This window comes from Streptomyces sp. NPDC051684 (assembly GCF_044453445.1).
Taxonomy (GTDB): Bacteria; Actinomycetota; Actinomycetes; order Streptomycetales; family Streptomycetaceae; genus Streptomyces.
Window position 1 is genome coordinate 1 of sequence record NZ_JBITCS010000032.1, and the last position, 94,683, is coordinate 94,683.

The 94,683-nt window shown below is 70.9% G+C and carries 79 protein-coding genes, 1 tRNA gene, 2 pseudogenes and 1 riboswitch; of the genes and pseudogenes, 31 read left to right on the forward strand and 51 right to left on the reverse strand.

The window, feature by feature from the left end:
* The first annotated feature begins 181 nt into the window (after positions 1–181).
* From ACIA8D_RS31185 to ACIA8D_RS31195, 3 genes are all read left to right on the forward strand, one after another.
* A complete protein-coding gene (locus ACIA8D_RS31185; protein WP_399237483.1) occupies positions 182–1,471 on the forward strand; it encodes an LCP family protein in 1,290 nt (429 codons plus the stop codon).
* Between the two features lie 277 nt (positions 1,472–1,748).
* Complete coding sequence (locus ACIA8D_RS31190) at positions 1,749–3,461, forward strand: LCP family protein (RefSeq protein WP_399237484.1); 1,713 nt, start codon at positions 1,749–1,751, stop codon at positions 3,459–3,461.
* Between the two features lie 85 nt (positions 3,462–3,546).
* Complete coding sequence (locus ACIA8D_RS31195) at positions 3,547–5,220, forward strand: LCP family protein (RefSeq protein ID WP_399237485.1); 1,674 nt, start codon at positions 3,547–3,549, stop codon at positions 5,218–5,220.
* 70 nt (positions 5,221–5,290) lie between these two features.
* Here the strand turns inward: ACIA8D_RS31195 and ACIA8D_RS31200 are convergent, their stop codons facing one another.
* Positions 5,291–6,346, reverse strand: a complete 1,056-nt coding sequence (locus tag ACIA8D_RS31200) for a glycosyltransferase family 2 protein (protein ID WP_399237486.1) — start codon at positions 6,344–6,346, stop codon at positions 5,291–5,293.
* 124 nt (positions 6,347–6,470) lie between these two features.
* On the opposite strand from ACIA8D_RS31200, the gene ACIA8D_RS31205 reads away from it, so the two are divergent.
* The gene (locus ACIA8D_RS31205) at positions 6,471–7,943 is read left to right on the forward strand and encodes an LCP family protein (protein WP_399237487.1); all 1,473 of its coding nucleotides are present in this window, start codon (positions 6,471–6,473) and stop codon (positions 7,941–7,943) included.
* 90 nt (positions 7,944–8,033) lie between these two features.
* Here the strand turns inward: ACIA8D_RS31205 and ACIA8D_RS31210 are convergent, their stop codons facing one another.
* Entirely contained in the window at positions 8,034–8,570 is a 537-nt protein-coding gene (locus ACIA8D_RS31210) for an acyl-CoA thioesterase (protein ID WP_399237488.1), read from the reverse strand.
* Between the two features lie 108 nt (positions 8,571–8,678).
* Between ACIA8D_RS31210 and ACIA8D_RS31215 the strand changes: the two genes are divergently transcribed.
* The 3 genes from ACIA8D_RS31215 to ACIA8D_RS31225 are packed head-to-tail and all read left to right on the forward strand — an operon-like array spanning position 8,679 to position 11,465.
* Positions 8,679–9,950, forward strand: coding sequence for an LCP family protein (locus ACIA8D_RS31215; protein WP_399237489.1), 1,272 nt, complete (start codon positions 8,679–8,681; stop codon positions 9,948–9,950).
* A 15-nt stretch (positions 9,951–9,965) separates the two neighbouring features.
* Positions 9,966–10,709, forward strand: a complete 744-nt coding sequence (locus ACIA8D_RS31220; protein WP_399237490.1) for an SDR family NAD(P)-dependent oxidoreductase — start codon at positions 9,966–9,968, stop codon at positions 10,707–10,709.
* A gap of 12 nt (positions 10,710–10,721) precedes the next feature.
* Positions 10,722–11,465 (forward strand): SAM-dependent methyltransferase, encoded by a 744-nt coding sequence (locus ACIA8D_RS31225; RefSeq protein WP_399237492.1) that lies wholly within the window; start codon positions 10,722–10,724, stop codon positions 11,463–11,465.
* 38 nt (positions 11,466–11,503) lie between these two features.
* Here the strand turns inward: ACIA8D_RS31225 and ACIA8D_RS31230 are convergent, their stop codons facing one another.
* On the reverse strand, positions 11,504–12,661 hold the full coding sequence (locus ACIA8D_RS31230) for an acyl-CoA dehydrogenase (protein WP_399237494.1): 1,158 nt from the start codon (positions 12,659–12,661) through the stop codon (positions 11,504–11,506).
* Positions 12,662–12,853: 192 nt separating this feature from the next.
* Between ACIA8D_RS31230 and ACIA8D_RS31235 the strand changes: the two genes are divergently transcribed.
* Positions 12,854–14,236: a UDP-glucose dehydrogenase family protein gene (locus tag ACIA8D_RS31235; RefSeq protein WP_399237495.1), complete on the forward strand. Its 1,383-nt coding sequence runs from the start codon at positions 12,854–12,856 to the stop codon at positions 14,234–14,236.
* 23 nt (positions 14,237–14,259) lie between these two features.
* Here ACIA8D_RS31235 and ACIA8D_RS31240 read toward each other — a convergent pair whose 3' ends face one another.
* Positions 14,260–14,763: a CGNR zinc finger domain-containing protein gene (locus ACIA8D_RS31240; RefSeq protein WP_399237496.1), complete on the reverse strand. Its 504-nt coding sequence runs from the start codon at positions 14,761–14,763 to the stop codon at positions 14,260–14,262.
* A gap of 87 nt (positions 14,764–14,850) precedes the next feature.
* Here ACIA8D_RS31240 and ACIA8D_RS31245 point away from each other — a divergent pair, with 87 nt between their 5' ends.
* Positions 14,851–15,213 carry a VOC family protein gene (locus tag ACIA8D_RS31245; RefSeq protein ID WP_399237497.1) on the forward strand — a complete coding sequence of 121 codons (363 nt, stop codon included), beginning with the start codon at positions 14,851–14,853 and terminating at the stop codon, positions 15,211–15,213.
* Positions 15,214–15,271: 58 nt separating this feature from the next.
* Positions 15,272–15,667: a VOC family protein gene (locus ACIA8D_RS31250; RefSeq protein ID WP_399237498.1), complete on the forward strand. Its 396-nt coding sequence runs from the start codon at positions 15,272–15,274 to the stop codon at positions 15,665–15,667.
* A gap of 9 nt (positions 15,668–15,676) precedes the next feature.
* Here ACIA8D_RS31250 and ACIA8D_RS31255 read toward each other — a convergent pair whose 3' ends face one another.
* From ACIA8D_RS31255 to ACIA8D_RS31270, 4 genes are all read right to left on the reverse strand, one after another.
* Complete coding sequence (locus tag ACIA8D_RS31255; protein ID WP_399237499.1) at positions 15,677–16,813, reverse strand: dipeptidase; 1,137 nt, start codon at positions 16,811–16,813, stop codon at positions 15,677–15,679.
* A 1,098-nt stretch (positions 16,814–17,911) separates the two neighbouring features.
* Positions 17,912–19,105 (reverse strand): dipeptidase, encoded by a 1,194-nt coding sequence (locus ACIA8D_RS31260; protein WP_399237500.1) that lies wholly within the window; start codon positions 19,103–19,105, stop codon positions 17,912–17,914.
* Between the two features lie 8 nt (positions 19,106–19,113).
* Positions 19,114–19,650 (reverse strand): 5-(carboxyamino)imidazole ribonucleotide mutase, encoded by a 537-nt coding sequence (purE, locus tag ACIA8D_RS31265; protein WP_399237502.1) that lies wholly within the window; start codon positions 19,648–19,650, stop codon positions 19,114–19,116.
* On the reverse strand, positions 19,647–20,849 hold the full coding sequence (locus ACIA8D_RS31270) for a 5-(carboxyamino)imidazole ribonucleotide synthase (RefSeq protein WP_399237503.1): 1,203 nt from the start codon (positions 20,847–20,849) through the stop codon (positions 19,647–19,649). Before ACIA8D_RS31270 ends, purE begins: the two co-directional genes overlap by 4 nt.
* Before the next feature lie 152 nt (positions 20,850–21,001).
* On the opposite strand from ACIA8D_RS31270, the gene ACIA8D_RS31275 reads away from it, so the two are divergent.
* Positions 21,002–21,526, forward strand: a complete 525-nt coding sequence (locus ACIA8D_RS31275; protein WP_399237504.1) for a GtrA family protein — start codon at positions 21,002–21,004, stop codon at positions 21,524–21,526.
* A gap of 27 nt (positions 21,527–21,553) precedes the next feature.
* Here ACIA8D_RS31275 and ACIA8D_RS31280 read toward each other — a convergent pair whose 3' ends face one another.
* Positions 21,554–22,828: an ATP-binding protein gene (locus ACIA8D_RS31280; RefSeq protein WP_399237505.1), complete on the reverse strand. Its 1,275-nt coding sequence runs from the start codon at positions 22,826–22,828 to the stop codon at positions 21,554–21,556.
* 107 nt (positions 22,829–22,935) lie between these two features.
* Positions 22,936–23,613 (reverse strand): response regulator transcription factor, encoded by a 678-nt coding sequence (locus tag ACIA8D_RS31285; protein ID WP_399237506.1) that lies wholly within the window; start codon positions 23,611–23,613, stop codon positions 22,936–22,938.
* A gap of 460 nt (positions 23,614–24,073) precedes the next feature.
* Here ACIA8D_RS31285 and ACIA8D_RS31290 point away from each other — a divergent pair, with 460 nt between their 5' ends.
* On the forward strand, positions 24,074–25,573 hold the full coding sequence (locus ACIA8D_RS31290; RefSeq protein WP_399237507.1) for a peptide MFS transporter: 1,500 nt from the start codon (positions 24,074–24,076) through the stop codon (positions 25,571–25,573).
* A gap of 156 nt (positions 25,574–25,729) precedes the next feature.
* On the opposite strand, the gene ACIA8D_RS31295 is transcribed toward ACIA8D_RS31290, so the two are convergent.
* The 6 genes from ACIA8D_RS31295 to ACIA8D_RS31320 all read right to left on the reverse strand — a co-directional run bounded on the left by ACIA8D_RS31295 (position 25,730) and on the right by ACIA8D_RS31320 (position 31,322).
* Complete coding sequence (locus tag ACIA8D_RS31295; protein WP_399237567.1) at positions 25,730–27,058, reverse strand: hypothetical protein; 1,329 nt, start codon at positions 27,056–27,058, stop codon at positions 25,730–25,732.
* 38 nt (positions 27,059–27,096) lie between these two features.
* Complete coding sequence (locus tag ACIA8D_RS31300) at positions 27,097–28,260, reverse strand: hypothetical protein (RefSeq protein ID WP_399237508.1); 1,164 nt, start codon at positions 28,258–28,260, stop codon at positions 27,097–27,099.
* Positions 28,257–29,135, reverse strand: coding sequence for a hypothetical protein (locus ACIA8D_RS31305; RefSeq protein WP_399237509.1), 879 nt, complete (start codon positions 29,133–29,135; stop codon positions 28,257–28,259). The genes ACIA8D_RS31300 and ACIA8D_RS31305 overlap by 4 nt, the downstream gene beginning before the upstream one ends.
* A 175-nt stretch (positions 29,136–29,310) precedes the next feature.
* Positions 29,311–30,018: an LPXTG cell wall anchor domain-containing protein gene (locus ACIA8D_RS31310; protein ID WP_399237510.1), complete on the reverse strand. Its 708-nt coding sequence runs from the start codon at positions 30,016–30,018 to the stop codon at positions 29,311–29,313.
* Positions 30,019–30,163: 145 nt separating this feature from the next.
* Positions 30,164–30,655: an ATP-binding protein gene (locus ACIA8D_RS31315; RefSeq protein ID WP_399237511.1), complete on the reverse strand. Its 492-nt coding sequence runs from the start codon at positions 30,653–30,655 to the stop codon at positions 30,164–30,166.
* Positions 30,656–30,938: 283 nt separating this feature from the next.
* A complete protein-coding gene (locus ACIA8D_RS31320) occupies positions 30,939–31,322 on the reverse strand; it encodes an STAS domain-containing protein (protein WP_399237512.1) in 384 nt (127 codons plus the stop codon).
* A gap of 243 nt (positions 31,323–31,565) precedes the next feature.
* On the opposite strand from ACIA8D_RS31320, the gene ACIA8D_RS31325 reads away from it, so the two are divergent.
* Together ACIA8D_RS31325 and ACIA8D_RS31330 are read left to right on the forward strand one after the other, a co-directional pair.
* A complete protein-coding gene (locus ACIA8D_RS31325) occupies positions 31,566–32,477 on the forward strand; it encodes an RNA polymerase sigma factor SigF (protein ID WP_399237513.1) in 912 nt (303 codons plus the stop codon).
* A 219-nt stretch (positions 32,478–32,696) separates the two neighbouring features.
* Positions 32,697–34,322: a ricin-type beta-trefoil lectin domain protein gene (locus ACIA8D_RS31330; RefSeq protein ID WP_399237514.1), complete on the forward strand. Its 1,626-nt coding sequence runs from the start codon at positions 32,697–32,699 to the stop codon at positions 34,320–34,322.
* Positions 34,323–34,335: 13 nt separating this feature from the next.
* Here the strand turns inward: ACIA8D_RS31330 and hutI are convergent, their stop codons facing one another.
* The 4 genes from hutI to hutU form a co-directional block, all read right to left on the reverse strand.
* Positions 34,336–35,511, reverse strand: a complete 1,176-nt coding sequence (gene hutI / locus ACIA8D_RS31335; protein WP_399237515.1) for an imidazolonepropionase — start codon at positions 35,509–35,511, stop codon at positions 34,336–34,338.
* Positions 35,512–35,643: 132 nt separating this feature from the next.
* A complete protein-coding gene (locus ACIA8D_RS31340; protein ID WP_399237516.1) occupies positions 35,644–36,981 on the reverse strand; it encodes a formimidoylglutamate deiminase in 1,338 nt (445 codons plus the stop codon).
* On the reverse strand, positions 36,978–38,180 hold the full coding sequence (locus ACIA8D_RS31345; protein ID WP_399237568.1) for an allantoate amidohydrolase: 1,203 nt from the start codon (positions 38,178–38,180) through the stop codon (positions 36,978–36,980). The genes ACIA8D_RS31340 and ACIA8D_RS31345 overlap by 4 nt, the downstream gene beginning before the upstream one ends.
* 80 nt (positions 38,181–38,260) lie before the next feature.
* Positions 38,261–39,919, reverse strand: coding sequence for a urocanate hydratase (hutU, locus tag ACIA8D_RS31350; RefSeq protein WP_399237517.1), 1,659 nt, complete (start codon positions 39,917–39,919; stop codon positions 38,261–38,263).
* 146 nt (positions 39,920–40,065) lie between these two features.
* Here hutU and ACIA8D_RS31355 point away from each other — a divergent pair, with 146 nt between their 5' ends.
* The 5 genes from ACIA8D_RS31355 to ACIA8D_RS31375 all read left to right on the forward strand — a co-directional run bounded on the left by ACIA8D_RS31355 (position 40,066) and on the right by ACIA8D_RS31375 (position 43,772).
* Positions 40,066–41,412 (forward strand): APC family permease, encoded by a 1,347-nt coding sequence (locus tag ACIA8D_RS31355; RefSeq protein WP_399237518.1) that lies wholly within the window; start codon positions 40,066–40,068, stop codon positions 41,410–41,412.
* A 224-nt stretch (positions 41,413–41,636) separates the two neighbouring features.
* A complete protein-coding gene (locus ACIA8D_RS31360; protein WP_399237519.1) occupies positions 41,637–42,050 on the forward strand; it encodes a hypothetical protein in 414 nt (137 codons plus the stop codon).
* The gene (locus ACIA8D_RS31365; protein ID WP_399237520.1) at positions 42,047–42,805 is read left to right on the forward strand and encodes a transcriptional regulator; all 759 of its coding nucleotides are present in this window, start codon (positions 42,047–42,049) and stop codon (positions 42,803–42,805) included. Before ACIA8D_RS31360 ends, ACIA8D_RS31365 begins: the two co-directional genes overlap by 4 nt.
* 56 nt (positions 42,806–42,861) lie before the next feature.
* Entirely contained in the window at positions 42,862–43,347 is a 486-nt protein-coding gene (locus ACIA8D_RS31370; RefSeq protein ID WP_399237521.1) for a roadblock/LC7 domain-containing protein, read from the forward strand.
* A 50-nt stretch (positions 43,348–43,397) separates the two neighbouring features.
* Positions 43,398–43,772 carry a hypothetical protein gene (locus ACIA8D_RS31375; RefSeq protein WP_399237522.1) on the forward strand — a complete coding sequence of 125 codons (375 nt, stop codon included), beginning with the start codon at positions 43,398–43,400 and terminating at the stop codon, positions 43,770–43,772.
* Positions 43,773–43,825: 53 nt separating this feature from the next.
* On the opposite strand, the gene ACIA8D_RS31380 is transcribed toward ACIA8D_RS31375, so the two are convergent.
* Genes ACIA8D_RS31380 through ACIA8D_RS31405 form a run of 6 tightly spaced genes read right to left on the reverse strand, consistent with a single transcriptional unit; the run spans position 43,826 to position 49,118 of the window.
* Positions 43,826–44,257 (reverse strand): hypothetical protein, encoded by a 432-nt coding sequence (locus tag ACIA8D_RS31380; RefSeq protein ID WP_399237523.1) that lies wholly within the window; start codon positions 44,255–44,257, stop codon positions 43,826–43,828.
* A gap of 11 nt (positions 44,258–44,268) precedes the next feature.
* A complete protein-coding gene (locus tag ACIA8D_RS31385) occupies positions 44,269–45,684 on the reverse strand; it encodes a purine-cytosine permease family protein (protein WP_399237525.1) in 1,416 nt (471 codons plus the stop codon).
* Positions 45,685–45,696: 12 nt separating this feature from the next.
* The gene (locus tag ACIA8D_RS31390) at positions 45,697–46,632 is read right to left on the reverse strand and encodes an ABC transporter substrate-binding protein (protein ID WP_399237569.1); all 936 of its coding nucleotides are present in this window, start codon (positions 46,630–46,632) and stop codon (positions 45,697–45,699) included.
* A gap of 20 nt (positions 46,633–46,652) precedes the next feature.
* The gene (locus ACIA8D_RS31395) at positions 46,653–47,330 is read right to left on the reverse strand and encodes an ABC transporter permease (protein WP_399237526.1); all 678 of its coding nucleotides are present in this window, start codon (positions 47,328–47,330) and stop codon (positions 46,653–46,655) included.
* Positions 47,331–47,337: 7 nt separating this feature from the next.
* Entirely contained in the window at positions 47,338–48,000 is a 663-nt protein-coding gene (locus tag ACIA8D_RS31400) for an ABC transporter permease (protein WP_399237527.1), read from the reverse strand.
* Positions 47,997–49,118, reverse strand: coding sequence for an ABC transporter ATP-binding protein (locus ACIA8D_RS31405; protein ID WP_399237528.1), 1,122 nt, complete (start codon positions 49,116–49,118; stop codon positions 47,997–47,999). The genes ACIA8D_RS31400 and ACIA8D_RS31405 overlap by 4 nt, the downstream gene beginning before the upstream one ends.
* Before the next feature lie 189 nt (positions 49,119–49,307).
* Here ACIA8D_RS31405 and ACIA8D_RS31410 point away from each other — a divergent pair, with 189 nt between their 5' ends.
* Positions 49,308–50,795, forward strand: coding sequence for an aromatic amino acid ammonia-lyase (locus tag ACIA8D_RS31410; RefSeq protein WP_399237529.1), 1,488 nt, complete (start codon positions 49,308–49,310; stop codon positions 50,793–50,795).
* 97 nt (positions 50,796–50,892) lie between these two features.
* Entirely contained in the window at positions 50,893–51,771 is an 879-nt protein-coding gene (locus ACIA8D_RS31415; protein WP_399237530.1) for a MurR/RpiR family transcriptional regulator, read from the forward strand.
* A gap of 283 nt (positions 51,772–52,054) precedes the next feature.
* Here the strand turns inward: ACIA8D_RS31415 and ACIA8D_RS31420 are convergent, their stop codons facing one another.
* Entirely contained in the window at positions 52,055–53,446 is a 1,392-nt protein-coding gene (locus ACIA8D_RS31420) for a cystathionine beta-synthase (RefSeq protein WP_399237531.1), read from the reverse strand.
* Between the two features lie 158 nt (positions 53,447–53,604).
* Here ACIA8D_RS31420 and ACIA8D_RS31425 point away from each other — a divergent pair, with 158 nt between their 5' ends.
* The 3 genes from ACIA8D_RS31425 to ACIA8D_RS31435 all read left to right on the forward strand — a co-directional run bounded on the left by ACIA8D_RS31425 (position 53,605) and on the right by ACIA8D_RS31435 (position 57,206).
* Positions 53,605–54,627 carry an SGNH/GDSL hydrolase family protein gene (locus ACIA8D_RS31425; RefSeq protein ID WP_399237532.1) on the forward strand — a complete coding sequence of 341 codons (1,023 nt, stop codon included), beginning with the start codon at positions 53,605–53,607 and terminating at the stop codon, positions 54,625–54,627.
* Between the two features lie 296 nt (positions 54,628–54,923).
* On the forward strand, positions 54,924–56,144 hold the full coding sequence (locus ACIA8D_RS31430) for an acetyl-CoA C-acetyltransferase (RefSeq protein WP_399237533.1): 1,221 nt from the start codon (positions 54,924–54,926) through the stop codon (positions 56,142–56,144).
* A gap of 243 nt (positions 56,145–56,387) precedes the next feature.
* Positions 56,388–57,206, forward strand: a complete 819-nt coding sequence (locus tag ACIA8D_RS31435) for a hypothetical protein (protein ID WP_399237534.1) — start codon at positions 56,388–56,390, stop codon at positions 57,204–57,206.
* Positions 57,207–57,258: 52 nt separating this feature from the next.
* Here the strand turns inward: ACIA8D_RS31435 and ACIA8D_RS31440 are convergent, their stop codons facing one another.
* Positions 57,259–57,570, reverse strand: coding sequence for a hypothetical protein (locus ACIA8D_RS31440; RefSeq protein ID WP_399237535.1), 312 nt, complete (start codon positions 57,568–57,570; stop codon positions 57,259–57,261).
* Between the two features lie 87 nt (positions 57,571–57,657).
* Here ACIA8D_RS31440 and ACIA8D_RS31445 point away from each other — a divergent pair, with 87 nt between their 5' ends.
* Positions 57,658–57,888 carry a DUF4287 domain-containing protein gene (locus ACIA8D_RS31445; RefSeq protein ID WP_385765319.1) on the forward strand — a complete coding sequence of 77 codons (231 nt, stop codon included), beginning with the start codon at positions 57,658–57,660 and terminating at the stop codon, positions 57,886–57,888.
* A 91-nt stretch (positions 57,889–57,979) separates the two neighbouring features.
* Here ACIA8D_RS31445 and ACIA8D_RS31450 read toward each other — a convergent pair whose 3' ends face one another.
* The 3 genes from ACIA8D_RS31450 to ACIA8D_RS31460 all read right to left on the reverse strand — a co-directional run bounded on the left by ACIA8D_RS31450 (position 57,980) and on the right by ACIA8D_RS31460 (position 60,534).
* A complete protein-coding gene (locus ACIA8D_RS31450; protein ID WP_399237536.1) occupies positions 57,980–58,879 on the reverse strand; it encodes a Bax inhibitor-1/YccA family protein in 900 nt (299 codons plus the stop codon).
* A gap of 144 nt (positions 58,880–59,023) precedes the next feature.
* Complete coding sequence (locus ACIA8D_RS31455) at positions 59,024–60,199, reverse strand: 4-hydroxybenzoate 3-monooxygenase (protein ID WP_399237537.1); 1,176 nt, start codon at positions 60,197–60,199, stop codon at positions 59,024–59,026.
* 252 nt (positions 60,200–60,451) lie between these two features.
* Positions 60,452–60,534 (reverse strand) — tRNA-Leu (locus tag ACIA8D_RS31460).
* Positions 60,535–60,917: 383 nt separating this feature from the next.
* Between ACIA8D_RS31460 and ACIA8D_RS31465 the strand changes: the two genes are divergently transcribed.
* Positions 60,918–61,691: an ABC transporter ATP-binding protein gene (locus ACIA8D_RS31465; protein ID WP_399237538.1), complete on the forward strand. Its 774-nt coding sequence runs from the start codon at positions 60,918–60,920 to the stop codon at positions 61,689–61,691.
* Positions 61,692–61,740: 49 nt separating this feature from the next.
* A complete protein-coding gene (locus ACIA8D_RS31470; protein ID WP_399237540.1) occupies positions 61,741–64,281 on the forward strand; it encodes an ABC transporter permease in 2,541 nt (846 codons plus the stop codon).
* A gap of 70 nt (positions 64,282–64,351) precedes the next feature.
* Here ACIA8D_RS31470 and ACIA8D_RS31475 read toward each other — a convergent pair whose 3' ends face one another.
* The 14 genes and pseudogenes from ACIA8D_RS31475 to ACIA8D_RS31540 form a co-directional block, all read right to left on the reverse strand.
* On the reverse strand, positions 64,352–65,671 hold the full coding sequence (locus ACIA8D_RS31475) for a class I SAM-dependent methyltransferase (RefSeq protein WP_399237541.1): 1,320 nt from the start codon (positions 65,669–65,671) through the stop codon (positions 64,352–64,354).
* A 209-nt stretch (positions 65,672–65,880) separates the two neighbouring features.
* Positions 65,881–67,293 carry an NAD(P)/FAD-dependent oxidoreductase gene (locus tag ACIA8D_RS31480; RefSeq protein WP_399237543.1) on the reverse strand — a complete coding sequence of 471 codons (1,413 nt, stop codon included), beginning with the start codon at positions 67,291–67,293 and terminating at the stop codon, positions 65,881–65,883.
* Between the two features lie 461 nt (positions 67,294–67,754).
* Positions 67,755–68,699 (reverse strand): exopolyphosphatase, encoded by a 945-nt coding sequence (locus ACIA8D_RS31485; RefSeq protein ID WP_399237544.1) that lies wholly within the window; start codon positions 68,697–68,699, stop codon positions 67,755–67,757.
* Between the two features lie 180 nt (positions 68,700–68,879).
* Positions 68,880–69,398 (reverse strand): DUF501 domain-containing protein, encoded by a 519-nt coding sequence (locus tag ACIA8D_RS31490; protein WP_399237546.1) that lies wholly within the window; start codon positions 69,396–69,398, stop codon positions 68,880–68,882.
* Between the two features lie 26 nt (positions 69,399–69,424).
* Complete coding sequence (locus ACIA8D_RS31495; protein ID WP_399237547.1) at positions 69,425–69,913, reverse strand: septum formation initiator family protein; 489 nt, start codon at positions 69,911–69,913, stop codon at positions 69,425–69,427.
* A 96-nt stretch (positions 69,914–70,009) separates the two neighbouring features.
* Positions 70,010–71,290: a phosphopyruvate hydratase gene (gene eno, locus ACIA8D_RS31500; RefSeq protein WP_399237548.1), complete on the reverse strand. Its 1,281-nt coding sequence runs from the start codon at positions 71,288–71,290 to the stop codon at positions 70,010–70,012.
* 307 nt (positions 71,291–71,597) lie between these two features.
* Positions 71,598–72,311 (reverse strand): transglycosylase family protein, encoded by a 714-nt coding sequence (locus ACIA8D_RS31505; RefSeq protein WP_399237549.1) that lies wholly within the window; start codon positions 72,309–72,311, stop codon positions 71,598–71,600.
* Positions 72,312–72,315: 4 nt separating this feature from the next.
* Positions 72,316–72,474: riboswitch (cyclic di-AMP (ydaO/yuaA leader) on the reverse strand.
* A gap of 180 nt (positions 72,475–72,654) precedes the next feature.
* Positions 72,655–73,692: a transglycosylase family protein gene (locus ACIA8D_RS31510; protein WP_399237550.1), complete on the reverse strand. Its 1,038-nt coding sequence runs from the start codon at positions 73,690–73,692 to the stop codon at positions 72,655–72,657.
* A 143-nt stretch (positions 73,693–73,835) separates the two neighbouring features.
* Positions 73,836–75,119, reverse strand: a complete 1,284-nt coding sequence (locus tag ACIA8D_RS31515) for a cytochrome P450 (RefSeq protein ID WP_399237551.1) — start codon at positions 75,117–75,119, stop codon at positions 73,836–73,838.
* Positions 75,120–75,138: 19 nt separating this feature from the next.
* Complete coding sequence (locus ACIA8D_RS31520) at positions 75,139–76,149, reverse strand: nucleoside triphosphate pyrophosphohydrolase (RefSeq protein WP_399237552.1); 1,011 nt, start codon at positions 76,147–76,149, stop codon at positions 75,139–75,141.
* Between the two features lie 46 nt (positions 76,150–76,195).
* Positions 76,196–76,867, reverse strand: a complete 672-nt coding sequence (locus tag ACIA8D_RS31525) for a SurA N-terminal domain-containing protein (protein WP_399237553.1) — start codon at positions 76,865–76,867, stop codon at positions 76,196–76,198.
* A 145-nt stretch (positions 76,868–77,012) separates the two neighbouring features.
* Positions 77,013–78,557 carry a protein kinase gene (locus ACIA8D_RS31530; RefSeq protein WP_399237554.1) on the reverse strand — a complete coding sequence of 515 codons (1,545 nt, stop codon included), beginning with the start codon at positions 78,555–78,557 and terminating at the stop codon, positions 77,013–77,015.
* Positions 78,554–79,150 carry a hypothetical protein gene (locus ACIA8D_RS31535; protein WP_399237555.1) on the reverse strand — a complete coding sequence of 199 codons (597 nt, stop codon included), beginning with the start codon at positions 79,148–79,150 and terminating at the stop codon, positions 78,554–78,556. The genes ACIA8D_RS31530 and ACIA8D_RS31535 overlap by 4 nt, the downstream gene beginning before the upstream one ends.
* A gap of 260 nt (positions 79,151–79,410) precedes the next feature.
* A pseudogene (locus tag ACIA8D_RS31540) lies at positions 79,411–80,721 on the reverse strand (N-6 DNA methylase); the annotation flags it as partial.
* Here ACIA8D_RS31540 and ACIA8D_RS31545 point away from each other — a divergent pair.
* Positions 80,683–81,066: pseudogene (locus ACIA8D_RS31545) on the forward strand (hypothetical protein); the annotation flags it as partial. The pseudogenes ACIA8D_RS31540 and ACIA8D_RS31545 sit on opposite strands and share 39 nt — an antisense overlap.
* Positions 81,067–81,179: 113 nt before the next feature.
* Here the strand turns inward: ACIA8D_RS31545 and ACIA8D_RS31550 are convergent.
* From ACIA8D_RS31550 to ACIA8D_RS31570, 5 genes are all read right to left on the reverse strand, one after another.
* Positions 81,180–81,944 carry an N-acetyltransferase gene (locus ACIA8D_RS31550; RefSeq protein WP_399237556.1) on the reverse strand — a complete coding sequence of 255 codons (765 nt, stop codon included), beginning with the start codon at positions 81,942–81,944 and terminating at the stop codon, positions 81,180–81,182.
* 56 nt (positions 81,945–82,000) lie between these two features.
* Positions 82,001–82,525, reverse strand: a complete 525-nt coding sequence (locus ACIA8D_RS31555; protein WP_399237557.1) for a hypothetical protein — start codon at positions 82,523–82,525, stop codon at positions 82,001–82,003.
* Between the two features lie 163 nt (positions 82,526–82,688).
* Positions 82,689–86,225 (reverse strand): transcription-repair coupling factor, encoded by a 3,537-nt coding sequence (gene mfd / locus ACIA8D_RS31560; protein WP_399237558.1) that lies wholly within the window; start codon positions 86,223–86,225, stop codon positions 82,689–82,691.
* Between the two features lie 265 nt (positions 86,226–86,490).
* On the reverse strand, positions 86,491–89,076 hold the full coding sequence (locus tag ACIA8D_RS31565; RefSeq protein ID WP_399237560.1) for an ABC transporter permease: 2,586 nt from the start codon (positions 89,074–89,076) through the stop codon (positions 86,491–86,493).
* Positions 89,073–89,861, reverse strand: coding sequence for an ABC transporter ATP-binding protein (locus ACIA8D_RS31570; RefSeq protein ID WP_399237561.1), 789 nt, complete (start codon positions 89,859–89,861; stop codon positions 89,073–89,075). Before ACIA8D_RS31570 ends, ACIA8D_RS31565 begins: the two co-directional genes overlap by 4 nt.
* Positions 89,862–90,158: 297 nt before the next feature.
* Here ACIA8D_RS31570 and ACIA8D_RS31575 point away from each other — a divergent pair, with 297 nt between their 5' ends.
* From ACIA8D_RS31575 to ACIA8D_RS31585, 3 genes are all read left to right on the forward strand, one after another.
* A complete protein-coding gene (locus tag ACIA8D_RS31575) occupies positions 90,159–91,721 on the forward strand; it encodes an MFS transporter (protein ID WP_399237562.1) in 1,563 nt (520 codons plus the stop codon).
* Positions 91,722–91,837: 116 nt separating this feature from the next.
* Positions 91,838–92,245, forward strand: a complete 408-nt coding sequence (locus ACIA8D_RS31580; RefSeq protein WP_399237563.1) for a DUF485 domain-containing protein — start codon at positions 91,838–91,840, stop codon at positions 92,243–92,245.
* Positions 92,242–93,882, forward strand: coding sequence for a cation acetate symporter (locus ACIA8D_RS31585; RefSeq protein ID WP_399237564.1), 1,641 nt, complete (start codon positions 92,242–92,244; stop codon positions 93,880–93,882). Before ACIA8D_RS31580 ends, ACIA8D_RS31585 begins: the two co-directional genes overlap by 4 nt.
* A gap of 34 nt (positions 93,883–93,916) precedes the next feature.
* Here the strand turns inward: ACIA8D_RS31585 and def are convergent, their stop codons facing one another.
* On the reverse strand, positions 93,917–94,519 hold the full coding sequence (gene def / locus ACIA8D_RS31590; protein ID WP_399237565.1) for a peptide deformylase: 603 nt from the start codon (positions 94,517–94,519) through the stop codon (positions 93,917–93,919).
* Between the last annotated feature and the right edge of the window lie 164 nt (positions 94,520–94,683).

Below are 94,683 nucleotides of genomic sequence, written 5' to 3' on the forward strand. Positions count from 1 at the left end.
GGAGGCGACGCGGAGCGTCGTCGACCGACGACAACGCCGCGAGCGTGCGTGCCAGGCCCCGCGAGCCCGGCCTGATCCAAACGACAGGCCCTAGTCCGTTCGGCTCAGCTCCCCCGGCCCGTGCGCGCGACGGGGTCCATGGTCGTAGGTACGCCTACGTTTCCATGAGGGGGACCTGTACGTGACCGACTCCGCTGCCACGCCCCCGGACCCCGGGCCGGCCCACGGCTCCTCGCCCACCGGCGCGGGGCGCGCGCGTCGGCGCAGGAGATGGCTGCGGTACTCGGCGATCTGCGCGGCGTTCCTGGTCCTGGTGGCGGGCGGCGTCGGCTGGATCGCGTACGACCGGCTCAACGGGAACATCACCGAGGACACGGACACCGCCGCCGAGCTCGCCCGCTACGAGAAGGAACGGCCCACCGTGCTGGCCGAGGGCGCGCAGAACCTGCTGCTCATCGGCTCCGACTCGCGGGCGGGCAAGAACGGGAAGTACGGCCGCAACGACGGCACCCAGCGCTCCGACACCACGATCCTGCTGCACGTCGCGGCGGACCGGAAGAGCGCGACGGCCGTCTCGTTCCCGCGCGATCTGATGACCGACGTACCGGCCTGCCGGCAGCCCGACGGCAAGCAGCACGACGCGATGTTCGCGATGTTCAACTACGCCTTCGAGGTGGGCGGTTCGGCCTGCACGATCCGTACGGTCGAGAAGATGACCGGGGTCCGGGTCGACCACCACATGGTCGTGGACTTCGACGGGTTCAAGGACATGGTGAACGCCGTCGGCGGCGTCACGGTGTGCCTGGACCGGCCGATCGACGACGACGACGCGCATGTGCGGCTGGCCGCGGGCACCCACCATCTGAACGGCGAGCAGGCTCTGGGCTACGTACGCGCCCGCAAGAGCCTCGGCAACGGCAGCGACACCGACCGGATGGACCGTCAGCAGCGGTTCCTCGGCGCGCTCGTCGAGAAGGTGCAGAGCAACGGCGTGCTGCTGAACCCGACCCGGCTCTACCCCGTGCTCGACGCCGCCACCTCCTCGCTGACCACCGACCCCGGGCTCGCCAGCCTGCGCGGGCTCTACGACCTGGTGCGCGGCATGCGCGGCATCCCGGCCGACCGGGTCCGGTTCCTGACGGTGCCCCGCGAGTCGTACGCGTACAACGCCAACCGGGACCAGCTCGTCCAGCCCGCCGCCGAGCGGCTGTTCACGCAGCTGCGCAAGGACACGCCCGTGAAGGTGGCCGAACAGCCGCCCGAGGACGAGGAGTACGGCGCGCAGGACGAATACGGCACGGACGGCGAATCCGGGCAATATTCCGATGTACACGACGGATACGACGAATACGGCACGGACGAGGGCGACGAGGAGGGCGACGGGAAGCCCGGCTCCCCCGTCCACGGCCCCGGCGCCTCCCCGGCCCCCACCTTCCGCGGCAACACGGCCGGAGCGGCATCCTGCGGCTGAGACCGGACGTCCGCACGGCGCCTCAACCGCCCCTGGGTAAAGCTCCGGTCATCAGCTGACTCACAGGTTCAAAGAAATGGTCCGGATTGCCCAGTTGTAGGGGAGTGGAATTTGTCACCGTCCTCGCTTGACGCTGAACTGGGCGGATAGTGTGAGCGATCCGGTGCACCCGGCCATGCTTGCGAGCCCGGTCGCGCACTACTGACCGACTTGACCGGGCGCCCGCTTTTAAGGGGGGTGGGGCGCCGCGTGGCCCCGACGGAGGACACAGACAACCGTGGACGCGCAAGGCCGTGGGCGGGCTGACGACATCGACCCCGCAGATCAGTGGGTGCTCAACCCCCACACCGGTGACTACGAACTGCGACTGACCCCCTCCGCTGGGCAGTCGGGAGTGCCGAGCCCCCGACGCGCCGCCCCGCGCGGTGGCGGTCAGCGGCGCGACAGCCCGCAGGGTGGTGGCGGAGGCCGGCGTGACGTACCCCCGCAGCGCAGACGGCGCGAGGCGCCCGCGGTGCAGGAGCAGGGCCCCGGCCGGCGGCGTTCGCGGCCGAAGAAGAAGTCGAAGGCCAAGAAGATCATGCTCTGGACGTCCGGCGGCATGGCCATGGTCGTCCTGGTGGGCGCCGGGTTCGGCTACTGGTACTGGGAGCACCTCAACGGCAACATCACCTCGCAGGACGTGGTCGGAGCCAAGGACGGATTCGCCAAGGACGAGGCGATCAACATCCTCGTCATGGGCACCGACAAGCGCACCGGCAAGGGCAACGAGGGCTACGGCGACAAGGGCAGCGTCGGCCACGCCGACACCAATGTGCTGCTGCACGTCTCCAAGGACCGTACGAACGCGACCGCGTTGAGCATTCCGCGCGACCTCGTCGTGGACGTGCCGGACTGCCAGGTGAAGCAGCCGGACGGTTCCCTCAAGACCATCAAGGGCACGCCGAACGTCCGCTTCAACACCAGCCTGGGGCAGGACGACCGCGACCCCGGCTGTGTCATGAAGACCGTCAAGGCGGTCACGGGCATCACCGTCGACCACTTCATGACGGCGGACTTCAACGCGGTGAAGACGCTCTCCAGCGCCGTGGGCGGCGTCAGTGTCTGTGTCGGCAAGGACGTCAACGACCCGGACTCGCACCTCAAGCTGTCGGCGGGCACGCACAACCTTCAGGGCGAGCAGGCGCTGGCCTTCCTGCGCACCCGGCACAGCTTCGGCAACCAGGGCGACCTGGACCGGATCAAGGTGCAGCAGCAGTTCCTCGGTTCGCTGGCCCGCAAGATGAGTTCGAGCGACACGCTCACCAACCCGCGCAAGCTGACGAGCCTCGCCGAGGCGGCGACGAAGGCACTCACCGTCGACAAGGGCATCGGCAGCCTGAACAGCCTCAAGGACCTGGCCCTTGAGATCCGGAAGGTGCCGCCGAAGAACCTGTCGTTCACAACGGTGCCCGTGATCGACAACCCGGCGGAGCCGACCCCCGTGACCGTCGTCGTGAACCCGACGGCCGGTCCGCCGGTCTTCGACGCGATCAAGAACGACGTGTCCCTCACGGAGACGAAGAAGAAGCAGAAGGAGAAGCAGGACGCGAAGCTCAAGGGCCCCAAGTCCGCCGCCTCCGCGGTCCGCGTCAACATCTACAACGGCAGTGGCAGGACGGGCGCCGCTCAGGAAACTCTCACGGAACTGCAGAACACTGAGGGCGTACTGAAGTCGAGTCAGATGGGCAACAAGCCGAATCAGGCGAAGACGAGCCTCGAGTACGCGCCGGACCAGGCGGACCAGGCCCGGCGGCTCGCGGACATCATGGGCCTTCCGGCGTCCGCGCTGAAGGAAGGAAAGAGCGAGAAGAACGACCAGGGGCTGCCGGCGATGACCCTCATCCTCGGCGGCGACTTCAAGGGTGCGGGGACACCCGTCGACGGAGCCTCGGCGAAGGCGCCGGAGGTCGACAAGACAACAGCGGACAAGGCTGTGTGCGCCAAGTGACCAACCTCTGCCGCCTGTTGACTGTCTAAGTAAGTGACAGGGGCGGCCGAGTCGCTGTCACAGGGCGGGGAGGGCGGGGTAGGACATGGGGCGAGGCACTGTGCGTGGGGAGCGCACACGGCGGCCTGCCGGGCGGGGCGAACCACCGGACCAGGCGTCCGACCTGGGGTGGGACGACAGCCTGTACGAGGACGCGGCGGGCGGTGACGCGGACAGCCGCGGCCGCACCGCACGCGGCAGGCAGCGGGCGGCCGTCCGGCCGCGCCGCCGCAGACGACGGATACTGCGCTGGACCGCGAGCACTCTCGCGTTCCTGATAATCGGCACGGCAGGCGCGGGCTACCTCTGGTACCGGCATCTGAACGGCAACCTCGACACCGGAAAGCTCAATCTGGGCGAGCACAAGGTCCCCGAGCCGACGCCGAACGCGGCGGGCCAGACCCCGCTCAACATCCTCCTGATCGGCTCCGACAGCCGGAACACCAAGGAGAACCTGAAGCTCGGCGGGCACAAGCAGAGCGTCGGCTCCGCCCCGCTGGCCGACGTACAGATGCTGCTGCACCTGTCGGCCGACCGCAGCAACATGTCCGTGGTGAGCGTGCCGCGCGACACCCTGACCAGGCTGCCCAAGTGCACCGACCCGGAGTCCGGCAGGGTGTACCCGGCGACGGTCTCCCGGCAGATGGTGAACTCCTCGCTGGCCCGCGGCGGCCCCGGCTGCACGGTCGCCACCTGGGAGCAGCTGACCGGCATCCACATCGACCACTACATGATGGTCGACTTCTCGGGAGTCGTGTCGATGGCGGACGCGATCGGCGGCGTACCGGTCTGCGTCAGCGCCAACGTCAACTCCAGGAACAGCTCCGGCGAGGGCTCGGGCCTGAAACTGAAGAAGGGCACGACGTCCGTCAAGGGCGAGCAGGCCCTCCAGTGGCTGCGGACCCGGCACGGCTTCGAGGACGGCAGCGACATCGCGCGCGCCAAGGCGCAGCACATGTACATGAGCTCGATGGTGCGCGAGCTGCGCGAGAACGCGACGTTCAGCCACCCGGGCAAGCTGCGCACGCTCGCCGAGAAGGCGACGGACGCGCTGAGCGTCGACGACGGCCTCGACACGGTCAAGAAGCTGTACGACCTGAGCAACGAGCTGAAGCGGCCCGCGCCGAAGCGGATCACGATGACGACGATGCCGTTCGTGTACGAGGGTGCGCGCGTCGTGCCGAAGGAGCACGAGGCCGACGCGCTGTGGCGGCTGGTCCGTGACGACGTCGCGCTCGACGGCAAGGACAAGGACGGCAAGAAGGAGCCGAAGGACGAGACGTCCGACGATCCGGCCGCGGCCGACGACAAGATCGCGGTGCAGGTGCGCAACGGCACCCGTACGGCGACGACACCGGCGGCGCCCGGACGGGCCGCGCAGGTGGCGCAGGCACTCACCGCCAAGGGGTTCACGCAGGCGGTCGCGGACCAGGCGCAGTCCCTCGTCGAGGACCGGACGGTGATCCGCTTCCCGTCGGCCGATCTGGAGGGCGACGCCCAGGCGGTCGCCAAGTCCCTCGGGATCCCGGTGAGTTCGGTGGAGGAGTCGACGGACGTGTCCGGGGTGACGCTGATCGTGGGCGCCGACTGGAAGACGGGCACCAAGTACCCGGAGGCCACGGACGACGAGGACGCGAGCAAGGCACTGGACAAGGAGCAGACGCAGAACGGCGCGGACGACTCCACGTGCATGAAGGTGGAACCGGGCTACACCTGGTAGCGCACCTGGCGGCCGCTACGAGAACGGGGCGCGGGAGGTGAACTCCCGCGCCCCGTCGAAGAGTTGACGGTCAGTTGACCGCGGGCTCCTGCGGCACGGCCGGGCGCCGCGAGGCGATGACCTTCTTGGCGAGGGACTTCGGGCTGGTCAGGAAGCCCCAGCCCCACGTCATGTGCATCGTGGCGAGCGCGACGGGGATCTGGGCGCGCGCCTTCAGCGGCAGCCCCTTGCCCGCCGGGATCGAGCCCGCGACGATCGCCGCGAGGTAGCCGCCGGGGATCACGAAGCCCCACGGCGTGAGGGCGGCGCCGACCACGACACCCGCGGCGATCGCGCACACGGCGGCCGGCGGCGCGAGGTAGCGCAGGTTGATCGAGCCGGAGTGGAAGCGGGCGACGACGTGCCGCCAGCGGCCGTAGTTGCGGTACTGCTTGGCGAGTTCCCTGACGCTCGGCCGCGGCCGGTAGTCGACCAGCAGGTCGGGCGAGAACCAGATGAGGCCGCCCGACTCGCGGATCCGGAAGTTCAGCTCCCAGTCCTGGGCGCGGATGAACTCCTCGTTGTACCCGTCGAGCTTCTCGAGCACCTCGCGGCGGAAGACGCCCAGGTAGACCGTCTCGGCCTGCTGTGCCTCGCCGCCCGTGTGGAACGCGGCGTTGCCGACGCCGATCTTCGAGGTCATCGCGGCGGCGACGGCCTGCTCCCAGGCGTTGGTGCCCTGGGCGTGCATGATGCCGCCGACGTTCATCGCCCCGGTCTCCTCCAGGAGGCGGACGGCGGTGGCGATGTAGCCGGGCGAGAGCGCGGCGTGCCCGTCGACGCGGACGACGACCGGATGGCGGGAGGCCTTGATCGCGGCGTTCAGGGCGGCGGGGGTGCGGCCCGTCGGGTTCGGCACCGTGGACACGCGTTTGTCCGAGGAGGCGGTTTCGGCGACGAGCCGCGCGGCGACCTCGTCCGTACGGTCGGTGGAGGGGCCGAGGGCGAGCACGACCTCCATCTCGCCGTCGTACTCCTGCGCCAGGATCGCCTCGACGGCCTCCTTCAGGTGCCGCTCCTCATTGAGGATGGGCATGATCACGGAGACGGCCGGGAGCTGCGGGACAGAGTTGGCGGTTGCGTTCATCGCGGGTCACGTTACCGCTAATGGGGGACACGGGCGCGCGCCGCCGAGTCGCTGCCGTGGGCAGCAGATCGTATGGGCCTACTGTGCTCGCGTCCCACGCCCACTGTCGCGGAGGTGTCCCCCGGTGCCCACGCCGCCCCGCTCCCCCGACCGTCCGCAGCGGCCGTCCCGCCCCCAGGGACAGGCCCGCAGGCCAGGACGGCCGCCGCTCAGGAAGAAGTCGCGGTGGGCCATGCGGGTGGCGACGGCGCTCTCGGTGACGGTGCTCGCCGCGGCCGGCGTCGGGCACGCGCTCGTCACCGGCATCGGCTCCGGGATCCACCGGATCGACCCCTTCAAGGACATGAAGAACCGTCCCGCCGCGGGCGACGGAATGAACGTGCTGCTCGTCGGCACCGACGGCCGCGACAAGATCAGCGACGAGGAGCGCCAGAAGTACAAGCTGGGCGGGGCGCCCTGCCACTGCACGGACACCGTGATGATCGTGCACATCTCGGCGAACCACGACCGCGCCTCCGTCGTCTCCCTCCCCCGCGACTCGTACGCGGAGATCCCGGCGCACACCGACCAGAACAGCGGCGAGAAGCACCACCAGCACCCCGTGAAGCTGAACGCGGCGTACGCGGAGGGCGGGCCGCAGCTGACGCTGCGCACGGTCGAGCACATGACGAAGGTGAAGCTCGACCACTATCTGGAGGTCGACTTCACCAGCTTCATGAAGACGGTCGACGAGCTCGGCGGCGTCGACATCTGCACGGACACCCCGCTCAAGGACTCCTACTCCGGGCTCGACATGGACGCCGGCACCCACCAGTTGAACGGCGGGGAGGCCCTGCAGTACGTGCGGGCCAGGCACATGGACAGCGCGGGCGACCTCGGCCGGATGCAGCGCCAGCAGCGGTTCATGGCCGCGCTGATCTCGAAGGCGACGTCGTCGGGCGTGCTGCTCAATCCGGTCCGGTTCCGCGGTGTCGCCTCTACGATGCTCAGCTCGGTCCGCGCCGACAAGGGCTTCGGCTCGGACGAGATGGTGGACCTGGCGCGGGCGATGCGGAACTTCTCCCCGTCGTCCTCCGAGTTCACAACCGTGCCGATCGGGAACATGAGCTACCCCGTGCCGAACATCGGCTCCACCGTGAAGTGGGACGACAAGAAGTCCGCGGCCCTGTTCAAGGCGCTGCGCGAGGACAAGCCGCTCTCCCCGCACCGGCCGAAGGCGAAGAAGGCGGCCGTGGTCGACGTCGCGCCGAGCGAGATCCAGGTCCAGGTGGAGAACGGGACGGCGTCGGCGGGGCTCGGCAAGAAGGTCGACTCCGCGCTGAAGAGGACGGGGTTCCGTACGACGGGGGCGCCCGCCAACGCGGACGACCGCACCGCGAAGCGGACGACCGTGCTGTACGACCCGGGGTGGGACCGGTCGGCCAAGTCGTTGGCGGCGGCGTTGCCGGGGGCGGAGATGGAGGCGGTGGACGGTCTCGGGCCGACGTTGAAGGTTGTCGCCGGGGCGGACTATGAGGGTGTGCGGGCCGTGCGTGCGCAGGACGCTGACGCCGGGTCGTACGGGGCGGTTACCGGGGACCAGGTCGTGTGCGGGTGAGCTGGGCCGGGGTTGCGGTCGCGGGGGCGCTGCCCCCGGACCCCTGCTCCTCAATCGCCGGAGGGGCTTGATTTGCCGAGCTTGATTGGCTCACGCGTCGCCTGATTGCGCCCGTAGCTCCTTGATGGCGCGGCGACGGGCCAAGCGGTGTTGGCGGCGGATCTGGGCCTCCTGGTAGCGGCGGCGGTCGCGGTCGGTCTCCGGTTCCACCGGGGGGACCGTGCGGGGCTTGCCGTCCGCGTCGACCGCCGCGAAGACCAGGTACGCCGAGCCGACCTGCTGGGCGGGGGTCGACTCGTTCCAGCGCTCGGCGAGGACCCGCACGCCCACCTCCATCGACGTGCGCCCCGTCCAGTTCACCTGCGCCTTCACGTGCACCAGGTCGCCCACGCGCACCGGCTCCAGGAACGCCATCTCGTCCATGGAGGCCGTCACCGCAGGTCCGCCCGAGTGCCGGCCGGCCACCGCACCCGCCGCGTCGTCCACCAATTTCATGATCACGCCACCGTGCACGGTGCCGAGGAGATTGGTGTCGTTGTGCGTCATGATGTGCGACAACGTCGTGCGGGAAGCGGAAGTCGGCTTGCCCGGAATGTCCGATTCCGCGCCGTGGGCCTGGTCTGTCATGCCGCCAACCTTATGCGCGCGACGATTGTGTTAGCTCTGCAACAGCCATGGTGCGATTTCACCTCAGGGCTTGTAAGGCACGTATTCGCGCACGGCACACTGAGCCCTATGAATGATTGGCCCGACGGGCGAGGCGACAGGCAGGGCGGCGCGGGCCGCGGCGGATACGGCCGTGGCAGCGGCAGCGCGCGCCCGGAAGGCGCTCGTGTCATGCCGCACGTACAGCGCCCCGTGCCGCAGCAGCCGCCGCCCCCGTACGACGGTGGTGGGTACGACCAGTCGTACAACGACGGGTACAACACGGGCCAGGTCTACGGCCAGCCGAGCGGCCGGGGCCGGGGTGGCGGCTTCGACGACGGCGGCGGCGACTACGGGCCGCCGACCGGCAGTCCGGTGCGGCCGCCCAACTGGGGCAAGCGCATCAAGCGGACCGTCCTCGCGGTGGTCGTCGTGGTGGTCGTCGCGAGCGTCGGCACGTACTTCTGGGCCGACTCCAAGCTGCACCGCGACGTCGACCTGTCGAAGGTCATCGACCGGCCCGAGGCGGGCGACGGCACGAACTACCTGATCGTCGGCACCGACAGCCGCGAGGGCATGTCCGCCGAGGACAAGAAGAAGCTGCACACCGGCTCCGCCGAGGGCAAGCGCACGGACACGATGATGATCCTGCACGTCGGCTCGAACGGGGACACCCTCGTCTCGCTGCCGCGTGACTCGAACGTCGAGATCCCCGCGTACAAGGGCGCCGAGTCCGGCAAGACGTACCCGGCCACCGGGCGTCAGACGAAGCTGAACGCCGCGTACTCGGAGGACGGCCCGACGCTGCTCGTGCGCACCGTCGAGGCCAACACAGGGCTGCACATCGACCACTACGCGGAGATCGGCTTCGGCGGCTTCGCGAGCATCGTGGACGCGGTCGGCGGCGTCGAGATGAACCTGAAGGAGGGCTTCAAGGACAAGTGGTCCGGGGCCGACTTCCAGAAGGGCAAGCAGACCCTCGACGGCCAGCAGGCCCTCGCGTTCGTCCGCACCCGGCACGCCTTCGCCCAGTCCGACCTGCAACGCACCAAGAACCAGCAGCAGTTCCTCGGGGCGCTCGCGCACAAGGTGTCCTCGCCCGGCACCGTCCTGAACCCGTTCACGCTGTACCCGACGATGGGTGCGGGCCTCGACTCGCTCACCGTCGACAAGGACATGAGCCTGTTCTCGCTCGGCAAGATGTTCCTGGCGATGAAGTCGGTCAACGGCGGTGACGGCAAGTCCATGAACATGCCGACGAGCGGTTCGGTCGGCGGCAATCTGCTGTGGGACAAGGCCAAGGTCAAGCAGCTCGTCGACCAGTTCAACAACGACGAGAAGGTCACGGTCTCCAGCGACTGAGGCCAGGATGTCGTCATGACGTCCGCTCTCGTACTCGGTGCCGCCGGTGGAGTGGGCCGGGCCGTCGTGGCCCGGCTCGCCGCCGGCGGTACGCATGTGGTCGCGGTCGACCTGGATCCAGCGGTGCGCCAACTGGCGGGCGTGCACGCCACGTTGGTGGGTGATGCCGCCGAACCGGGCATCATCGGGCGGGCCTTCGACGCCGCGCCCGAGCCGCCCGCCGTGCTCGTGCACGCACTGCTGCACGAACTGCGGGTGCCGCTCGGTGAGTTGGACTCGGCGCAGTGGCACAAGGTGTTCCACGTCGGGCTCGTCTCCGCGTGGCAGGCCGCCGCCGAGCTGGCGCGGCGCAAGGGCGAGGGGCCCGCGTCCGTGGTCCTCGTCGGCTCGGTGCACGCGCACCGCGCGGCGCCCGACTGCGCCCCGTACGCGGTCGCCAAGGCGGGGCTCGGGGCGCTCGCGCGCGCGGCGGCCGTGGAGTGGGGTCCGCGGGGCGTGCGCACCAACGTCGTCGAGCCCGGCTTCGTACCGGTCGAACGCAACGCCCACCGCTGGCGCGAGCCCGCCGCGCGCGCCCGCGTCGAGGCGGACTACCCGCTCGGCCGGCTCTGCTCGCCCGAGGAGATCGCCGAGGTCGTCGCCTTCCTGGCCGGTCCCTCGTCCTCGTACGTCAATGGGGTCTGCCTGCCCGTGGACGGCGGGTATCTCGCGGTGCTCCCGGAAGTCACAAAAGGTGGTGCGGCGGGCCCCCGGTCCTGACACCCTGCACCGATGGATCGCGAAGAGATCTCCCGCATCGCCCACACCGACCACCCCGTCAAGGCGCCGCTCGGCGACGACTCCGTGCGCGAGCTGCTGCGCCATGCCCTGCCGCGCGGCGACGAGCGCGTCCTCGACCTTGGCTGCGGCCCCGCCGAATGGCTGCTGCGGGCGCTGACCGAGCGGCCCGGCACCCGGGCCGAGGGGATCGACCTGGACGCGGGCGCCCTGGCCCAGGCGCGCGAGCGGGCGGAGGCGGCGGGCGTGGCCGACCGGCTCACGCTGCACCACAAGGCAGCGGAGGACTTCACGCCGGAGGAGCTCTTCGACACCGTGCTCAGCGTCGGCGCCGCGCACGCCTTCGGCGGCCTGCTGCCCACCCTCGACGCGGCCCGCGCACACCTGGCGCCGGGCGGCCGGGTCCTGATCGGCGACGGCTACTGGGAGTCCGAGCCCGGCCCGGAGGCCGTCGAGGTGCTCGGCGACTTCGCCGACCTGCCGACGACCCTCGACAAGGTCTCCGCGGCGGGCTGGACCCCGGTCTCGGCGCACCTCAGCACCCGGCACGAGCTGGACGCGTACGAATGGTCCTGGCTCGGCTCCGTCGCGAACCACGCCCTCGACCACCCGGACCACCCCGCAAGCCCCGACCTCCTCGCCCTGGTCACCACCCGCCGCACGGAATGGCTCCGCGGCTACCGCGACTCCTTCGGCTTCGCGTGTCTGGTGCTGCGCAGGACGCACGAAGGCCCCTGATCCGTGCGGGGTCATCAGGGGCCTGGGTGCGAGCGGGGTTACGGCAGGTTGCGGGCCATGACGATGCGCTGGACCTGGTTCGTGCCCTCGTAGATTTGGGTGATCTTGGCGTCGCGCATCATGCGCTCGACCGGGTAGTCGCGGGTGTACCCGTAGCCGCCGAGGAGCTGGACGGCGTCCGTGGTGACCTCCATCGCGACGTCCGAGGCGAAGCACTTGGCGGCGGCGCCCTGGAAGGTGAGGTCCTTGTCGCCGCGCTCCGACTTGGCGGCGGCCGCGTAGGTCAGCTGGCGGGCGGCCTCGATCTTCATGGCCATGTCCGCGAGCATGAACTGGATGCCCTGGAAGTCGCCGATCGGCTTGCCGAACTGCTTGCGCTCCTGGACGTAGCCCTTGGCGTAGTCGAGGGCGCCCTGCGCGACACCGAGCGCCTGCGCGGCGATGGTGATGCGGGTGTGGTCGAGGGTCTTCATCGCCGTGGCGAAGCCGGTGCCCTCGTCGCCGATCATGCGGTCGGCGGGGATGCGGACGTTGTCGAGGTAGACCTCGCGGGTCGGCGAGCCCTTGATGCCGAGCTTCTTCTCGGGGGCGCCGAAGGAGACACCCTCGTCGGACTTCTCGACGACGAAGGCGGAGATGCCCTTCGAGCGCTTCTCGGGGTCGGTGACCGCCATGACCGTGTAGAACTCGGACTCGCCGGCGTTGGTGATCCAGCGCTTCACGCCGTTGAGGATCCAGTGGTCGCCGTCGCGCACCGCGCGGGTCTTCATGCCCGCGGCGTCCGAACCGGCGTCCGGCTCGCTCAGGCAGTACGAGAACATGCCGTCGCCCTTGGCCAGCGGGCCCAGGTACTTCTTCTTCAGCTCCTCGGAGCCGGAGAGGATCACGGGCAGCGAGCCCAGCTTGTTCACGGCCGGGATCAGGGAGGACGAGCAGCAGACGCGCGCCACCTCCTCGATCACGATGACCGTGGCGAGCGCGTCGGCGCCCGCGCCGCCGTACTCCTCGGGGACGTGCACGGCGTGCAGGTCGGACGCCGTGAGCGCGTCGAGGGCCTCGCGCGGGAAGCGCGCCTCCTCGTCCACCGCGGCGGCGTGCGGGGCGATCTTCGCCTCGGCCAGCGCGCGGATCGTCTCGCGGAGCATGTCGTGCTCCTCGGACGGGCGGTACAGGTCGAAGTCAGCCGATCCGGCCAAGGTCTCTCACGCTCCAAGCCACGCTTTTACTGGTGCTAACTACCGTTAAGTAACCAGAATTTTAGTTCTCGGCCCACACCACGGATACGTGAGCTACGCGACAAAGGGAAAGTTGCCCGGTGAGGCGCCTTCACATGCCACGGCTATGCTCGGCAGCGCCCTGAAGCACCCACACCTCTGGAGCACCGCGATATGGCCCTCAAGATCACCGTGATCGGCACCGGCTACCTCGGCGCGACCCACGCCGCAGCCATGGCCGAGCTCGGCTTCGAGGTGCTCGGCCTGGACGTCGTGCCCGAGAAGATCGACATGCTCACGCGGGGCGAGGTCCCGATGTACGAGCCGGGCCTCGAGGAGCTGCTGCGCAAGCACGTCTCGGGGTTCGAGGGGTCGAGCGGCCGGCTGCGCTTCACGATGGACTGGGCGGAGGCCGGGGACTTCGGCGACGTGCACTTCGTGTGCGTGAACACGCCGCAGAAGCACGGCGAGTACGGCTGCGACATGTCGTACGTCGACTCCGCCTTCACCTCGCTCGCGCCGCACCTGAAGGAGGGCGCGCTCGTCGTCGGCAAGTCGACGGTGCCGGTGGGCTCGGCCGCCCGCCTCACCGAACTGCTGCCGCAGCACGCGGAGTTGGCGTGGAACCCGGAGTTCCTGCGCGAGGGCTTCGCCGTGAACGACACCCTGCACCCGGACCGGATCGTGGTCGGCGTGAACAGCGACCGTGCCGAGCAGCTGCTGCGCGAGGTGTACGCGAAGCCGCTCGCCGAGGGCACGCCGTTCATCGTGACGGACTACCCGACCGCCGAGCTGGTGAAGACCTCGGCGAACTCCTTCCTCGCCACGAAGATCTCCTTCATCAACGCCATGGCCGAGGTCTGCGAGGCGGGCGGCGGCGACGTCGCGAAGCTCGCCGAGGCCATCGGCTACGACGAGCGGATCGGGCACAAGTTCCTGCGCGCCGGGATCGGCTTCGGCGGCGGCTGCCTGCCGAAGGACATCCGCGCGTTCATGGCGCGCGCCGGCGAACTCGGCGCGGACCAGGCCCTGACCTTCCTCCGCGAGATCGACTCGATCAACATGCGGCGGCGCGGCGCGATGGTCGAGATGGCCCGCGAGGCTTTGGATTCAGGGGGCGAGCGCGGAGCGCTCTCGGGCAGGGATGGTGGCGGGCGACGGGCGGGAGGCGGGGCGTTCCTGGGCAAGCGGGTCGCCGTGCTGGGTGCGACCTTCAAGCCCGACTCCGACGACGTACGCGACTCCCCGGCCCTCAATGTCGCCGGGCAGATCCACCTCCAGGGCGGCCAGGTCACGGTCTACGACCCGAAGGGCATGGACAACGCGCGGCGCGTGTTCCCGACGCTCGGCTACGCGGACTCGGCGCTGGAAGCCGTGCGCGGGGCGGACATCGTGCTGCACCTCACCGAGTGGCGCGAGTTCCGCGAGCTGGACCCGGCGGAGCTGGCCAAGGTCGCCGCGAACCCGGTGCTCCTGGACGGCCGCAACGCGCTGGACAGTGCGCTGTGGCGGGCGGCCGGGTGGACGTACCGGGCGATGGGGCGCCCGTCGGCGTAACCCTTTCCGAGGTACTGGAGGTACTACTTGGCGCGGTAGCGCCGCATCTTCGCCCGAGCCCCGCAGACCGCCATGTCGCACCAGCGACCGCGGCCCGCGGGGCTCCGGTCGTAATACGCCCAGTGGCAGTCGGCCGCCTCGCAGGCCTTGAGTCGCGCCCAGGTGCCGTCCCCGCGCGCCTCCGCGATGGCGGCCGCCACGCGCCCGGCCAGGGCGCCGCCGTCCACCGGGACCAGGCTCGCCGCGCCGTCCCGCTCGTCGACCGCCACCCGCAGCGGGACCGGGGCGAGCAGCTCGCTCAGCGGGGTCACCGCGCGGTGCGGCGGGTGGCCCGCGTGGGCCAGGCACGCCGCGCGCAGCGACTCGCGCAGTGCGCGTGCCTCGTCGACCCCGCCCGCCGCGATGCCGAAGCGCTCGCGCACCTCGGTCCGGTCCAGCGCGTCCTCGCCCGTCGTGATGTCGAGCAGCGTGTTCACCAGGGCCTCGATCAGGGCGAGGCCGCCGGGTGCGGTCTGGCGGGCATTCATGGTTGCGACGTTACCCCCAGTGCGGGAGTATGCAGTCACGCCGAAGTTACCGGTTGACCCCGTATAGGGGTAACACGAGGAGGCATCATGCCCATCGCACAACTCGGAGTCGTCGTCCTGGACTGTCCGCGGCCGCGCGAGCTGGCGGAGTTCTACGCCGCTCTGCTCGGCGGCAGCATCACGGGGGCCGAGGAGGACTGGGTCGACGTCACGGCGCCGGGCGGCCACCGCCTCGCGTTCCAGCAGGCCCCGGGGTACGTGGCGCCCTCGTGGCCCGCGCCGGACGCGTCGCAGCAGTTCCACCTCGACCTGACCGCGGAGGACCTGGACGCGGCGGAGAAGGAGGTGCTCGCGCTGGGGGCCACGGTGCTCGACGCGGAGGACCGTTCGCGCAGCTGGCGCGTTTACGCGGACCCGGCGGGGCACCCGTTCTGCCTCTGTGCCTGCTGATCCTGCGGCGCTTGCCGATCCTGCTGCGCTTGCCGTCCGTCCGACCGAGGGAGCCGTCATGGCCTTCGCGAAAATCGGCACCATCGCGTACGACTGTCCCGACCCCCTCGCGCTCGCCGAGTTCTACGCGGCCGTGCTCGGCGGCGAGATCGAGAACTACGAGGGCAAGGGGTACTGGTACAACCTGTATCCGCCGGGCGGGCAGCGGCTGTCCTTCCAGCGGGTCCCGGACCACCGGCCCCCGCAGTGGCCCGCCGCCGACCACGACTCGCAGCAGCTCCATCTCGACCTCGACGTGGAGGACATCGAGGCCGCGCAGGAGAAGATCCTCGCCCTCGGCGCGGTGCCGCTCGACCTGGACGACGAGGGCGGCGCCCGCGACTTCCGGGTGTACGCGGATCCGGCGGGGCATCCGTTCTGCTTGATCCGGCCTGATCCAAACGACAAGCCCTAGGGCTCGTCCTTACGGTTCGGGGGTCGCCGTCGACGGGCCGCGGCGGTGCCGTGCGGCGCGGGCGGTGAACTCGGTGCTGCGCAGCACCCGTTGGACGTTGCCCCAGGTGAGCAGGGCGAGTTCGGCGTCGGTCCAGCCGCGGGTCTGGAGTTCCACGATCAGGGACGGGTAACCGGCGACGTCGGCGAGGCCCTCCGGGTGCGCGTCCCCGGTGTCGTACGTCCCGGACAGGCCCACCGACTCGGGGCCCGCGAGGCGGCGCACGTGGTCGATGTGGTCGGCCACGTCGCGCAGGGCCGGGCCGGTGCGGTCCGCCGAGCACGGCACCAGGCACAGCCCGCCGTGCTCGCCCAGGGCGCCGAGGAGTTCGTCCGGGGCGTTCTCCGGGTGGTGGTTCAGGGCGTGGGCGCCGGAGCGGGTCAGGGTGACCGGGGCCTTGGAGACGGCGAGGACGCGGGCGGCGGTCGCGGCCGAGGCGCCGGTGAGGTCGACGAGCAGGCCGAGCCGGTTCATCTCCCGTACGACCTCCTCGCCGAACCGGGTCAGGCCGTCGTCCGACGCCCAGGACGTGCCGCTCAGCGTGAGGGCGCGCAGGCCGAGGGCGTGCAGGGAGCGCAGCGCGCCGAGCGAGTCGGCGGCCGCCGAGGCCGGGGCGGGGCCGATGAGGACGGCGATACGGCCGTGGGCGCGGGCGTCGGCGGTGTCCGAGGCGGAGCGGGCGAGGCGGAGGTCCTCCGGGTGGCGGGACACGATGTTGGTGATCAGGTCGATCTGTTCCAGCGTCGAGGTGATCGGGGCGTCGGGGGCCACGTGCGGGGCCCAGAGCTGCGCGCCGGTGCCGCCCGCGTGCAGCCTCGGCAGGTCGGCCTCCACGGCGCTCTCGCCCAGTTCCAGGTCGTACCAGGGGAGGGTGCGCAGGACCTGCGGGAGGCCGCAGTATCCGTCGGCGACGGGGTGGCGGGCGAGGAGGGCGTGGGGTGGGGTGGGGGCGGGTGTGGTGGGTGCGTTGACCGTGTCGGCCGGGACGGGGCCTGTGGGTGCGGGTCTCGCGTGGTCGGAGGGGGCGTCCTCCTCGGCGGTGGGCCTGGTGGATTCCAGGTCACCGGCCTCGGCGGGAGCGCTGAGCTCGTCCTGTAGGTCTGCCATGGCAGGGCTCCGGACGTCGGTGGGACAGTCGTTCGGACCACCGTTGCACGGGGTGGGGGCGGGGTCTCGGCGAGCGGTGCCGTTCGGGTGGGCGGGGGTGCTGTTGGGCGGGGCCGGTGGGGTGGGGCCGTGTCGGGGTTCCGCCCCACTTCCACGTTGCGCGGCACCGGCGGGGGGCTTACCGGGGTTGCCGCCCCACGCCCGCGTTGCCCCGCGACGGGGTCCGGAGCCGTGCCGGGGCCGACGCCCCACACACCTCGATACGCGGCGCCGGCCCCCGCTCCACCCCTACCGATCCCCCGGTCATCTCCCACCCGCCCGCCCCCTCCGGGGGCTTCGGCCCCCGGGGCTGCACCGACATCGACGCCAACCGTGTCGGCTGCACGGCGCCGGGCCGGGGGGCGGAAGCGGGGTCGGCTCCCGTGGTCATGGGTGCGCGGCACCGGGGGCCGCCTTGCCCACCCTGCCGCCGCAGGCGGCAGATTGCCCAAGGCGGTGACGGCCGACCGCACGGGTGGGGAGGCGTGATCGGCGGACACCCCCAAGTCGGTTGCGGCCCACCGCCACGGGCGGGAAGCCGTAGTCGGCCAGTGGTCCGAGGCGGGGCGGGCTCGGCCGACACCGGTGGGCGGCGTGCCAAGGCGGCACCTTGCCCCAGGGCGGGGGCAGGGCTCAGTCGGCGCCAGTGGGTAGTCGAATCAGGCGGCGCGTCGCCCCAAGCAGGGCGCGGCTCGGCCGGCGCGGGTGGGCAGTGGCGGATGCCCCGGGCAGGGCAGGGCAGGGCAGGGCTCAGCCCGCACGGCTGGGCCGTCGGTCGCGCCTCGCGGCGGGTTGGCGCGAGGCGCGCCGGTCGTCGCCGGTGTGGTGCCGGGGCACGGGAGGCCGAAGCCCCCGGAGGGGGCGGGTGGGTGGGAGATGAGCGGAGGGGCGGAGGGAGAGGGAGATGGGCTCCGCGCGGGGAGGCAAAACCCGGGCGGGGGGCCGCGCCACCCGGTCGGCCGACGGGAGCCTCCGGTGGGCCGAACCCACCGGCAGGCCCCGCGGCGGAGCCGTACCGTGCCACCGGCCCCCGCAACCACCCCACCCGGTCCGGCGGAGCTACCCGTCCAGCCGGGACAGCGTCGCGTTCGACGGCCCCCGGCGACCCCGGAGGTCGGTGGACACCGATTCCGCGGCGTCGAGGACCCGGACCGCGTTGTGCCACGTCAGCTTGGCGAGGTCCGCGCGGGACCAGCCCCGGTCGAGGAGTTCGGCGATGAGGTTCGGGTAGCCCGAGACGTCGTCCAGGCCGTCCGGTGTGAACGCCGTGCCGTCGTAGTCGCCGCCGATGCCGATGTGGTCGATGCCGGCGACCTCGCGCATGTGGTCGAGGTGGTCCGCCACCGTCGAGACCGTGGCGACCGGCCGCGGCCGCGCCTCCTCGAAGGCACGGTGCAGCTTCATCGCCTCCGGGGACGTGTCCAGGTGGTGGTAGCCGTGGGCCCTCAAATTCTCGTCCGCCGCCGACGTCCAGTCGACCGCCGCCTGCAACACGAACTTGGGGACGAAGGTGGCCATCGCCACTCCCCCGTTCCCCGGCAGGCGTTCCAGCACGTCGTCCGGGATGTTGCGCGGGTGGTCGCACACCGCGCGGGAGGAGGAGTGGGAGAAGATCACGGGCGCTTCCGAGACGTCCAGCGCCGCCCGCATCGTCGTCGCCGCGACGTGCGACAGGTCGACGAGCATGCCTTCGCGGTTCATCTCCCTGACCACCTCGCGGCCGAAGGCCGAGAGACCACCGACGCCCGGCTCGTCCGTCGCCGAGTCCGCCCACGCGATGTTGTCGTTGTGGGTCAGGGTCATGTAGCGCACGCCCAGCGCGTACAGCGCGCGCAGCGTGGCGAGGGAGTTGTTGATCGAGTGGCCGCCCTCGGCGCCCTTCAGCGAGGCGATACGGCCTTCCGCCCGCGCCGCCTCCATGTCCGCCGCCGTCCGCGCCTCCCGCAGCTCACCCGCGTACCGGGCGATCAACTGGTCGACGCAGTCGATCTGTTCGAGGGTGGCGGAGACCGCCGCGTCGCCGGTGAGGTCCGTGCGGACGTAGACCGACCAGAACTGTGCGCCGACGCCGCCGGCCCTCAACCGCGCCAGGTCCGTGTGGAGATGGGCGCTCTGGTCGGTGGCGATGTCGCGCGCGTCGATGTCGTACGTGACCTGCTCGCGCAGCGCCCACGGCAGGTCGTTGTGTCCGTCGACGACGGGGAACTCGGCGAGCAGCGAACGGGCTTCCGCGAGCCCTGCGGACGAACTCATGCGCCCGCTCACTTCCCGAAGCCGAAGCCGGTGCCCGAGCCCTCGACCTTGGCCCGCAACCGCTTGCCCTTCTCGGTGGCCTGGTCGTTCAGCTCCTGCTGGAAGTCCTTCATCCGGCCGAGGAGTTCCTCGTCGTGCGCGGCCAGCATGCGCGCCGCGAGCAGGCCCGCGTTGCGCGCGCCGCCGACCGACACCGTGGCGACCGGGACGCCCGCCGGCATCTGCACGATGGAGAGCAAGGAGTCCATGCCGTCGAGGTACTTGAGCGGGACCGGGACACCGATCACCGGCAGCGGCGTCACCGACGCCAGCATGCCGGGCAGGTGGGCCGCGCCGCCCGCGCCCGCGATGATCGCCTTCAGGCCGCGCCCGGCGGCCTGCTCCCCGTAGGAGATCATCTCGTGCGGCATCCGGTGCGCGGAGACGACGTCGACCTCGTAGGGGATCTCGAACTCGTCGAGGGCCTTGGCCGCGGCCTCCATGACCGGCCAGTCGGAGTCCGAGCCCATCACGATGCCCACCACGGGGCTCGTTGCGGAAGTCATTCTGTGATCGTTCCTCGCAGGTAGCCGGCTGCGTGACGGGCGCGCTCCAACACGTCGTCCAGGTCGTCGCCGTAGGTGTTGACGTGACCGACCTTGCGGCCGGGCTTCACGTCCTTGCCGTACATGTGGATCTTGAGCTGCGGGTCGCGGGCCATGCAGTGCAGATACGCGCTGTACATGTCCGGGTAGTCGCCGCCGAGGACATTGCACATGACCGTCCACGTCGCGCGCGGGCGCGGGTCGCCGAGCGGCAGGTCGAGGACGGCGCGGACGTGGTTCGCGAACTGGGACGTGATCGCCCCGTCCTGCGTCCAGTGGCCGGAGTTGTGCGGGCGCATCGCGAGCTCGTTGACCAGGATGCGGCCGTCGCGGGTCTCGAAGAGCTCGACCGCGAGGTGGCCGACCACGCCGAGCTCCTGCGCGACGCGCAGCGCCAGCTCCTGCGCCTCGCCGGCCAGGGCCTCGTCCAGCTCGGGCGCGGGCGCGATCACCGTGTCGCAGACGCCGTCGACCTGCTGGGACTCGACGACGGGGTACGCGACGGCCTGGCCGTGCGGGGAGCGGACGACGTTGGCCGCCAGCTCCCGTACGAAGTCGACCTTCTCCTCGGCGAGGACCGGGACGCCCGCCTTGAACGGGTCCGCGGCGTCGGCCTCGGAGCGGACGAACCAGACGCCCTTGCCGTCGTAGCCGCCGCGCACCGTCTTGAGGATGACGGGGAAGCCCTCGCCCTCCTCGGCGAACGCGACCACGTCGGCCGGGTCCGTCACGATGCGGTGGCGCGGGCACGGCACGTCGAGCGACGTGAGCTTCGCGCGCATCTCGCCCTTGTCCTGGGCGTACAGCAGCGCGTCGGGACCGGGGCGGACGGGGATACCGTCCGCCTCCAGGGCCCGGAGGTGCTCTGTCGGTACGTGCTCGTGATCGAAGGTGATCACGTCGCAGCCGCGCGCGAACTCACGCAGCGTGTCCAGGTCGCGATGGTCGCCGACCACGACATCGCCGACGACCTGGGCCGCGGAGTCCTGCGGGGTGTCACTGAGGAGCTTGAACCTGATGCCGAGCGGGATGCCTGCCTCGTGTGTCATACGAGCGAGCTGTCCACCGCCGACCATGCCGACTACGGGGAACGTCACCGGTCCAGGGTATCGGCCATTTGACCGGATCCCGCACCCGCCTCTTCCTGTAGGAAAGGACAAGGGGAGGGCGAGGGGCGGGTGGGAAGGCCGCAGGGAGGGCGCATCGACGCCGTCCCCCGACGCCGGACGGGGCCCCCGGTTAGCATGGCTGGGTCGGTCATGACCGGACGACCGGCCCGGATCACGAAACGACGGGGGCTGAGGCGACCACCATGGGGATCACCGGACGTACCGGCCGCATCGGGGCACTGCGACAGCGGCTCGCGGGCATGGCCCGTGAGGTCGCGAAGTTCGGTGTCGTCGGCGCCCTGGGCGTCTTCGTGAACTTCGCCGTCTTCAACCTCATGCGGCACAGCACCGACCTCCAGGTGGTGCGGGCCAGCGTGATCGCGACGGTCGTCGCCATCGGCTTCAACTACGTGGGGTTCCGCTACTTCACGTATCGCGACCGCGACAAGAGCGGCCGCACCAAGGAACTCACGCTGTTCCTGCTGTTCAGCGCGGCGGGCCTGATCATCGAGAACGGGGTCCTGTACGCGGCGACGTACGGGTTCGGCTGGAACAGCTCGCTGCAGAGCAACATCTTCAAGTTCCTCGGCATGGGGCTCGCGACCCTGTTCCGGTTCTGGTCGTACCGGACGTGGGTGTTCAAGACGCTGCCCGCGCGGGAGGCCGTGGCCAGCGCGGAATCGTTCCTCGGCGAGTCGCCGTCGGCGCCGCCCGTCCGCAGCCGCTGAGCCGGGGGCCGGCGCCCGGGGGGGGCGTCACCTGACCATGTGCTCCTCGTCGCCGTCCGGCGTCTTCTTCAGCGGCGTACGGGAGAGGAACAGGCCGAAGACCGGCGGGCTGCTCTGGAGCATTTCGAGGCGGCCGCCGTCGGCCTCCGCCAGGTCGCGGGCGACGGCGAGGCCGATGCCCGTGGAATTGCGGCCGCTGATGGTCCGCTCGAAGATCCGCGAGCCCAGTTCCGCCGGGACGCCCGGCCCCTCGTCCGTGACCTCGACGATGGCCTGGCTGCCGGTGACCCGGGTGCGCAGGGCGACCGTGCCGCCACCGTGCATGAGCGAGTTCTCGATCAGCGCCGCCAGGACCTGGGCGACCGCGCCGGGCGTGCCGACGGCCGTGAGGTGGCGCTTGCCGGAGGAGACGATCGCGCGCCCGGCGCTGCGGTAGGCGGGCCGCCACTCCTCCAGCTGCTGCTTGAGCACCTCGTCCAGGTCGAAGGGGACGGCGGAGCCGGTCCGCGGGTCGCGGGAGTTCGTGAGCAGCCGCTCGACGACGTCGGTGAGCCGCTCGACCTGCGCGAGCGCGATCGTCGCCTCCTCCTTCACCTCGTCGAGGTCCTCGGTCATCGTGATCTCCTCCAGGCGCATGGAGAGCGCCGTGAGGGGCGTGCGCAGCTGGTGCGAGGCGTCGGCGGCCAGGCGGCGCTCGGCCGTCAGCATGCGGGCGATGCGCTCGGCCGAACCGTCGAGGACGTCCGCGACGCGGTCCAGCTCCGGGACGCCGTAGCGCTTGTGCCGGGGGCGCGGGTCGCCGGAGCCGAGGCGCTCCGCCGTGGAGGCGAGGTCCGTGAGCGGCGACGCGAGGCGGTTCGCCTGGCGTACGGCGAGGAGCACGGCCGCGACGATCGCGAGCAGGGCCACGCCCGCGATGATCAGGAGCGTGCGGCCGACCTCCGTGGTGACGGCCGACCTCGCCTCCTCGACGGTGACCTTCTCGCCCTGCTCACCCTTGGCCGTGTAGGAGATGACGTCGCCGACGGGTTCCTTGCCGATGGTGAGCGGCGCGCGGCCGGGCATGTCGATCTCGGCGTAGCGGTCCCCGGCGATCTGGTCCTGGAGGATGCTGCCCGTGATCTGTTCCTCGCCGAGGATTCTGCTGTCCACGATGGAGGCGAGGCGGACGGCCTCGGACTCCACGCGTTCCTGGGCGCTGTTGGTGATCGTTCGGGTCTCCACGATGACCAGGGAGACGCCGAAGACGGCGATCACTACCAGGACCACGGCGAGGGTGGAGTTGATCAGTCGGCGACGCATAGGTCTCAGTGTCCCGGATGGTTGCGCCGTACCGGCGTTACGGCCACGGGGCTCCGCCCCGGACCCCACGCCTCAATCGCCGGCGGGGCTTGATCAGCCCACCCGACTCAGCTCTTCTCGAAGCGGAAACCCACGCCCCGCACCGTGGCGATGTAGCGCGGGTTCGCCGCGTCGTCGCCGAGTTTCTTGCGGAGCCAGGAGATGTGCATGTCGAGGGTCTTCGTCGAGGACCACCACGTCGTGTCCCAGACCTCGCGCATCAGCTGGTCACGGGTGACCACGCGGCCCGCGTCCCGGACGAGGACCCGCAGGAGGTCGAACTCCTTGGCCGTGAGCTGGAGTTCCTCGTCGCCCATCCACGCGCGGTGGGACTCGACGTCGATACGGACGCCGTGCGTGGCCGGGGCCTGGACGGGCTCGGTGGCGCCGCGCCGGAGCAGGGCCCGGACCCGGGCGAGGAGTTCGGCGAGGCGGAAGGGCTTCGTCACGTAGTCGTCGGCGCCCGCGTCGAGGCCGACGACCGTGTCCACCTCGTCCGCGCGGGCGGTGAGGATCAGCACCGGCACCGTGTGCCCCTCGGCGCGCATCCTGCGGGCCACCTCGAGGCCGTCCATTCCCGGCAGTCCGAGGTCGAGCACGACGAGGTCGATGCTTCCCTGAAGTCCGGCGTCGAGGGCGGTGGGGCCGTCCTCGCGCACTTCCACCTCGTAACCCTCCCGGCGCAGGGCACGGGCCAGCGGCTCCGAGATGGACGCGTCGTCCTCGGCGAGCAGTACACGGGTCATGAGGCGATGGTAGTCCGCGGCGGACGACGCCCGTGGGGTGATCCGCCACTGCGGACCCTCCGGCTTAACGGAATTTTTGCCTCCGGCTTCGCGCCTTGCAGTGTCCGGGTGTCATCGTGGGGAACACCTTTGAAACAGCGCGGGCGGTTCCGTGAAGGCCTGTGATCCATCTCTCAAGTCCTTCCATATGCAGCTGAGTCGTTCGTAAGGTGATTCAACGCCTGATGCACTACTGGGGGACCTTTGGAGCGCACTGCGCACCCAAGGTCCCTTTCTTGTGCGAGCTGACGTCCGTCAGGCTTTTTCAGGAATGACCTGTGGTCGGGCCCCGCGTGTAAGGAAGCGCGCCGGGGTGTGGATCTCGGGCCCGCCGTAAACGGCGGGCTCCGGTGCCGGCCTCCCCCACGCGGGCGCCGACTCCCCACGAAGGTGCGGCGTCCCGAGCGAGCAAGGAACCCCCATGGCGTCCAGCCTGACGAAGGACACCACCGCGCCCGGCGCCGGTGAGAAGACCTTCCTTGGCCACCCTCGCGGCCTGGCCTTTCTGTTTCTGACGGAGATGTGGGAGCGGTACAGCTTCTACGGGATGCGCGCGCTTCTCGTGCTGTACCTGTCGGCCGGTGTGATCGACGGCGGTCTCGGCCTCGACGTCGCCACGGCGACCGCGATCTACTCCGTCTACAACGCCCTTGTGTACCTGCTCGCCCTGCCCGGCGGCTGGCTCGGTGACCGCGTATGGGGTCCCCGCAAGACGACCGCGGTGGGCGCCGTGATCATCATGGCCGGCCACTTCACGCTGGCGCTGCCGTGGGCCGGTTCGTTCTACCTCGGCCTCGGTCTGATCGCCGCCGGTTCCGGTCTGCTCAAGGCCAACATCTCGACGATGGTCGGCCACCTGTACCCGGAGAAGAACGACCCGCGTCGTGACGGCGGATTCTCGATCTTCTACATCGCGATCAACGTCGGCGCCTTCTTCGCGCCGCTGACGATCGGCACGGTCGGCCAGACGGTCAACTGGCACCTCGGCTTCGCGATGGCCGGTGTCGGCATGGCGCTCGGCCTGGTCTGCTTCCTGTTCGGTTACCGCTACCTCTCGGGCGAGTCCAACGTCGTCCCGTCGCCGATGAGCGACGACGAGAAGCGCGACCTCTGGAAGAAGAGCGCGATCTGGGCCGTCATCGCCGTCCTGTTCTACGCCGTCGCCGGTGCCGCCGGTGCGCTGACCGTGAACTGGATCCTGTGGCCGCTGACCATCCTCGGTCTGGTCCTGCCGGTCTGGTACCTGGTCAAGATGAAGCGCGACCGTGAGCTGTCGGGCACCGAGCAGTCCCGGGTCTCCGCGTACATCTGGTTCTTCATCGTGGCCGCCGTGTTCTGGGGCATCTTCGACCAGTCCGGCTCCACGCTGAACCTGTTCGCCGACAAGGACACCGCGAACACGCTGTTCGGCTTCGAGTTCCCGTCCAGCTGGTTCCAGTCGCTGAACTCGCTGTTCGTCATGGCGCTCGCGCCGGTCTTCGCCTGGCTGTGGCTGTGGCTCAACCGCCGCGGCAAGGAGCCCAGCTCCCTCTCGAAGTTCGCCAACGGCGTCTTCCTGATCGGCCTGTCCTTCTTCGTCATGATGCTCGCCCAGACCGCCGCCTCCGGCGACGCGAAGGTGACCCCGATGTGGCTGGTCATCGTCTACCTGATCCAGACCATCGGTGAGCTCACGCTCTCCCCGGTCGGCCTGTCCCTCACGACGAAGCTCGCGCCGGAGAAGTACGGCTCCCAGATGATGGGTGTCTGGTTCCTGGCCGTCACCGCCGGCGACTCGGTCATCGCCCTGCTCCAGCTGGTCGGCGCGCCGACCGGCAGCGAGTGGTGGTTCGCCGCACAGGGCGCCCTCGCCGTCCTCGCGGGTGTCGCGGTCTTCATGCTCCGCAAGAAGGTCAAGCCACTGATGGGCGGCGTGCACTAGCGCTCCGCTCGGCTACGCGCAGGGGTCCGGCCCGCACCGTTCGGTGCGGGCCGGACCCCTTTCGTGTGCGTCGGTACCGGTGTTGCGGTCGCGGCGCTCTGCCCCGGACCCCGCTGCTCAATCGCCGCAGGGGCTTGGAAAGGAGGCTTGGGAAGGCTACCGACGGACCACCCGCCGTGCCTTCGGCAGGAACGTGAACACCGCGCCGCCCAGGAGGATCACCGTGCCGGCCGCCAGGCCGAGGGCGCGGAGGGCGCCGTCGTTGGAGGAGCCGGTTTCAGCGAGGCCGCCGCCGCCCGCCGCCGCGGCCGCGCCACCGGCCGCCGAGCCGCCGGCCGCTGAGCCGCCGCCCGCCGCGCCGCCCTCCTGCTTCGACGTGTCGAGCTCCAGCGAGACCGGAGCCTTGCTGGGCGTGCAGGTCGTCGTCGTGCCCAGCGCCTTCACCGTGAGGACGCCCGGCGAGAGCGTCGACTTGCCGTCGGCGCCCGGCTTGTACGTGCCCGTGAGGTCCGGGATCTCGATCGGGTCGCCCGACTTGAAGGCCTTCTTGTTGGTCGGCCCCTCGACGGGGACGGTGCCCTTGTCGGAGCCGCCCAGCTTCACCTGCATCGACGGCTTCACCGAGTCGGCCGGGATGTCCGCGGGGCTGTCCATCACGGACTTCTTGAACTTCACCGTGAGGCCGAAGTTCCCGCCGTCCTTCTTGGCGTTGATCTGCACGGGCGACGTGGCCTTCTTGTCGCCGATGGGCGTCTTGCAGGCGTACGGGACGCTGACCTCCTTGCCCGTGAAGTCGCTCTGGCCGCCGCTGTCGCCGCCGGACGAGGAGCCACCGGAGCTGGACGACGAGCCGCCGGAGCCGGACGACGAGCCGCCCGAGCTGGAGGAGCCACCGGCGGAGCCACCACTCGACGTACCCGGCAGGCCGCCGATCGCCCCGCCGCCGGACGAGGAGCCGCCGCCCGACGAACCCCCGGCCCCCTCAAGGACCTTGATGACCGCGCCAGGATCCACGGTCTGCTTCGGAGAGCACTTGGTGTCCGTCGACACCGGCTTGCTGACGTTGATGTTGTACTTGTCCGGGGTCAGCTTCACCTCCCCCGGCTTCTCCAGCTTCAGCTTGCCCGTCATCGTGGACAGCTTCATCGGGCTGTTCTTGGGGATCGCCGGGTTCTCCCGCGGCCCCTGCATGGTGATGTCACCGGTCTGCGCCCCGGCCGCCTTGAGCGTGCCGGTGGGCTGGACCGTGTTCTCGCTGAGGTCGAGGACGTCCGGGTTCTTCGACGCGCCCTGGATGAACTTCCAGGTCACGTTCACCGTGTCGCCGACCTTCGCCGTGGCGGGCGCCGTGATCTGCGTGATCGTGGTGCCCTGCACCGGGTCGAGCCCGGAGATCGAGGGCGGTATGCACTCCGTCTTGTACGAGATGTCGGCGGCCTGCGCGGGGGCCGCCCCCACGAACAGCAGGCCTGCCCCACCGAGCATCAGGGCGACACCGGCCGCGCTCACTCTCCGTTGGGTGTTCACGTGTTTCCTTTCGTCGTCGGATGGTTCTCGGGCGGTGCGGAGAGTTGACCGGCCGCGGGCCGCTCCGGACCGGTGGGACCGGTGTCCGGGGTGAACCAGGGCAGGGTCGTGGTCTGTGTGGTGCTCGTCGGCGCGGTGGACGCGTCAGCGGGCGACGGCTGCTTGGGCTTCTGCTGCGGCAGCCGCACCTTCGGCAGCCGTACGGTGCGCCCGCCCGTCGCCCCGGCCCCCCTGGACCTGCCGGACCCGCTCGGCCTCGACCACCGGTCGCGCGGCCGTACGCGGTCCACGACCGCCATGCCGATCCGGAAGACGGCGGCCGGGACCACGACGCAGAGCAGGATCCAGAAGAGGGTGACACCCCAGGGGCGACCCACCCCCCAGGGCTGTTCGGCCAGCACCTTCCCGCCGTACTTGAGCGAGACGAGGTAGTCGCCGTGCGCGCCCGCCCCGAGCTCGACGGGCAGCTTGATCTGCGCCTTCTGTCCGGGCTTGATCGTGCCGCGCCACTGCTGGTCCTCCCATTGCGGCGCGAACACGCCGTGGGAGGTGCCGACTTGGAAGACCGGGTTCTTGACCGGCGTCGAGCCGACGTTGCCCACGGTGAACGTGAAGGACCGGGACGGCGGTGCGCCGAACCAGGTCAGCAGGCCGCTCGACCCTTCGAGCCGGGTGTCGGCCACCATGGACAGCTGCCCGCTGCCGGACGTCTTCGGCAGCGCCTTCACCGGGTGTCCCGCCACCTGGAACACGGCGTCCCCCTGCGCCTTCTGCCCGGTCACCGTGGCGACATGGACGACGCACGGGCACGGCTTCGGCGGCTCGGCGACCGGGAGCGACTTGCTGAACGCCCCCTTGGCGTCGGTGGTGACCGCGCGCCCCTCGGAGTTGGCGCAGGAGTTGGTGCCGCCGATGACGCCGCGCGACGGGCTCGACTGCCCGCAGATCAGCATCATCAGCAGCGTGTCGGGCCGCCAGCCCGCACCCTTCACGGTGATCGAACCCCCGGTCCCCGCCTGGGACTTGGAGAGGCTCACGGACGGCTTGTCGGCGGCGGAGGCGGTGGCCGCCCAGGGCGCGGTGCCCGCGAGCAGGCCGCCCACCAGGGCGAGGACGGTCAGCAGCCGCGAGGCACGGGCGCTGCTGCGGCGGCGGTTCATGGCGCACTCCTTACGTTCCCTTGTCGGCGGAGCAGTCGAAGCAGGTGCGGCGGCACGGGCCAGGAGGGCCGCCGGCGGCGCAGGTACCAGTAGGCGGCGCACCCCGCCCCCGCGAGCACGGCGAGGACCCCGCCGACTGCCGGCCACGGCACGAATCTGGCGCTCGCCGCGGCCGAGTCCGCCGCGCCGCCGCCCGCCGTGACCGTCACCTTCACGTCGACGGCGTCCAGCGCCGGGGCGTCCTTCCACGGTTCGGTGAGACTCACCCTGCGCCCCGGCAGCAGCTGCACCGGCAGGGCCCGGCTCCTGTCGAGGGCGGCCCCGAGCACCCCGTCCGCGTGCACCGCGAGGCGCGGCGACAGCGTCGTGTTGCCGCGGTTCACCACGTCGTACGCGATGGAGCCCTCGCGCACGCGGACGTTCTCGACCGTGAGGGCGGACAGCGTGGGGCCGCTGACCCGCAGATGGACGCTGACCCCGGAGTCGCGGCCGCCGGCCCGCGCCACGACCGCGCCGGGATGGTCCCCGGGCGTCGCGCCCGCGGGCACGGACACCGTGAAGGGGACCTCGGCGCGGGTGCGCGCGGGGATCTTCACCGACTCCTCGGCGAACCGGATCCAGGCCCCGGTGTCGGTCGCCTTCTTACGAACATCGAGCGAACCGTCGCCCTTGTTGTCGGCGTCGGCCCCACGCAGCGAGACCTTCAGCGGCTTGCCACTCGGGTTGCTCACCGCCACCTTGTCCTCCAGCACGGAGCCGGGAGTCCCCTCCGCGTAGATGTACGGCCGCCCGTCACCATCAGCGGGCCGGGTACCGCCACCGGCGGAGGGACTGATGGACCAGGTGGGAGCGGCGGCTGCTGGACCACCTGCCATGAGCGCCACAACAGCGGCGAGCAAGCACATGATCAAGCCCCTGCAGGGGGCACCTCCCAGCGGTAGCTGGGGGAGATTGAGCAGCGGGGCCCGGGGCAGGGCCCCGCGACCGCTACCCCGCGGGACCCCACCGACCAAAGACGAGCGCAACGTCATCGCGGCGACTCACGCCCCCTTAACGGGACGCCGCCTGATGCCGCCGGGTCAGCCACAGCACACCCGCCGCCCCGGCAAGAAGCACCGTCCCGCCCAGCGTGCCGAGCGCGATCGCCGAATCCTCGGGACCGGTCTGCGGCAGCTCCCCGCCGGAGGGCGCCGACGCCGACGACCCCGATCCGGAGTCCGAGGACCCGCCGCCGCCCGCCGCGCCCTTCACGTCCATCTCGAGGGAGGGCTTGGGGCTGTTGGACGGCGTACAGGTGGTGTTCGTGCCGAGCGCCTTGATGGTGAGGACGCCGGCGGTGAAGTTCACCTTGCCGCTCTTCTTGGGCGTGTACGTGCCCGTCAAGTCACTGATCTTGATCGGGGTGTTGGCGGGGATCGCCTTGTCGTTCGGCGGCCCGGTGGCCGTGAACTGGCCACTGTCCGCGCCGCCCACCTTGATCACCGCACTCGGGTGCATGGCGCCCTTGCCGAGCTCGACGGGGCTGGAGGAGACGCCCTTCTGGAAGGACATCGTGATCTTGTAGCCACTGCCGCTCTTGGCGCTCTTCATGTCGATCGGGGAGACGGCTCCCTTGTTCCCGATCGGCGTCTTGCACTGGTAGTTGACGTTCTGCACGGTGGCCGAGGCAGTGGGGGCGGCCATCAGCACCGCCGAGCCCGCCAGGGCCGCGCTGAGCGCGAACGCGGCGGTTCGCTTCTGGTACGTCCGGTACGTCACCTCGAAGTCCCTTCAAACCGAAGGTTACTGACGGTTCATCAGATCTGGGTGGCTCAAGGTACGCCCGGGGCCTTGCCGAGGGAAGACAAAGAGCACGCCGGATCGAAGTCGATCCGGCGTGCTCTCAGGAAGGCACGAAAGGCGGCTACGCGGGGGCGCCGACCTCCGCCCACACGACCTTGCCCGTGACGCCCGGGGTACGGACGACTCCCCAGTCGAGGCAGAGGCGTTGGACGATGAACATGCCGTGCCCTCCGGGACGGCCGACCCGGTGCGGGTTACGGGGAGCGGGTTGGCCCGCCCCGCGGTCCGTCACCTCGATGCGCAGCGCCTTGTTGGCCGGGGAGTCGCCGAAGTACAGGATGATCTCGTCGGGCCCCTCGGCGTGCAGGCACGCGTTCGTGACGAGTTCCGAGACGACGAGCAGCACGTCCTCCGCCGCGGCACGGCGGTCCGCGGTCGCCGCCGGCAGCCAGCCCCAGGCGTGCAGCGCTTCGCGGGTGAAGTCACGGGCGAGCGGCACGATTCCGCTCGCGCCGCTGAGGCTCAGCCTGCGGACCCGCGCCCCCGCGACGACCGGCACTTCACCGGACTCGGGGCCGTGGTCGCCCGGCGAGTAAGGCCGGGTGGTGCTCATCAGCACTTCACCTCACCGATTCACCAATTCAGCTTCAGGATTCAGGGTTCAGGGTCCGAGTGCCCACTGCCCGGCCAAGAAGTCCGGGTCGCGGATCGGAGTCGGAGGGTCGTCGAAGTCGCAGGGTCGGGGTCGTGTTCGGGGGGTCTCCTGCCCGAGGGAACGACGGAAACACCCACTTGTTCAGAACGGCTCCTGTGACGCTGGTAACGCCTCGATCACACAGAGACAACTGGAGCGTAACTTCTGCTGTCGGCCACAGCACGCAGCCGCCCGGTGCCGGTCAGTCGCCGGAGGGGTCGGGCGCGAGGGCCTCGTCGAGCGACGCGTGCACCGTGAAGACGGCCTCCGCACCGGTGATCTCGAACACCCTGGCAACCACCGGAAGCATGCCCGCGAGGTGCACTCCACCACCGGCCGCCTCGGCCTTGAGACGGGCCCCGAGCAGCACGTTCAACCCGGTCGAATCGCAGAATTCGAGGCGGGAACAGTCGATCACCAGCCGGGAATGTCCGTTGCTGAGGCATTCATCCAGGGGGTCGCGCAGCAGATCGGCCGTATGGTGATCCAGCTCACCGGCCGGGGTCACGACGGCGCTTGAGCCCTCTTGTCGCACCTCGACCAGAAGCCGGCCCCGATGCGCACTGCCGACTGTCCCGCGGTCCATGACGTCTCTCTCTCGCTGCCTTCGACGTGCCGATTGACGCCCTCGAACACTACGCCCTCTGGCTGTGCATCGACACCCGAACAACCTCTAGAATTCGGACATTTCGCCGCAATACGCACTTGCGGCCCGGTGTGGAAAACGGGTAGGCCTAGTAAGGACAACATTCGACCACGGCCGGCTTTGGAGGCGCCGCACTAAGAAGCAGTGCACGCATTGGCATCGGCAGCCATATGCCGAGAACGCATGGAGGACATCATGTCAGCCCGGCTCGACGAATCGCATACTGACCAGGCGACGTCGACACTCCCCCCGGAAACTCATGTCGACGTCGAGACCGAGGGCCTTGAGGGCCTTGAAGGCCTCCCGGAGATCCCCCCGTACGACGAGGTGGGACCGCTCGACGCCCGAGCCCTCTCCAAGACCCTGTTCGAGCGGCTCGAGTCCCTCGAAGAGGGCACGCACGAATACTCGTATGTCCGCAACACGCTGGTCGAACTGAACCTGGCTCTGGTCAAGTTCGCGGCCTCCCGGTTCCGCTCGCGCAGCGAACCGATGGAGGACATCATCCAGGTCGGCACCATCGGCCTGATCAAGGCGATCGACCGGTTCGAGCTGAGCCGCGGTGTCGAGTTCCCGACCTTCGCGATGCCGACCATCGTCGGCGAGATCAAGCGCTTCTTCCGCGACACCTCCTGGTCGGTGCGCGTACCGCGCCGTCTCCAGGAACTCCGTCTCGACCTTGCCAAGGCGGGCGACGAACTCGCCCAGCAGCTCGATCGCGCCCCCACGGTGGGCGAGCTCGCCGAACGCCTGGGCCTGTCGAAGGACGAGGTCGTCGAGGGCATGGCGGCGTCCAACGCCTACACCGCCAGCTCGCTCGACGCACAGCCCGAGGAGGACGACTCCGAGGGTGCGCTCGCGGACCGCATCGGCTACGAGGACCACGGACTCGAGGGCATCGAGTACGTCGAGTCCCTGAAGCCGCTGATCGCCGATCTCCCCCCGCGCGACCGCAAGATCCTCTCGTTGCGCTTCGTCGCCAACATGACGCAGTCCGAGATCGGTGAGGAACTGGGCATCTCGCAGATGCACGTGTCGCGGCTGCTTTCGCGCACGCTGGTGCGCCTGCGCAAGGGTCTGACGCTCGAGGAGTAATCGCTCGGACCCGCAACACCCGCAACACCCGCATCACCCGCAACACCTGTAACGCCCTGTCACGTCGAGGGGGCCGACCGTAAGCACGGTCGGCCCCCTCGGTGTTTTCGCGCCAACTCCCGCCTCCAGGCACCCCGTTACCGAGAGAAACACCTTTCCGTACCCCCTCCCCTGCACCACTATGAGCACCCATCTGGGCCCCGGTGACAGGAGGACACGGTGTCTGCGAACGGCGGCGCCCATGCCACGGCGCCCGACCACCGGCTCGTCGCCCTGCTGCGGGCCGACACCGCGACCGCGTACCCGGCGCTCGGCGAGCTGCGCGGCAGGCACCGGCACGCGCTCCTCGCCTACGCACGGGTGTGCGCCGGCGACCCGGACACCGCGCGGCAGTTGGGCGCGCAGGCCTTCGCCCGCGCCGCACGCGAGGTCGCGCGCGGCGCCGAACCGCGCGGCTCCTGGCGCCACCACGCGCTGCTGCTGGTCCACCGCACCGCGGTCGAGTGGGCGGCCGACGAGCGCCGCGCGCGCCTCGCTCCCGGCCTCCTGGGCGCCCTCGGCGCTCCTGACGCCCACCGCCCGCCGGCGCTGCTCGCCGCCTTCCATACGCTGCCGCCGCGCACCCAGACCCTGCTGTGGCACTCCGTGGTGGACGGGGACTCGGACGCCGCCACCGGCATCGTCACCGGCGCGCCCGCACGGGAGGTGGCGCAGGCGCGGGGCGCGGCGCTCGATGCCCTACGCGGCGCCTGCCTCGCCGCGCGGCAGGGCACGCACTGCCGGGCCTACGGGCGTCTCATCGAGGGAGCCACGAGACCCGGCCGCCCGCGCGGCACCGCCGACCTGGACGCGCACCTCGCCCGCTGCCCGAGCTGCACCGCCGCGTACCTGGAGCTGACGGCCCTGCGGGACGACCCGCGGCGCGCGCTCGCGGAGGGGCTGCTGCCGTGGGGCGGCACGGACTACCTGCTGACCGACGCGCCCGCCACGGCGCCGACGGTCCCGGCTCCTGCGGCGCGGGCCGCCGCCCCGCGCCGTCACCGCGCGAAGCCGCCGACGAGGGCCGACCGCCGGAAGGCGCCCCGGCGCCGCACGCCCGTGCGCGCGACTCCGACGGGCTTCGCGCTCGCCTCGGCGGCGGTCGGGGTGGCGCTCGTACCGCTGCTGATCCTGACGCTGACGGAGGGCCGCCCCGATCTGTCGGCGGTGGGTCAGGGGATGGGTGCCACGCCGTCGACGCCGCCGCCGGTCCGGGTGACGGTCACGGCGACGACGACGGCCACCACGACGACCACGTCGACCGCCACCGCGACGACGACCGCGCGCAGCACGGAGACGGTCACGGTGCCGCCGCCCTCACGGGCCACGCCGAGCGCGAAGCCGTCCGCGTCCGCCCACGAGCCGAAGCCGCCGCGCTTCCGCGCGCCCGGCGAGGACTACGCGGAGGTGGTCGACGTCGCCTCCGGCCGGTGCCTGGACGTCTCCCGCACGCCCTTGGCGGACGGCGACGACGTCGTGGCCGTGCAGTGCGACCGCACGGGCAGCCAGCAGTGGCGCGTGGACGCGTCCCGCGGCGTCGTGCAGTCCGCGGCCAACCCCGACTTCTGCCTGGACAACCGCGGCGACACCGACCGCACGATCGGCCTGTGGCACTGCGCGGCCGTCGACGACGACACCCACGGGGCGAACCTGGCCTTCTCCGTGCACGGCGACGGCTCGATCCGCCCCGGCACGGACTGGAAGGCCGCCGTCACTCCGCTCGATGACGGGTCCTTCCGCCTCGGGCAGCGCAAGTTCCACGGTGGGGACGACACACAGCGGTGGCGGGCGGGCCGGAGCCTGTAACCGCCGCGCCGGCTCAGGCGGCTCGCTCGCCGCGGCGCCACACCTCCGAGACCAGCGGGACGCCCGGGCGGTACGCGAAGTGGACGTGGCTCGGGGCGTCCAGGAAGGTCAGGTCGGCGCGGGCGCCCGGCGAGAGGTGGCCGACGTCCGTGCGGCGCAGGGCCTTGGCGCCGCCCGCCGTCGCCGACCAGAGGGCCTCGTCGGGGGTCATGCCCATGTCCCGTACGGCCAGGGCGATGCAGAAGGGCACCGAGGACGTGTAGGACGAGCCCGGGTTGCAGTCCGTCGACAGGGCCACCGTCGCGCCCGCGTCGATCAGGCGGCGGGCGTTCGGCCACTCGGCGCGGGTGGAGAACTCGGCGCCGGGGAGGAGGGTGGCCACTGTGTTGCCCTGCGCCAGCGCGTCCACGTCCGCGTCCGTGAGGTGCGTGCAGTGGTCGGCCGAGGCCGCGTCCACCTCGACCGCGAGCTGGACACCGGGGCCGTACGACAGCTGGTTCGCGTGGATGCGGGGCAGCAGGCCCTTGGCCTTGCCCGCCGTGAGGATCGCGCGGGCCTGGTCGCCGTCGAAGGCGCCCTTCTCGCAGAAGACGTCGACCCAGCGGGCGTGCGGGGCGCAGGCGTCCAGCATCTCGCCGGTGACCAGGTCCACGTACGCCGCCGGGTCCTCCGCGTAGTCCGGGGACACGATGTGGGCGCCGAGGTACGTGACCTCGTCGGTGTGGGCCGCCGCGATGCGCAGGGCGCGTTCCTCGTCCTGGACGGTGAGGCCGTAGCCGGACTTCGTCTCGAACGTGGTCGTGCCCTGGCGGAGGGCCTCGGCGAGGTGCTGCTTGAGGTTCGCTTCCAGGGCGTCGTCCGTGGCCGCACGGGTCGCCGCGACCGTGGTGCGGATGCCGCCCGCGGAGTAGCTCTGGCCCGACATGCGAGCGTTGAACTCGGCGGTGCGGTCGCCCGCGAAGACGAGGTGGGAGTGGGAGTCGACGAAGCCGGGGATGACGGCGCGGCCCGCCGCGTCGTGGGTGGTGTCGGCCGCGGGGGCCTTGGCCGTCGGGCCCGCCCAGGCGATCTTGTCGTTCTCGATGACCAGGGCGGCGTTGTGGATCTGGCCGAGGGGGCCCTCGCCGATGGTCGGGTCGTTCGTGACCAGGGTGCCGATGTTGGTGATGGCCGTCGTGCGGTTCGTCATGGGTCCTCTCCGTGGGCGGGTGGGAACTCTTCTCCCCAACCCGCCCCTTCCCGAAAGTTGGCGCTTCGCGCCCGTGGTTGAGGTCGCGGGGCTCTGCCCCGGGCCCCGCGCCTCAATCGCCGGCGGGGCTTGTTATTGGTGCAGTGCGCTGATCGCTTCCGTCAGGGCGCCCGCCACGTCGCCCACCCGGACGTGTTCGCCGTCGCGGACCGTCACCCGGCCGCCCGTCACCACGTCGGAGACGTCCGCCGCGGTCGCCGCGAAGACGGCCGTCTCCGCGCCGAAGCGGGGTTCGGGGCCCGCCGTGCGGACGGAGTCGAGGCGGATCGTGACCAGGTCCGCGACCGCGCCCGGCTCGATGACGCCCGCGTCGTCCCAGCCGAGGGAGGCGTGGCCGTCGGCGGAGGCCGCGCGGAGCAGGGCCGCCGCCGTCCAGTGGCCGCGGGTGCGGGACCGCAGGCGTTCGTTCAGCTCCATCGCGCGCGCCTCCTCGAAGAGGTCGATCACCGCGTGGCTGTCGGAGCCCAGGGAGAGCGGGGAGCCCGCCGCCTGGAGGCGCGGCGCCGGGCCGATGCCGTCGGCCAGGTCGCGCTCGGTGGTCGGGCACATGCACGTTCCCGTGCCCGAGCCGCCGAGGAGCGCGATGTCGGCGTCCGTGAGGTGCGTGTTGTGCACACCCGTCGTGCGGGCGCTCAACACACCGTTGTCCGAGAGGAGTTGGGTCGGCGTGCAGCCGTGCGCCGCCTGGCACGCGTCGTTCTCCGCCGTCTGCTCGGAGAGGTGCACGTGGAGGGGCGCGCTGCGGGCCGACGCCCACTCGGCGACCGTCGACAGCTGCGCCGCCGGGACCGCGCGCACGGAGTGCACCGCCGCGCCGATCCGTACGCCGGGCCGCTCCTTGAGCAGCGACGCCCGCTCGGCCCACGCCTCGGCGGTGCCGTCACTGAACCGCTGCTGGTGGTGGTCCGGCGCCTTGCCGAAGCCGGAGGACAGGTACGCCGTGTCGAGCAGCGTGATCCGGATGCCGGCCTCGTCCGCCGCCGCGATCAGCGCCTCGCCCATCGCGTTCGGGTCGGCGTACGGGGTGCCGCCGGGGGCGTGGTGGAGGTAGTGGAACTCGCCCACCGCCGTGATGCCCGCGAGCGCCATCTCGGCGTACACCGCCCGCGCCAGCGCGTGGTACGAGTCCGGGGTGAGGCGGTCGGCCACCGAGTACATGACCTCGCGCCACGTCCAGAACGTCCCCGAACCGACCTGCACGGTCGAGCGGAGCGCCCGGTGGAAGGCGTGGCTGTGGGCGTTGGCGAGGCCGGGGACGGTCAGTCCGCGCAGCGCGGTCGCGCCGGGCGGGGGCGTCGCGACGCCCGTGCGGACCGCCGTGAAGCGGCCCTCGTCCGACACGTCCACGGCCACGCCTGGCTCGACATGCGTGCCGAGCCAGGCGTGTTCCAACCAGTACGTCGTCGTCACTTGCAGGCCAGCCCTTCCAGTACGTCGGCCAGTGCGCGCACCCCTTCCAGGCAGTCGTCCTCGGCCGCGGACTCGGCCGGGGAGTGCGAGACGCCCGTCGGGTTGCGTACGAACAGCATGGCGGTGGGGATCGACTGGGCGAGGATTCCCGCGTCGTGTCCCGCTCCCGTTCCGAGCACGGGGACCTTCAGGTCGGTGTCCCTGCCGAGGATGCGGCCGAGCTCGTCGCGCAGCGCGTCGTCGAACTCGACGATCGGCGTGAACGACTCACGGGTCAGCGACACATCGATGCCGTGCGCCTCCGCGTACTCGCGGGCCGCCTTCTCGACGCCGTTGACCGTCGCGTCCAGGGACTCCTGGTCGGCGGCGCGGGAGTCGAGCCAGCCCCGTACGAGGGAGGGGATCGCATTGACGCCGTTCGGCTCGACGGAGATCTTGCCGAACGTGGCGACCGCGCCCGCGAGTTGGGACTCGCGGCGGGCCGCGAGGACCGTCTCCGCGTAGGACAGCATCGGGTCGCGGCGGTCGACCAGGCGGGTCGTGCCCGCGTGGTTGGCCTCGCCCCGGAAGTCGAAGCGCCAGCGGCCGTGCGGCCAGATGGAGCTCGCGATGCCGATGGCGTCGCCGGACAGGTCCAGGGCCCTGCCCTGTTCCACGTGCAGCTCGATGAACGCGCCGATGCGGTCGAGGCGTTCGCGGTCGGCGCCGATCGCGTCCGGGTCGTAGCCCGCACGCTCCATCGCCCTGGGGAGGGTGATGCCGTCGGCGTCCGTGAGCTTGTGGGCCGCCTCGGGGGTGAGGACGCCCGCGGTGAGGCGGGAGCCGACGCAGGCGAGGCCGAAGCGGGCGCCTTCCTCGTCGCCGAAGTTGGTGATCGCGAGCGGCTTGGTGAACTCCGCTCCCCTCCGGCGGAGTTCGTCGAGCGCCGCGAAGGAGGAGACGACGCCGAGGGGGCCGTCGAAGGCGCCGCCGTCGGGGACGGAGTCCAGGTGGGAGCCGGTGACGACGGCGTCGCCGGCTTCCGGGTCGCCGAGCCAGGCCCACTGGTTGCCGTTGCGGTCCAGTTCGTAGGTCAGTCCGCGGGATTCGGCCTGCGCCTTGAACCAGGTGCGGCAGTCGGCGTCGGCGCCGGTCCAGGCGTGGCGGCGGTATCCGCCGCTCTCCCGGTTCCGGCCGATGGGGAGCAGGTCGCGCCACATCTCCGTGAAGCTGGGCTGCACCGAATATCCAGCCCCTCCGGCGTTTGAGGAGCGGGGTCCGGGGCGGAGCCCCGAGGCCGTCACTCGCCCTCCGTCATCGGAACCCGCACGCCGCGCTCGGCCGCGACATTGGCCGCGTGCTCGTAGCCCGCGTCCACGTGGCGGATGACGCCCATCGCCGGGTCGTTCGTCAGCACCCGCTCGATCTTCGCGGCAGCGAGCTCCGTGCCGTCCGCGACGCAGACCTGGCCCGCGTGGATGGAGCGGCCCATACCGACGCCGCCGCCGTGGTGGAGGGAGACCCAGGACGCGCCGGAGGCGGTGTTGACCAGGGCGTTCAGGAGCGGCCAGTCGGCGATCGCGTCGGAGCCGTCCTTCATGGCCTCCGTCTCGCGGTACGGGGATGCGACCGAGCCGGAGTCGAGGTGGTCGCGGCCGATGGCGACCGGGGCGGACAGCTCGCCGCTGGCCACCATCTCGTTGAACTTGAGGCCCGCCAGGTGGCGCTCGCCGTAGCCGAGCCAGCAGATGCGCGCGGGGAGGCCCTCGAAGGCGATGCGGTCCGCGGCCATGTCGAGCCAGCGGTGCAGGTGCTTGTTCTCCGGGAAGAGTTCCTTGATCGCCTTGTCCGTCTTGGCGATGTCCTCCGGGTCGCCGGACAGCGCGGCCCAGCGGAACGGGCCGAGGCCCTCCTCGAAGAGGGGGCGGATGTGCGCGGGCACGAAGCCGGGGAAGTCGAAGGCGCGGTCGTAGCCGGCCTTGCGGGCCTCGTCGCGGATGGAGTTGCCGTAGTCGAAGACCTCGGCGCCCGCGTCCAGGAAGCCGACCATGGCCTCGACGTGCAGGCGCATCGACTGGCGGGCCTTCTCGGTGAAGCCGGCCGGGTCCGCCTCGCGCTCCTTGTCCCAGTCCTCGACGGAGATGCCGACTGGCAGGTACGCCAGCGGGTCGTGGGCCGAGGTCTGGTCCGTGACGATGTCGATGGGGGCGCCGCGGCGCAGCAGCTCCGGGAAGACCTCCGCGGCGTTGCCGACGACGCCGATGGACACGCCTCGACGCTCGTCGCGGGCCTGGACCGCCAGCTCAAGGGCGTGGTCGAGGTTGTCGGCCTTCACGTCGAGGTAGCGGGTGCCGATGCGGCGGTCGATGCGGGTCTCGTCGACGTCGACGCAGATCGCGACGCCCTCGTTCATCGTGATGGCGAGGGGCTGGGCGCCGCCCATGCCGCCGACACCGGCGGTGAGGGTGATGGTCCCGGCGAGGGTGCCGTCGAACTTCTTGCGGGCGACCGCGCCGAAGGTCTCGTAGGTGCCCTGGACGATGCCCTGCGAGCCGATGTAGATCCAGGAGCCGGCCGTCATCTGGCCGTACATCATGAGGCCCTCGGCCTCCAGCTTGCGGAACTCCTCCCAATTGGCCCAGTCGCCGACCAGGTTGGAGTTCGCCAGCAGCACGCGCGGCGCCCACTCGCTGGTGCGCAGCACGCCGACCGGCTTGCCGGACTGGACGAGGAGGGTCTCGTCCGCCTTCAGCGTCTTCAGCGTGCGCACGATCGCGTCGTACGCCTCCCAGGACCGGGCCGCCTTGCCCGTGCCGCCGTACACGACGAGCTTGTCGGGGTGCTCGGCGACCTCCCCGTCGAGGTTGTTCATGAGCATCCGCAGGGCGCCCTCCTGCTGCCACCCGAGGGTGTTCAGCTCGGTGCCGCGCGGGGCTCGTACGGGGCGGGGTCCTGACATCTGCGGCCTCCTGGGGTGCGTATCCATCAGCTGTTCAGTCTTCTATTCACATGTTGGCGATGTGAATAGGTCTAGTCAAGAGGGCATCGGGGGAATCCATACCTCTTACGCACGGCCAACCACCTACGCATCTCCCGGGAGATCCAGTGACGACTGCGCCGGCCGACACCCCACTGCACCGGGCCATCGGCCCGAAACTCCTGATCCTCTTCGTGGTCGGGGACATCCTCGGCACCGGGATCTACGCGACCACCGGCAAGGTCGCGGGCAAGGTCGGCGGCGCACTGTGGCTGCCGTTCGCGATCGGATTCGTCGTGGCGCTGCTCACCGCGGCCTCCTACGTCGAGCTCGTCGGCAAGTACCCGAAGGCGGCGGGCGCCGCGCTCTACACGCAGAAGGCGTTCAAGGTCCCGTTCCTGACCTTCATCGTCGCCTTCATGGTGATGTGCTCGGGGCTCTCGTCCGCGAGCGCCGCCGCCCGCGCCTTCAGCGGGGACTACCTCGGCGAGCTGACGAGCGGCGCGCTGCCGCCCACTCTGGTCGCCATCCTCTTCGTGCTCGCGCTCGCCGCCCTGAACCTGCGGGGCGTCAGCGAATCGGTGAAGGCGAACGTGGTGCTGACCCTGGTCGAGCTGACCGGCCTGGTCGTGATCCTCGCCATCGGCGCGTACGCCGTGCTGACCGGCGGTGGGGAGCCGTCGCGGCTGACCGACATCGACACGGGTGGCACCGGGTTCGCCCTGATGACCGGGGTGCTGGGGGCGACGGCGCTGGGCTTCTTCGCCTTCGTCGGGTTCGAGGACTCGGTGAACATGGCCGAGGAGACCAAGGACCCGACCCGCACCTTCCCCCGCGCGATCTTCCTGGGCGTCGCCATCACCGGCACCATCTACGTGCTCGTGGCGCTGGTGTCCTCGCTGCTCGTCGACCACAAGGCCCTGGAGTCGTCGAGCGGGCCGCTGCTCGAAGTGGTGAAGGCCGGTGGGGTCGACTTTCCGCACAAGCTCTTCGCGCTGATCGCGCTGTTCGCCGTCACCAACTCGGCGTTGATCAACATCATGATGGCCTCGCGGCTCTGCTACGGGATGGCCAACGAGCGGATCCTGCCGCGCGCCATGGGCCGCGTGCTGCCGGGGCGGCGCACACCCGTCGTCGGCATCGTGTTCGTGTCGCTGCTCGCCGTCGGCCTCGTGTCGACCGGGGAGATCGAGGGGCTCGGCGACACCACCTCGTTCCTGCTGCTGTGCGTGTTCGCCGTGGTCAACGTCGCCGTGCTCGTGCTGCGCAAGGACCGGGTCGACCACCGGCACTTCCGAGCGCCGACGGCCCTTCCGGTGCTCGGCGCGATCACCGCGCTGATCCTCGCGAGCCCGCTCGCCGACCGGCCCGCCGAGGTCTACATCCGGGCGGGCGTGCTCGTCGCCATCGGGATCGCACTGTGGGCCGTGAACAAGGTGGTGATGAGGACGCGCGGGGAGGCCGCCGCCGACTGACCGATCTTCACAACTCCGGGCGCTCCGCCTTCACATGACCAATTGATCACCGCGATGGCCTGAATGCGCCTTTCTTCGAGGTCAGTTGGCGAATTGTAGGCCCCCGCCGAATGTTCCACCGGAAAATGCCAGAAGCCTCACCTGGCCGTCGTACGTTGCGTAGCGTCACCGTCACATGTGCACCAGTGGCACACAAAGTGGCGATCGGGTGGGGAGGTTCAGGGGTGCCCGGAATCGACGAGTGCCTCCTGGAGGCCATGCGGCTGCCGGGCGCGCGCGGCGCCTCCGTCGTCGACTGGACCAGCGGGCTCGCCCTGGGCGCGGTCGGCGAATCGCGCAACGGGGACCACGAGGAGGGCGCCGCCGAGACCGCCGAACTGGCCCGGCTCGCCGCCGAACACCTGGCCTTCGCCCCGGCCGGCGGCAGCGACTGGGCCCCCGGTTCGGCGGCCGACAAGGCGCCGCCCGTAGAGGACGTCATCGTCACCAACCGCGACGGCTACCACCTGCTGCGCTTCGTGCGGACCACCTTCGACAGCAGCGTCTTCGTGCACCTGTGGCTGGACCGCGCCGAGGGCAACCTCGCGCTCGCCCGGATCCGGCTCGCGGACATGGCCGACCGGCTGGTCCTGGGATGAGCACCGCCGCATCCGCCGGGGTCTCGCCGATGCTGACCCGCCTCGCCGACGAGCAGGCCACCGGCGCCCTGATCCGCGAGTACGGCACCCTCTACCTCGAAGGCGGCCGGGTCGTGCACGCCGAGTCGCCCGCGACGCCCGGCATGGACGTGCTGCTCACCGCGGGCGGCGCCGTGCAGGCCGAGCGGTGGTCGGAGGCCGTGGACCGGGCGGGGGCCCGGCAGCGGGTGGGCCGCTACCTCGTCGAGCAGGGCCGGCTCACCGACGGGGCGCTCGAACTGTGCCATCTGGGCGCCCTGTTCGACGCCGCATACTTCACGCTCGCCCCGAGCAGCGGGCCGAGCCGGTTCCGGTACGGCGCCTCGCACTGGTTCGGGACGGTGCGGCCGGTGCCGGTGGCGGCCGTCGAGCGGGAGACGCTGCGCCGCCGCGAGCTGCTGCGCCGGATCTGGCCCGAGCCGGACACCGACACGGCGCCGCTGAGCCGCATCGCGGGCCCCGGCCCCACCGTGCCGCCCCGCAGACGCCGCGTCCTCGACCTCGTCGACGGGGCGCGCACCGCCTCGCAGATCGCCCTCGCCCTGGGCAGGCCCGCCTTCCACACCCTCGTCGACCTGCGGCGGCTCGCCGCGGGCGGCCTCGTGGCCGCGGTCCCCGAGCCGCCCGCGCGCGCCGTACCGCCGCCGGAGCTCGCCGTGGACAGCCCCGACGTGGCCCTGCTGCACCGGCTGCGGGCCGGCCTGGAGGCCCTGTGAGACGACTGCTGCGCTCCTCGCGCTCCCCCGATCCGCGCACCGAAAGGAGACCTCCGATGGCCGACGAGGTCGAACTCCTCGCCGAACTACAGCGGTTGAGAGTCCGCGTCCCCCAGCTCACGGGCGCGATCGTCGCCAGCGTCGACGGCCTGGTGCTCGCCGGTGACACACCGGGCGTCGAACCGGAGAGCGTCGCCGCGCTGACCGCGTCCGCGCTGGGCGTCGCGCAGCGCCTCGCCGACGCCACCGGGCAGGGCGCCTTCCGCGAACTCCTGGTGCGCGGCGTCGAGGGCTACATCGCGACGTACGCGGCCGGGGACGCGGCCGTCCTCACCGTGCTCGCCGAGGACCGGGCCAACGTCGGGCGGCTGCACCTCGAAGGCCGTCGCACGGGGGCCCGGATCGGCGAACTCGTCGGCGTCGCCGCGGAGTCGGCGCCCCGGTCCCGCGGCCGGGCCCGCGCCCGCAAACCGGCCGCCACGGCCACCACCGAGACCGGCCTCCCGGTCCGGCCCACCAGTCCGCCGCAGCCGACGCCTTGAGCGGCCGCGCGAAGCCCCGCAACCCACGTACGAAGAAGGGAACCATCACCATGGCCAACACCGACACCGCCCTCAAGGACGCCCTCGCGTCCATCGAGGGCGCCTCCGCCGCGGCCCTTGTCGACTACACCAGCGGCATGGCCCTCGGCACCATCGGCGGCTCCAAGAACTTCGACCTGGAGGTCGCCGCGGCCGGCAACACCGACGTCGTCCGCGCGAAGCTGCGCACCATGGAGCACCTGGGCATCCAGGACGAGATCGAGGACATCCTGATCACGCTCGGCGGCCAGTACCACCTGATCCGCCTGCTCAAGGGGCGCGGTGGCAACGGTCTGTTCCTGTACCTGGTGCTGGACAAGTCCCGCGCCAATCTGGCGATGGCCCGCCACCAGCTGAAGAAGATCGAGGCCGAGCTGGACGTCTGAGAACGCCGCAGGGGCGCCGCACCGGGCTCGGCGCGGCGCGGCGCCCCGCACGGCTACCCCTCCCAGTCGGACTCCTCGCGGTCCCGGCGCTCACGTCGCCGGACGGGCCCCCACCGCACCGCGTGCAGCCCGTTCACGCCGACGATCCCCGCCCAGGCCACGAAGAGTCCCGGCAGGCCGGCGTTGACGACCGCGATCGCGGACAGCGGGATGGCGAGGACGAGCGAGACCACGGCGAAGCCGAAGCGCTCGCCCCAGTTCTCGGCGCCGGAGTCGCGGGCCCCGCGGGCCACGGTGATCCGGTGCTCGGCCAGCTGTCGTCGCACCCTGCGGTCGACGACGGAGTCGAGCCGCTGCTCGACCTTTTCGAGGAAGGAATCGACGAGCGCCGGCTCGTACTCGTCGCCGAGTTCCCTGCGCGCGTGCAGGGTGGCGTCGAGTTCCTTCTTGAGTTCGGCGTCGCGTGGCCGTTCGCGGGCTTCCATACCGCTCGACGTTACGGAGCGGTGGCCTTCACCGCAGTAGGGCTGTCCCCCGTATTCGCACTGGGCCACTCCCCCGCACGGCGCCGGGCGAGCAGCCAGTACAGGGCGGCGGGGACGACGAGGCCCACGATCCACGACACGTCCGCGCCACCGAGCGGCTCGACGAACGGGCCCGTGTAGAAGGCGGTGGCCAGGAACGGCAGCTGGGCGAGCACCCCGACCCCGTAGACCACGAGCGCGTCCCAGCGCCAGGCGCCGTAGCGGCCGTGCACGTCGAAGAGGGCCGGGATGTCGTAGCGCTCGCGCGAGATCAGGTAGTAGTCGACCAGGTTGATCGCGGACCACGGCGTGAAGAACGTCAGCAGGAACAGCAGGAAGTCCTTGAACGAGGTCAGGAAGCTGTCCTTGCCGGCCAGCGCGACCACCGTGCCCGCGACCATGATGATGCCGATGTATAGGGCCCGGCCGCGCTGCGAGAGGACCCGCTGCCCGCGGAACCCGCTGATGCCGGTGACCATCGACATGAAGCCGCCGTACGTGTTGAGCACGTTGACGGTGAGCTTGCCGAGCGCGATCACGAAGTAGAAGAACGAGGCGGCGAGCCCCGCCCCGCCGAGCGAGACGACGTACCCGACCTGGTTGTCGATGAACTTCTCGCCCGCACTCGCCGCGACGAGCACACCGAACGCCATCGACCACTGCGAGCCGAGCGCGGAGCCCGCGAGCGTCCACCAGAACGTGGCCTTGCCGCTGGTCGTACGCGGCAGATAGCGCGAGTAGTCGGCGACGTACGGGCCGAAGGCGAGCTGCCACGAGGCCGACAGGGAGACGGCGAGCAGGAACATCGGCAGCGAGAAGTGCGCGTCGGACAGCAGCGAGCCGACGTCGACCCGGTCGAAGAGCCGCACGGCCAGGTAGACGAAGGCGAGCGCGCACACGATGCTCGCCACCCGGCCGAGGACGTGGATGACCCGGTAGCCGACCGTCGCCACGATGCCCGTGACGAGTGCGAAGACGATGATGCCGGTGGTGTCGTTCGTGTGCGTCAGCTGCGCCGTGGCCTGCCCGGCGAGCACGGTGCCGCTCGCGAAGAACCCGACGTACATCAGGATCACGAGGAGCAGCGGGACGACGGCGCCCTTCACGCCGAACTGGGCCCTGGACTGGATCATCTGGGGCAGCCCGAGCTTCGGCCCCTGCGCCGAGTGCAGTGCCATGACGGCGCCGCCGAGCAGATTGCCGAGCACGAGCCCGATCAGCGACCAGACCACGTCGCCGCCGAAGACGACGGCGAGGGCGCCGGTGACGACGGCCGTGATGTGGAGGTTCGCTCCGAGCCAGAGCGTGAACTGGTTGAACGCGCCGCCGTGCCGCTCACTGTCCGGCACCACGTCGATGGAGTGCTTCTCCACTACCGCTGCGGCCATGCGATGGCCTCCTTACTTCTTGCTGATCCCGTGGCGGCGCGCGTAGTCGTTCGCGACGTCCTCGGGGTCCTTCTTGTCCTTGTCCACGAGCCGGTTGAGCTCGGTGAGGTCCTCGGTCGTCAGCACGTTGCCCAGGCGGGCCAGTGCCTTGCGGACGGTCGAGTCGGCCTTGCGGTCGGCGATCAGCGGGACGACGTGCTGACCGGGGACCAGGTTCTTGGGGTCGCCGAGGACGACCCAGTGGTTGGCGGCGATGTCGGTGTCGGTGGTGAACAGATTCGCCACATCCACATCGCCCTTCTTCAGGGCGCCCTTCACCAACGGCCCCGAGGAGTCGAGGGACTTGAACTCCTTGAACTCGACGCCGTACACGTCCTTGAGGCCGACGGCCCCGACCTGCCGCTTCTTGACCTCCGGGGCGGCGCCGATGACGAGCTTCCCGTTGTGCTTCGCGAGGTCGGCGAGCGTCTTGAGCCCGTACTTGTCCGCGGTCTCGCGGGTCACCGCGAACGCGTCGGAGTCCTCGGCCATCCCGTACGGGAGGATCTGCAGGCCCGCCGGGAGCACCATGGCGAGGGCGTTCTGCATCTCGCCCTCCTCGGTGGCCTTCGACTTGGCGTCGAGGTAGTGCAGGAGCGCGCCCTGGTACTCGGGCAGCAGGTCGATGTCGCCGCCCTTGAGTGCGGGGATGAGGATCTCGCGGGTGCCGAGGTTGGGCCGCACGCTCGTCTTCACCCCGGCCGCTTCGAGCGCGGCCGCGTACAGGTACCCGAGCACCTGGTTCTCGGTGAAGTTGGCGGTGCCGATGGTGACACCCTTCTTGCTCGACCCGCCGCCCGAGACCGAGCCGCCCTGCTGGTCGAGCGAGGTGATGCCGCTGGAGCAGGCGGCGAGCGCGGGTACGGAGGCCGCGGCGGCCAGTCCGCCGAGGAGAGTACGTCGGTTCATGGTGCTCATCTGGCGCGCTCCTAGGCGGACTTGAGAGTGGTGGGACGGTGACGGAAGAGGAGCCGCTGCAACCCGGACAGCGCCAGGTCGAGCACGATGGCGACGACCGCGACGAGCACGGCCCCGCCGAGCACCTGCACCAGGTCCCGCTGGGCGAGTCCGTCGAAGACGTAGCGGCCGAGCCCGCCGAAGGACACGTACGCGGCGATGGTCGCGGTGGCGACGACCTGGATGAGCGCGAGCCTGAGCCCGGTCATGATCAGCGGCAGCGCGAGCGGCAACTCGACCTGGAACAGCACCTGGTGGGCCTTCATGCCCTGCCCGCGCGCGGCGTCCCGCACCTCGGGGTCGACGGCGGTCATGCCCGCGTACGTATTCGTCACGATGGACGGCACCGCGAGCGCGACGAGGGCGATGTAGACGGGCCACATGGAGAGCCCGCTCGCCAGGAACACGAGCACGACCAGGCCCACGGTCGGCAGCGCCCGCCCGAAGGACGACAGGTTGATGGCGACGAAGGCGCCGCGCCCGGTGTGCCCGATGAGCAGCCCGACCGGCAGGGCGATGGCGGCGGCGACGAGCGTGGCGAGCAGCGAGTACTGGAGGTGCTCGGCGATACGCGTGGCGATGCCGTCGCTGCCGCCCCACTGCTCGCCGCTGACCAGCCAGGCCCCGAGATTCTTGAACAGTTCGAACATGGCGCGGTCAGGCCTTCCGGGTCCGAGTACGGGGACGGGTACGGGCCCACGGCGTGAGCAGCCGCTGCACGCCGACGAGCAGCGCGTCCGCGACGAGCGCGAGCAGCAGGGTCAGGACGACGCCGACGATCACGGGGGTCGGGAAGTTCCTCTGGAACCCGTCGGTGAACAGCTGACCGAGCCCGCCGTCGCCGATGTACGTGGCCACGGACACGAGCGAGATGGCCATCACGGTGGCGATCCGTACGCCCGCCATGATCACGGGCAGCGCGAGCGGCAGCTCCACGGTGAGCAGGGTCCGCATCGGCCGCGTCCCCATGGCCTTCGCGGCCTCCTTCGTCTTCGCGGGCACGGAGTCGAGGCCTTCGACGGTGTTCCGCAGGAGGACGACGAGCGTGTAGATGGTCAGCCCGATGACGGTGGTGGTGCGGGTGAGCCCGGAGACGGGCAGCAGCAGCACGAAGACCGCGATGGACGGGATGGTGAACAGGACGTTCGACATCCCGAGCAGAAACCCGCGCAGGGCCCGCACCCGATGCGCGACGACGGCCAACGGCAGCGATATCACCAGCCCGAACAGCACGGCGCTGAGGGCGGCTTGAAGGTGCGAGAGGGCAAGGGTGGCGAGATCGGCTTGGTGTTCCCCGATCCAGGACCAGTCGATGCTCACGCGGCGCCTCCGGCCGGCTCGGCATTTCCAAGCCCCGCCGGCGATTGAGGCGCGGGGTCCGGGGCAGAGCCCCGAGACGTCAGCCCCGTCCGGGCATCAAGATGCGCCCGCCCGGACCGCTCATGCACGTCGTCCCGCGACGACACCCCCGTGAACACACCCTCGCCGTCCACCCGAACAACCAACCCCACGGGCGACGCCACCGACTCGTTCAACGCCGACAACAACGAGTCCCCATCGCGGAGCGCCCGCACGGGAGCCTCCGCCCCACCCTCCCGCTCACGCCAGACGACCGGCCGCCGCGCACCATCCAGCACCAGCTCCCACGCCAGCCCCTCCGGCGGAGCCCCCTGCGCGACCCCCTCCAACGTGCTGAGCGACAACAACTTGAGCCCCCGCTCGGCCCCCAGGAAGTCCGCCACGAACTCGTCGGCGGGCCGCGCCAACAGCTCCTCCGGCGGAGCACACTGCACCAGGTGCCCGCCCTCCCGGAACACCGCGATCCGGTCCCCGAGCCGCACGGCCTCATCGATGTCGTGCGTGACAAAAACAATGGTCTTGCTCAACTCGGTCTGCAACCGCAGCAGTTCATCCTGAAGCTGAGTACGAACAACCGGGTCCACAGCCCCGAACGGCTCGTCCATCAGCAGCACCGGCGGATCGGCCGCGAGCGCCCTCGCCACCCCCACCCGCTGCTGCTGCCCGCCGGAGAGCTGGTGCGGATACCGCTTGCCCATCTCGGCGGAGAGGCCGACCCGCTCGAGCAGCTCGCCGGCCGCGGCCCGCGCCTTCCTGCGCCCCCAGCCGAGCAGCAGCGGCACGGTGGCGACGTTGTCGAGCACGGTGCGATGCGGGAAGAGCCCCGCCTGCTGGATCACGTACCCGATGGAGCGGCGCAGCTCGGCGGCGTCCTGCTCCAGCACATCGCGGCCGCCGACCCGGATGGTGCCCGACGAGGGCTCGACCATCCGGTTGATCATCCGGAGGCTGGTCGTCTTGCCGCAGCCCGACGACCCGACGAAGACGGTCACGCCCCCTTCCGGCATGTCGAGCGAGAGCTCATGCACCGCTGTCGTGCCGTTGGGGAATCGCTTGTGGACCGCTTCGAACTGGATCATGGAGCGCCTCTGGAGTCCTCTTGCCTGTCCTGCATATCGTCATGCAGAGTTCTCGGTGCGTGAATAACTTGTCAATGCCTCCGTGTAAATCATCGGTAAATCCCCCCACCGGGCCCGAACTGTGAGACGCGGACGCCCTTTTGGGGCACTGGCGACCGTTGATCACCCTTTGAGGAGGAAATGCCCGTGATGTCCCACTCGACCCACCCGGTCGACCCGGCCCACCCGGTCGTCGTGCTCGACGGCCACGGCCTCCCGGTCGCCGACGTCGTCCGCCTCGCCCACGCGAGCGCCCGCCCGGTCCCCGGCACGGACGCCATGAAGCGCGTGGAGCAGTCCTGGGACGCGGCGCGGGAGATCGCCTCGTGGGGCAGGGTCTACGGCCGCTCCACCGGCGTCGGCGCCAACCGCAGCGAGGACGTGCCCACCGACGCCGCCGCCGACCACGGACTGCGCCTACTGCGCAGCCACGCGGGCGCGATCGGCGACGAGCTGCCCGAGCGCGAGGTGCGGGCGATGCTCGCGGTCCGCGCGAACCAGCTGCTCGCCGGCGGCGCGGGCCTGCGCCCCACGGTCGTCACGGCCCTGTGCGAGGCCCTGGAGGCGGGCGCATACCCGTCGGTCAACGAGCACGGCTCGGTCGGCACCGGCGACATCGCACCGCTGTCCCAGATGGGCCTGGCCCTGGCCGGTGAGCACCCCTGGCGCGGCAAGGGCACCCCGCCCAAGCCGCAGCCCCTGGACAACAACGACGCCCTGGCCCTGATCTCCTCCAACGCGCTCACCCTCGGCCAGGCGGCCCTCGCCCTGCACGAGCTGCGCGACCTGCTGGCGGCGACGAACCTGGTGGCGGCCCTCAGCCTGCTCGCGGTCGACGGCTCCTACGAGGCGTACGCCCTGCCCGTGCACGAGTCGCGCCGCCACAGGGGCTCCTTCGACGTGGCGGCCCGGATGCGCGAGATTCTCGGCGCCGACGACCACCCCACGCCCCCGCTGGGCCGGATCCAGGACCCGTACGGCTTCCGCTGCGTGCCGCAGATCCACGGCCCGGCGCAGGACGCGGCGGACGCCCTGGAGGACGTCCTCACGGTGGAGATCAACGCCGCGGCGGAGAACCCCCTGATCTCGTACACGGAGATGGCGGCGTACCACCACGGCGGCTTCTACATGGCCCAACTCGCCCTCGCGCTGGACCATTTCCGGCTCGCGATCAGCCAGGTGGCCCGCCTCTCCACGTCCCGCCTGTCCACCCTCAACGAGCCGAACTTCACCCGCCTGCGCCCATTCCTCGCGGACGGCGAAGCGGCCTCGTCCGGCGTGATGATCCTGGAGTACGCCGCCGGTGGCGCCCTCGCCGACCTGCGCGCCTTCTCCGCCCCCGCGTCCCTCGGCCACGCGGTCCTCTCGCGCGGCGTCGAGGAGCAGGCCAGCTTCGCCTCCCTCGCGGCCCGCCAGACCCTGCGCGCCTGCGCGGCGTTCCGCCAGGTCGTCGGGTGCGAACTGGTCGCGGCGGTAAGGGCGTTGCGGCTGCGCGACCTGCACCCGGACGCGGAGCTCCCGGTGGGGCGGGCCTTCGAGCTGGCGGCTCAGGAGCTTCCCGACGACGTGGCGGACCGGCCCCTGACCCAGGACGTGGAGCGGGCGGCGGCCCTGCTGGAGCGGTTCGTCGAGCAGTGACGCGGGGGCCTTTCCGGCCCGAAGGCCTGGCGCCCCCGCCCGCGTGCTGAATAGAATCATGCACGAATTGACACCGTTGAATGGACCGGCGGGAGACATGAGCGAGCGCACGGACGGCACGCGGAGCGGGACCGGGAGCGACGCGGGGACGCACAGTCCCTCCGCCCGGCTCCAGAACCTTTTCGAGGGGCACCGCCTCACCCCCACCCAGCGGCGCATCGCGCACTGCATGGTGCGGCGCGCGGCCGAGGTGCCGTTCCTGTCGTCCGTGGAGCTGGCCGAACTCGCGGGCGTCAGCCAGCCCTCCGTCACCCGGTTCGCGGTGGCGCTCGGCTTCGACGGCTACCCGGCGCTGCGCAAGCACCTGCGCGAGACGGCTCCTGAACCGGCCGCCGCCACCAAGGCCAACGAGTACCAGCAGGCCGTGGAAGCCGAGATCGCCAACCTCCGGCACCTCGCCGAGCTGCTCGCCGACCCGGAGCCGGTCGAGCGGGCGGGCCGGCTCCTCGCCGCCTCGCCGACGCTGCTCGTCCTCGGGCTGCGCGCCGCCGCGTCCCAGGCGTTCGGCTTCGCGTACTTCGCCGCGAAGGTGCACCCCGACGTACGCCTCCTCGACGAGGGCGGCACCATGCTCGCCGACCGCATCGACGCGGCCGTCCGCGCGGGCGCCACGACCCTGCTCTGCTTCGCGCTCCCCCGCCACCCGCGCGAGGTCGTCGACACCCTCGCGTACGCGAAGGAGGCGGGCCTGACCGTCGTCACGGTCGCCGACTCCGCGTTCGCGCCCGTCGCCCGCCACTCCGACCTGCTGCTGCCCGCCGCGGTCGGCACGGGCCTCGCCTTCGACACGGCGTGCTCGCCGATGCTGCTGGGGCGGGTGCTCCTGGAGGCGATGTGCGACGAACTGCCGCAGGCACAGGCGCGCCTGGAGGAGTTCGACGTCCGGGCCGCCGAGCGCGGCCTGTTCATGGAGTGACACCCGTACGGGAGACGTTCGGGAGGAAGTGAGTTGCGCGGGGACCGCCGCACCCCCGTGACCGGGGGGCGGGACGACGGCGGTCCCCGCGAAGGGTGTTGCACCGGGTCAGGCCGTGTGCACACCCAGGGCGTCCGTGGAGGTCCGGGAGCCGCTCCGGAGTTCCTGGCGCCACTGACCAATGTGCCGGGCCCGTGTTAAGCCGGTGCTGCGCGCACGTGTCGCGCTCGTACCGTTTTCGCGAACCCGGGAGAGCGGCTCCCCGACCTGCCCGCCGGCCTGCCTACTTGGCGCCGCCCCTGGCCAGGAACGACAGCAGGTCCTGACGGCTCACCACACCCGTCGGCCGGCCCTCGACCAGCACGATCGCCGCGTCGGCCGCACCGAGCACGTTCATCAGGTCCGCCACCGGCTCCCCGGAACCGACCTGCGGCAGCGGCGCCGACATGTGCTTCTCCAACGGGTCCTGCAAGGAGGCGCGTTGGGTGAACAGCGCGTCGAGCAGCTCCCGCTCCACCACGGACCCGATGACCTCGGCGGCCATCACGTCCGGGTGCCCGGCGCCCGGCTTCACGATCGGCATCTGCGAGACCCCGTACTCGCGCAGCACGTCGATGGCCTCGCCGACCGTCTCCTCCGGGTGCATGTGGACGAGCGAGGGCAGCGCGGCGCCCTCCTTGTCCTTCAGCACGTCGCCGACGCGCGCGCTGGGCCCGGAGTCCTCCAGGAAGCCGTAGTCGGCCATCCAGTCGTCGTTGAAGATCTTGCTGAGATAGCCGCGGCCGCTGTCGGGCAGCAGCACGACCACGATGTCCTCGGGGCCGAGCCCCTCCGCGACCCGCAGCGCCGCGACGACGGCCATCCCGCAGGAGCCGCCCACGAGCAGCCCCTCCTCCTTGGCGAGGCGCCGCGTCATCTGGAACGAGTCCTTGTCGGACACCGCGACGATCTCGTCGGCGACCTCCCGGTCGTACGCGGTCGGCCAGAAGTCCTCGCCGACGCCCTCGACGAGGTACGGCCGCCCGGACCCACCGGAGTACACCGACCCCTCGGGGTCCGCTCCGACGACCTTCACCCGCCCCTCGCTCACGTCCTTCAGGTAACGCCCGGTCCCGGAGATGGTGCCGCCGGTGCCGACGCCCGCGACGAAGTGGGTGATCCGCCCGTCCGTCTGTTCCCACAGCTCGGGGCCGGTGGAGTGGTAGTGCGACTCGGGATTGTGCGGGTTGCTGTACTGGTCCGGCTTCCAGGCCCCGAGCGTCTCACGGACGAGGCGGTCCGAGACGTTGTAGTACGAGTCCGGGTGCTCGGGATCCACCGCCGTCGGGCAGACCACCACCTCGGCGCCGTACGCCCGCAGCACATTGATCTTGTCCGTGGAGACCTTGTCCGGGCAGACGAAGATGCACTTGTAGCCCTTCTGCTGGGCCACCATGGCAAGTCCGACGCCGGTGTTTCCGCTGGTCGGCTCGACGATGGTGCCGCCGGGCAGCAGCTCACCGCTCTTCTCCGCCGCCTCGATCATGCGCAGCGCGATGCGGTCCTTCACGCTGCCGCCGGGATTGAAGTACTCGACCTTGGCCAGGACGGTCGCCCGCAGCCCTTCGGTCACCTTGTTGAGCCTCACCAGCGGGGTGTTGCCGACGAGGTCGATCATCGATTCGTGGATGCGCACCGTGGTCTCCGGGTTCTCCTCCGTAATGGTGCCGCCAGGGTAAGGCGCACACCATGGACCATGTCGCTTCATCCGGCGTTGCGATTGGCCGACAGGGATAACGGGGCAAGGAGTCCTTGTAGCCGAAGAAGAGTCGCAGAGGCAGGTGGCCGCGGAACATGTCGAGCAGGGCGAGGGTGGCACGGCGGATCGCAGCGGGTGCGGCGTACGGCGGCGGCGGGATCGGGCTGCTGGGCGCGGCCACGGTCGGTGTCGTGCTCGCCGAGGTGCAGATCGCCAGGCGCCAGGTCGGCAATCACGGCCCGGAGCCGGTGCATGTGCCGGCCGCGGACGGGGTGTACGGCCGGCGGATGTACGGCCCCCGGGACGGCGAACCGTTGCGCTTCCTGATGCTCGGCGACTCGACCGCCGCGGGGCAGGGCGTGCACCGGGCCGGGCAGACCCCGGGCGCGCTCCTCGCGTCCGGGCTCGCGGCGGTGGCGGAGCGGACCGTGGAGCTGCGCAACGTGGCGCTGCCGGGCGCGCGCTCCGACGACCTGGACCGCCAGGTGCCGCTCGGCCTCGCCGACCCCGGCTGGCAGCCCGACGTCTGCGTGATCATGATCGGCGCCAACGACGTCACGCACCGCATCCCGGCGACGAAGTCCGTACGCCACCTGTCCGCGGCTGTCCGCCGGCTGCGCACGGCCGGCGCCGAGGTGGTGGTCGGCACGTGCCCCGACCTCGGCTCGGTGGAGCCGGTGCAGCAGCCGCTGCGCTGGCTGGCCCGGCGTGCCTCGCGGCAGCTCGCGGCGGCGCAGACCATCGGGACGGTGGAGCAGGGCGGCCGCACGGTGTCGCTGGGCGACCTGCTGGGCCCCGAGTTCGCGGCGAACCCCCGCGAACTCTTCGGCCCCGACAACTACCACCCCTCCGTGGAGGGTTACGCGACCGCGGCCATGGCCGTCCTCCCGACCCTCTGCGCCTCGCTCGGCCTGTGGCCCGAGGAGGAGCGCCCGGACGTCTCCCGCTCCGAGGGCTTCCTCCCGGTCGCGCGCGCGGCGGCGAGGGCGGCGCAGGAGGGCGGAACGGAGGTCGCTGCCGCGATGCCGACCGGTCCCCGGGGGCCGTGGGCGCTCCTCAAGCGGCGCCGGCGCCGGCGGGTCACGACGGAGGAGCCGGTCCCGCAATCCAGCGCTTGACCGTCCCTCCGGTCTCGGGGCTCCGCCCCGGACCCCGCGCCTCAATCGCCGGCGGGGTTTGATATGCCCACCCGCCAGTGGGCCTTGATCCATCAAGCCCCTGCGGCGATTGAGCAGCGGGGTATGGGGCAGAGCCCCAGCCTTTCGCCCCGTCCGGCGATCGCCCGCGGGGCTTGATGGGCTGAGCAAGCGCTTAGTAAAGTGCGGCAGGGGTCACACCCCTGGACCGGTGACCCGGCCGGTACGTGCGGGTAACTTCCCTCACGGTCAGCCGTATCGAACTCTGGAGCCGCGTGATGCCCGAAGCAGTGATCGTCTCAGCCGCCCGTTCCCCCATCGGCCGCGCCTTCAAGGGGTCGCTCAAGGACCTCCGCCCCGACGACCTGACCGCCACGATCATTCAGGCCGCCCTCGCCAAGGTCCCGGAGCTGGACCCCCGCGAGATCGACGACCTGATGCTCGGCTGCGGCCTCCCCGGCGGCGAGCAGGGCAACAACCTCGGCCGCATCGTCTCCGTGCAGATGGGCATGGACCACCTCCCGGGCTGCACCGTCACCCGGTACTGCTCCAGCTCGCTCCAGACGACCCGCATGGCGCTGCACGCCATCAAGGCCGGCGAGGGCGACGTCTTCCTCTCGGCCGGCGTCGAGATGGTGTCCCGCTTCGCGAAGGGGAACTCGGACTCCCTCCCGGACACCCACAACCCGTTCTTCGCCGAGGCCGAGGCCCGCACCGCCGAGGTCGCCACGCAGGAGAACACCACGTGGCACGACCCGCGCGAGGACGGCCTGGTCCCGGACGCGTACATCGCGATGGGCCAGACCGCTGAAAACCTGGCCCGCGTGAAGGGCATCACTCGCGAGGACATGGACGCCTTCGGCGTGCGCTCGCAGAACCGCGCCGAGGAAGCCATCAAGAACGGCTTCTGGGAGCGCGAGATCACCCCCGTCACGACCCCCGACGGGACCGTCGTGAGCAAGGACGACGGCCCGCGCGCCGGCGTCACGCTGGAAGGCGTCTCCGGCCTCAAGCCCGTCTTCCGCCCCGACGGCCTCGTCACGGCCGCCAACTGCTGCCCGCTGAACGACGGCGCCGCCGCCCTCGTCGTCATGTCGGACACGAAGGCGCGCGAGCTGGGCCTGACCCCGCTCGCCCGCGTCGTCTCCACCGGCGTCTCGGGCCTGTCCCCCGAGATCATGGGCCTCGGCCCGGTCGAGGCCAGCAAGCAGGCCCTCAAGCGCGCCGGTCTCGGCGTCGACGACATCGACCTGTTCGAGATCAACGAGGCGTTCGCCGCGCAGGTCATCCCGTCCGCCCGCGACCTGGGCATCGACGAGGACAAGCTGAACGTGAACGGTGGCGCCATCGCCGTCGGCCACCCCTTCGGCATGACCGGCGCCCGGATCACCGGCACGCTGATCAACTCGCTCCAGTTCCACGACAAGCAGTTCGGTCTGGAGACGATGTGTGTGGGTGGTGGACAGGGCATGGCGATGGTCATCGAGCGCCTGAGCTGACCCCCTCCGGGCCCCGGCGGTCTATCCGTTCGTGATCCAATCTCCCCCAGGATGTGACGTGCATCTCGGGGGAGATTCATTTTCGCAGGTCAACCCCGTTCCCACCCCATATCGGGCCTAAACCCCCGCCAAAAGACCTGTCCGTTTCGTGACGTAATGCACTGACAGCTGGCTCGTCCAGGCTTCAAGCTGATGTAGGAAGTCGGGGGTCGACTTGAAACCGGGAGTACGTCAGTGAGCGCCATGCCCGCAGCCATCAGTGTCCTTGTGCTCGCCACGGCCGCTGCCACGGCCGTCGGAGCCGTCACCCTGCAGCACGTCAGGGGACTGCGCCGACAGGTGTCGGAGCTGCGCGACGAGCTGAGCAGGGACCGCGCCGATCAGGCGCTCCCCGCCGTTCCCGCCGCGCGTGCCACGCCGGACGCCGAGGCGATACGCAACGCCGTCGCCGACGCCCTCGCCGAGGAGCGGGAGCGCGAGCTGGCGGAGGCCCGGGCGTTCTGGGCCGCCCAGGAGGCGCGGGACAGCTCGGAGCTGCCGCCGTTCCTGGCCGGCGGAGCGTTGGGCGACGACATGTTCCTGCCGCGTCAGGCGGACCTCGCGGGCCTGGAGCCCTTCGGGGAGCCGTCACTGGAGCCGGAGGACGAGTTCGCCGGCACGGCCGCCCTCGACGAGATCGTCGAGGAGTCGCCCGAGCTGGCCGCCGCCCGCCGCAGGCACCCCTCGCACCCCGACTTCGTCCCGGTGCAGTCGCCGGTCGTGGGCGACCACGAGCGCACGGTGCAGTGTCTCGAGGAGCTGGCGCAGACCCGCACCGCCCTCGCGGACGTCCGCCCCGGCCCGCTCGGCACGCTCGACGTGTACGTGTTCGCCGACGGCACGACGCTCTGCATGACCCCGGGCCACCGGGAGACGGCGGAGCAGCTGGCGGCCGCGCTGCGCGACGGCGAGACCCCGATACTGCTCGGCGGCTCGGGCGTCTCCGGCGCGTACGCCCTGACCTTCGAGTGCGCCAAGGACAACGTCTACATACTGGCCGACCGGGTCATAGCTTCAGCCTGAACCGCACGGGCTCCGCCCCGGACCCCGCTGGCTCTCGTCCACAAGGCGGGGCTTAGATTCCGGCTCGCTTCATCGATTGCTCGACCAGGTCCACGGCCTCCGCCAGCTCCTCCGCTTCCCGGAGGGAAACCGCCAAGTCGCGACCGGCAACGGTCACTTGGTCGGCCGCAGCGAACATCCCCGCGTCTGGCATCTCCCGCACGGGCACGTCGGGCGCGTCCAACTTCTGAGCCCTCGCCGAAAGCTCCCTGGCCAGCCCCAGCGCCTCCGCGGCAGCGTTCCGCTGCAATCTGCTCTGCGGCGCGGCCCGGAGCCGATCGGCGAACTGATCCACTGCGGCGGTCAACGGCGTCGTATCAAGCACGCGCCGACTGTAGCTGTTTACAAGGCCCCACCGCTCAGGCACGGTGGCGTGAAGGACCGGCCACATCGAAGCGTTCCGGAGGCGCCGATGTCCCAAGTCTTCTCCGAGGAGACCCACCGCAATCTGCTGGCTCGTATCCCCCACTGCACCGGTCGTGAACTCGCCGACTGGATGCGAACCGTCGAAGAAGGCCCCTGCTTCCTTCGCTTCGAAGAGAAGGTCAGTTGGCTGCGTGGCGAGCACGATCTCGCGTACGGCCACGCGAAAGCGATCATCCACGAGTACGACCTGAGGCGCGCCGCACGGCGATTCCGTTAGCGCGCCGCTCCCCCGCACAATCCTCACCTCACGGAAAAGGGCCCGCGCACCGTCCGGTGCGCGGGCCCCTACCGTCGGACGACGGCTACGCCTAGTCGTTGCCCTGCAGGATCGCGATGAGCCGCAGGAACTCCATGTAGATCCAGACCAGCGTCATGGTCAGACCGAAGGCGGCGAGCCACGCCTCGTCCTTCGGGGCGCCGTACGCGACGCCGTCCTCGACCTGCTTGAAGTCCAGGGCCAGGAAGCACGCGCCGAGCAGGATGCCGATGATGCCGAACAGGATGCCGAGGCCACCGCTGCGGAAGCCGAGGCCGTCACCGCCGCCGAAGACGGCGAACAGCAGGTTGATGCCCATCAGCAGCACGAAGCCCATCGCCGCGGCCATCACGAAGCCGTAGAAGCGACGGTTGACGCGGATCCAGCCCGCCTTGTAGGCGACGAGGACACCCGTGAAGACGGCCATCGTGCCGAGCACGGCCTGCATGGCCGCACCGCTCGCGATGTGGGTGTCGACGACGTTGGAGAGCACGCCGAGGAAGACACCTTCGAGGGCCGCGTACGCCAGGATGATCGGCGGCGACGCCTTGCGCTTGAATGCCTGGACGAAGCCCAGGATCATCGCGACGAGACCGGCGCCGATGGCGATGCCGTAGGACTTGCCGAGGTTGGCCTCGTCGACCGGCAGCAGCACCCAGGAGAGCGCCGCGGTGACGATCAGGAGACCGAGCGTCGTGGCGGTCCGCATGATGACGTCGTCCATCGTCATGCGGCCGGTGGTGGCGGGCGCCTGCGGAGCCCCGTACTGGACGTCCTGCTGCGCGTAGGGGTTCTGCGCGTACGGGTTGCCGGCGGGTGCCTGGCCGTACGGATTGGCCTGCGTCCCGACCGCGGGGCCCCCGGCCTGCGGCTGCTGCGCTGCGTTGAACTGCGCGTAGCCGTTGTCGCGGCTGAACCCCCGTCGCGAGAAGACCGGGTTGCTGCTCCTCATTTCACTCCTCCATGGCCACCGTGTATGGCCTTGCCATCAAGAGTAATGGTCTGGCAAAGATCCGACCCTAGTGCTCAGGGAGGATCTTTCCCATCCTGTTACGAGGAACGTCCCGTGCACTCTCTGTGTTCCGCCTTCCGGCCCTCAAACGGGGAAGCCCGTGTACGCCTCGGCAAGATCCGTCTCGGCCGCCCTCGACGTGGTCACCCGGTCCAGCTGGGCCAGCTGGATCTTGTCGTCGAAGGCCGTGGCGTCGAGGGCGCGGTGCAGCATCGTCGTCATCGCGTACGAGAAGCGCTCGGCCTGCCAGACGCGGCGCAGGCAGTCCTGCGAGTACGTGTCGAGCGCTCCTGCGTCACCCTTCTCCTTGTACGTGACGAGGGCGCGGGCGAAGGTCACGACGTCGCCGACGGCGAGGTTCAGTCCCTTGGCGCCGGTCGGCGGGACGATGTGCGCCGCGTCCCCGGCGAGGAAGAGGCGGCCGTGCCGCATCGGCTCGTGGACGTAGGACCGCATGGGGGTGACGGACTTCGACGTGATGGGGCCGCGTTCCAGGCGCCAGGCCGGGTCGTCGACCTCCAGGCGGCGGTCGAGCTCGGCCCAGATCTCGTCGTCGGACCAGGACTCGGCGTCGGTGCCGGCCGGAACCTGGAGGTACGCGCGCGTGACGTGCGGCGAGCGCATCGACATGAGGGCGAAGCCGCGGTCGGAGCGGTTGTAGATCAGCTCGTCGTGCGAGGGCGCCACGTCGGCGAGGATGCCGAGCCAGGCGTAGGGGTAGGTGCGCTCGTACGTCCGCACGAGCTCCTCGGGGACGGCCTTGCGGGCCACGCCCCAGAAGCCGTCGCAGCCGACCACGTAGTCGCACTCCAGGGTCTGCTCGCGACCCTCGTGCCGGAAGCGGACGCGCGGTCCAGCGGTGTCGGCGTCCTCGACCGCCAGCGCCTCCGCCTCGAACAACAGGGGCCCGCCATCGGCAAGTTGGGCGGCGATGAGGTCCTTGCAGACCTCGGTCTGCGCGTACACCATGACCTGCTTGCCGCCGGTCAGGGCGGGGAAGTCGACGCGGTGGCGGCGCCGGTCGAAACGCAGCTCGATGCCGTCGTGCGGCAGGCCCTCGCGGTCCATGCGGGCGCCGACACCGGCCTCGCGCAGCACGTCCACGGTGCCCTGCTCCAGGATCCCGGCGCGCTGGCGCTGCTCCACGTAGGCGCGGTCGCGGCTCTCCAGGACGACCGATCCGATGCCGGCGTTGTGCAGGAGCCTGGCCAGGAGCAGCCCGGCCGGGCCCGCTCCGATGATGCCGACGGTGGTGCGCATACGGGATCCCTCTCGCGTCATTGCGTTCGTTCGCCTGTGGTGCTGTGATCACCTGCGGCGTCTTGTTCGCCTGGTGAACTTTCGTTCATCAAGTTCCGGGACGGATCCTCGCCCCGCGCGGGGCGGGTGTCAATGGTTTCGAGGATGCCCGGACCGGCGGGGCCGCACGGGAGGTGAAGAAGGCGCGCCAACGCTCCCTGGAACGGGGGAGGTTGGGGTCCGCGACGCGAAGCGGAGGGGAAGGTTCGGAGGTGCCCGGAACCGGACTTGAACCGGTACGCCCGCTAAGGGCAGCGAGGTTTAAGCTCGCCGTGTCTGCATTCCACCATCCGGGCAGGCTGTGGGGCTCCGCGTCGACGTTCCGAGCCTATCCGGCGGCGTCCCCCGATCAGCGGAAGTACGTCCCCACGTTGTCTTATTTTATTGACGTCTGAGGGTGCATCAGCACACGCGGGGGCCCATCAGCACCTGCCGGGGGCCCTGCCGCCGCCAGGGACGGGTTCCCTCGGATTGACGGAATTTCACCGCCTCGGTTCACGCACCCCGGCTCCGACGTCCCTCAGGGGCCGGGGTCATCCCCAGGTATGACTCCGGCTCTCCCGGTCCCTCCGAAGTCGCCCTCCGGAACGAGAGCTGCGGCTGACCTTCGGCGCCCGATCCGCCGCGAGGATGGAAGCGTCCCCGAAAGCAGCACCCTGACCGACAGGAGCACCCTCCCGTGACCACCACCCCGCTCGCGGGCCGCGCCACCACGACGGCCGCCGCCCGCGCCACGGATCTGTCCAAGATCTACGGACAGGGCGAGACCAAGGTGGTCGCGCTCGACCAGGTCTCCGTCGAGTTCCGGCAGGCCGAGTTCACCGCGATCATGGGCCCGTCCGGGTCCGGCAAGTCGACGCTGATGCACTGCGTCGCGGGCCTCGACACCTTCTCCTCCGGTTCCGTCCGGATCGGCGAGACCGAACTGGGCTCCCTGAAGGACAAGCAGCTCACCAAGCTCCGCCGGGACAAGATCGGCTTCATCTTCCAGGCGTTCAACCTGCTGCCGACGCTGACGGCCCTGGAGAACATCACGCTCCCCATGGACATCGCGGGCCGCAAGGGCGACAAGCAGTGGATGGAGAACGTGATCCAGATGGTGGGCCTGTCCGGCCGCCTCGGGCACCGGCCCTCCCAGCTCTCCGGCGGGCAGCAGCAGCGCGTCGCGGTGGCCCGCGCGCTCGCCTCCAAGCCCGAGATCATCTTCGGTGACGAGCCCACGGGAAACCTGGACTCCCGGTCCGGCGCCGAGGTCCTCGGCTTCCTGCGCAACTCCGTGCGCGAGCTCGGCCAGACCGTGGTCATGGTCACCCACGACCCCGTCGCCGCGGCGTACGCGGACCGGGTGGTGTTCCTGGCGGACGGGCGGATCGTGGACGACATGCGCGACCCCTCGGCCGACTCGGTCCTGGACCGGATGAAGCGGTTCGACGCCAAGGGGCGGACGAGCTGAGCGTCCCCGTCCACGTATCGGCCCCACCCACCCAGGACTGAGTAGACCCATGTTCCGTACCGCCCTGCGCAACGTCCTCGCGCACAAGGCCCGGCTGCTGATGACCGTGCTCGCCGTCATGCTCGGCGTCGCCTTCGTCAGCGGCACCCTCGTCTTCACCAACACCATCTCCGGCGCCATGGAGAAGTCCTCCGCCAAGGGCTTCAGCCACGTCGACGTCGCCGTCACCGCCGAGCGCTCCGCCGACAAGGGCAACACCGTCGGCAAGGAGGCCAAGCTCACCGACGCCACGATCAAGGCGGCCCGCGACACCCGGGGCGCCGGCTCCGCGTACGGCGTCGTCAGCGGGTACGCCGCCGTCGCCGACCAGGACGGCAAGCTCGTCGGCAACGGCTTCTCCACCAAGGGCGGCAACTACTCGGGCTCCGCCGACCGGCCCGACTCCCGGTACCCGCTGAAGAAGGGCACCGCCCCGCACGGCGCCGACCAGGTCGTCCTCGACGCGAAGACCGCCGAGCGGGCCGGCTACAAGGTCGGCGACCAGGTGCGGATGTCCGTCGACGGACCCGTCCTCACCCCGACCCTCACCGGCATCTTCACCACCGACGACGGGAACGTCTCGGCGGGCGGCTCGCTCGCCCTCTTCGACACCCCGACCGCGCAGCAGCTCTTCCACAAGCCGGGCGCGTACGACGAGATCGATGTGACGGCCGCCGCCGGGACGAGCCAGGACCAGCTGAAGTCCGCGCTCGACAAGGCGCTGCCGTCCGGCCAGACCGAGACCACCACCGCGCAGCAGCTCGCCGACGACCAGGCCGAGCAGATCTCGTCGTCGATGAGCTCCATGAAGACGATGCTGCTGGTCTTCGCGGGCATCGCGCTTTTCGTCGGCATCTTCATCATCGCCAACACCTTCACGATGCTGGTCGCCCAACGCACCAAGGAACTCGCGCTGATGCGGGCCGTCGGCGCCTCCCGGCGCCAGGTCACCCGCTCCGTGCTCCTGGAGGCCTTCGTCGTCGGCACGGTCGCCGCCGTGGCAGGTCTCGCCGTCGGCATCGGCATCGGCGCGGGCATGCGGGCGCTGATGGGCACCACCGGCGCGATCATGCCGGACGGGCCGCTCGTCGTCTCCCCCGGCACCGTCGTCGCCGCGCTGGTCGTCGGCATCCTGATCACGATGCTGGCCGCCTGGCTGCCGGGCCGCCGCGCCGCGCGGATCCCGCCGGTCGCCGCGATGAACGCGGTGCACGCCGCGCCCACCGCCAAGTCCCTGGTGCTGCGCAACACGCTCGGCGCCCTGGTCTCCGCCGCCGGTGTGGCCGCCGTGCTCTACGCGACCACCCTCAGCGGCGACAGCGGTCAGGCCCCGATGGGCCTCGGCGCGGCACTCCTGGTCATCGGCGTCTTCATCCTGACGCCGCTGCTCTCCCGCCCGCTGATCGCGCTCGCGGCCCCGGTCCTGCGCGTCTTCGGCATCTCCGGCAAGCTGGCCCGCCTCAACTCGGTGCGCAACCCGCGCCGCACCGCCGCCACCGCGTCGGCGCTGATGATCGGCCTGACCCTGATCACCGGCCTCACGGTGATCGCGGGCAGCGTGCAGTCGGCGATCAACAAGATGGCGGCCGACTCGATCAAGGCGGACTACGTCGTCGCCATGGCGAACGGGAACCAGCTCTCCCCCGACGTCGAGAAGACCCTCGACAAGACGCCCGGCGTCACGGCCGTCAGCGGCCTGACCAACTCGCCGGCGCGCATCGACCACGGCACCGAGTACCTGACCGGCGTCAACGGCAAGACCATCACGCAGCTCGCCGAACTCCCGCTGGACAGCGGGAAGTTCACAGTCGGCGGCGACAAGGTCGTCGTCGACGACAAGACCGCGAAGGACCACGACTGGACCACGGGCTCGACCTTCACCACGCACTACGAGGACGGCAAGCGGCAGAAGCTGACCGTCGCGGGCGTCTACGAGGCCAACGAGATGATGCGCGGCATCATGATCGACAGCCCGACCCTCGCCCCGCACCTCAGCGCCGGCTCCGGTGACATGCAGGTGATGCTGAAGACGTCCGCGGGACCGTCCGACGCCACCAAGGACAAGCTCACGAAGGCGCTCGGCGAGAACCCGGCGATCCAGGTCCAGGACAAGCAGGACATCACCAACCAGGTCGCCCAGGTCTTCACGCTGATGCTGAACATGCTCTACGGCCTGCTCGCCATGGCGGTGATCGTCGCCGTGCTCGGCGTCATCAACACCCTGGCGATGTCGGTCTTCGAGCGCCAGCAGGAGATCGGGATGCTCCGCGCGATCGGCATCGACCGCAAGGGCATCAAGCGGATGGTCCGCCTGGAGTCCCTGGTGATCTCGCTGTTCGGCGGCGTGCTCGGCATCGGTCTCGGCGTGTTCTTCGGCTGGGCGGCCGGTCAGCTCATCGGCAACTCCATGTCGACGTACGAGCTGATCCTGCCCTGGGGCCGGATGGGGATCTTCCTCGCGCTCGCCGCGGTCGTCGGCATCCTGGCGGCCCTGTGGCCGGCCCGCCGCGCGGCCCGCCTGAACATGCTCGCGGCGATCAAGTCCGAGTAGCCGTACGGGGGTTACGTGATCGGGGCGCATCCGCGACTGCGGATGCGCCCCGACGCGTGTACCGGACGGGTCAGCTCGCGGTGCCCCACGTACGGGCCCGCAGCGGCATCCGCGACGCCCCGCTCTCCGGCGTCCGCACCGCGAGGATCTGGTTGACCCCGATGCGGTTGCGTTCGAAGCTGAGCGCGGACGCGGCCATGTAGAGCCGCCAGACCCGCGCCCGGCCGGGGCTGACCATCTTCAGCGCCTCCGGCCAGCGGGCCTCCAGGTTCCTGACCCACTGGCGCAGCGTGAGCGCGTAGTGCTCGCGGATCGCCTCGACGTCCCGCACCTCGAAACCGGCCCGCTCAAGCAGCCCCGCGGTGGAGCCGACCGGCGCGAGCTCGCCGTCCGGGAAGACGTACGCGTCGATGAACTCGTCCACCTCGTACGCCGACTCGTCGCGCTGCGGCCGCCGCGCGATCTGGTGGTTGAGCAGTCGGCCGCCGGGCTTGAGCAGGGCGTACACATCGGACGCGTACTCCAGGTACCGCTCGGCGCCCACGTGTTCGGCCATGCCGATGGACGAGATCGCGTCGTACGGGCCGTCGCGCACGTCGCGGTAGTCCTGGACGCGGATCTCGACGCGGTCGGTCAGCCCCTCGTCGGCGACCCGCTTCCTGGCATACGCGGCCTGCTCCTGGGAGAGCGTGACTCCGACGACGCTCACACCGTGCTCGCGCGCGGCGTGGATCGCCATCGAGCCCCAGCCGCAGCCCACGTCGAGCAGCCGCATGCCGGGCTTCAGGTCCAGCTTGCGGGAGATCAGCTCCAGCTTGTCGCGCTGCGCCGATTCGAGACCGGCCCCGGGCGACTCCCAGTAGGCGCACGAGTAGACCATCGACGGGCCGAGGACCAGCTCGTAGAAGTCGTTGCCCACGTCGTAGTGGTGGCTGATGGCCTGCTTGTCGCTGCCCTTGGTGTGCAGGTGGAGACGGCCACCCCTGCGCATCTCCTCGGGCGGCGGGGCGGGCGGCAGCGGGGTGCCGGCGAGCTTCACCAGCTCCTTGGCCGCGGAGCGCACCTGGGGGTCCCTGAGGGCCTGCGCGACCCCCTTGGGCCCCTCGTCGTCCGCGTCGGGGTCCCGCTCCCATATGAGGCCGGCCATCCGGTCGAGGGCCGCGTACAGGTCGCCCTCCACATCCAGGTCACCGGCCACCCAGGCCCTGGCGAGGCCCAACTCTCCCGGCTTCCAGAGCAGTCGGCGCAGCGCGCGACGGTTCCGGACGATCAGCACGGGGGCGTCCGGAGGGCCCGCCTCCGAGCCGTCCCAGGCGCGCAGGCGCACCGGGAGTTCGACGCCGAACAACTGCTCGGCGAGATTCTTCAGCCGCTGTGCGGCGTTCTGCATGGCGGACACCTCCGTGACGAGACGATTCTCGGAAATCCCGGAACGGTTCAACACCACGTAAACACCGACAGGGCGCCTGCGCAGTCCCGTTACCGAGTCACGGAACGGCAAAATACCTGTAGCCACCATGTATATCGGTGCGGGAACGCCGAAGGGGCCGCCCGCACCACGGATGGCGAGCGACCCCTTCGGGCTGAGCCAACTACAGGTCAGGAGGCCTTGGCCTTCTCCTCGACCTTCTCTTCCTTCTTCTCGTCCGCCTTCGGCGCCTCGGCCGCGGGCTTCGGAGCCGGCTTGGCGGCCTCGTAGAACTCCTCGCGCGGAGTCTCCAGGGCGCCGAGCGCGGTGATGTCGCGCTTCTGGAACATGTTGATCGTCCACTCGGCGATCACACGGATCTTGCGGTTGTACGTCGGCATGGCGAGCCCGTGGTAGCCACGGTGCATGTACCAGGCGAGACGACCCTTGAGCTTGATCTTCATCTTGCCCATGACGATCATCGCGACGCCCTTGTGGAGGCCGAGACCGGCCACCGCACCCTTGTTGGCGTGCTTGTACTCGCCCTGCGGGAAGCCCCGCATGCCCGAGACCACGTTGTCGCCGAGGACCTTGGCCTGGCGCATGGCGTGCTGGGCGTTCGGCGGGCACCAGGCGTTCGGGTTGCCGTTGGCACGACCGACGAGGTCCGGAACCTGGGCGTTGTCGCCCGCGGCCCAGATGTAGTCGCTGCCGGCGACCTGGAGGGTGGCCTGGGTGTCCACGTGGCCACGCGGGCCGAGCGGCAGACCGAAGCGGGAGAGCGCCGGGTTCGGCTTGACGCCCGCGGTCCACACGATGGTGTTGGAGTCGACCTCGAGGCCGTTGCTGAGGACGACGTGGCCGTCGACGCAGGAGGGCATCGTGGTGGAGAGGTAGACCTCGATCCCGCGGGACTCCAGGTGCTTGCGGCCGTACACGCCGAGCTCCGGGCCGACCTCGGGCAGCACCTTGTCGGCGGCGTCGACGAGCACGAAGCGCATGTCCTCGCGCTTCACGTTCTTGTAGAACTTGGCCGCGTCGCGCGCCAGGTCCTCGACCTCACCGATGGTCTCGGCGCCCGCGAAGCCACCGCCGACGAAGACGAAGGTGAGCGCCTTGCGGCGGATCTCCTCGTCCGTGGTCGACTCGGCCTTGTCGAGCTGCTCGAGGACGTGGTTGCGCAGGCCGACGGCCTCCTCGACACCCTTCATACCGATACCGGCCTCGGCGAGGCCCGGCGTCGGGAAGGTGCGGGAGACCGCGCCGAGCGCGATCACCAGGTAGTCGAAGGGAACCTCGTACGCCTCGCCGACGATCGGCGCGACGGAGGCGACCTTGCGGTCCTGGTCGATGGAGGTGACGCGGCCGGTGAGAATCTCGGCGCCCGGCACAGCGCGTCGCATGGGGACGACGACGTTGCGCGGCGAGATGCTGCCGGCGGCGGTCTCGGGGAGGAAGGGCTGGTACGTCATGTACGAGCGCGGGTCGACGACCGTGACGGTCGCTTCCGCGTAACGCATCTTCTTCAGGATGCGTCGCGCCGCGTACAGGCCTACGTACCCACCCCCGACAATGAGGATCCTGGGACGCTCCGTGGTGCTCATGCCATCGAGTATCCACCCGACTGGCGGGGGTCGCTCGTGCGCCCCTTCACAAGCTTGTAGGGGGGCTCTGCTACACTGCGCCGCCCACGTGACCCATGTCATGACGCTCCGGGGGAACCACCGCACCGCCCCGGACGTTGCTCACCCCTCTTGAGCAGCCATAGTGCGCATGTGGCCGTACTGGACCACTTCCGTCCGCAACCGGCTCGCAACACTGCGGAAACCCCACGCGCGACCCGCGGGAGCGCCCCCGCGAGCCCCCGAACGGGCCCGAGAGCGCGTAACAGCCACCAAGTGGGCCGATTTCCTTGTGAAGAAGTTCACGAACTTTCCCGACAGCATGTCGTGGCGGGGTGCCGGAAGCGCCCCGCAGGGTGCTCAGACGCTGTGCGGGGCGCTCAGGAGAGACACTTCCGGGCCTGTTTCCGGGCCGATTTTCGGGCCTGTTCTCCGGTCCTGTTTCAGGCGATGGACCAGGCGATCCCGTCGAGGATGTCGTGCTCGCTCACGACCACCTCGCGCGCCCCGATCCGCTCCATGATGAGGCGCAGCACGAGCACGCCCGAGGCGATGACGTCGACCCGGCCCGGGTGGATGACCGGCTTCAGCGCGCGCTGGTCGTGCGTGGTCTCAAGCAGCCAGTCCGTCAGCTCGGCGACCTTGTCGTACGAGATCCGGGAGTGGTGGATCGCCGCCGAGTCGTACGCGCTCAGGCCGAGCGCCAGCGCGGCCACCGTCGTGACCGAACCCGCGAGGCCCACCAGCGTGCGGGCCTCGGTCAGCGGCACCGTCTGATTGACCAGGTCGAGGGCCGCGCCGATGTCCTGCCGGATCGCCTCGATCTGCGCGGCGGTGGGCGGATCGGTGACCGTGCCGTCCGCGGCGACGAGGTGGCGCTCCGTCATCCGTACGCAGCCGATGTCCACGGAGCGCGCGGCGCGCACGGAGTCGTCGCCGACGACGAACTCGGTGGAGCCGCCGCCGATGTCGACGACCAGGTAGGGCTTGTCCAGGTCGGCCCGGCCCGTGAGTTCCTTCGTCGCACCCGTGAAGGAGAACGTCGCCTCCTGGTCACCGGTGATGACTTCGGGCTCGACGCCCAGGATGTCGAGGACGCCGCTCACGAAGTCCGCGCGGTTCTCGGCGTCGCGGGACGCGGAGGTCGCCACGAAGCGGAGCTTCTCGGCGCCGTGCTCCTTGATGACCTCGGCGTACTCGCGGCAGGCCGCGAAGGTCCGCTCCAGCGCCTCCGGGGCGAGCCGGCCCGTCTTGTCGACGCCCTGGCCGAGCCGGACGATCGTCATCCGACGGTCCAGGTCGACGAGTTCACCGGTTTCCGGGTTCGCGTCTGCGACGAGGAGGCGGATGCTGTTGGTGCCGCAGTCGATGGCGGCGACCCTGGTCATGCGGGTGAGCTCCTGAAGTCGTCGTGATGGTTACGGGAGCCGCTGGGGGCTCTGCCCCCAGACCCCCGCGCCTCAATCGCCGGCGGGGCTCGATTTTCAAGCCCCGCCGGCGATTGAGGAGGCCCGTCCGGCAGGACTTTCGGGAAGGGGCGGGGTGGGGTGGGGTGAGGGAAAGGGAATTCAGTCGGTGGGGGCGACGCAAGGGCCCTTTTTCCACCACTCCGGGAGCATCGCGATCGCCTCGTCGCCCAACGGGTTCACGCCGGGACCCGCGGCCAGCGAGTGGCCGACCAGGACGTGCAGGCACTTCACCCGGTCGGGCATCCCACCGGCGCTCGGGAAGCCCTCCAGGACCTCGATGGCGTCGCGGCGGGCGATGTAGTCCTCGTGGGCCGCACGGTACTGCCGGGCCAGCTCCGGGTCGGTCTGGAGCCGCTCCGTCATCTCCTTCATCACGCCGTTGGCCTCGAGCGTGCCGATCGCCGACGCCGCACGCGGACACGTGAGGTAGTACGTCGTCGGGAACGGGGTGCCGTCCTCCAGACGCGGGGCCGTCTCGACCACGTCCGGGTTGCCGCAGGGGCAGCGGTGCGCGATGGCGCGCAGGCCGCGCGGCGGGCGCCCCAGCTGCTCCTTGAACGCCTGGATGTCGGCGTCCGTGGGCGTGGTGGGCTCGGTCTGCGGCGGGGGAGTTTCCATCGCTCGGGTGTTTCCTTCAGTCTTTGTCAATTGTCCGCCTGGTCGGCCTTGTCGACGCCGTCCCAGACGTTGGAGTACCAGGGGCGGTCCTCCGCGCCCTGCTCGGCGCGCTCGGCGGCGGTGCGCTCGCTCGGCACCACGTAACCGGTCTCGCCCGGCATCACCATGTGCAGGCGCTCCCGGATCCGCTGCTCGGCGAACGCGTCGTCCTGCCAGCGGGCCTTCTGGTCGCGCAGCCTGTCGACCCGCTCCTTGGCCTCCTGCTGCTGGCGCCGCAGGTCCTCGATCTCGCCGCGCTGCGAGACGTACTGCCTTATCGGGTACGCGAGCGCGACCACGAGGGTGCACAGGACGAGGGCCAGCAGGGCCGCGCGGCCGGTGAGCCGGGAGCGGCGGGCCTGCCGCTTGTTCTGCGAGCGGTAGACGCGCTCGGCGGTCTGCTCGCCCAGCACACGCAGGCGGGTGGCCGTCGAGAAGCGATCTCTGGAGTCCCTGTCCCGTACCTTTCCGGGCATCGCCTCTGCTCCCGCCTCCCCGCTCACGTGCGTACGTCCCCGCACACGGTACGGGACCGAGTGCGGGGACGTACGTATCTACAGCGTCAGGGGTGGTCAGCCCTTGAAGCGCGGGAAGGCCGAGCGACCGGCGTAGACCGCCGCGTCGTCCAGGATCTCCTCGATGCGCAGCAGCTGGTTGTACTTGGCGACGCGCTCGGAGCGGGCCGGGGCGCCGGTCTTGATCTGGCCGCAGTTCGTGGCGACGGCCAGGTCGGCGATGGTGACGTCCTCGGTCTCGCCGGAGCGGTGGGACATCATGCACTTGAAGCCGTTGCGCTGGGCCAGCTCGACGGCGTCCAGGGTCTCGGTCAGCGAACCGATCTGGTTCACCTTCACGAGCAGGGCGTTCGCCGAGTTCTCCTCGATGCCGCGGGCCAGGCGCTCCGGGTTGGTGACGAAGAGGTCGTCGCCGACGAGCTGGACCTTGTCGCCCAGCTTCTCGGTGATGACGTTCCAGCCGGCCCAGTCGTCCTCGTACAGCGGGTCCTCGATGGAGACGAGCGGGTACGCGGAGACGAGCTCCTCGTAGTACTCCGTCATCTCGGCGGCGGAGCGCTCCTTGCCCTCGAACTGGTACTTGCCGTCCTTGTAGAACTCGGAGGCGGCGACGTCGAGGGCGAGGGCGATCTGCTGGCCGGGAACGTAGCCGGCTTCCTTGATGGCCTCGAGGATCAGGTCCAGGGCCTCACGGTTCGAGCCCAGGTTCGGGGCGAAGCCGCCCTCGTCGCCCAGGCCGGTGGCCAGGCCCTTGCTCTTCAGGACCTTCTTCAGCGTGTGGTAGACCTCGGCGCCCCAGCGCAGGGCCTCGGAGAAGGACTCCGCGCCGATCGGGGCGATCATGAACTCCTGGATGTCGACGTTGGAGTCCGCGTGGGACCCGCCGTTCAGGATGTTCATCATCGGCACCGGGAGAAGGTGCGCGTTCGGGCCGCCCAGGTAGCGGAAGAGCGGCAGGTCGGACGCCTCGGAAGCGGCGTGCGCGACGGCGAGCGAGACACCGAGGATGGCGTTGGCGCCGAGCGAGCCCTTGTTGTCGGTCGCGTCCAGGTCGAACATCGCCTGGTCGATCAGGCGCTGCTCGGTGGCGTCGTAGCCGACGAGCTCCGGGCCGATCTGCTCGATGACGGCGAGGACGGCCTTCTCGACGCCCTTGCCCTGGTAACGGTTCGGGTCACCGTCGCGGAGTTCGATGGCCTCGAAGGCACCGGTGGAGGCGCCGGACGGGACGGCAGCACGGCCGGTGCTCCCGTCGTCGAGGCCGACCTCGACCTCGACCGTGGGGTTGCCTCGGGAGTCCAGGATTTCCCGGGCTACGACGACGTCGATGGACGGCACGAGCATCTCCTTCTGGGATGTGACGAAGCTTGGCGGGCGGCCGTCGGACAACGGATCCCGCCCCCCTGAGCCTAACCGGCTCCCGGGCATCGGCCATCCGAACGCCCGCCTCGTGGACAACGCCGTTAGCGAAATGTTCCTTAACGGAACAAAAACAGCGACCCCCGCCCCGGCTGTGCCGGGGCGGGGGTCGCCGAAGTGAGCGGCCCGTGGGGACGGGGAGGGCGGCGGGACTCGGCGTCCGCCGATGCCGAGTCCGTGCCTGGGGGTCCTGGGCGGACCGGGCCCCTGCGCGGGGCCGGACGTCTTAGCTGAGGTGCAGCTGCTGACCCGGGTAGATCAGGTTGGCGTCCTTGACGATGTCCTTGTTCTTCTCGAACACCTGCTGCCAGGTCGTGCCGTGCGCCTCGGCGATCTTGCTGAGGGTGTCGCCGGACTTGACCTTGTACTCGCCGTCGCCCTTCTCGACCTTGTTACCGGTCGGGGTGGTGACGGTGTCCTGCTTCGGGGCCTCCTGCTTCGGGGCCTCCTGCTTGGGGGCCTCCTGCTGCTGCGGCTGCTGACGCTGCTCGGAGCGGTCGGCACGCTGCTGGGTCTCCTGCTTCGGAGCCTGCTGCTGCGACGAGTCGTCACCGCCACCCTCGTTCGGGGTGGAGGACAGGCCCGAGCCGCAGTTCGGCCAGGCACCGCTGCCCTGGGAGGCGAGAACCTTCTCGCCGACGGCTATCTGCTGCGCCTTGGACGCCTGGTCGGCGGTGGAGGCGTACTGGTCGCCGCCGTAGGCGGACCAGGTGGAGGACGAGAACTGCAGACCGCCGTAGAAACCGTTGCCGGTGTTGGTGGACCAGTTGCCGCCGGACTCGCACTGCGCGACCTGGTCCCACTCGGACGTGGTGGCGGCGGAGGCCGAGGTGGCACCCATCAGCGGCACGGCGACGGCGGCAGCGGCGACACCGCCGAGCGTGGCGACGCGGACGGCCTTGGACGGGCGGCGGTGCTTGTTCTTGCCGGAAAACAGCATGGAGATGTCTCCTCACCGACGCCTGCGAGGTGAGCTGTCGGGTTCGGACCAGTGAGTGTCCGGCAGACGCATCCTTGTGCGCTGCTTAACCCCAAGCCCGTCCGGTCTCCCGGAAGGGCGGCTTACCTGGGTCCCCCGCTCCTGCCTACGGCGCTTACGCGTCGACTGTTCCCGTACGGACGTTGGCAGGATTCGGCGTGACGTCCATCGGGGCCCGCTGAAGCGAGCGGTCACGAACGTAAGCGGTCGATCCGTCCGATTTCAAAGTCGATCAGGGGCTTTGAGACCCATGTCTCACTCGATCGACATCGGACAAAGCCCCTTCAACCGCCCCGAACCCCCGCTACCTTTTGTCCGATCCGTCCCCAAGATCCAGGCTCTGACCAGGAAGGATGAGGTCTGGGTCGGTACCGACCGTCTCCTTGTTCCGCTCATAGAGCGCGTCCCATCCGCCGTGCACGTCCTGGGTCTTCGCGATGTCCCAGAGGTTGTCGCCGGCGTGCACCTCGTACGTGTCGCCGGCGCGCTTGTCGTCGCGTGAGGCGTGCCGCCCCGCCCCCTTACGGGAGTCGGAACCGTCGTCGTCGGCGCGGTCGCCGCGGTGGCGGCCGGACGTGTCGCCGGAGGGCCGGGCGGACGGGGAGGCCGTCCCGGCGGGGGTGCCGTCAGAAGGCGCGTGGGACTTGTCACTTGACGGGCTCGACGACTCCGCCCCCTTGTTACCGGAGGTATCGCTCGTCTCGTCCGCCGTCGGGCGGTCCGAGGAGTCGGAGCCCGCGGACTCGTCGTGACCCTTGTCTCCCGAATCGGCGGATTCGGCGGATTCGGCGGAATCGCTGGACTCGGTGGAGTCGGCCGGATCCGTGGCGTCCGCGGAGCCCGCCTTGTCGGCGCCGCCATCTGCGCCCTCGCCCGACGACTTGTCGTCGTCACCGGAGTCGGACGACTCGGAAGGCTGCGCCGACGGTGACGCGGACACGCCCGGGTCGACGTCCGCCGAGCCGTCGTCCTTGGTGAGGTCCGAGGTGAGCGAGCACATCGGCCAGGCGCTCGGCCCCTTGTCGCCGAGAACCTTCTCGGCGACGGCTATCTGCTGCGAGCGGCTGGCCTGGTCGGCACGCGGGGCGTAGTCGAGCCCCCCGTACTCCTCCCATCTCTCCTGCGTGAACTGGAGGCCGCCGTAGTAGCCGTTACCGGCGTCCAGGCTCCACTGCCCACCGCTCTCGCACTCGGCGAGCTTGTCCCACGCCTGCGTGGTCGCGGCACTCGCGCCGCTCGCGGCGAACAGCGGGATCGCGATGGCGCTGCCGGTGACTCCGGCGGCGACGACGAGAGCAGGGGCCTGACGGGGGCGACGGTGACGACCGTTCCCGGAGAGCATGCGTTTGCCTTTCGCGAGACTGATGCTGCTACGCGCGACGGGTGGTGCAAGTGGTGCGGGTTGTGCATGTGTCGCGATGATCCGTGAACGTAGCGGCACTCGAACGCCTGTCACAAGTCGATGCAGCGTAGATCACGTGAAAGTCACATTGTTGACGCCCCGTCAGTTCCGGCCGGGTTCTGACGCGGGGTGAACTCCACCGGCAGCGTGCGCAGTCCACGCATAATGAGCCCGCCACGCCACCGCAAATCGGTCGGTTCCACCGCAAGTCGCAGGTCCGGGAGGCGCGTCAGGAGCGTGCCGAGAGCGGCCTGCCCCTCCAGGCGCGCGAGCGGGGCGCCGAGGCAGTAGTGGATGCCGTGTCCGTAGCCGAGGTGCTGGTTGTCGCGGCGGGAGAGGTCGAGGGTGTCGGGCTCGGTGAAGCGCGCCGGGTCTCGGTCGGCGGCGGCGAGCACGACGAGAACCGGGTCGCCGACGCCGATCTCCTGGCCGCCGATGGTCAGCGGCTCCCTGGCGAACCGCCAGGTGGCCATCTCCACCGGCCCGTCGAAGCGCAGCAGTTCCTCGATCCCGGTCTCCAGCAGGTCCCGCTCCCCCACCGCGATCGACTTCTGCAGGCGCTCGCGCTGTTCGGGGTGGGTGAGCAGGGCGTACGTGCCGTTGCCGATGAGGTTGACCGTGGTCTCGAACCCGGCGAAGAGCAGCACGAAGCACATCGCCGCCACCTCGTTCTCCGTGAGGTGTTCGCCGTGGTCGGAGGCGCGGATCAGGTCGGAGATCAGGTCGTCGGTGAGGTCGCCGCGCTTGCGGTGGATGAGGTCCACCAGATAGGCGCGGATCCGCTTCACCGCGCGTCCCACCCCGCCGCGCGGTCCCCCGCCGTGGCGGATCATCATGCCCGCCCACTCGCGGAAGTCGTCCTGGTCCTCGCGGGGGACGCCGAGGAGGTCGCAGATGGCGTAGATGGGGAGCGGGAAGGCGAAGTCGTGGATGAGGTCGGCCTCGCCCTTCGCCTCGAAGGCGTCGATGAGGTCGTCCGTCAACTGCTGGACGCGTGGCGCGAATTCGGCGACGCGGCGGGGGGTGAAGGCCTTCGAGACGAGGCGGCGCAGGCGGGTGTGGTCCGGCGGGTCGATGTTGAGGAGGTGGGTCGTCAGCTCGGCCTGGCGTTCGCCGGGGATGCCGGTCCTGCCCTTGGCGTGGCCCGGCTCGTCGTGGTGGTCCGCGTTCTTGCTGAGCCGTTGGTCGGCGAGCGCCTGGCGGGCGTCCGCGTACCGGGTGACCAGCCAGGCCTCGACGCCGCTCGGCAGCGTGGTGCGGTGCACGGGGGCGTGCTCGCGCAGCCAGGCGTAGGAGGGGTAGGGGTTGCTGGCGAACTCCCAGCTGAAGAGTTCGGGGGCGCTGGAGGGGGTGGGGCTCTCGGTCACCACCTGACCGTAACCGGCCCTATGGGGCGGTGAGCCCTTCGGTGGTTCGTACCGCGTCCCGGTAGGCGCGGGCGGCGGCTCTGAGTGCCGCCTCCGGGTCGGTGCCCTCGGCCTCGGCGCGCAGGGCGAGGGCGAGGAGTTCGTAGCCGATGCCCTCGCCGGTGGGGACCGGGACGTCCAGGCCCGCCGTGCGTACGCGCGAGCCGAGCTTGGCGGCGAGGGCGAGACCGGGCTGGCCGACGGGGACGCCGTCGGTGACGGAGTCGCGGCGCTTGGACTCGCCCTTCTTGCGGAGCCAGATCTCCCGGACCTCCTCCGGGGTGGTCGCGCTCTCGTCGCCGAAGACGTGCGGGTGGCGGTGGATGAGCTTGTCGACGATGCCGCCCGCCACGTCGTCGATGGAGAACGGCTCGTCCTCGCCGGAGGCCTCCTCGGCGATCCGTGCGTGGAAGACGACCTGGAGGAGTACGTCGCCGAGCTCCTCGCGCAGTTCGTCGCGGTCGTCGGTCTCGATGGCCTCGACCAGTTCGTACGCCTCCTCGATGGCGTACTTGGCGAGGTCCTCGTGGGTGCGCTGCTTCGACCAGGGGCATTCGCGGCGGATGCGGTCCATGACCTGGACGAGGTCGAGGAGGCGGGCGCCGGGCAGGTCGTAGGAGCCGGGGAGCAGTTCCAGGTTCGGCATCTGTTCGCGGCCCGAGCCGGCGAGGCGCGCCAGGCCGTCGGTGAGCTGCCGGTCGCCCTCGGCGGTGGCGAGGAAGACGAGGGTGCGCCCGCCGTCGGCGCAGCGGTCGACGAGCTCGCGGGCGGTGGGCGAGGCGATCGTGACCTGGACGCCCGCGTCCTTCACGTACGGCAGCTGGGGGTGCGCGGCGTCGGCGCACAGCACCTCGTCGGCCGCGCGCAGGGTCTGCCACGCCTGCCAGGACAGGAGGCCGGGGGCGACCCGGTGGCTGGTGGTGAGCAGGACGACGCGGCCGGCGGCGTCTTCGGCGGGGGTGCGGTGGTCGTGCGCCTCGGGTTCGTTCACCCCTCGAACGTAACGCAGGCCACTGACAACCCCGCCTCCCCCGGGTCTACGTGGTCTGCTGCTGGGCCGGGGCTTCCTTGGTGATCTGGCGCAGCCACGGGGTCTTCGCGTCGACGCGGCTGTTCTTGGTGACGTCCCACGTTCCGTAGCGGGGGTTGAGGTCGACGTTCAGTTCCTTGGAGGCGCTGGAGAGCGCCTTCCAGAAGACGGCCTTCCCCTGGGGGGTCTGCATGTCGGCACCGAGCGCGGTCGACAGCTTCTGCGCCTCGATCTCGGTGCGCAGGCTCTCGGTGAGGCGCTTGGGCGGGATGTTGTACTGCTGCAGCCAGGCGACCTCCAACTCCTTGGCTCCGCCCGCCTGTTGTTCCAGGCCGGACCGCATGCTCTGCATCTCCTTGCGGGTGACGGAGATGTCCGCGTCGGTGGCGGCGCGGTGCAGGACCCGGTCGAGGACCATCGTGTGCAGTGTGTTGCGGGTGAGGCCACCGGTCTTGGCGATGGCCTGTTCGTACCGGGCCGCGTCTTTGGTGGCGGTCTGCTGCGCGTCGCGCACCTCGTTCACCCGGCTCTCCAGTTGCGAGACGGTGATCCGCTGGCCGCCGACGACGGCCGCGGCACCGGGGTGCGCTTCGTTGCCGCAGGCGGTCAGGGCGGGGACGGCGGCGATGGCGGCGGCGGACAGGACGAGCGCGGTGCGGCGGCTGTTGCGGCGGTGCAAGGTGGGCCTCCCTGCGAAGAGTTTGTGCGTCGGTGCACAAAGTCCGGCGTTGATCGATGTTAGGCAGTGGCCGCTTGCTAGGCCACCTATTCGACAACGATTCGCCGCGAGTTGAGGTACTGGAGGGGTTCGGGGGTGCTGCGGGTCAGCCGCGTACCTGGCCCAGCCATTGGAGGGTGCGGCGTACCTCGGCGGGGAACGGGTGGCCGGGTCCGTGCAGCCGTTCGGCGTCGTGCAGCAGCCGGGTCAGTGTCTCGTGGGCGGCGCCCCGGTCGCCGACGGAGAGCAGCAACTGGCCGATGCGACGGCGTACTTCGAGGGCGAGCCTGAGGTCCGTGGTCGCGTACTGGTTCTCGTAGTACGGGAGGAGGGAGCGGTATTCGGCGAGCGCCGCGGCGGGTTCGCCGAGGGCTTCGAGGCACTGGGCGGACTCGTAGCGGAACTGGAGGGACTGCGGATCGGCGTGGCCGGCCTCGGCCGCGCGTTCGTCGGCGAGTCGGCGCAGTTCGGGCAGTGCGCGCCGGTACTGGCCGTCGTCCATGAGGGTGGCCGCGTACTGCTTGCGCAGGGTGCGGACGACGGGCGAGTGCTCGCCGTGCTGGGCGGCCGCGGCGGGGAGGATCGCGCCGAGGATGTCGACGGCCTGGGTGATGCGGCCCTCGCCGAGCAGCACCTTCACTTCGTCGACGGCGCGGGCGACGTCGGGGCGGTCGCCCTGGAGGTCGGTGCCCGCGGGCTGCGGCGCGGGGGTGACGGCGCGGTCGGGCCAGGGGGCGTGCGGGCGCAGAAAGGGGCGGGTCGGGTCGAGCGGTCGACCCGTGGGGATGCCGCGCGCGGGGAGCAGCGGGAGCAGTTCCTCGTACGTCTGCTGGGCGGAGGCCGGGCGGTCCTGCGGGTCCTTGGCGAGCAGCCGCAGGACGAGGTGTTCGAGGGCCTGCGGTACTTCGGGGCGCAGCTGGCGGACCGGGACCGGGGCCTCGTAGAGGTGGCGGTGGAGGATGCCGAGGGCGGTGGTGCCGGCGAACGGGACGTCACCGCTGAGGAGTTCGTGCAGCAGCACGCCGAGCGCGTACAGGTCGGTGTGCGGGCCGACGGCGCCGCCCATCGCCTGTTCGGGCGCCATGTAGGCGGGGGTGCCGATGGGCGATCCGGTGTGAGTGAGGCGGGTGGTGTCGGTGTCGAGGACGGAGGCGACGCCGAGGTCGAGGACGGTGAGCGTGCCGTCCTGCTTGACCATCACGTTCCGCGGCTTGAGGTCGCGGTGCACGATCGGCACGGCGTGCACGGCGGAGAGCACGGCGCACAGTTGCGCCGCGACCGCGACGGCCCACTGCCAGGGGAAGGGGCTGTGCTCGGCGAGGTGGTCGGCGAGGTCGGCCCCGTCGATGTACTGCATGACGAGGTAGAGCTCGTCGCCCTCGGCGCCCGCGTCGTGCACGGTGACGAGGCCGGGGTGGTCGACCTGTGCCGTGACCCGGCATTCGCGCAGGAAGCGGCGGCGCAGTTCGTCGGCCTCGGCGCCGGCGACGCGGTCGGGGCGCACGAGCTTCACGGCGACGCGGCGGTCGAGGCGCTGGTCGTACGCCGTCCAGACCTGGCCCATGCCGCCCTGGCCGATGAGCGTGGAGAGTTCGTAGCGTCCGGCGACGACGCGGGCGCCGTCCGCCGGGGACGCGGAGTGCCCGGTCACCGGCCGCCGTCCCGCTTGCGCAGGTAGTCGCTCAGCTCGTCCAGTTCGGCGCGGACCTGGTCGATGCGGTGCGGCGGCGGGGCCTGGTTCTGCGGGGGCGCGGGCGGCGGGGTGGGCGCGGGAGCGGGTGCGGCCGTGTTCATGGGGTGCTGCGTGGGCATCGTGTGCGTCTGCGGGGGCGTCGCGGGCCAGGGTTGGCGCGGCTGCGGGTGTCCGTAGGCGGAGGGGCCGGACGGTGCCGTCGGCGCGTAGGGGCCCGGCGGGGGCGCGGGCGACAGCCTGCGTATGTCGTAGACCAGGAAGTACACCGCGCTGCCGAGCGCGAGGAGCAGCAGCAGGGCGAGGGCGACGTCCGTGCGCGTGTCCTCCTCCGGCAGCGAGCCGATGATGCCGAACAGCGTGATGCTGACGGGCAGCGAGGCGACCGCCAGGGTCCAGTCGAGGGGCCTGCGCCGCAGGGCCGCGATGCGGAACAGGGGGGCGCAGGAGAGCAGGCCGCACGTGAGTACGGACAGCGCAGGGAACAGCACCCTCAGGGTGATGGCCGCGCCGTCGCTCTCGCGTCGGGGCGGCCCCGCGCCGGGCCCGTACATGGCAGCTCCTGGTCACTTGTCCGGGTGGGAACACGCTCGGCAAGGTGATGCCGGTTCCTTCGAGCGTATAGGCGGACTCGGACAACGGGCCCGGGGTTGTACGGAACGGATGTCGCTCCGCTCACATCGGGGTAGGCGGAACGGTTGCCTCCGGCGGTGGTGCTGGTCCGGTCCCAGGTCGCGGGGCTCTGCCCCGGACCCCGCTCCTCAATCGCCGGAGGGGCTTGATCTACCGGCGCCGGGGCCGAATGCCGGACCGCTTATTCGTCCGGAGGCAGCGTGCCCGCCGTCAGGCCGTCGTGGAGGCCCTGGACGAGTTGTTCGCCGAGGCGGGCCGCCTGGCGGAGGGTGTTCTCGAACGTCGCGAGGGATTTGAAGCGTTCTCCATAGCCCGCCTGTTCGGACAAGGGGAGGCGCGGGAGCTGGAGGCGGCGGACGTCGAGGCGGGTGGCGGTGGAGGCGTAGCTGGAGGCCTGCCGGTTGTTGGCGGTGGAACGCAGGAAGCCGGCGAGGAACCACGGGTCGAGGGCGGCCGGTTCGGGGCGCAGCAGGGCCAGGCCCCTGCCCAGCGCGGCGCCCGCGTCCGCCTCGTCGACGACGCGGACGGCGGCGGCTCCGCCGACCACCGGCACGACGACGTCCCCGACTTCGAGGATCACCGGGTCGTCCTCCGCGGCATGGGCGCCACCGGAGGGCGCGGTGCTCGTCAGCACGTCGTGGTCGGTGAGCACGGGTACGCGCGCGTGCCCACCGGGACCGCCGCCGGGCGCCGCGATGCGCAGCGACAGGGCGCCCGCGCGCGCGAGTTCACCGACCGTGGTCAGTGGCCAGCGGGCCGGGGTCGTGGTGTCCGGTACGGCCCGGGGGGCGAGTTTCGTGGTCAGGCGCAGCGTGTCGGCGAGCTCGTCGCGTACGGCGGTCAGTTGCGCGGCGCCGCCGCCCGTGGCCGGCGGGGGCAGGCGGCGGGCGGGCGCGAGGTCGACCTCGTCGTCGAGCAGGTCGATGACGGGCACGGAGCGGGCGAGGCCAGGCTGTTCCTCCAGGGAGCCGTCCCGGTCGAAGGCGCGCCAGGCATCGAGCACCGCGCTGCGCACCTCGTCCCACACCTGCTGCTCCCGTACGTCGCCGGACTCGGCGAGCGAGGCCGTGTCGACGAGCAGTAGCTCGGGCGCCGCGGGCGCACCCGTGCCGGGGCGGCGCAGCACCCACAGGTGCAGCGGGATGTTGTTGGGCGGGACGGCGCCCGCGGGCAGGGCGATCACGGCGCGCAGGGCGCCGCGGCGCAGCAGGTCGGCGCGGATCCGGCGGCCCGAGCGGCGGGAGGCGACGGTGGGCGGCATCAGGAGCACGGCGCTGCCGCCGTCCGTCAGGCGCGCCAACGCGTGCTGCACCCACGCCAGTTCGGACTCGGTGCGGGCGGGGAGGCCGTACTCCCAGCGCGGGTCGTAGGCCAGCTCGTCGTGGCCCCAGCCGCGCTCGTTGAACGGCGGGTGGGCGAGCACCACGTCGGCCCGTACGTCGCTCAGGGCGTCGGCGAGGCCACGAACAAGGGCATCGCCCTGGCCGGCACGATCCTCGGCCTCGCGGCCATGGGCCTCGCGGTCTTCGGGGCGTACACGACGTTCAAGGCGGTGGACGACGCCGTCGACGAGATCAACAAATCGATGTCCGACACGAAGGCCAAGGACACGACGTCGTCCGGCGACGCGAAGGACAAGGACGGCGGCAAGGACGGCGTGAAGTCGGAGCAGATCTTCGACGAGAACGTCGGTGACGGTTTCAGCGGCACGATCCTCCCCGGCAAGAAGGCCACGGTCGTCTACGGCTTCGACGCCCCGGCGGACGCGAAGAACCTGACCGTCGAGGTCACGCCGAGCTTCGACTACGACGGCTCGCAATGGGACCTGAAGCTGTAACCGGCTTCGGAAAATGGGGGGAGTGGACGCGGCACGCGCTCAACGCGCGTGCCGCGTCCGCGTGTTCGCAGGGGGTGCAGCGGTTCACAGGGGTTCACAGGGGGCACAGGGGTTCACACGGTGTGCCGCACCCACACGTTCGGCTCGACATACACGGCATAGCCGTGCTCGGGCTCGCAGCGCACCGGCACCAGCGCGGCGGGGACCTCGACCGGTCCCTCCTTGTCGAAGGGCAGACCGGTCCAGCTCCGCCAGTCCTCCAGCGACCCCGCCACGACCATCGAGGCGGGCGCGACCTTCTCGATGACGCCGCCCGCCCGTACGTGCACCCGCAGCCACGGGTCGTGCGGCAGGCCGTCCGGCTCCCGCACCCGGAACGCGTACGCGCCGATGGGCGTCTGGGGTTCAAGATGCTTGGCGCTCGGCCGCACCGGCGCGACGACCTCGGTGAAGCCGCGGGTGCGCGCGTTCTCCCGCATCGCGGCCAGCATCCGGCCGGACAGGCCACGCCCCTGGAGCCCCGGCGTGACGGCGATCTCGATGGCGCTCACAGTGTCCGGCGGCGCCCCGGCGTCGAGGTCGGCGAACGCCCACCGCAACACCTGGTCCCAGCCGCCGTCCGGCAGCGCACCGCGCTCCTCGGCGCCCAGCGCGAACGGCACGCTGTACGCCTTGGCGACCACGGCCCCTTCGGGATCCGTCGCCACGAACGCGTACTCGGGCAGTTCCCGCCAGATGCGCCGCAGGAAGGTCTCGGCGCACGGGTCGTGCCCGATGAACGCGGGCCAGGTGTCCGGCATCGTCCACATGGGGAGGGCGAGTTCGGGACGCTCGGCGAGGGTGGTGATCGTCAGATCCGTGCCGGGGTCGGGGTTCATGCGCACATGGTGCGGGGAACGCCGCGGCACCGCAGCCGGTTTTCCCGCCTGCCGGGTCAGGCGTAGACCCAGCGGTTGCGGCCGGAGCTGAAGGTGCACTTCACGATGCGGCCGTTGGCGGAGTGCGTGGTGCGGCCGACGTCGGCGTTGCTGCAGAACTGGCCCGCGCTGTAGCAGTTGCCCGCGTTCGAGACGATCTCGCAGGTGGGGGCGGCCGGCTTCGGGGCGGCGGTCGTCCGCACGGGCGCCGGGGCCTGGGTCCGGGCCGGCTTCGGGGCGGGGGCCTGCGTCCTCGTCCGGGTCGGCGCGGGCGTCGCCCTGGGGGCCTTGGGCGTCGGCGAGTGCGTCGTACGGGTCGGGCTCGGCGTCGGGGTCGGCGTCGGCGACTGCGTGGACGGGGTGGGGCTGGGCGTCGGCGTCGCGGAGACGGACGCGGACTTCGAGGGCCGCGCGTCGGCGGCGTCGTCCGTACCGGAACCGGCCCCGCAGGCGCCGACGGCCAGGGTGAGGGCGAGCGTCCAGGCGGCGGCGAAGCCCGCGGAGCGTCTGCGTATCGACGACTGGCCGGATCTGTTGAGCATGTGTACCCCGTGTGGAGAAAACGTGAAGAACTGCGGTCGTCGCGCACAGTAATCCACGAGACGCCGGACGGGGAGCCAGTTCGGTTATTTGGTGCCAGGTGAAACAGGTGGGGGCGGGTCGACGCCCGCCCCCACCTGTCGATCGGCCGGAGGCCCCGGAGGCCTACGCCCCCAGGATCGAGGTCAGGAACTCCCCGACCCACGCCAGCAGTTCCCGGCCGACGACCGGCTTGCCGCCCATCTTCTTCGGCTTCGGGCGCGGCACGAGGAGCTGACCGGTGGCCGACTTGATGACCGTGCCGGGGTAGAGGCGCTTGAGGCGCAGCTCCTGGGACTCCCGCAGCTCCACCGACGCGAAGCGGATGTTGTTGCCCTGGAGGACGATCTCGCCGACCTCGCAGGCCCGCGCCAGCATCCGCAGGCCCGCCACGAGCAGCAGATTCTCCACCGGCTCGGGCAACTTGCCGTAACGGTCGACGAGTTCCTCGCGGACGTGCTTGACGTCCTCCTCCGTGTTCGCGGAGGCGATGGCGCGGTAGGCCTGGAGGCGCAGCCGCTCGCCGGGCGCGTAGTCGTGCGGGACGTGCGCGTCGACCGGGAGCTCGATCTTGACCTCCAGCGGCGGCTCCTCCTCCACGCCGCCTTCGAGCGAGGCGCGGTAGTCCGCGACGGCCTCGCCCACCATGCGTACGTACAGGTCGAAGCCGACGCCCGCGATGTGGCCCGACTGTTCGCCGCCGAGGAGGTTGCCCGCGCCGCGGATCTCCAGGTCCTTCATCGCGACGTACATGCCCGCGCCCATCTCCGTGTGCTGGGCGATGGTGGCGAGGCGCTCGTGGGCGGTCTCGGTCAGCGGCTTCTCCGGCGGGTACAGGAAGTAGGCGTACCCGCGCTCGCGGCCTCGGCCGACGCGGCCGCGCAGCTGGTGGAGCTGGGAGAGGCCGAAGTTGTCGCCGCGCTCGACGATGAGGGTGTTGGCGTTGGAGATGTCGATGCCGGATTCCACGATGGTCGTGGAGACGAGGACGTCGAACTTCTTCTCCCAGAAGTCCACGACGACCTGTTCCAGGGCCTGTTCGGACATCTGGCCGTGCGCCGTCGCGATCCGCGCCTCCGGCACGATCGCCCGGAGCCGGGCCGCCGCCTTGTCGATCGACTCGACACGGTTGTGGATGTAGAAGACCTGGCCCTCGCGCAGCAGTTCGCGGCGGATCGCGGCGCCGATCTGCTTCTCCTCGTACGGCCCGACGAAGGTGAGCACCGGGTGGCGCTCCTCGGGCGGCGTGGTGATCGTCGACATCTCGCGGATGCCGGTGACCGCCATTTCGAGCGTACGGGGGATGGGGGTCGCGGACATCGTGAGCACGTCGACGTTGGCGCGGAGCTTCTTCAGCTGCTCCTTGTGCTCGACGCCGAAGCGCTGCTCCTCGTCGACGATGACCAGACCCAGGTCCTTGAACTTGGTCTCGGAGGAGAACAGGCGGTGCGTGCCGATGACGATGTCGACCGCGCCGTCCTTGAGGCCTTCGAGGGTGGCCTTGGACTCGGTCTCCGTCTGGAAGCGGCTGAGCGCCTTGACGCTGACCGGGAACTGGCCGTACCGCTCCGTGAACGTGCCGAAGTGCTGCTGGACGAGGAGCGTCGTCGGTACGAGGACGGCGACCTGCTTGCCGTCCTGGACCGCCTTGAAGGCGGCGCGGACCGCGATCTCCGTCTTGCCGTAGCCGACGTCGCCGCAGATCAGGCGGTCCATCGGGACCGTCTTCTCCATGTCCTCCTTGACCTCGGCGATCGTGGTCAGCTGATCGGGCGTCTCCACGTACGGGAACGCGTCCTCCAGCTCCCGCTGCCAGGGGGTGTCCGAGCCGAAGGCGTGTCCCGGCGCCGCCATGCGCGCGGAGTACAGCCTGATCAGGTCGGCCGCGATCTCCTTGACGGCCTTCTTGGCCTTCGCCTTCGTCTTGGTCCAGTCGGCGCCGCCGAGCCGGTGCATCGTCGGGGCCTCGCCGCCGACGTACTTGGTGATCTGCTCCAGCTGGTCCGTCGGAATGTAGAGGCGGTCGCCGGGCTGGCCGCGCTTGGCGGGCGCGTACTCGACGACGAGGTACTCGCGGGTCGCGCCCTGCACCGTGCGCTGCACCATCTCGATGTAGCGGCCGACGCCGTGCTGCTCGTGCACGATGTAGTCGCCGGATTCGAGGGTGAGCGGGTCGATGGTCTTGCGGCGCCGCGCGGGCATCCGGGCGCCGTCCTTGCCGGCGGCCCGCTGGCCGGTGAGATCGGTCTCGGTGAGGACGGCGAGCTTCAACGCCTGGTCCACGAAGCCGAATTCAAGGCTTCCGCAGGACACCTGGACGACGGACGGGGCGAGTTCGCCGAGGTCCTTCTCCAGGCGGGCCGCGATGCCCTCGCCGCCGAGCACCTCGACGGTGCGGGTCGCGGGGCCGTGGCCCTCGGTGACGTAGACGGCGCGCCAGCCGTCGGCGAGCCAGCCCTTGGTGTCGGCGAGCGCGCGGGCGGTGTCGCCGCGGTACGTCTCCGGGGCGTGCATGCCGAGCTGGAGGGTGTCCGTCTCCAGGTCGCCCTCCGCGTCCGCCGCGAACGGGGACACCGACCACCACATCATCCCGAGCTCGCGCGCCCGGTCCCGGACGTCCGCGATGGCCCACAGCGACGCGGCGCCCACGTCGATGGGAGCCTTGCCGCCGGTGGCGGAGGCCGCCCAGGACGCCTGGAGGAACTCCTGCGAGGTCGCCACCAGGTCGGCCGCGCGCGTGCGCACCCGCTCGGGGTCGCAGACCATGGTCATCGACCCGGCCGGCAGCACGTCGAGCAGCAGCTCCATGTCGTCGACGAGGACGGGGGCGAAGGACTCCATGCCCTCGACGGCGATCCCCTCGGCGATCTTCCCGAGCAGTTCGCCCAGCTCGGGGTGCTGTTCGGCGAGCTCGGCCGCCCGGGCGCGGACGTCGTCGGTGAGCAGCAGCTCGCGGCAGGGCGGGGCCCACAGGCCGTGCTCGGCGATCTCCAGGGAGCGCTGGTCGGCGACCTTGAAATAGCGGATCTCCTCGATGTCGTCGCCCCAGAACTCGACGCGGAGCGGGTGCTCCTCCGTCGGCGGGAACACGTCGAGGATGCCGCCGCGCACGGCGAACTCGCCGCGCTTCTCGACGAGTTCGACCCGGGCGTACGCCGCCGCGGCCAGCGCCTGGACGGTCTCCTCCAGGTCGGCGCTCTGCCCGGTGCGCAGGGCCACGGGCTCCAGGTCGCCGAGTCCCTTGACCTGCGGTTGCAGCACGGAGCGGATGGGGGCCACGACGACGGAGACCGGTCCGGTCTCCGGGTCGTCGGTGCTGGGGTGCGCGAGACGGCGCAGCACGGCGAGGCGACGGCCGACCGTGTCCGACCTCGGGCTGAGGCGCTCGTGCGGGAGCGTCTCCCACGACGGGTACTCGACGACGCCGTCGGCGGGGAGCAGTGAGCGCAGCGCCGCCGCCAGGTCCTCGGCCTCCCGCCCCGTGGCGGTCACCGCGAGGACGGGCCGCTTCGCCTCGCGGGCGAGCGCGGCGATCGCGAAGGGGCGGGACGCGGGTGGGCCCACCAGGTCGACGTGCATCCGGTTGCCGTCCCCGGCGGCCTTCACCGCTTCAACGAGGGCCGCGTCCTTGACGACGGCGTCGAGCAGTCCGTGCAGGCTCATGGAGAAGATCCGTCCCGGGTGAGTGGGCAACGCGAAGGGCCCGACACGTGGTACGGGCCGGGGGTTCCCAGCGTACGTCTTCCTCCGGGGGCTCACCCGTTTGATCTGTTGGCGTCACCCGGCGTTACGGCCTCGGGGCTCTGCCCCGGACCCCGCGCCTCAAGCGCCGGCGGGGCTTGAGGCGGTCGACCATCTCAAGCCCCTGCGGCGATTGAGCAGCGGGGTCCGGGGCAGAGTCCCGAGGGTCCAGCCAGGGAGCCGGAGGCTATTCCGTTGCGATCGCTCCCAGGACGTTCATGCGGCCCGCCCTGAAGGCCGGGATCAGGGCGGCGAACAGGCCCACGAAGGCCGAGGCGATGAAGACCGCCGTGATCGTCGGCCAGGGGATCTCCAGGACACCGAGGCCCTCCAGGGCCAGGAGCTTCTGGGCCGTCGCGCCCCAGCCCATTCCGAGGCCGAGGCCGAGGAGGGCGCCGAAGACCGCGATGACCACGGACTCCAGGCGGATCATGCGGCGCAGCTGGCGGCGGGAGAGGCCGATGGCGCGCATCAGGCCGATCTCGCGGGTCCGCTCGACCACCGAGAGGGCCAGCGTGTTCACGACGCCGAGCACCGCCACGATGATCGCGAGCGCGAGCAGCCCGTAGATCATGTTGAGGAGCTGGCCTATCTGGTCCTTCAGTGTCTGCTTGTAGTCGGTCTGGTCCTTGACGTGGACCGTCGGGTCGGCGGCGACCGAGGCCTTGAGCGCCTTGTACGCCTGGTCGGCCTTGCCGGGCTCCGCCTTCGCGAACATCATGCCGTTCAGCGGCATCCGGTCCGCCGGCAGATAGCGCGCCGCCGTCGTCAGGTTCGTGTACATGGCGCCCTTGTCGAACGTGGTGTCGTCCGACGTGATCGCCGCGATCCTCAGCTCGGCGGTGCGTCCGTGGTCGAAGGCGACGGTCATGGTGTCGCCGACCTTCACCCCGTGCTTCTCGGCGAAGCCGGAGCCGACCGACATCGCGTTCTTCCCGTACGCCGCCGACAGCTCGCCGGAGGTCGTCTCGCGGCGCAGGTCCTGGGCGTAGGTGGGGGTGGCCGCGACCAGTTCCTCCGACTTCTTCGCGCCGTTCGGTGCCGTCAGGTCGGCCTTGACGTACTTGACCTCCGTGACGTGGGAGACGAAGCCGTCCCGCTCGACGTGCTTGAGGTCCCGGGCAGCCTGCGGCTTGATGCCGCCCTGGCCCTCGACGATGTAGTCGGCGCCGACCGACTTGTCGAGCTCGCTGGTCGCCGAGGCCACCATCGAGGAGCCGACGACGGAGAGGCAGGCGACGAGCGCGAGGCCGATCATCAGCGCCGCGCCGGTCGCTCCGGTGCGGCGCGGGTTGCGCAGCGCGTTGCGCTCGGCCATGCGGCCGACGGGGCCGAAGATCCGCAGCAGCACGGCGCTGATGACGCGGACCACGACGCCCGCGAGCAGCGGGCCCACGACGACGAAGCCGATGAGCGAGGCGACGATGCCGACGCCGAGCCACAGCGCGCCCTGGCTCGCCTTGTCGGCCTGCGCGGCCAGGTAGAGGGCGAATCCGCCGCCACCCGTGAGGACGACGCCGATGACGCCGCGTACGACGCCCGCCTTGACGTCGGCCGGGGTGCCCGCGTCGCGCAGCGCGGCCATCGGGGAGACCTTGCCCGCGCGGCGGGCCGGCAGGTACGCGGCGAGGACGGTGACGACGATGCCGAGCAGCAGGCCGATCGCCGGGGTCGTCCACTTCACGGTGAGGTCGTCGGTGGACAGGTCCATGCCCATCGAGGACATGAGCTTCATCAGGCCGACGGCCAGGCCCATGCCCGCGCCGACGCCGAGCACCGAGCCGACGACGCCGAGCAGCAGCGCCTCGACCAGCACGGACCGGTTGACCTGCTTGCGGGAGGAGCCGATGGCGCGCATCAGGCCGATCTCGCGGGTGCGCTGGGCGACCAGCATCGAGAACGTGTTGATGATCAGGAAGATGCCGACGAGGAAGGCGATGCCGGCGAAGCCGAGCAGGGCGTACTTGATGACGTCCATGAAGGAGCCGACGTCCGCGGCGTTGGCGTCCGCGGCCTGCTGCTGGGTCTGGATCTTGTACGTGCCGCCGGCGCCGAGGGCCGCGGCGACGTCCGTCTTGAGCCGCGCGTCGCTGACGCCGTCGGCGGCGGCGACGTTGATCTGGGTGAACTGCCCGGCCCTGCCGATGAGTTCGCGCTGCGCGGTCGCGGTGTCGAAGTAGACGACGGCCGCGCCGGGGTTGGTCACCTTGAAGGAGGCGATACCGGCGATCTTCGCCTTGATGTCACCGCTGGCGGTGATGGTGCGCAGCTCGTCGCCCATCGCGAGGTGGTGCTTCTTCGCCGTGTCGGCGTCGACCATCACCTCGGTGGGGCCGCGCGGCGCGTGTCCGGAGGTGATCTCCATGGAACGCAGGTCGTTGTGCGTCCAGTTGCCCGCGATGGTGGGGGCACCGGTGGTTGACCCCATGTTCTTGTTGTCGGAGTTCACCACGGTCACGTTCATCGAACTGACCGCGCCCTCGGCGGACTTGACGCCCTCCGCCTTCCGGACGGTGGCGAGCGCGGCCGCCGGCAGCGCCTCGGGCCGGCCGGTGGCGCTGCCCTCGACCTCGGCATCCTTGGGACTGACGGTGACGTCGGACGCGGTGGCGGTGAACAGCTTGTCGAAGGTCTTGTCCATCGTGTCGGTGAACACGAGGGTGCCGCAGACGAAGGCGACCGACAGCAGGACGGCGACCGCCGAGAGGGCCATCCGGCCCTTGTGCGCGAAGAAGTTGCGCAGGGAGGTCTTCATGACCGTGTTGGCACTCATGACGTGCGACCTCGGGCGTCGAAGTCCTTCATGCGGTCGAGGACGGCCTCGGCGGTCGGGCGCGCCATCTCGTCGACGATGCGGCCGTCCGCGAGGTAGAGGACGCGGTCCGCGTAGGAGGCGGCGACCGGGTCGTGCGTGACCATCACGATCGTCTGGCCCAGCTCGTCGACGGAGCGGCGCAGGAAGCCGAGGACCTCGGCGCCCGCGCGCGAGTCGAGGTTTCCGGTCGGCTCGTCACCGAAGATGATCGACGGCCGGGAGGCCAGGGCGCGCGCCACGGCGACCCGCTGCTGCTGTCCGCCGGAGAGCTGCGTGGGCCGGTGCTTGAGGCGCTCGGCGAGCCCCACGGTCTCGACGACCTGGCGCAGCCAGGCGGCGTCCGGCTTGCGGCCGGCTATGTCCATCGGGAGCGTGATGTTCTCGATCGCGTTCAGCGTCGGCAGCAGGTTGAACGCCTGGAAGATGAAGCCGATGCGGTCCCGGCGCAGCTTCGTGAGCTTCTTGTCCTTCAGGCCGGTGATCTCGGTCTCGTCGAGGAAGATCTGTCCCGACGTGACCGTGTCCAGGCCCGCCAGGCAGTGCATCAGCGTCGACTTGCCGGAGCCCGACGGGCCCATGATCGCGGTGAACCGGCCGCGCGCGATGTCCACGTCGACGTGGTCGAGCGCGACGACGCGGGTCTCCCCCGACCCGTACGCCTTGACCAGTTGCCGCGCTCGCGCGGCGACGGCCGAACTCTGTCCAGTGCCCCCGTGCCTGGGGATGGTTGCAGCCGTAGTCACGGTAAGTCTCCTAAGTCGGTCACGCGTCGGATGCGTGGAACAACGCCTTGTGCGGCCAAGTCTGGTGGAACGGGGTGCCCCGGCGCGTTGCAGAAAAGCCCCGTCTTTTCCGGGGGAAAACCCCACCACCCAAACGCTACGAAGGTCCCCGCGCCCCCTCGTCCTCCACCGGGACGACCCGACCCTGCCCCCTTCTACGGAGGTCCCCTTAGGGGAGGTCCACCCCTCGGTGGACCCCTACTCAGGGACGCCTCCACCTGCCTAAGCTCCTGACGTAGATACATGCAGGGGGAACGCATGCAGGGAACCACCGACCGGCGCCGCGCCGCGGTCGTCGCCGCGTTGATGTTGAGCATGGCGCTCGCCGCGCTCGACACGACGATCGTCTCGACCGCGGTGCCGCAGATCGTCGGCGACCTCGGCGGCTTCTCCGTCTTCTCCTGGCTGTTCTCGGGCTATCTCCTCGCGGTCACCGTCACCCTGCCCGTGTACGGGAAGCTGTCGGACACCTTCGGCCGCAAGCCCGTGCTGATCGCGGGCAGCGTGCTGTTCCTGGTCGGCTCGCTGCTGTGCGCGTCCGCGTGGAACATGGGCGCCCTGATCGCCTTCCGAGTGGTGCAGGGCCTCGGCGGCGGCGCGATCCAGGGCACGGTGCAGACCCTGGCGGCCGACCTCTACCCCCTCAAGGAACGCCCGAAGATCCAGGCCAAGTTGTCAACCGTGTGGGCCACTTCCTCGGTCCTGGGCCCCGCGCTCGGCGGGCTGCTCGCCTCGTACGCGGGGTGGCGCTGGATCTTCCTGATCAACCTGCCGATCGGCACCGTCGCCCTCCTGCTGCTCGTACGTCATCTGCACGAGCCGCGCCGGGAGCGCGCCGCGCGGCCGCGGATCGACTGGGCGGGCGCGCTCGCGGTATTCGCGGCGGGCGGGGCGCTGCTGACCTGGCTGGTGCAGGGCGGGGTCGCGTGGGCGTGGGGGTCCGCGCCCTCGATCGCCCTGCTGTGCACGGGAGTCGGGCTCATCGGCGCCGTCCTCGTCATCGAGCGGCGGGTGCCCGAACCGATCCTGCCGGGCTGGGTGTGGCGGCGGCGCACCATCGCGGCGGTCAATCTGGCGCTCGGCGCGATGGGCCTGCTGATGGTGGCACCGACCGCGTTCCTGCCGACGTACGCGCAGTCCGTCCTCGGCCTGTCCCCCACGGCCGCCGGCTTCGTGCTCTCCGTGATGACGCTGAGCTGGCCGGTCTCCGCGGCCCTGAGCCAGCACGTGTACCGCAGGATCGGCTTCCGTGACACGGCCGCGCTCGGCATGGCGGGGGCGCTCGTGCTGCTCGCCGCGTTCCCGCTGCTGCTGCCCTTCCCGGGCGAGGTCTGGCAGCCCACGCTGCTCAGCCTGCTGCTCGGCGCGGCCCTCGGCCTCTTCCAACTCCCCCTGATCGTCGGCGTGCAGTCCACGGTCGGCTGGGCGGAACGCGGCACCGCCACCGCGTCGGTGCTCTTCTACCGGCAGATCGGGCAGACGGTCGGCGCCGCCGTCTTCGGCGCGGTCGCCAACGGTGTGATCTCGGCCCGCCTCGGCTCCGGCACCGACCTCGACTCGGTCGCCCGCGACAAGGGCGCCGACGGGGTGCGCCGGGCGATCGACGCGGCCGTCGACTCGGTGTACGTCGGCGCGGCCTGCGCCGCCGCGGTCGCCCTGCTCGTCCTCCTGGCGCTGGCCCCGCGGCGCTTCCCCGTCCTGGAATCGGAACCCTCCGATCCCGTACCGGACGGGAGCGAGCAGGAAAAGTCATCCGCCGTACAACTCCCCCACCAGCAACACTCACCTCACGTACAAGAAAAGTCGGCCGGCACGGACTGATCGTTCGGCCAAACGCTCCCCAACTCGTCTACCTACGAGTAACGTTCCGGCTCCCCACACACTCCCTGCGGTCCGCCCAGTCCCCGGCGGACCCGAGCCACGCAAGGAGAACAGGGATGTCGTACCAGCCGCACCCGTCGCACCCCCACCCGCTCCCGCCGTACGCCCACCCCCGCACACCGCCCCGTCCGCAGCCCCGCTCCCACCGCCTCCCCCGCCATCCCGACGCCCCCAGCGGCGAAGTGCGCCTGCTGCGCACCGCCTACCGCTGGCAGCGTCGCGTCGCCACCCTCACGGCACTCGGCTACTTCACGCTCTTCCTGCTGCTCTCCGCGTTCGCGCCGGGCCTGATGAACCGCTCGGCCACCGGCGGCCTCTCCACGGGTCTGCTCATCGGCCTGTGCCAACTCCCGGTGACCTGCCTGGCGTTGCTCCTGTACGAGTACACGGCACGACGCCGCGTGGACCCGCTCGCCCACCGCATCCGCCGGCAGTGCCGTACGGGCGGGGGCTACGCGCGATGACCGCGGGTCCGGCGGTCGCCGCCGCGTCCACCGACGCCATGTCCCTGGTCGCGTTCACGGCGGTCGCGACGATCACGCTCCTGCTGTGCATCATGACCGGGCCCGACCGCGACGGCCTGGAGGAGTTCTACACCGGCTTCGGCCGCCTCGGCCCGATCCGCAACGGCCTGGCCATCGCCGGCGACTACATCTCCGCGGCCACCGTGCTCGGCACCGGCGGCATCATCGCGCTGCTCGGCTACGACGGCGTGGTGCTCGCCCTGAGCACGGCGCTCTCCCTGATGCTGCTGATGTTCCTGATGGCCGAACCGCTGCGCAACGCGGGCCGGTTCACGATGGGCGACACGCTCGCGCGCAGGATGCCGGGCCGCTCCGTGCGCATGGCCGCCTGCACGGCCACCATCGCGGCCCTGATGCCGATGATGCTGGTGCAACTCGCGGGCGCGGGCGACCTGTTGGCGTTCCTGCTCGGCTTCACCAGCGAGACCTTCAAGACGGCCTGCGTGATCGCACTCGGCGCACTCATGATCAGCTACGCGACGATCGGCGGCATGAAGGGCACCGCCGTCATCCAGATCTTCAAGATCGTCATGCTGCTCGGCTCGGGCGCGGTGATCGCCGTGCTCGTCCTGCGCCGCTTCGACTGGGACCCCGGAACCCTGCTCGCGGCCGCCGCGCGCGGCAGCGGAGCGGGCAACGCCTATCTCACCTCGGGCCTCCAGTTCGCGCACAGCCCCACCCCCCGCCTCGACATGATCACTTCGGAGCTGACGGTGGTCATCGGCGGGGCCGCGCTGCCGCACGTCACGATGCGCATGTACACAGCCCGGCACGCGCACGAGGTGCGCCGCTCGATGACCTGGGCGGTGTCCGCGGTCGGGATGTTCGTCCTGGTCATCTCCGTGGTCGCCTTCGGCGCGACGGCGATGCTGGGCGCTCCGGCCATCGCGGCGGCCGACCGGCAGGGCAACACGGCGTATCTGCTCGGGGCACGGGCCGTCTTCGGCGCGACGACGAGCACGGGCGAGTCCCTGCTGTTCACCACCGTCACCACGGCGCTGTTCCTGACGCTGCTCGCCTCGGTCGCGGGCATGATCCTCGCCTGCGCCAACTCCCTGGCCCACGACGTGATCGCGTACGCCAAACGGGACCTGACGGGCCGCAAGGAACTGTCGATCGCTCGGATGTCGGCCCTCGGCGTCGGCGTCTTCGCGATCGCCCTGGCCTGCGTCTTCCAGCACCGCAACCTCCAGCCGCTGGTCACGCTCTCCCTGTGCCTGGGCGCGTCCGCCATCGCCCCGGCCCTCGTCTACAGCCTCTTCTGGCGGCGCTACACACGAGCGGGCCTGCTGTGGACACTGCTCGGCGGCACGGCGGCCAGCGTCGTCCTGATGACCGGGACCAACCTCGTGTCGGGCTCGCCCACGTCGGCGTTCCCCGGCATGGACTTCAACTGGTTCCCGTTCACGTCCACGGGGCTCGTGTCCATCCCGCTGGGCTTCCTGTTCGGCTGGCTCGGCACGGTCCTCACGGACCGGCGCAGGGCCGACGCGCAGCGGCAGCAGTACGAGGCCGTGGAGGCGTGGATCCTGGCGGGTTCGCCGACGGCGCCGGGCGGCGGCACCACGCGGAACTGAGGGAGTTGAGGGAGCTGAGGGAGCTGAGGGCGTGCTACTTGCCGAGCCGCTCCGCCAGTTCGGCACGGCGCGCGAGGACGCCGTCCTTCAGCTCCTCCATCTCCCGCAGCGCGTCCTTGCGGTCGCGCTTGGCGAGGCGGTCGATGTAGAGGCGGCCGTACAGATGGTCCGTCTCGTGCTGGAGGCAGCGGGCGAAGTAGCCGCGGCCCTCGACGGAGACCGGGTTGCCGTTCTTGTCGTGGCCGCGCACGACGGCGTGGTCGGCGCGCGCCACGGACTTGTAGGGGCCCGGCACGGAGAGGCAGCCCTCCATGTCGTCGACGAGCCGGCGCTCCGCCGGGGGTTGCTCGTCGAGGACCGGGTTGCAGATGTGGCCGGTGTGCCGCACGCCCCAGTCGTCCTCCATGTCGTAGACGAACAGCTGGAGGTCCACGTCGACCTGGTTGGCGGCGATGGCCGCGCCGTGCGCGACGTGGTTCGTGGCGAACATGTCGTCGATCAGGCGGTCGAGCTCCGGGGTGCCGAAGAGGGTGTCGGTGACGGGCGCGCAGCGGCGGCGCAGTACGTCTTCGCCGACGATCGTGATGCGCCGGACCGCCCCGCGCTCCACCTCCGGCAGCAGCCGCGCCTCTCCCATGCCAACCCCTTGTATTCGCTCACGACTTGACCGAGCGCCCACCTTAACGGCGCGCTCGTCCGCCCCTACGCCACGGGGCTCCGCCCCGGACCCCGCGCCTCAATCGCCGGCGGGGCTTGATCGGGCCGGCCATCTCAAGCCCCTGCGGCGATTGAGGCGCGGGG

Coding starts and splice junctions, on each gene's coding strand:
- ACIA8D_RS31195 (WP_399237485.1), top strand. CDS start 3,547: ATGGGGCGAGGCACTGTGCGTGGGGAGCGCACACGGCGGCCTGCCGGG.
- ACIA8D_RS31200 (WP_399237486.1), bottom strand. CDS start 6,346: ATGAACGCAACCGCCAACTCTGTCCCGCAGCTCCCGGCCGTCTCCGTG.
- ACIA8D_RS31210 (WP_399237488.1), bottom strand. CDS start 8,570: ATGACAGACCAGGCCCACGGCGCGGAATCGGACATTCCGGGCAAGCCG.
- ACIA8D_RS31215 (WP_399237489.1), top strand. CDS start 8,679: ATGAATGATTGGCCCGACGGGCGAGGCGACAGGCAGGGCGGCGCGGGC.
- ACIA8D_RS31220 (WP_399237490.1), top strand. CDS start 9,966: ATGACGTCCGCTCTCGTACTCGGTGCCGCCGGTGGAGTGGGCCGGGCC.
- ACIA8D_RS31225 (WP_399237492.1), top strand. CDS start 10,722: ATGGATCGCGAAGAGATCTCCCGCATCGCCCACACCGACCACCCCGTC.
- ACIA8D_RS31235 (WP_399237495.1), top strand. CDS start 12,854: ATGGCCCTCAAGATCACCGTGATCGGCACCGGCTACCTCGGCGCGACC.
- ACIA8D_RS31240 (WP_399237496.1), bottom strand. CDS start 14,763: ATGAATGCCCGCCAGACCGCACCCGGCGGCCTCGCCCTGATCGAGGCC.
- ACIA8D_RS31245 (WP_399237497.1), top strand. CDS start 14,851: ATGCCCATCGCACAACTCGGAGTCGTCGTCCTGGACTGTCCGCGGCCG.
- ACIA8D_RS31250 (WP_399237498.1), top strand. CDS start 15,272: ATGGCCTTCGCGAAAATCGGCACCATCGCGTACGACTGTCCCGACCCC.
- ACIA8D_RS31255 (WP_399237499.1), bottom strand. CDS start 16,813: ATGGCAGACCTACAGGACGAGCTCAGCGCTCCCGCCGAGGCCGGTGAC.
- ACIA8D_RS31260 (WP_399237500.1), bottom strand. CDS start 19,105: ATGAGTTCGTCCGCAGGGCTCGCGGAAGCCCGTTCGCTGCTCGCCGAG.
- purE (WP_399237502.1), bottom strand. CDS start 19,650: ATGACTTCCGCAACGAGCCCCGTGGTGGGCATCGTGATGGGCTCGGAC.
- ACIA8D_RS31275 (WP_399237504.1), top strand. CDS start 21,002: ATGGGGATCACCGGACGTACCGGCCGCATCGGGGCACTGCGACAGCGG.
- ACIA8D_RS31280 (WP_399237505.1), bottom strand. CDS start 22,828: ATGCGTCGCCGACTGATCAACTCCACCCTCGCCGTGGTCCTGGTAGTG.
- ACIA8D_RS31285 (WP_399237506.1), bottom strand. CDS start 23,613: ATGACCCGTGTACTGCTCGCCGAGGACGACGCGTCCATCTCGGAGCCG.
- ACIA8D_RS31290 (WP_399237507.1), top strand. CDS start 24,074: ATGGCGTCCAGCCTGACGAAGGACACCACCGCGCCCGGCGCCGGTGAG.
- ACIA8D_RS31295 (WP_399237567.1), bottom strand. CDS start 27,058: ATGCTCGGTGGGGCAGGCCTGCTGTTCGTGGGGGCGGCCCCCGCGCAG.
- ACIA8D_RS31300 (WP_399237508.1), bottom strand. CDS start 28,260: ATGAACCGCCGCCGCAGCAGCGCCCGTGCCTCGCGGCTGCTGACCGTC.
- ACIA8D_RS31305 (WP_399237509.1), bottom strand. CDS start 29,135: ATGGCAGGTGGTCCAGCAGCCGCCGCTCCCACCTGGTCCATCAGTCCC.
- ACIA8D_RS31315 (WP_399237511.1), bottom strand. CDS start 30,655: ATGAGCACCACCCGGCCTTACTCGCCGGGCGACCACGGCCCCGAGTCC.
- ACIA8D_RS31320 (WP_399237512.1), bottom strand. CDS start 31,322: ATGGACCGCGGGACAGTCGGCAGTGCGCATCGGGGCCGGCTTCTGGTC.
- ACIA8D_RS31325 (WP_399237513.1), top strand. CDS start 31,566: ATGGAGGACATCATGTCAGCCCGGCTCGACGAATCGCATACTGACCAG.
- hutI (WP_399237515.1), bottom strand. CDS start 35,511: ATGACGAACCGCACGACGGCCATCACCAACATCGGCACCCTGGTCACG.
- ACIA8D_RS31345 (WP_399237568.1), bottom strand. CDS start 38,180: ATGTGGCGCGACCTGCTCCCCATCGGCCGGAACCGGGAGAGCGGCGGA.
- hutU (WP_399237517.1), bottom strand. CDS start 39,919: ATGTCAGGACCCCGCCCCGTACGAGCCCCGCGCGGCACCGAGCTGAAC.
- ACIA8D_RS31365 (WP_399237520.1), top strand. CDS start 42,047: ATGAGCACCGCCGCATCCGCCGGGGTCTCGCCGATGCTGACCCGCCTC.
- ACIA8D_RS31370 (WP_399237521.1), top strand. CDS start 42,862: ATGGCCGACGAGGTCGAACTCCTCGCCGAACTACAGCGGTTGAGAGTC.
- ACIA8D_RS31375 (WP_399237522.1), top strand. CDS start 43,398: ATGGCCAACACCGACACCGCCCTCAAGGACGCCCTCGCGTCCATCGAG.
- ACIA8D_RS31380 (WP_399237523.1), bottom strand. CDS start 44,257: ATGGAAGCCCGCGAACGGCCACGCGACGCCGAACTCAAGAAGGAACTC.
- ACIA8D_RS31385 (WP_399237525.1), bottom strand. CDS start 45,684: ATGGCCGCAGCGGTAGTGGAGAAGCACTCCATCGACGTGGTGCCGGAC.
- ACIA8D_RS31390 (WP_399237569.1), bottom strand. CDS start 46,632: ATGAACCGACGTACTCTCCTCGGCGGACTGGCCGCCGCGGCCTCCGTA.
- ACIA8D_RS31395 (WP_399237526.1), bottom strand. CDS start 47,330: ATGTTCGAACTGTTCAAGAATCTCGGGGCCTGGCTGGTCAGCGGCGAG.
- ACIA8D_RS31405 (WP_399237528.1), bottom strand. CDS start 49,118: ATGATCCAGTTCGAAGCGGTCCACAAGCGATTCCCCAACGGCACGACA.
- ACIA8D_RS31410 (WP_399237529.1), top strand. CDS start 49,308: ATGTCCCACTCGACCCACCCGGTCGACCCGGCCCACCCGGTCGTCGTG.
- ACIA8D_RS31415 (WP_399237530.1), top strand. CDS start 50,893: ATGAGCGAGCGCACGGACGGCACGCGGAGCGGGACCGGGAGCGACGCG.
- ACIA8D_RS31425 (WP_399237532.1), top strand. CDS start 53,605: ATGTCGAGCAGGGCGAGGGTGGCACGGCGGATCGCAGCGGGTGCGGCG.
- ACIA8D_RS31430 (WP_399237533.1), top strand. CDS start 54,924: ATGCCCGAAGCAGTGATCGTCTCAGCCGCCCGTTCCCCCATCGGCCGC.
- ACIA8D_RS31435 (WP_399237534.1), top strand. CDS start 56,388: ATGCCCGCAGCCATCAGTGTCCTTGTGCTCGCCACGGCCGCTGCCACG.
- ACIA8D_RS31445 (WP_385765319.1), top strand. CDS start 57,658: ATGTCCCAAGTCTTCTCCGAGGAGACCCACCGCAATCTGCTGGCTCGT.
- ACIA8D_RS31450 (WP_399237536.1), bottom strand. CDS start 58,879: ATGAGGAGCAGCAACCCGGTCTTCTCGCGACGGGGGTTCAGCCGCGAC.
- ACIA8D_RS31455 (WP_399237537.1), bottom strand. CDS start 60,199: ATGCGCACCACCGTCGGCATCATCGGAGCGGGCCCGGCCGGGCTGCTC.
- ACIA8D_RS31470 (WP_399237540.1), top strand. CDS start 61,741: ATGTTCCGTACCGCCCTGCGCAACGTCCTCGCGCACAAGGCCCGGCTG.
- ACIA8D_RS31475 (WP_399237541.1), bottom strand. CDS start 65,671: ATGCAGAACGCCGCACAGCGGCTGAAGAATCTCGCCGAGCAGTTGTTC.
- ACIA8D_RS31480 (WP_399237543.1), bottom strand. CDS start 67,293: ATGAGCACCACGGAGCGTCCCAGGATCCTCATTGTCGGGGGTGGGTAC.
- ACIA8D_RS31485 (WP_399237544.1), bottom strand. CDS start 68,699: ATGACCAGGGTCGCCGCCATCGACTGCGGCACCAACAGCATCCGCCTC.
- ACIA8D_RS31490 (WP_399237546.1), bottom strand. CDS start 69,398: ATGGAAACTCCCCCGCCGCAGACCGAGCCCACCACGCCCACGGACGCC.
- ACIA8D_RS31495 (WP_399237547.1), bottom strand. CDS start 69,913: ATGCCCGGAAAGGTACGGGACAGGGACTCCAGAGATCGCTTCTCGACG.
- ACIA8D_RS31505 (WP_399237549.1), bottom strand. CDS start 72,311: ATGCTGTTTTCCGGCAAGAACAAGCACCGCCGCCCGTCCAAGGCCGTC.
- ACIA8D_RS31510 (WP_399237550.1), bottom strand. CDS start 73,692: ATGCTCTCCGGGAACGGTCGTCACCGTCGCCCCCGTCAGGCCCCTGCT.
- ACIA8D_RS31535 (WP_399237555.1), bottom strand. CDS start 79,150: ATGTACGGGCCCGGCGCGGGGCCGCCCCGACGCGAGAGCGACGGCGCG.
- ACIA8D_RS31550 (WP_399237556.1), bottom strand. CDS start 81,944: ATGAACCCCGACCCCGGCACGGATCTGACGATCACCACCCTCGCCGAG.
- ACIA8D_RS31555 (WP_399237557.1), bottom strand. CDS start 82,525: ATGCTCAACAGATCCGGCCAGTCGTCGATACGCAGACGCTCCGCGGGC.
- mfd (WP_399237558.1), bottom strand. CDS start 86,225: ATGAGCCTGCACGGACTGCTCGACGCCGTCGTCAAGGACGCGGCCCTC.
- ACIA8D_RS31565 (WP_399237560.1), bottom strand. CDS start 89,076: ATGAGTGCCAACACGGTCATGAAGACCTCCCTGCGCAACTTCTTCGCG.
- ACIA8D_RS31575 (WP_399237562.1), top strand. CDS start 90,159: ATGCAGGGAACCACCGACCGGCGCCGCGCCGCGGTCGTCGCCGCGTTG.
- ACIA8D_RS31580 (WP_399237563.1), top strand. CDS start 91,838: ATGTCGTACCAGCCGCACCCGTCGCACCCCCACCCGCTCCCGCCGTAC.
- ACIA8D_RS31585 (WP_399237564.1), top strand. CDS start 92,242: ATGACCGCGGGTCCGGCGGTCGCCGCCGCGTCCACCGACGCCATGTCC.
- def (WP_399237565.1), bottom strand. CDS start 94,519: ATGGGAGAGGCGCGGCTGCTGCCGGAGGTGGAGCGCGGGGCGGTCCGG.